Source organism: Streptomyces sp. SID8352 (assembly GCF_009862265.1).
Lineage (GTDB): Bacteria > Actinomycetota > Actinomycetes > Streptomycetales > Streptomycetaceae > Streptomyces.
Map to the genome: position 1 here is coordinate 1 of NZ_WWGX01000027.1, position 95,723 is coordinate 95,723.

The window sequence follows — 95,723 nt, forward strand, 5'->3', positions numbered from 1 at the left end:
CGCTGAGACGGCGTGGCGTGCTTGCGGGGCGCTGTCGCGTCCCGTGTCGCCGGGTCACTGGGAGCCGGGGCCGGGGTGGCCGGCGGTGGGACACCCGTTCCCCCCGGGCCGCCCGCTCGCTTCTTCCCCGTGCTGGAGCGGGCCGGGTCAAGGGTGGCCCGCAGGGCCATCGCCGCAGGCGACGCGCAGCGCCCTTGACGCGGCCCGTGGAAGCACGACCCTGGCAGGGAAGCGGGCGGCCCCCACGGTCACCTCTCCGGTGCCGGGTGCGCGCGGAGTACCTCTTCCCGCCGCGCTCCCGCCGCGCTCCCGCCGCGCTCCCGCCCTCTTCCCGGAGGCGCGGGCACCTTCCGGTCCCGTCCGGACATGGCCGTGCACTCCGACGGCGTATCGCGTGTCGAGGTGCAGGACGGTCATGGCGGGACGCGGGTCCCGGGTCCTTCTGCGGCGGCGGCACGGCAGGGCCCGCGGGCGGTCTCCCGGGGCCCCCGACGGCCTCACGCCTGCTTGATGGCGGAGATGTCGAAGTTGAGCTTGATCTTGTCGGACACCAGGACGCCGCCGGTCTCCAGGGCCGCGTTCCAGGTCAGGCCCCACTCGGAGCGCAGGATCTCGGCCTTGCCCTCGAAGCCGACGCGCTCGTTGCCGAAGGGGTCGGTCGCGGCGCCGTTGAACTCCAGGTCGATGGTGAGGGACTTGGTGGTGCCGAGAATGGTCAGGTCACCGGTGATGCGGTAGTCGTCGCCGCCGAGGGCCTCGGCCTCGGTGGAGCGGAACGTCATGGTCGGGAACTCCTCCGTCTTGAAGAAGTCCGCGCTCTTGAGGTGGCCGTCCCGGTCGGCGGAACCCGTGTCGATGCTGTCCATCGTGATGTCCAGCGCCGCGGTGGACGCGGAGGGGTCGGTGCCGTCCAGGTGCAGGGTGCCGCTGAAGTCGAGGAACTTGCCCTTGACGTTCGTGACCATGGCATGGCGGGCGACGAAGCCGATCGTGGTGTGCGACGGGTCGATGGTGTAGTCGCCGGTGACGGCGGCGAGGGCCGGGTTGACGGCGGCGGGGGTGGCGGCGGACTTCTTGCCGAAGATGCCCATGATGATCTCCTAAGGTTTGGTTGAACATTGAATCAATCGGACGGGCTCGACTGTAGTGGCATTCCGTTGAACTTTCAACCTTCTCTTCGCGTCACTCCGGAGGTGGTATGAACCGCGGGGGAATGTGAGGTGCCTCTCGGGTGGCTGCTTTGTGCGACCTCCACAAGGGTCGGGGGCTCTGAGCAGTCGAAACGGCCCAAAGTGGGGTGGCTCCTGTTCAGGATTACCAGGAAATCGCGCTGAGGACTGTTCGGAGTCGACGGCTCGCAAACGGTGTCCGGGTTCGTAGAGTCGCTGCATGACCGTTTTGGATGAGGCGCCGGGTGAGCCGACGGACGCGCGTGGACGGGTGGCCGAGCTGCACGGGATCCGTGCGCAGGCGCTGGCCGGGCCGAGCGAGAAGGCGACCGAGGCGCAGCACGCCAAGGGCAAGCTGACGGCGCGGGAGCGGATCGGGCTGTTGCTGGACCCGGATTCGTTCAGTGAGGTCGAGCAGTTGCGGCGGCACCGGGCGAGCGGGTTCGGCCTGGAGGCGAAGCGGCCGTACACGGATGGTGTCGTGACGGGCTGGGGCACGGTGGAGGGCCGGACGGTCTTCGTCTACGCGCACGACTTCCGGATCTTCGGCGGTGCTCTGGGCGAGGCTCATGCGGCGAAGATCCACAAGATCATGGACATGGCCATCGCGGCCGGTGCTCCGCTGGTGTCCCTGAACGACGGCGCGGGCGCGCGTATCCAGGAGGGCGTCTCGGCGCTGGCCGGGTACGGCGGCATCTTCCAGCGCAACACCAGGGCGTCGGGGGTGATCCCGCAGATCAGCGTGATGCTGGGGCCGTGTGCGGGTGGCGCGGCCTACAGCCCGGCGCTGACGGACTTCGTGTTCATGGTCCGTGAGACCTCGCAGATGTTCATCACCGGTCCGGACGTCGTCAAGGCGGTCACCGGTGAGGAGATCACCCAGAACGGCCTCGGCGGTGCCGATGTGCACGCGGAGACGTCGGGCGTGGCGCACTTCGCCTACGACGACGAGGAGACGTGCATCGCCGAGGTGCGCTACCTCCTCTCCCTGCTCCCGCAGAACAACCGGGAGAACCCGCCCCGCACCGAGTGCGCCGACCCCGCCGACCGGCGCGGCGAGACCCTCCTCGACCTGGTCCCCGCCGACGGGAACCGGCCGTACGACATGGCCAAGGTCATCGAGGAGATCGTCGACGACGGCGAGTACCTGGAGGTCCACGAGCGCTGGGCGCGGAACATCATCTGCGCCCTGGCCCGTCTGGACGGACAGGTCGTCGGCATCGTCGCCAACCAGCCGCAGTCCCTGGCCGGCGTCCTGGACATCGAGGCGTCCGAGAAGGCCGCCCGCTTCGTGCAGATGTGCGACGCCTTCAACATCCCGATCCTGACCCTGCTGGACGTCCCCGGCTTCCTCCCGGGCGTCGACCAGGAGCACGGCGGGATCATCCGGCACGGCGCCAAGCTGCTGTACGCGTACTGCAACGCGACCGTGCCGAGGATCTCCCTGATCCTGCGCAAGGCGTACGGCGGCGCCTACATCGTCATGGACTCCCGGTCCATCGGCGCCGACCTGACCTACGCCTGGCCGACCAACGAGATCGCCGTGATGGGCGCGGAGGGCGCGGCCAACGTCGTCTTCCGCCGCCAGATCGCCGCCGCCGAGGACCCCGAGGCCATGCGGCAGAAGATGGTCAAGGAGTACAAGGCCGAGCTGATGCACCCGTACTACGCGGCCGAACGCGGCCTCGTGGACGATGTCATCGACCCCGCCGAGACCCGCGAGGTCCTCATCCGCTCCCTCGCGATGCTCCAGACCAAGCACGCCGACCTGCCCAGCCGCAAGCACGGCAACCCGCCGCAGTGACCCGAGGAGCCATGTCCATGAGCACTCCCGACATCCGTGTCGAGAAGGGCCACGCCGAGCCCGAGGAGGTCGCCGCGATCACGGCCCTCCTGATGGCCCGCGCCGCGGCCCGCCCCGCCGAGCTGGCGCCGTCCCACGGCGGCAGGGTCCGGGCCGGCTGGCGCCGCCTGGAGCGCGAGCCCGGCTTCCGCGCCCCGCACAGCTGGCGCTGAGCGTCCCGCGTCCCTGGGAAGGGCCGGCACCCCGTCCGGGGTGCCGGCCCTTCCCTCGTGGGTCAGAACACCGCCCGCACCGCGGTGACGATGCCCCAGACCAGCAGGGCGAGCAGGCCCACCAGGATCAGCAGTCCCGCACAGGTGGCGCCGACGCCCACGGGCTCCTCCGCGTGCGCCGCCCCGTCCGCGCCGGGCTCCGGCTCGGGCCCGACGGTGCCCGCGCCGGGCTCCGGTGCCGTGGGCGAGGCCGGTCCCGGGGGCGTGGGGCCGCCGGTGGCGTGGGGAGGCGTACCGGTGCCGGACGGGCCGGACGCGGACGGCCCGCCGGACGGTGCCGTCGTCCCGGTCCCGCCGGACGGGGCCGGTCCGCCGGAGGCGCCCGCCGCCGAGGTCCCGGGGGCGGCGCCCGCCCCCGGCGCCCCGGAGGACCCGGGCGCCCCGGCCGCGGCCGAAGCGGAGGCCCCCGCCGGGGCGGACGCGGAGGCCCCCGCCGAGGCCGAGGCCGACGCCTGGGCCGACGGGGTGGCACGCGCCGACCACGCCGCCGATCCCTGGCCGGGCACCCGGCCCCCCAGCGCGGTGAACGGGTCCGACTGGCGGTCCGCCTGCCGCCGGCACCACGGGCAGGCGGTGAGATGGCCGCCGTACCAGTGCACCGGCACCGCGGGGCACTGGAGGACCCGGGCGCGGGCCTCGTCCAGCGCGTCCAGCCAGGCCGTGGACCGGGGCCGCCGCTCCGGATTCCGCAGCCCGGGCCCGAACGCCTGCCTCGCCAGCCGCAGCAGTTGCGGCGGCACCACCTCGGGCGGCAGCAGTTGCGCGGGCGTCACCACCCGGTCCGGGTGGAGCAGGAACGAGGTGCCCGCGAGGATGTTGTCCTTGCGCGTCGACTCCTCGGTCCCGTACTTCGGCGCTCCGTCGAACGGGTGATTGCCGCCGGTGAGCAACTGGTAGACGAGCACGGCGAGGGCGAAGTCGTCCGAGTGCGCGGTCGGCTGCTCACCGGCGTGCCGCTCGGGCCCGGCGTAGTCGTCGGTGAAGACGTCGCAGCCGAAGTCCTCCCCGGTCAGCGCGTCCCGGAAGGCGAAGGAGTCGCAGTCCAGGAGGGTGATGAAGCCCCGCTGGTCGGCGACGGCGTTGGTGCTGGACAGATCGCCCACCACGAAGCCCTCGGCGTGCAGTCCCGCCGTCATGTAGGCGAGGTTCGCGGCCACCCCGAGCAGGAACCTCCAGTGCGCCTGCCCCTCGAAGCGGCGCAGCCGCACCTGTTTCTGCAGCAGCCCGGTGAGCGGGATGTGCGAGGAGGGCAGGCGGGGCATCCCGTAGCCGACCGGGCGCCCGCCGGCCTCGACCAGCGAGGTCGGCCACACCAGCAGCGGCGGCTGGTCCGGCAGCAGGTGCTCCCGCTCCAGCGGCCGGGCCCGTAGCATGGCCGCCAGCCTGCGGAGCTGCGCGTCGTCGGGGGAGCGGTCGTAGATCTTGACGACGAGGTCGTCGCGGTCGCTCACGCCCCAGACGCTGCCCTGGCCGCCCTGCCCGAGCGGCCGCTGTTCGCGCAGGACCCGGGTGCCGTCGCCGAAGGCCAGGTCGGTGGTGTCGTACGCGTTCATGTCCGTACCGCCCACAGGAGAGTCTTGTCGTCACCGGTGACCCGGCTGATCTGGTCCGAGGCGAGGAACGCGGCCAGCCACCGGTCCTCCTCGGCGCGGTCGTACGCGGGATGGGAGAGACGCTCGAAGAGGTGGCCCACGAAGTCGTCGTGGGGCAGCGGCGCGGCGGCCCCGCTCCGCTTGAGCAGGGCGTTGGTCAGGCCGTCCGTGGACAGCAGCACCCCGTCGACGCCGTCGTCGCGCACGCAGTCCACCCGGGCCTGCTCCAGGGCGCCGGGGGAGCCGACGAAGACGGTCTCGTTGGCGTACTCGCTGCGGGCGGCGGGGCGGGGGAGCAGGTGGTAGGCGCTGCCGTCGCCCTCCCCGCCGGTGCGCAGCAGGACGAGCCCGTCGCCGACGGAGAGCTGGCCGAGCCAGCCCTCGCCCGCGACGACCACCGTCAGGGTCGTCGCGTACAGGGAGGGGTCCGGGCCGCAGCGGCGCAGGAACTCGGTGCGGACGAGGCGGAAGGCCTCGGTGAGGTGCCGTCGGCGTGCCTCGGGGTCGGGCAGCCGGGCCCAGGGCGTCGCCAGGGGGAGGAAGGCGTTCATGGCCATCCCCACCACGGCGCGCGAGCCGTTCTGGGAGTAGGGTGCGCTGCCCGCGCCGTCGGCGACGGCCAGGACCAGGCCGTCCGGGGTCCGCTCGTAGTCCCAGGCGTCCTGGCAGGGGAGCCGGTCGCGCAGGTGCCGGTAGCCGGTGGCGCTGATGCCGTGCACCCGCCAGCGGCCGGGCGGCCGGGGGAGGGCTCCGCTCACGCGGGCACCTGCCCGCCGCCCCGGCGGTTCTTGAGCCGGGCGAAGATCTCGTGGAACTCCGCCTCGTCCGCGCCGCCCTGGGTGGCCCTGGCGCTGTGCGACATCGCCGCGAGCAGCTCCTTGAACGGGAAGCCGTCCAGCCAGGCGTGGTACTGGGGGGCCAGCTCCTTCAGGACGTCCTCCGCCCCGGTGTGCCGCTCGCCGACGCCCACGGCGAACAGCCGGAAGCGGCGCTCCTCCTCCGCGCGGCGCAGCTCGGGGAGCAACTCCCGGTAGCCGTAGGAGAACTTGCCGGTCTCGTCGCTGGGGTAGCCGTCGGTGACCACGCAGATCTGCGGCCGGTAGTAGGTCAGGCCGGAGGTGCGCAGCCCGGCCTTGTAGTCGGCGACGACCTCCATGGCCAGCCGCAGTGCCCGGTCCAGCAGGGTCACGCCGTGCGCCTTGAGGAGCGGCGGCCGGAACTCGTGGGCGGGTACGAAGGGGCTCTGCGGCCACACCGGGGCCGTCCGGCCGAGCGGTATGTCGCCCTGCCAGACGGTGATCTGCTCGCTTCCGCCGAAGGTGATCACGGCGACGTCGACGGCGGCGCTGAGCGCCATGTCGTCGACCAGGCTCTTCGCCCAGGAGGCCAGGGCGCTGTTGAGCGCGGTGATGGCGCCGTTGTTGGAGAGCGAGCTGGAGGTGTCCAGGCACAGCAGCAGGGGGAGCCGCTGGGCGCTGTCGAACTCGAAGCCCGTGTACGGCATGGGCAGGGGGGGTTCGGCGGAACCTGGGTTGGCAAACACGACTTCTCCGTGGTGCTGTCGCGGGATGTGGACGGTGGAGCGGTGGTGCGGGCGGGTTCAGCCCAGGGGGTAGGCGTCCAGGCGGGGCGGGTCGAGCGAGGGGTCGGCCTCGATGCGGACCAGGGTGCCGGGACCGGGGAAGCGGGTCGAGGGGCCGTGCCAGCGGGCGCGGTGCAGGGCGCCGCCCCAGCTCACATAGCCCTGGGGGCGCAGCCAGGTGAGGGCGGTGGCGGTGCGGCCCCCGGGGCCGAGGGGGAGGGTGTCGTGGTCGTGGGGCCCCTGCCGGTGGGTGGCGGGGAGCGGGGCGGAGGGGGCGGAGGCCCGGGGCGGCCCGGCCCCGTCGCCGGGCCCGGAGGGGGAGCGGTCGTACGGGCCGGTCCGGAGAGGCCGGGGCGCGGTGCGGTGCGCACCCTGGGGTGCCTGGGGTGCCTGGGGTGCCTGGGGTGCCTGGGGGCGCGGGGCGGCGGGGAGACGGGCGCCGTGGCCGTGCTCGGGCCTGCCGGGGCCGTCGGCGCGCCCGCCCCGTCCGTCGGTCCGCTCGGGGCGGTCGCCGGGGGCCGGGCCCGGGGAGGCCGGGAGGGCGGTGCCGGGGGCCGGGGTGCGGTCCGGGTGCCCGTCGGCCGGGGTCGGGGCGCCGGTGGGGCCCGGGCGGTCGGACGGGGACCCCGGGGCGCCGGGCGTTCCGGGCGGGGGAGGGGAGCCGTGCGGCGCGGACGGCGGGGGGAGGGCGGTGCCACAGGGCGGCGTCCGACCGGACCGCGGATCGGACCGGGTATCGGCCGGGGGATCGGACCGGGGGGAGAGGGCGGACAGGGCCCGGCCGGCCAGCAGCCCCGAGTACCGCGCCAGCCGTGCCGCGTCGGAGGCCAGCCGCCGTCCCGTCCGGTCGCCGGGCGGGCGGGGGTCCTCCGGGGCCGGGCGGGGGTCCTCCGGCCCGGGCCGGGGCTCCTCCGGGACCCACCGGCCCGGCTCGGCCGGGGTGCGGCGGTCCCACCCCGCCGGGAGCCGGTGGTCCGGTCCTCCGGGGAGGCGCGGGTCCCACCGGTCGCCGCGGGGGTCGGTGCGGGGATCCTCCTGGGGGAGTCCCCGGTCCCACCGGGGATCGGTCCCGGGGGTTGCCCGGGTGTCGTTCCGGTCCCACCGGGACTCCTCCCGGCGGTCGTTCCGGTTGCGCCGAGCGTCCCGCGGGGAGTCCCGCCGGGGGCCGGTCCCGGGGGCCGGCCGCGGGACCTGTGCCTCCCGGCCCCAGGGGTCCCGCGCCGCGGGCGGGTGCTGCCGGGGCGCGCGTCCGTCGTCGGGCCGCCGCTGCTCGGGCTCCTGCCCGGGGCGGGGCGGCCGGGTGTACGAGGTGCCCGTGAGCGTCCAGAGCACGGCGAGCACGACCAGCATGACGGCGGCCAGCCCGGCGAGCGGCAGGATCAGGGTGGTCAACGGCTCACCTCCGCGGGTCCTGGTCGGCACCGCCCGGCAGGATCCGGCCGAGGTCGCCGCACTCGGAGAGCAGCCGGGTGGCCCGCTCCAGCAGGTCGTTCAGCGTGGCCGCGAAGTCGGTGGGGGCCATGTGGGCGGCGAGGGGCAGGGTCGACACGGCGGAGAGCAGCAGCAGTTCGGTGCGGTCGTAGCCGAGGACGGCCGTCGGGTTCACCTCGCGGGCGTTCCAAGCGGTGGCCGCGGCGGCGGTCGCCGCCAGCCGCTCCCGCGTCACCAGGGTGCCGTCGGTGATGATCAGCACCAGGGTCCGGCCCGTGGGGGTGAGGCCCACGGTGTGCTTCCGGGTGGGGCGGCCGGTGAGGATGTCGACGTTCAGCCCGCCCTGCTCGGTGGTGGCGCGGGCACCCCGGCGCCGGGCCCAGCCGCGGGCCAGCGTCTCCCAGCCGCCGTGCAGCGGGACCAGTGGTTCAGTGGTCATGGCGCACCAGCGCCTTCCTGATCAGAGCGGGGGTGAGGCCGGCGTCGAGGAGCCCCGCGGCGACGGCGTGCAGCACACAGCCGCCGTTCTGCCCCGGCAGATGGCATTCATGCGCGCCGTCCGCCATCTCCCGCGACGCGTCCCGGGGTTCGGCCCCGGAGAACCCGCTGACGGCCCCGCTGACGGCCCCGCTGAGGGCCGCGCCGTCCGCCTCGCCGTCGCCCCGGCCCGGTCCGCTCCCCGACCCGTCGCCGGGCCGGCCGCCCGCCCCGCCCGGAGCCCTCCCGCCCTGCTCCGGCGTTCCCGGCGTTCCCGGCGCTCCCGGTGGTCCTGGCGGCCTCCGCAGGAGCAGCCCCGTCCCGGACGGGCCGTCCCGCTCCGCCTCCCGCCGGGCGGCCTCCTCGGCCCCGCAGGCCGTGAGCGCGCTCATCACCCGCTGGGGTCCCGGCCGGGCGAGCGGGTCGTGGGCGAGGCACTCGGCGACCAGCCGCCGCAGGGAGCCGCCCAGGCCGCCGAGGTCGGGCCGTTCCCGGCGGCGGATGCGGTCGTCGGCGGCCTGGCCCTGGCCGAAGGGGAGCATGCCCGTCGCCGCGTAGGTGAGGACGGCGCCGAGGGCGAAGACGTCCACGGCGGGCGACGGCTTGTGCCCCGCCAGTTGCTCGGCCGCCATGTACCCGGAGGTGCCGAGCTGCACCCCGGGGTCGGTCAGTCCGCTCACGGCGGCCGCCGAGCGGGCGATGCCGAAGTCGATGAGGCGCGGTTCGTCGCCCTCGAAGAGGATGTTGCCGGGCTTGAGGTCGCGGTGGATCACGCCCCGCTCGTGCACGGTGGCGAGCGCCTCGGCGAGCATCAGCCCGAACCGGATGACCGCGCGGGTGTCCAGGGGCCCCTCGGCGTGGACGCGCTGGCGCAGCGTGGGTCCGTCGACGTACCGGGTGGCGAGCCAGAGCGGCGGGCGCTGGGTCTCCGCGGCGTAGACCGGCACGGTGTACGGGCTGTGCACCTCGCGCAGCGCGGCGACCTCGCGGGCGAACCGTAACCGGATCTCCGGGTGTTCGGAGAGGCTGTCCCTGATGACCTTGACCGCGAGGCGTTGTCCGCCCGGTGTGCGGCACAGGTAGACGACGCCCATCCCGCCGCGGCCCAGCGGTTCGATGACGGTGAAGTTCCCGATGCGCCGCGGGCCGGTGTGCATGTCCATGTGTCCCCCTGCGACCCGTGGGGAACCGGCGCACCCCTCTGGGTCAGCGGTTCACCACGGACGGTCAAGTTACCAAGGATGCCCCGGGGCTGTGCAGGTTCCGGACGGAAAAAAGGACCGTGCCCGCTCTGTCGGGAGGGGGCACGGTCCGGGTCCGTCGGGCCGCGCGGGGGCCGGGCCCCGTCGGACAGCACCTAGCGCAGGCGGGCCATGAGGGCGTGCTCCACCAGGGTGATCAGGGTCGACTTGGCGTCGGCGCGGTGCCGGGCGTCGGTGGTGATGATCGGTGTGTCGGGGCCGATCTGGAGCGCCTCGCGGACCTCGTCGGGGTTGTACGGCTGGCTGCCGTCGAAGCCGTTGAGCGCGATGACGAACGGCAGGCCGCTGTTCTCGAAGTAGTCGACCGCGGGGAAGCAGTCGGCGAGCCGCCGCGTGTCGACCAGGACGACCGCGCCGATGGCGCCGCGCACGAGGTCGTCCCACATGAACCAGAAGCGGTCCTGGCCGGGGGTGCCGAACAGGTAGAGGATCAGGTCCTGGTCGAGCGTGATGCGGCCGAAGTCCATGGCGACCGTGGTGGTCGTCTTGTCCCCGGTGTGGGTGAGGTCGTCGATGCCCGCCGAAGCGGATGTCATCACGGCCTCCGTGCGCAGCGGATTGATCTCCGAGACGGCGCCCACGAACGTGGTCTTGCCCACGCCGAAGCCGCCCGCCACCACGATCTTCGCTGAGGTGGTGGAGCGGGAAGGACCGCCGCTAGAGCTTGCGAAGTCCACTGAGCACCCTTTCGAGCAGTGTCACGTCTGGCTGGCCGCCGGCGCTGTCGTCGCCGCCGGGCTGATGGATGGCGACCAGTCCCGCCTCCGCCAAGTCGGCGACGAGGATCCTGGCCACGCCGAGAGGGATCGCGAGCAGGGCCGAGATCTCGGCCACCGACTTGATCTCCCGGCAGAGATGGCAGATCCGCTGATGCTCGGGCAACTGACCCTGCATCTGGTGCGGTTGCGCGGTGGTGTGCACCAGTGCCTCGATGGCGAGATGGTAGCGGGGCCTGGTGCGGCCGCCCGTCATGGCGTACGGGCGCACCAGGGGGTTGTTCGCCGACCCCGAGGGGGCCGGTGCCGGAGCACGGCGCTGCGGCTGGACGCGGGGGGCGTGCGGCTGGTCGTACGGCTGGTCGTACGGTGAAGGGCCGGGGCCCTGCGGTGCGTACGGCTGCCCGTGGTGGGGTCCGGAGGGGTAGCCGTATCCGTGTGCCGGGCCGCCGCCGTGTCCCCGACCGGGACCGTACGGCCAGTTGTCCGACGACGGAACGCCTGGGGGTGTTGCCACTTTTCTCCTCCTCCGACTGTGCCTGGCGCCCATCCCTTGTGGAGCCGCGTCCCGAAACCTTAAGGCCCCGGGACGCCAAAACGCACGGTCCGGCCCCTAGTTGAGGAGGCTGCCCTGGAGTTCGGCCCGCAGGTCCGGTGTCAGCACCGTGCCCGCGCGGTCCACCAGAAGGGCCATCTCGTACCCAATGAGACCGATGTCCGCTTCGGGGTGGGCGAGGACGGCGAGGGACGAACCGTCGGAGATGGACATGATGAAGAGGAATCCCCGCTCCATCTCCACAACTGTCTGATTCACGCTGCCGCCCTCGAAGATCCGCGAGGCGCCGGCCGTCAGCGAGGTCAGGCCGGAGGCGACGGCGGCGAGCTGGTCGGCGCGGTCACGGGGGAACCCTTCGGACATCGCCAGAAGGAGTCCGTCGGCGGAGACCACCACCGTGTGGGACACCCCCGGGGTGTTGTCCACGAAGTTGGTGATCAACCAGTTCAGGTTCTGTGCCGCCTGGCTCATCGGGCTCACACTAACGCTCCTGGTCGTAGGTGCTGTCAGGACCACGCTGTTCACTGGTTGTGGCCTGGGTGTTCTGTTCACTGCCTGCGTTGCGGCCCCGTTCGACGCCGCGCCGCAGGTTGCTCAGCCTGCCCCGGATGTCCTCCGGGGCGCGGGAGATCTGCGGGCCGTTCTGGAGCGTGGTCTCGGCGGTTCCCTCGACCAGATTGGCCTTGGGCACCCGCCTCGGCAGACCGGAGGGGGTGATCCCGCCCGCCTTCGGCTTGCGCAGGCGCGAAGCCTGCTGCCAGCGCTCGTCGTTGGCGGACCGCCAGTCGCCGTCGCCCCTGCCCGCCTCGGCCGCGGGCGGCGTTGCTCCGCGGTCGGCGCGCGGTGCCCCGCCCGGTCCGCCCGCGGCGGAACCGCGGCGCGGAAGGCCGGCGTCGGTGAGCTCGTGGACGGCGGAGGTGGCCGGTCCCGGACGGTCGAAGCCTACGCGGTCCGCATCGTTCCCGTCAGAGGTCCGCCCGGCGTCCCCCTCGGGGGCGCCGGCAGGGTACTGGGCGGGGTGGTCGCTGGGGAAACCGTCCGGACCCGGCCGGTCGTGCAGGGGGGACCCGTGGCCGGGAGGGGACGCCGGGCCGCCGGGCGCGGGGGCCTGCGGGGCGCCGGGCGCGTAGTACGCGGACGGGTCCCCGTGGACCTGTCCCGGGACGCCGCCGTCGTACGCGGCGTGCGCGGCCCCGGACGGGTCGGCGTACCCGGCCCGCTGGTCGCCGGGTCCGGCCTGCTGCCCGGCGTACCCGGCCTGCTGCGGCTGTCCGGCCTGATCGCCGTACCCGGTCCCGTCGCCGTACCCGGCCTGATCGCCGTACCCGGCCTGCTGTTGCCCCCACCCGGTCCCGTCGCCGTATCCGGCCCGGTCCGCGTATCCGGTCCGTTCGTCGCCGTACCCGGCCGCCGGGTCGCCCCCGTCCGCGTACTGCCCGCCGTGGGAAGCGCGCGGCCCCTCGTAGGCCGCCGGGCCGCCGTGTCCGGCCGGGCCGCCGGGGGCCGCCGGGCCGGGGTGCCGGTGGGCGCCGGGGTACGGCTCCCGCCGGGCGTCCGCGCCCGGGTCGTGGGCGGAGGGCGGTGCGGGGAAGCCGTCCCCGCCGGAGGACGTGGCCCCGGCGGACGAGGCGTTCCCGGCGGAGGGGGCGGGGTACTCCGTGCCGGGCTCCGCGGAGCCGTTCCGGGGCCCCAGGGCGGCGCGGCGCCCCCCGCGGTGCAGGGAGCGGCCCACCGGGCCCGGCCGGGCCCCGCCGCCGTCGGCGTAGCGGCTGTCGTCGAAGCCCAGTTCGGCGGCGGTGCGCTGGGGCTGCTGGGGGCGGCCGGAGCCGTCGCCCCGGGCGTCCTGCTCGGGGATGATCTGGGAGACCGTGAACTCGTCGCGCTGCTGCTGCTCCCCGCCGCCACCGTGGGTGATGGCGTCCGGCAGCATGACCAGCGAGGTGGTGCCCGCCTGCTCGCCGGAGGGGCGGAGCTGGACGCGGATGCCGTGCCGGTCGGAGAGCCGGCCGACCACGAACAGGCCCATGCGCTGGGAGATCGCGACGTCCACGGTGGGCGGGTTGGCCAGCTTGTGGTTGATGTCCGCGAAGTCCTCGGCGGTGAGGCCGATGCCCTTGTCGTGGATCTCGATGACGACCCGGCCGTCGGGCAGCCGGGTGGCGGTGACCCTGACCTTGGTCTGCGGGGAGGAGAAGGTGGTGGCGTTCTCCAGCAGCTCGGCCAGCAGGTGCACGAGGTCGGTCACGGCCCGGCCGTGGATGTCGGCCTCCGGTACCCCGGACAGCTCGATGCGCTCGTACTGCTCCACCTCGGAGGAGGCGGCGCGCAGGATGTCCACCAGCGGCACCGGCCGGTCCCAGCGGCGGCCGGGCTCCCCGCCCGCGAGGACGAGGAGGTTCTCGCCGTTGCGCCGCATCCGGGTGGCGAGGTGGTCCAGCCGGAACAGGTTCTCCAGTTGGTCCGGGTCGGCCTCGTGGTTCTCCAGATGGGTGATGAGGCCGATCTGGCCCTCGATCAGCGACTGGTTGCGCCGGGAGAGGTTGGTGAAGATGGCGTTGATGTTGCCGCGCAGCAGGGCCTGCTCGGAGGCGAGCCGGACGGCCTCGCGGTGCACCTGGTCGAAGGCGCGGGCGACCTCGCCGATCTCGTCGGTGGAGGAGATCGGCAGCGGCGCGACCCGGGTGTCGACCCGGCCCGGGTCGGTCCGGGAGAGCTGGTCGACCAGCATCGGGAGGCGCTGTTCGGCGATGCCGAAGGCGGCGTTGCGCAGCTCGCGCATGGAGCGGCTCATCTGCCGGGCGACGATCCCGGCCAGCACGAACGCGGCCAGCAGGGCGATGACGACGGCGGCGCCGGTGAGGTAGGCGTCCCGTTCGGCGTCGTCCGCGACGGCGGCGGCCTCGGCCACCGCGTTGTCCGCGAGGGCGGCCTCGATCCCGCCGTAGGCGTCGAACTTGAGGGTCGTGACGGCCCACCAGTTCTCGGGGGTGATGCCCCGCTGGGCCAGCGTCTGCCGGGCGGCGGCGTCGGTGGAGTCCAGCCGGGCCAGCTCGGAGACCATGGTGGCCGGGTCGGCGGGCGGAGGGGTGCCGCCGGGGTTCTTGGCGCGGGCCTCCTGGACGAGGGCCGCGATGTCGTCCTTGACCTTCTTCTCGGCGTCCTTCAGGTTCCGCGCGTCCTGCTCGGTGCCGCCGCCGAGGTACTCCTCGGCGGCGATCCGCTCCAGGTAGGCGTAGGAGGAGAGGGCGACGCGCTGGCTGGCCAGGTGGCCGGGGTCGGGGCCCGGCCGGATCAGCATGTGCATGCCGATGGAACGTTCCAGCGACAGCGCCGCCTTGGTCAGGGAGACGGCGTAGACGGTGCGGCCGTAGGAGGTGACGTTGCCGGTGCCCAGGCCCAGTTCGTTGGCGAACTCCATGAGCGGGTGGGCTACGCCGGTGTAGCCCTCCTCCGTCTCCACGCCCTTCAGTTCGGAGGTGTAGGCGGCGGCGCGCAGCGACTGGAGGCGGGGCTCCTCGGCGCGGAAGACCTTGAGCCGGCGTTCGAGCCGGGGCGTGCCGGGCATGGCGCGCGCGGCCTCGTCGAAGGCGTCCGCGGCGTCGTCGGTGGCCCGGCGGGCCTTGGCGACCTCGGCGTCCCGTCCGCCCCCGCCCCGCAGCAGGGGCTCGGCGCTGACGTCGCGTTCGTGGTAGAGCGCTCCGGCGTAGCCGATGGAGGCGCGGACCAGGCGCGCGGTGCTCTCGGCGTCGTCCGCGTCCTGCCAGGTGTCGAGGGAGCCCTTCACCTGGACGCCGCCCAGGACGAGGCCGACGGCCACGGGTATCAGCAGGATCGCGTTGAGCCGGGTGGCCACCCGCCAGTTGCGGGGGGAAAGGCGTCCGCCGCGCGGGGCGGGGGCGGGGGCCGCCGGCGGTTCCGGCACGGCGGACCCGTCCGCCGCCCGCGGCGGGGTGAAGTTGCCCCGGGCCGATGGCTCGGGGCCGTTCGTGCTTCGCCTCACTCGACCAGCAACCTCTCCGCGGTCGGCACCTGCGTCGTGCCGCTGTGAATCAGGGCCCTGTTCGCCATCGCGTACGCACTACCGCTGAGTACGGCGGGGGCTGCGGGGCGGTCCTGGCATTCCAGCACGACCGGCTGTGCTCCTCCAAACAGTCGGATTCGCGGGTCACATGTGAGGTAAGCCCTACGTAAAACGGTCAAAAAGAGCGAGGCCCGCGCAAAAGACGGGCCCCCTGTACGCGCAGCGGCACGGGGTGACCGCGACGCGTGTCGGTGCCACCCGATTTCCTCTGCCGAAACGTTATGAACAGCGAAGCCGACCGTGTCGAACGACACAGTCGGCTCCTACCGGCCTACGGCAACTGCCGTATGGCGTTGCCGACTTGGCTGTGACCTGGACCGGAGCTACCGCAGCCGGGCCATGAGCGCGTGCTCCACCAGGGTGATCAGCGCGCTCTTCGCGTCGGCGCGGTGCCGGGCGTCGGTGGTGATGATCGGCGTGTCGGGGCCGATCTGGAGCGCCTCGCGGACCTCGTCCGGGGTGTACGGCTGCTGGCCGTCGAAGCCGTTGAGCGCCACGACGAACGGCAGGCCGCTGTTCTCGAAGTAGTCGACGGCCGGGAAGCAGTCCGCCAGCCGGCGGGTGTCGCAGAGCACGACCGCGCCGATGGCGCCGCGCACCAGGTCGTCCCACATGAACCAGAAGCGGTCCTGGCCGGGGGTGCCGAACAGGTAGAGGATCAGGTCCTGGTCGAGCGTGATGCGGCCGAAGTCCATGGCGACCGTGGTGGTCGTCTTGTCCCCGGTGTGCGTGAGATCGTCGATCCCGGCGCTGGCGGAGGTCATCACGGCCTCCGTGCGCAGCGGGTTGATCTCCGAGACGGCGCCCACGAACGTGGTCTTGCCGACCCCGAAGCCGCCGGCCACCACGATCTTCGCGGAGGTGGTCGCCCGGCCTCCGTCAGAGCTTGCGAAGTCCACTGAGCACCCTTTCGAGCAGTGTCACGTCCGGCGCACCGCCATTGTTCTCATCGCCGCCCGGCTGGTGGATGGCGACGAGCCCGGCCTCCGCGAGGTCCGCGACGAGGATCCGGGCCACACCGAGTGGCATCGACAGCAGGGCCGACACCTCGGCCACCGACTTGACCTCACGGCACAGGTGGCAGATGCGCTGGTGCTCGGGAAGCAGTCCCATGAGCGCTGCCGGGTCGGCCGTCGTGCTGATCAGCGCCTCGATGGCGAGCTGGTAGCGCGGCCTCGTCCGGCCACCGGTCATCGCGTAGGGACGTACCAGCGGTTGGTCGCCCTCGTCCTCGTACGGCTCCGCGTACGGATCATGAGAGGCGGTGGGCGGGGTCATGAGTCCTCCGGGCGGGACAGCAGGTGGGTCAGTCGTGCCGTCTGACAGGGCCGGTGGGGGGAATGTGGCGGCCGGACGGTGATGTGGTGACGCGGGTGGTGCCGGGACCGATCAGTGCAGCAGACTTCCCTGTAGCTCGGCACGCAGATCGGGGGTGAGCACCGCGCCCGCACGGTCGACCAGGAGGGCCATCTCGTAGCCGACCAGGCCGATGTCGCACTCCGGGTGCGCGAGCACGGCCAGGGACGACCCGTCGGAGACGGACATCAGGAAGAGGAAGCCGCGCTCCATCTCCACGACCGTCTGGGCCACGTTGCCGCCCTCGAAGATCCGGGACGCCCCGGCGGTCAGCGAGGTCAGCCCGGAGGCGACGGCCGCGAGCTGGTCCGCGCGGTCCCGGGGGAACCCTTCCGACATCGCCAGAAGGAGTCCGTCGGCTGACACGACGACAGTGTGGGACACGCCCGGGGTGTTGTCCACGAAATTCGTGATCAACCAGTTGAGGTTCTGTGCCGCCTGGCTCATCTGGCTCAACTAACGCTCCTGCTGGTGAGTGGGCCGCGGGTGGCTGCCGGTCTGGTTGGTACCGGCCTGACGGCCCTGTGCGATTCCCCGACGGAGATTGGTCAGCCGGCCGCGCACGTCGTCGGGCGCACGCGAGACCTGCGGACCGTTCTGGTGCGACTGCTGCTGCGCCGTACCCGGGACCAGGTTGGCCCTGGGCACCCGGCGCGGCAGGCCGGAGGTGGTGACTCCACCCGCGGCGGGCTGCCGGACGCGCTCGGCCTGCCGGACGAGGTCGTCGTTGGGCGAGCTGCGCCAGGTGGAGGCGGCGGGCCGCTGGGGGGCCGCCGGGGTCTGTGGCGGAGACTGCGGGTCCGCGGCGGGGGCCGGGGCGTCGACCTGCGGGCGCCGGTCGCCGTGGAACCAGTTGGTCTCCAGGGTGTCGTACAGCGGCGTGCGGCCGTCGCCGGGCCCGGAGGCCGGCGGCAGGGCCCAGCCGTCGGCGGGCCGCTGCGCGGGACCGGCGGGCTCGGGCTCGTGGCCGTCGGGCCGCCGCTGCGGGGCGCCGTGGTCGCCGCCGTACGGGGTGTCGGGCTGCGGCCGGTCGAACTGCCCGGTGGCGTCGGCCCGCGGGCGCTCCGGCAGGGCGTGCTGCCCGGTGGAGCCGTCGCGGTAGCCCTGGGGGGCGCCGAACGCGGCGGTGGACGCCGGGTCCTGCGGTCCGGGGCGGCCCTGGTCGGCGGAGTGCGGGCCGAAGACGTCGGGCCGGACGAACGGGCCGTCCTGCCGCGGGGCGCCGGGCTCGGCGCGCGGGAACTGGTCGTCCCGGGGCGCGTGCCGCTCGTCCCGGCCGTACGGCGCCGGGTCGGGATGCTGGTACCGGCCGGTGTCCTGGTCCGCGCCGGGGCCGGGGGCCGGGGCGCCGAAGTCGGGGCGGGTGAACTCTGTGGTGGCGCCGGGGCCCTGGACCGCGGACGGCACCTGGGGCTCGCCGAACCGGGGCTCGTGGAACCGGGACACGGCGGGCAGCTCGGTGGTCGCGGCGGCCTCCTCGTGGCCGCGCGGGGTGTCGGGGGCGCCGGGCACGGAGGGCCGCGCGTTCTCGTCGCTCCAGCTCGGCACCCGCGGCGGCGGGTTGCCGCCGGGCAGCTCGGCCCGCGGTCCGCCGCGCGGCGGGAGCTGCGGACGGTGCTCCTGCCCGTCCTCGCCGCCGCGCTGCGGGGGCACCGGGGCCCGGCCGTCGCCGAAGGCATCCTGGCCGTGTGCGGCGGGGGTCTGCGGGGCGGGGGCCTGCGGGGCGGGCGCGCCCGGGCCCTGCGGGCCCAGCGGTCCGCCGCCGAACGCCTGTCCCGCTCCGGCGCCCGCCGGAGCCGGGCGGCCCTGGTAGGGCGCCGACGGGGGCTGCGGTCCCCGCTGCCCGCCGAAGCCACCCGGGCGACCGCCTCCGTCCCGGCCGGGCAGCGCGGCCCGCGGGCCCTGGGCCGCGCCGAGCCGGCCGCCGCCGGGAGCACCGGCGCCGAACGCGCCGCCGCTGCCGAAGGCACCGCCGGCGGGAGCACCGCCGGGGCCGCCCTCGCCGTTGCCGTTGCCGCCGCGCCGCGCCGCCGCGGCGCCCGCCGCCGCCTGCGCGGCGGCCGGGCCGCCGACGCCGGGCTGGCCGGGCTTGGGCTGCGGCTTGCGGCCGCCCTGGGCGACGTCGACGGGCAGCATGACCAGCGCGGTCGTGCCGCCGGAGTCGGAGGGGCGGAGCTGGATGCGGATGCCGTGGCGCTGCGAGAGGCGGCCGACCACGAACAGGCCCATGCGGCGGGAGACGGAGACGTCCACGGTGGGCGGCGAGGCGAGCCGCTCGTTGATCGCGGCCAGGTCCTCGGGGGACAGCCCGATGCCGGTGTCGTGGATCTCGATGAGCACCCGCCCGTCGGGCAGCGCGTGACCGGTGACCTTGACCTTGGTCTGCGGGGAGGAGAACGAGGTCGCGTTCTCCAGCAGCTCGGCGAGCAGGTGGACGAGGTCGTTGACGACCCGGCCGGCCACCTCGGTGCTCGGCACGGCGGCCAGTTCGATGCGCTCGTACTGCTCCACCTCGGACGCGGCGGCGCGCAGCACGTCGACCAGCGGCACCGGGCGGGTCCAGCGGCGGCCGGGCTCCTCGCCCGCGAGGACGAGGAGGTTCTCGCCGTTGCGGCGCATGCGGGTGGCGAGGTGGTCGAGCTTGAACAGCGAGGAGAGCTGGTCGGGGTCGGCCTCGCGGGACTCCAGCTCGGAGATGAGCGAGAGCTGGCGCTGGATCAGGCCCTGGGAGCGGCGCGAGAGGTTGGTGAACATCGCGTTGACGTTGCCCCGCAGGAGGGCCTGCTCGGCGGCGAGCCGGACCGCCTCGCGGTGCACGTCGTCGAAGGCCGCGGCCACCCGGCCGATCTCGTCGCGCGAGTGCACGCCGACGGACTCCACGGAGGTGTCCACGTCCTGCGGGTCGCTCTCCGAGAGCTGCTTGACCAGCTCGGGCAGGCGGTCCTGGGCGACCTTGGTCGCGGTGTCCTCCAGGCGGCGCAGCGAGCGGATCATGGACCGCGCCACGACGAACGCGCCGACCAGGGAGACGCCGAGCACCAGCAGGATCAGGACACCGGAGACGATGGCCTCCTGCTCCGACTCGCTGCGCAGCTCGCGAGCCTGCTGCTCCATGTCCTCCAGGAGCTTCAGCTCGATGTTCTTCATCTGCTGGATCTTGGTGGAGCTGTCGTCCAGCCAGTCCTGGTAGGAGCGCTTGGCCAGGTTGTTCAGGCCGTTCTTGTCGTCGAAGGCCCGACCCGCGTACTGGTCGGAGGCCTCGATGACCGGGTTGCCCTGGGAGATCGGCTTGAGGAGGTCCTCGGCGCCGTTGCCGTAGATGCTGGTGAAGCTGCGGATCTCGGACTTCTGGCCCTGCAGCGCCGACTGGGCGTAGAGCCGGTCGTTCTCGGAGAGCCGGCCCTTGTCGGTGTTGTTGGCCGGGAGGGCGGCGGCGAGCACGGCGCGCTGGACGGAGGCGTACTCCTTGGCCGAGGAGAAGGCCGACAGGGCGCGGGTGCGCTGGATCATCTCCGGGTTGCTGGTGGCCTCGGCCATGTCCTGGGAGAGGTCCAGCAGATGGGTGATCAGCCGGTGGTAGCCCTCGACGGTCTGGGTCGAGTTGCCCTTGGACTGGTAGGCGGTGCTGCGGATGCGCTCCAGGCCGTTGAGGTCGCTGGCGATGCCGACGAGGCTGTCGCGGACGCCGACGAGGTTGCCCTCCTTGCTGGCGGCGTCGATGGCCTGGGACCGGTCGAGGAAGTTCTTCCGGGCGCGGTCGGTCTTCTCGCGGTCGCCCTTGACGGCGATGGTGCTGGTCTTCGAGCCGTGCGCGAGCGGACCGGCCGACTGGTCGCGCTCCTCCTGGAGCGCGGCGGCCAGTTCGGTGGCCTGCTTGGTCATCTCGGTCAGCAGCTTCATGTTGTCGAGCTGCTGGATGTCGTCCATCGACTGGTTGATGCGCATCGCGCCCAGCGAGGTGGCCGCGACCACCGGCAGCGCGAGCAGCGAGACCAGACGGGTGGAGATCCGCCAGTTCCGCAGGGCTATTCGCGGCCCGGGGCCGGGGCTCTTGGCCCGCTTCGGGGCCGCGGCCGGGCTGTCCGCCACGGCCGGGGAACCGGTCGTCCCGGGACGCCCGCCGTGGTCACCGGCCGGGGTCTGACCCTGGTTGTGGGCGTGCTGGGGCGAGGAGCCGACGGCCTTGGGGCCAGTCCCGCCGTGCGGCTCCGGCTCGGCCGAAGCACTGCCATCCCTCTTGAAACGTCCCTGCACTAGCGTCGCAACCTCTGAACCAGGCGCCCCTCCGCGTGAGCGGACGGACACGGTGTCGGCACCATGGGAACGCCCTGAATGCGTCCTCGTGGTGGTCGTGAAAGACCGGCCTCGGAATTTCCCCCTCGTGCCGCCGCGCGGCGCTCCTGTGCGCCCCCCTGTGCGCCGGCCTCGATCCCCGCGGCGGTTCCGTGGAATTCCAGCACAGTGCAGGATCTCCAACAAGGGCAACGGCCCAGGGCGTTGCATACGTGACGGGCCGTGAGGGTCGTATCACCTCATGTAGAAGATGATCGGGTGCATTTCGGGCGTACCGCAACAACCCGTTGACCTGGGAAGAGTGTCCCAGTGATCATGATCAGGAGAGGAATGGGCGGCTTGGAAGGGGAATGTCCTCTTCGCCCCCGTGGAGGCGAGGGTTGAATTGACCGTTTTACCCCTGCTTGAGTGAGGAAACTCACACCCCGGTCGCGGCATCTCCCGGACGGGCGGGGGAATCGCGTGTTTAGCCTGACGCTTTACTGAGAAGGCACAACCGACCACCCGCGCCCTCGGGAACCACCCCGGTCGGCGCCCGGACAGGACAGGGTTTCCCCACCACCGTGAAGACCACGACGACGTTCCCCAAGACCGCGAACCCGCGCCGCACCACGCTGGCACACCTCGAGAACGCCGAGGCGCTGCGCACGCCGGAACCGCCGGAGCACGCCGTCGAGCTGCCCGCCCAGACCGCCAACCCCCGGCGCACCATCCTCATGGAGATCCCCGCCCCGGCCGTCGCCGTCGCCGAGTAGCGGCGGCCCCCGGGGCTCCGGCCCCCTCCGGGCCCGCCCCGGCCCCGGCCGGACCCCCGCCGTCGATCCCCGGGCCAACCCCCCCCGTCGCCCCGGGTCGCCCCCGTTGACCCCGGTCGCCCGCCTGCGGGCCCCGCCGCGGCCCGCCCGCACCGGAGCGCCGCCGGGCGGCCGCCCGGCCCTCGCGGCGGCCCGCCACGCGGGGATTCCCCCCGGCGGACGCGGCGACCGCGCGCGGGCCGCGGCCCCTGCCGCGTTAGCCTGGAGGCTCAGACTCCAGCCGGTCCAGTCAAGGGGCGACACCACCCGTGCGCATCGCCAGGTTCTCCATCGACGGCAACGTCGCGTTCGGCGCGGTCGAGGGCGACCAGCCCGACGAGCTGGTCCTCGACATCATCAAGGGCATCCCCTTCGCGGACTTCGAGCTGTCCGGCACCAAGGTGCCGCTGAGCAAGGTGCGGCTGCTGCCGCCGGTCCTGCCGAACAAGGTCGTCGCCTACGGGCGCAACTACGCCGAGCACGCCCATGAGCTGGACAACGCGGTGCCCGACGTCCCGTTCGCCTTCTTCAAGCCGTCCACCTCGGTCATCGGCCCCGGCGACGCCGTCCAGTACCCCGCGTACAGCGAGGAGCTGCACCACGAGGCCGAACTGGCCGTCGTCATCAAGCGCATGTGCCGCGAGGTCCCGCGCGAGCGGGTCAAGGACGTCGTCCTCGGCTACACCTGCGCCAACGACGTCACCGCCCGCGACGTCCAGCGCCGGGAGAAGCAGTGGGCCCGCGCCAAGGGCTTCGACACCTCCTGCCCCCTGGGCCCCTGGGTGGAGACCGACCTCGACCCCTCCGACCTGGCCATCCGGCTCACGGTCAACGGCGAGCAGCGCCAGCTCGGCCGCACCAGCGAGATGATCCACCCGGTCGAGGACCTCATCGTCAACATCTCCGAGGCGATGACGCTCCTCCCGGGTGATGTCATCCTCACCGGCACCCCCTCCGGTGTCGGCCCCCTCCACGTCGGCGACGAAGTCGCCGTCACCATCGAAGGCATCGGCACTCTCACCAACAAGGTTGTCAAGCGTGGCTAGCGCACCCGGCACTCCCGTACGCGTCCGTTTCTGTCCGTCCCCCACCGGCAACCCCCACGTGGGCCTGGTCCGCACCGCCCTGTTCAACTGGGCGTTCGCCCGGCACAACGAGGGCACCCTGGTCTTCCGCATCGAGGACACCGACGCGGCCCGCGACTCCGAGGAGTCCTACGGGCAACTGCTGGACGCGATGCGCTGGCTGGGCTTCGACTGGGACGAGGGCCCCGAGATCGGCGGCCCCCACGCGCCCTACCGCCAGTCGCAGCGCATGGACGTCTACGCCGACGTCGCCCGCAGGCTCCTGGACGCCGGCCACGCCTACCACTGCTACTGCTCCCAGGAGGAGCTGGACACCCGCCGCGAGGCCGCCCGCGCCGCCGGCAAGCCCTCCGGCTACGACGGGCACTGCCGCGAGCTGAGCGCCGAGCGGGTGGAGGCGTACGTGGCGCAGGGCCGCGAGCCCATCGTCCGGTTCCGGATGCCCGACGAGGCGATCACCTTCACCGACCTCGTCCGCGGCGAGATCACCTACCTCCCGGAGAACGTCCCGGACTACGGCATCGTCCGCGCCAACGGGGCCCCGCTCTACACGCTCGTCAACCCCGTCGACGACGCCCTCATGGAGATCACCCACGTCCTGCGCGGCGAGGACCTGCTCTCCTCCACCCCGCGCCAGATCGCCCTGTACCAGGCGCTGATCGAGCTGGGCGTGGCCAAGGGGATGCCCGCCTTCGGGCACCTGCCGTACGTGATGGGCGAGGGCAACAAGAAGCTCTCCAAGCGCGACCCGCAGGCGAGCCTCAACCTCTACCGCGAGCGCGGCTTCCTCCCCGAGGGCCTGCTGAACTACCTCTCGCTGCTCGGCTGGTCCTTCTCCGCCGACCAGGACATCTTCTCCATCGACGAGATGGTGGCCGCCTTCGACGTCGCCGACGTCAACCCCAACCCGGCGCGCTTCGATCTGAAGAAGTGCGAGGCGGTCAACGCCGACCACATCCGGATGCTCGACGTGAAGGACTTCACCGAGCGCTGCCGCCCCTGGCTGACCGCCCCCGCGGCCCCCTGGGCCCCGGAGGACTTCGACGAGGCCAAGTGGCAGGCGGTCGCGCCGCACGCGCAGACCCGGCTGAAGGTGCTCTCCGAGATCACCGAGAACGTCGACTTCCTGTTCCTGCCGGAGCCGGTCCTCGACGAGGCGAGCTGGGCCAAGGCGATGAAGGAGGGCTCGGACGCCCTGCTGCGCACCGCCCGCGAGAAGCTCGACGCGGCGGACTGGACGTCGCCCGAGTCCCTCAAGGAGGCGGTCCTCGCCGCGGGCGAGGCGCACGGCCTCAAGCTCGGCAAGGCGCAGGCCCCCGTCCGCGTCGCCGTCACCGGCCGCACCGTCGGCCTGCCGCTCTTCGAGTCCCTGGAGATCCTGGGCAAGGAGAAGGCGCTGTCCCGCGTGGACGCGGCCCTGGCGAAGCTGGCGGCGTGACGCGGAGCGTCTGACCCGGCGCGCGTGAGGGGCGGCCCCCGGCCAACGGGCGCCGCCCCTTCCGCGTCCTCGGTCAGCCCTGCCGGGTGAGGCCGAGGAAGGCGGTCCAGGTGTCCGGGCGGACGGTGAGGGTGCCGTGCGCCGGGGTCTTGGAGTCGCGGACGTGGACGGCGGCGGGGGCCGGGGCGACCTCCACGCACTCGCCGCCGGCGCCACTGCTGTAGCTGCTCTTGAACCAGCGGAGGGAAGGGACTTCGGACCGCTCGGTGTTCATAGCTCTCCTCGCAGCAACTTCTCGATGTGGCGCAGGGACTCGTCAGGGGACAGCGCCTGGGCTCGCAGGATTCCATACCGCACGGCCATGCCGCGTACGGACTCCTTGTCGGTGATCACCTGGCCGCGGTCCTGGCTCTCGATGTACGCCACCTGGTCCCCGCCCTCCGGCGTCATCAGCGTGAACGGACCGGCCGCACCCGGGTGGTCGGTGGTCCGGGTCGGCATCACCTGGATCTCCACGTTCGGGTTTTCCGCGACGAGACGCAAGTGTTCGAGCTGTCCCCGGAGCACTTCCGCGTCGCCGTAGGGCCGTTCCAGTACGGACTCCTCGATGACGAAGCTCAGGGTGGGGGCGGGGGCGCGGTCGAAGATCTTGTGCCGGGTCATCCGGGCGGAGACCATCTGCTCGGTCTCCCGCTCGCTGCGCCGTGGACGCCACGAGGCGAACATCGTCCTCGCGTACTCCTCGGTCTGGAGGAGCCCCGGGATCGCGAGGACGGCGTACGCGTGGAACTCGACCGCTTCCTCCTCGATCCGCGCCGCGTCGCGGAAGAACGCCGGGTAGCGGGTCAGCGCCACCGGCCGCTTCATCGCGAGCAGGATGCCCCCGGCCTCCAGCAGTTGGTCGAGCCTGTCGATGGCGTTGGGGCGGGCGATCCGCCGCCCCTGCTCGATGGCCGCGATCTGCGCCTCGCTGTAGCCCAGCAACTGCCCCAGCGCCGCCTGGGTGTGCCCGGCCCGCTCCCGCAGGATCTTGACCTGCCGGCCGAACGACCGCAGCAGTTCGTCGGCCGGGTCCTCGCTCCGCCGCACGGCGGTCTGCTCCGGAACCTGTGTCATGGTCTCGCCTCCAGCACCCGTCTCACCACCGACCCCGACAGAAGACCCACCGCAGTCGCACAGCCACGCTGTGTAGGGATGTCGTCGCTGGTCAACGTACGCGCGTCCGGCCACGCTCGGGCCCATGACGACAGAAACGCACCCTTCCGTGGAGACCCGCCGACGCCCCGTGTCCGCCGGGGAGTTCCACATGCGCTTCAGCGCGACGCCGCGCGGCGCCCGGCTGGCGCGCAGGCTCGCCGCGCACCGCCTCGCCGTCTGGGGGCACCCGTACGACTCGGAGCCGAACGACACCGTGACCCTGGTCGTCGGCGAACTGGCCGCCAACGCGGTGACGCACGGACGGGTGCCGGGCCGCGACTTCAGGCTCCGCCTGACGCTGGACGGGCCGGGGCGGCTGGTGCGGGTCGAGGTGACCGACACCCGGGACGACCGGGTGCCGCCGGAGCCCTCCGCCGCGCCGCCCGGCCCGTACGCCGAGTCGGGGCGCGGCCTCTGGCTGGTCGACGCCCTCGCCGAGCGCTGGGGCGTCTCCCCGCGCGCGGAGGGCGGGCCGGGCAAGACGGTGTACGCGGAGGTCCGGCTCCCGGGAGCCGTGCCCCCCGGGCCCGGGGCCGCTTAGGGCCTCTCGTTCGGATCAGGCCGGATCCGAACGAAAGACCCTAGGCTGGGTGCCATGCCGATCGAAGCCGTGGTCTGGGACATCGACGACACCCTGTTCGACTACACCACCGCCGACCGCCGGGGGATGCGCGAGCACCTCGCGGCCGAGGGGCTGCTCGCCGGGTACGACTCGGCGGACGAGGCGCTGGCGCGGTGGCGGGAGATCACCGACCGGCAGTGGGCCCGGTTCGCCGCCCGCGAGGTGGACTTCGTCACACAGCGGCGCGACCGCACCCGGGTCTTCCTCGGCTCGCCCGGACTGACGGACGCCGAGGCCGACGCGTGGTTCGACCGGTACGTCACCCACTACGAGGCCGCCTGGGCGCTCTTCCCGGACGTCCTGCCCGTCCTGGACGACCTGGCGGCCAGCCACCGGCACGCCGTGCTCTCCAACTCCAGCCTCACGGTCCAGGACCGCAAGCTGCGCGTGCTCGGCGTCCACGACCGCTTCGAGGCCATCCTGTGCGCGGCCGAGCTGGGCGTCTCCAAGCCGGAGGCGGGGGCCTTCCTCGCCGCCTGCGACGCGCTCGGCCTCGCCCCGGACCGGGTGGCCTACGTCGGCGACCACCCGGAGATCGACGGCAGGGGCGCGGCCGAGGCCGGACTGCTGTCGGTGTGGATCGACCGGGGCGGCCGGTCCGCCGGCCCGGAGGCGCCGTCCGGTCACCACCGCATCGCGTCACTGGCCGAACTGCCCGCGCTGCTGCGCACCGGAACTCGTTTTGGAGCGCCGTCCACCTTCGGGTAATGTTCTTCCTGCGCCGCCGGGGAGCGGGCCGAAAGGCCGGAACCGGAGGTGCAAGACAGGAACAAAAGGTCCTCAGGGGCTTGCGTTTCAGTGGCCTATGGTGTAATTGGCAGCACGACTGATTCTGGTTCAGTTAGTCTTGGTTCGAGTCCAGGTAGGCCAGCTCGCAGAGCTCATCTGCGCCGTGGAGATCCTCTCTCCGCAAAGCCCCCGTTGTGTAGCGGCCTAGCACGCCGCCCTCTCAAGGCGGTAGCGCCGGTTCGAATCCGGTCGGGGGTACAGATCCTTCCCGCGAGGGCGGTCCGGGTAGCTCCCGCCGCTCTCGATGCAGGATCGCTAGGGCCCCCGTTGTGTAGCGGCCTAGCACGCCGCCCTCTCAAGGCGGTAGCGCCGGTTCGAATCCGGTCGGGGGTACTGACTGGTCTAAACCATCATTGGTCTATGGTGTAATTGGCAGCACGACTGATTCTGGTTCAGTTAGTCTTGGTTCGAGTCCAGGTAGACCAGCTCGGACCTGCGGAAACGCAGAGTCCAGGCCCCCGTTGTGTAGCGGCCTAGCACGCCGCCCTCTCAAGGCGGTAGCGCCGGTTCGAATCCGGTCGGGGGTACACGGTCCGAAGGGGCCCTCCAGTCACGGAGGGCCCCTTCGCCGTTCCCGGGCGCCATCGCGAGGGCCTGTCGCCCCGCCGCCGTGCGGCCCGTTCCCGCGCGCCGCCGCGCGGCCCTCACCCCGTGCCGTAGCGCCGCGAGGTCTCCTCCTGCTGCGCCAGCCGGTGCAGCGCCAGCAGGGCCGGCGGGAACAGCACCGCCGCCGCCACCGCCACCTCCGTCCGCTCCGCCACCGACCCGTACGTCTCCATGAAGTCCAGGTCGCGCCGGGCCACCTCGCGCATCAACTCCGCGTAGGGCGCCATCCGTTCCGCGTCCCACGGGTACTCCAGCCGCCGCAGCGCCGCCACCGCCGCCACCAGCGAACGGTGCGCCGGGGAGACGGCGGCCGAACCGCGCGCGCACTCCCAGCCCAGCAGCTCCAGCAGCCGGTCCACCTCCGCCCGCGCCGACGCCGCCGCCGGGTCCTCCTCGTCCGGCCCGGCCGGCCCGGTGTCCTGGGGCAGCGCCCACATGGCCCCGCCCAGCCGGGCCCGGTGGTCCAGCGAGTCGTCGTCGACGTACCCGAGCACCTCGCGCGCCGTCGCCACCGGCACCCCGCCCACCTGGATCAGCGCCCGCACCAGCCGCAGCCGCCGCAGATGCCCCTCGTCGTACTCGGCCGTCGTCGCGTTGACCGGCCGGCCCGGCGGCAGCAGGCCCTCCCGCAGGTAGTACTTGATGGTCGCGGTGGAGATCCCGCTCCGCTCGCTCAGTACGGACAGCCGCATCCCTTGCGCCTCCCTCATGGATAGGGGCACTATCCAAACACGGGCACTTGGAGAGTGCCGCTCACCGACGACAGGGGGACCCCATGCACGGCACGTCCGTCACCGCGGGCCGGACCACCGCGGACACCGAGGGGGACGTGGCCGTCCTGCTCATCGGCATGCGGATCAACCGCTTCCGGGCCGTGCGCCACTGGCTGCCGGTCTTCCTGGCCATGCCGCGGATGCTGCGCGAACTGGCCGCGGACCCGGACAGCGGGCTGCTCGGCCACGTCCTGCTGATGGGCTCGCCCCGGGTCCTCTACCTCGTCCAGTACTGGGAGTCCGGGGAGAAGCTGCGCGCCTACGCCCACGCGCCCGGCCTGACCCACCACCCGGCCTGGACGGACTTCAACCGCCGGCGGCGGCAGGCGGCGGGGCGGGGGCACGTGGGGCTCTGGCACGAGACGTACCTCGTCCCGGAGGGCTCCCACGAGTCGGTCTACGTCGACATGCCGCCCTTCGGGCTCGCGGCGGCCCACGGCCAGGTGCCCGTCGAGCGGCGCGGCCGGAGCGCGGCGGAGCGGCTGGCCCACCGGGCGCCCCGGCGGACGGCTCCCGGGGCGGGGGCGTCCCCGGCGGAGAGCTGAGGACGGAGCGTCTCCAGCGGCGGGCGGGCGGACGCGCGGGTGCGGGGCGCCGGTCCGGGGGGAGCGCCGCTGGACCGCCGTGGCGGCCTGGGGGCGGGATCGGGCGGTGCCGGGTGGGGCATCGGGGGGCGGGGCCGGTGCGTCCGCGTGCGCCACCGAGGGGGGCGGGGCAAAAGAAGAACCCGGTCGCGCCGGGCCCGCCGCGGCGTTGAGGCGGGCCCTGGGTGACCGGGTACCGGAGGAAGGGGGATCAGCCGTTGCGGCGCAGCGCCTCGGAGAGGCGCCCGGCGGCGTCGATGACCGCCTGCGCGTGCATCCGCCCCGGGTGGCGCGACAGACGCTCGATGGGGCCGGAGACCGACACGGCGGCCACCACGCGGTTGGAGGGGCCCCGCACCGGCGCGGAGACCGAGGCGACGCCGGGCTCCCGCTCGCCGATGGACTGCGCCCAGCCGCGGCGCCGCACGCCCGACAGGGCCGTCGCCGTGAAGCGGGCGCCCTGGAGCCCCCGGTGCAGCCGCTCCGGCTCCTCCCAGGCCATGAGGATCTGCGCCGAGGACCCGGCCTTCATGGTGAGCGTCGAGCCCACCGGGACCGTGTCCCGCAGCCCCGACAGCCGCTCGGCGGCGGCCACGCAGATGCGCATGTCGCCCTGGCGGCGGTAGAGCTGGGCGCTCTCGCCCGTGATGTCGCGCAGATGGGTGAGGACCGGGCCCGCCGTGGCGAGCAGGCGGTCCTCGCCCGCCGCCGCGGCCAGCTCGGCCAGGCGCGGACCGAGGATGAAGCGGCCCTGCATGTCGCGCGCCACCATACGGTGGTGTTCCAGTGCCACGGCCAGGCGGTGGGCCGTGGGTCGTGCCAGTCCGGTGGCACCGACCAGACCCGCGAGGGTGGCCGGACCGGACTCCAGAGCGCTGAGGACGAGGGCCGCCTTGTCCAGAACGCCGACGCCGCTACTGTTGTCCATGCAACGATACTCGCGTCTCACTCTGTGAAACGCAAGTTCAATTTTCCGTGGAACACGCCACTCTGGAGGGCACGAAGGCACAGGGGCCCCGGACGTGCGGGCCCCGTGGCGGTCGCCCGGATTCCAGGGGTGGGGGCGCCGCTTCCTCAGAATCTCTAGTTGGGTCGGCGCCTCGTCGCCGGCCGGAGGGAAAGCGATGGGTAGGACACTCGCGGAGAAGGTCTGGGACGACCACGTCGTCCGGCGCGCCGAGGGCGAGCCCGACCTCCTCTTCATCGATCTGCACCTGCTGCACGAGGTGACCAGCCCGCAGGCCTTCGACGGCCTCCGCAAGGGCGGCCGGCCGGTGCGGCGGCTCGACCTGACCATCGCCACCGAGGACCACAACACCCCCACGCTCGACATCGACAAGCCCATCGCGGACCCGGTCTCCCGGGCCCAGCTGGAGACGCTGCGCAAGAACTGCGCGGAGTTCGGCGTCCGGCTGCACCCGCTGGGCGACATCGAGCAGGGCGTGGTGCACGTCGTCGGCCCCCAGCTCGGCCTGACCCAGCCCGGCACCACCGTGGTCTGCGGCGACTCGCACACCTCCACGCACGGTGCCTTCGGCGCGCTGGCGTTCGGCATCGGCACCTCCCAGGTCGAGCACGTGCTGGCCACCCAGACGCTCCCGCTGGTCCGTCCGAGGACCATGGCGATCACCGTGAACGGCGAGCTGCCCGAGGGCGTCACGGCCAAGGACCTGATCCTGGCGATCATCGCCCGCATCGGCACCGGCGGCGGCCAGGGCTACATCCTGGAGTACCGGGGCGAGGCCATCGAGAAGCTCTCGATGGAGGCCCGCATGACCATCTGCAACATGTCCATCGAGGCCGGTGCCCGCGCGGGCATGATCGCCCCCGACGAGACCACCTTCGCCTACCTCAAGGGCCGCGCGCACGCCCCCGAGGGCGCCGACTGGGACGAGGCCGTCGCCTACTGGAGCACGCTGCGCACCGACGACGACGCCGAGTTCGACGCCGAGGTCGTCATCGAGGCCGCCGAACTGTCGCCGTTCGTCACCTGGGGCACCAACCCGGGCCAGGGCGCGCCGCTGTCCGCCGCCGTGCCGGACCCGGCCTCCTACGAGGACGACTCGGAGCGCCTGGCCGCCGAAAAGGCCCTGGAGTACATGGGGTTGGAGGCCGGGCAGCCGCTGCGGTCCATCGCCGTGGACACCGTCTTCGTCGGCTCCTGCACCAACGGCCGCATCGAGGACCTGCGCGCCGCCGCCGAGATCGTCCGGGACCGCAAAGTCGCCGACGGCGTACGCATGCTGGTCGTCCCCGGCTCCGCCCGGGTGGGCCTCCAGGCCGTCTCCGAGGGGCTGGACGCGGTCTTCAAGGAGGCCGGCGCCGAGTGGCGGCACGCGGGCTGCTCGATGTGCCTGGGCATGAACCCGGACCAGCTCGCCCCCGGTGAGCGCTCCGCCTCCACCTCCAACCGCAACTTCGAGGGGCGGCAGGGCAAGGGCGGCCGTACCCATCTGGTCTCGCCGCAGGTCGCCGCCGCGACGGCGGTGCTGGGCCACCTGGCCTCCCCGGCCGACCTGTCCGCCGCCGACGTCCCCACGCCCGCTGGAGTCTGAGAGTCATGGAAGCCTTCACCACCCACACCGGCCGGGCCGTCCCGCTGCGCCGCAGCAACGTCGACACCGACCAGATCATCCCCGCCCACTGGCTCAAGAAGGTGACCCGGGACGGGTTCGAGGACGGGCTGTTCGAGGCCTGGCGCAAGGACCCGGAGTTCGTCCTCAACCGCCCCGAGCGGCAGGGCGCCTCCGTCCTGGTCGCCGGACCCGACTTCGGCACCGGCTCCTCCCGCGAGCACGCGGTCTGGGCCCTGCAGAACTACGGCTTCAAGACCGTGATCTCCTCCCGCTTCGCCGACATCTTCCGCGGGAACTCGCTGAAGAACGGTCTGCTCACGGTCGTCCTGGACCAGGGGACCGTGGAGGCCCTCTGGGCGGTCACCGAGGCCGACCCGCAGGCCGAGATCACCGTCGACCTGGAGGCCCGCGAGGTGCGCGCCGAGGGCGTCACCGCCGCCTTCGAGCTGGACGAGAACTCCCGCTGGCGGCTGCTGAACGGGCTGGACGACATCTCGATCACCCTCCAGAACGAGGAGGACATCGCCGCGTACGAGTCCCGGCGCCCCTCGTACAAGCCGCGGACCCTCCCCGTCTGACCACGGTCGCTTTTCGGCCACCCGACACACCCGCTGTACCCCCGATCGGACCGATCGGGGGTACAGCCTTTTTTCTGCCCCGGTCCGCCCGCCGGACGCCCCTCCGGGACGCCAACTCCGCAGGTTACGGGCCTGGTTGGCCGGGTAGGCGGAGGCTGGAACGGTGTCCTCCGGAGGGGTCGGAAAGGGCTCGCCGGGCGGGAGTTGCCCCCTGCGCAGGTGACAACTCGCCCTAGATGGCACAATCTGTGCATGGACCACGACGGCCAACTCCAGCTCTACGCGGCGGTCGCGGTCCGGCTGAAAGAGGCGCACACAAGAGTGCGCGCACTGCAAGTCCCGGAGGGCGTACGGATGGCGCTGACCCGGAAGCTGCTGGTCATTACGGCCGCGGCCAAACACGATCTGGCCGGCGCGGTGCGGCGTCTGGACCGGTTCACAGCGGACCTCGACGCGGGGCGATTCCCCGAAGAGGAACGCTGAACGGTCCGGGCCGACCGAGTCCGTTGCGGCACAAGGGTGATTAGCCCGTTTCGTGTTTGATTTGCGGTATATATCTGCCTAACGTGCGAAATAGCTTGAACACATTCGTTCTGGCGAAGTTCCGAAGGGGAAGACGTGAACAAGGCGCAGCTCGTAGAAGCGATTGCCGACAAGCTGGGAGGACGGCAGCAGGCCGCCGACGCCGTCGACGCGGTCCTGGACGCCCTCGTCCGCGCGGTGGTCGCGGGCGACCGGGTCTCGGTCACCGGCTTCGGCTCCTTCGAGAAGGTCGAGCGTCCGGCCCGCTACGCCCGCAATCCCCAGACGGGGGAGCGGGTTCGGGTCAAGAAGACCTCCGTGCCCCGCTTCCGTGCGGGCCAGGGCTTCAAGGACCTGGTGAGCGGGTCGAAGAAGCTTCCGAAGAACGACATCGCGGTCAAGAAGGCCCCCAAGGGCAGCCTCTCCGGCCCCTCACCCACCATCGCCAAGGCCGCGGGCAAGAAGGCCGCCGCCAAGAAGGCCACGGGCGCGGCCAAGAAGGCGGCCACGGCCCGCAAGGCCACCACCACCGCGGCGGCGAAGAAGGCCACCGCCAAGAAGACCGCGGGCACGGCGAAGACGGCGGCGGCCGCGGCGAAGAAGACCACCGCCAAGAAGACCGCGGCCAAGACCACCGCGGCGGCGGCGAAGAAGACGGCGGCCAAGAAGGCCCCCGCCAAGAAGGTCACGGCCACCAAGGCGCCCGCCAAGAAGTCGACGGCCCGCAAGACCACCGCCAAGAAGGCCACCGCCCGCAAGAAGTAGCGGCACCCCGCAGCCGCATCCCGCACGGACGCCACGCACGGTCGGGGGACCGCGCGGGCGGACGCGCCGGACGGACGCGGCGCACGGGCACAGGGCATTCACGCGCCGGGCCGGACTCCCCACCGGAGTCCGGCCCGCGGCGTCGTGGAACGGCCCGGGGAGCCGCTCAGAACGTCTGCAGCGTCACCAGGGTGATCCGGCGCTCCGCGCCCGCCCCCTCGGTCTCCACGCGCACCCGCTGACCGGGCCGCAGCAGCCGCAGCCCGCCCGCGTCGAAGGCCGCCGCGTCGAACGGCACGGGCGTGCCGTCGTCGAGCAGCACCTGCCCGCTGCGGCTGTCGGGGTCGTACGTGTACGCGGTCGCCTGCATGCCCGCAGCCTACTGCCCGGTGATCGGCAACCGCGCGGCCACCGCGGCCGTATGGGGACCCACCCCGAGCGTCAGCGCCGCCCGCAGATCGGCGCCGGTGTCCACGTCCCGGCGCACCGAGTCGACCGACGCCAGGAGCAGCTCCCGCGCGCCCGAGGCCCGGTGCCGGGCCCGCGAATCCCCGCCGAAAGCCGGGGCCAATTCCCGGCCGGGGGCCGCCGTCAGCAGGGTGGTGCCGATTTCCGCCGCATCCGGGAGAAAAGCGCGCGGGAATTGTCCCGCCGCCGCCAGCACCCGGGCCAATTCCCCGGGGCGCAGCGCCGGGAGGTCGGCGTTCAGCGCCGCCACCGGGCGCCGGGGCCGGACGGCCCGCACCGCCGCGGCCCCCCGCGCCAGCGCCGCGTTCAGCCCGCCGCCCGGTTCCTCCGCGACGATCCCCGCGCCCAGCGCCGCCAGCGCCCGGCCCGCCCGGCGGTCCTCGGTGACGACCGCCACATCCGCCACCGCCGGACAGGCCAGCGCCGCGCTCACGGTGTCCTGCGCGAAGGCCAGCGCCAGACCCGGCCGGAGCCCGTCCCCCGCGGTGTCCGAGAGTCTGCTCTTGGCCCGCTCCAGGGCCTTCACGGGTACGACCAGGGTCCACTGCACGAGCGTTCCGTCCTCTTCTCGTCGCGCCATTCCGACCTGGGCCCCCGGCGCTCCACGGCGCGGGGCGTACGGTGTCCTCGACACACGGGCGGCCCCGGGCGACACTTGTCCGACCCCAGGCCATGGAAGAAAGGTGTTCGCGTGCCCCGCCGCAGAATCGGCTTCTGGTACCGCTTCGCCGCGGTGATCTGCAAACCGCCGCTGGTGGTTCTGATCAAGCGGGACTGGCGGGGAATGGAGAACATTCCGGCCGACGGCGGATTCATCACCGCCGTGAACCACAATTCCCACATCGACCCCTTCGCGTACGCGCACTACCAGTACAACACCGGCCGCGTGCCGCGATTCCTCGCGAAGAGCGGGCTCTTCCGGAAGGGCCTCGTCGGCGCCGCCATGCGCGGCACCGGGCAGATCCCCGTCTACCGCGAGTCCACGGACGCGCTGAGCGCCTTCCGGGCCGCCATCGACGCCGTGGAGCGCGGCGAGTGCGTCGCCTTCTACCCCGAGGGCACCCTCACCCGCGACCCCGACGGCTGGCCCATGACGGCCAAGACCGGTGCCGCGCGCGTCGCCCTGCAGACCAAGTGCCCGGTCGTCCCCGTCGCCCAGTGGGGCTGCAACGAGATCCTGCCGCCGTACGCGAAGAAGCCGAGCCTGCTGCCCCGCAAGACCCACCGGGTGCTGGCCGGCCCGCCGGTGGACCTGTCGCGCTTCTACGACCGCGAGATGACCGCGGAGGTCCTCAAGGAGGCGACGGAGGTCATCATGGCCGCCATCACCGCCCTCCTGGAGGAGGTCCGCGGTGAGCGGGCCCCCGAGACCCCCTACGACCCGCGCCGGGAGCGGATCGAGCAGCGGCGCCGCACCCGGGCGCAGACGGAGACCGGTGCCCGGGAGCAGCGGGCGGAAGGGCGGGGCGCGTGAACGGGCCCGACAGCGGACGGGAATCCGCCCCCGCCGACCCGGACCCCCGGCCGGCGGCCGGGACCGCCCCGGCGGCGGCGCCGCTCAGGGCGGCCGTGTTCGGCACCGGGTCCTGGGGCACCGCCTTCGGCATGGTCCTCGCCGACGCCGGGTGCGAGGTGACCCTCTGGGGGCGCCGGGCCGCCCTCGCCGAGGCCGTCAACTCCACCCGGGTCAACCCCGACTACCTGCCCGGCATCGAGCTGCCCCGGAACCTGCGGGCCACCACCGACGCCGCCGAGGCCGCGCGCGGCGCCGACTTCACCGTCCTCGCCGTGCCCTCCCAGACGCTCCGCGCCAACCTGGCCGAGTGGAAGCCGCTGCTCGCGCCCGGCACCGTCCTGGTCTCCCTGATGAAGGGCGTCGAACTCGGCTCCGCGATGCGGATGAGCGAGGTGATCGAGGACGTCGCCGGGGTCGGCGCCGACCGCGTCGCCGTGGTCACCGGCCCCAACCTGGCCCGTGAGATCGCCGCCCGCATGCCGGCCGCCGCCGTCGTCGCCTGCCCCGACGAGGCCGTCGCCCGGCGGCTCCAGACCGCCTGCCACACGCCCTACTTCCGCCCGTACACCAACACCGACGTGACCGGCTGCGAACTCGGCGGCGCCGTCAAGAACGTCATCGGGCTGGCCGTCGGGATCGCGGACGGCATGGGCCTGGGCGACAACGCCAAGGGCTCCCTCATCACCCGCGGCCTCGCCGAGACCACCCGCCTCGGCGTCGCCCTCGGCGCCGACCCGCTGACCTTCTCCGGGCTGGCCGGGCTCGGCGACCTGGTGGCCACCTGTTCCTCCCCGCTCTCCCGGAACCACACCTTCGGCACCAACCTCGGCAGGGGCATGACCCTGGAGGAGACCATCGCGGTCACCCGGCAGACCGCCGAGGGCGTCAAGTCCTGCCAGTCGGTGCTCGATCTGGCCCGGCGGCACGGCGTCGACATGCCGATCACCGAGACGGTCGTCGCCATCGTGCACCGGGGCAAGTCCCCGGTGGCCGCCGTCAAGGAGCTGATGTCGCGCAGCGCGAAGCCCGAACGACGCTGAGCGACGCGGGCCGCGCCGGGGACGCCAACCCGGTGACGGCCCGCGCCGCGCGGCCCGGCCGACGGGTACCCCGGGCCCCCGGGGCGGGTACTCTCGACCCGATATGAGCACCGAGAACCTCCCCCAGAGCCCCGAACAGCCGCCCCGCAGGCCGCGGGTGGCCGTCGTGTTCGGCGGGCGCAGCTCCGAGCACGGCATCTCCGTGGTCACCGCCGGCGCCGTCCTCGCGGCCATCGACCGGACGGCCTACGACGTCCTGCCGATCGGCATCACCCAGGACGGCCGCTGGGCGCTCACCGCCGACGAGCCCGAACGCATGGCGATCGCCGAGCGCCGCACCCCCAGCGTCGACCAGCTCGCGGAGTCCACCGAGGGCACCGTGGTGCTCCCCGTCGACCCCGCCGACCGCGAGGTCGTCTACACCGAACCCGGTGCGGTGCCCAAGGCGCTCGGCGAGGTCGACGTCGTCTTCCCCGTCCTGCACGGCCCCTACGGGGAGGACGGCACCCTCCAGGGCCTGCTGGAGCTGTCCGGGGTGCCGTACGTCGGCTCGGGCGTCCTGGCCTCCGCCGTCGGCCAGGACAAGGAGTACATGAAGCGGGTGTTCACCTCCTACGGGCTGAAGGTCGGCCCGTACCTGGTGGTCCGGCCCCGCGAATGGGACCGGGACCGCGACGGTGCCCGCCGCCGCATCGCGGAGTTCGCCGGCGAGCACGGCTGGCCGCTCTTCGTGAAGCCCGCCCGCGCGGGCTCCTCCATCGGCATCACCAAGGTCGACGGCCCCGAGGGCCTCGACGCGGCCATCGAGGAGGCCCGGCGCCACGACCCGAAGATCCTCGTCGAGGCCGCCCTGCGCGGACGCGAGATCGAGTGCGGGGTGCTGGAGTTCGAGGACGGCCCGCGCGCCTCGGTCCCCGCGGAGATCCCGCCGCCCGCCGCGCACGCCTACTACGACTTCGAGGCCAAGTACATCGACTCCACCCCCGGTGTGGTCCCCGCCCCGCTGACCGGGGAGGAGACCGCCGAGGTGCGGCGGCTCGCCGTCGCGGCCTTCGACGCGGCCTCCTGCGAGGGGCTGGTGCGCGCGGACTTCTTCCTCACCGAGGACGGGGAGTTCGTGATCAACGAGATCAACACCATGCCCGGCTTCACGCCGATCTCCATGTACCCGCAGATGTGGCGGGCGACCGGGGTGTCCTATCCGGAGCTGGTGGACCGGCTCATCCAGGCGGCGCTGCGGCGCTCCACCGGCCTGCGCTGACCGGGCGGGCCCGGCGGCTCAGGAGGCGATCCCCTCGGGGATCGCCTTCTTCACGGCCGGGGCCAGGTCGACCAGCGGAGCCATCCCGTCCGGGACCCGCTCCTCGGGCACCGACACCTCGACGTACGCCTCGCGCAGGGTCGTGGTGAACCGGAAGCCCCCGTCGTCCCGCTCGCTCAGCATCCAGCCCACCCCGTCGACCTCCACGCCGTCGGCCTTCGGGTCGTCCATCTCGGGCGGCCGGGGCACCCCGCAGCGCAGTATGATCAGCGGGTTTCCCCAGCCCGCCGTCAACGCGGAGGCGGGAGTGGGATCCTTCCGTTCCAGGCCGTCCACCGTCGGCGGCAGCGCCTCGTCCAGGTTCTGGCACATCCCGGCGACCGACGCGTCCGGGCTCGGAACCGCCACCGCCGCGCTGCCGTCACCGGAGGAGCAGCCCGCGGCGACGATCAGCAGGGCGGACGCGGACAGGCCGAGGAGCCGGTGACGAGAGGAGTTCACCGGCACAGCGTAGTCGGGGGCTAGAGATGGACGACGGGGCAGGTCAGGGTCCGGGTGATGCCCTCCACCTGCTGGACCCGGGCGACCACCATGCGGCCCAGCTCGTCCACGGAGTCGGACTCGGCACGGACGATGACGTCATAGGGACCCGTCACGTCCTCGGCCTGGATGACCCCGGGCAGCCCCCGGATCGTCCCGGCGACGGCCGACGCCTTGCCGACCTCCGTCTGGATCAGGATGTACGCCTGTACCACGGAACCTCCAGTGCGGCCACGAGGATCATGTGGGGGAAAAGGAACGCCACGGTATCGCGTCGCCGCCGCCCGCGGGGAGACCTGCGGGCGGTGACACCGCGCGCCGGGGTGAGAACACGACACCACGTTGACGACAACGCCGACCGCGCCGGCGGTCCGAACGACCGCAGCCGGGACCGGGCGCGGACAGGGACAGAAGGGGAGCCAAGGCACATGAAGGGGACTGTTGGTGAGCTCGGGGAGTTCGGGCTCATCAGGGAGCTCACCTCCCGTCTCACCACCACGCCGGCGGTCCGGGTCGGCCCCGGGGACGACGCGGCCGTGGTCGCGGCACCCGACCGCCGGGTGGTGGCCAGCACCGACGTCCTCGTCGAGGGCCGCCACTTCCGCCGTGACTGGTCCACCGCCTACGACGTCGGCCGCAAGGCCGCGGCGCAGAACCTCGCGGACATCGCCGCCATGGGCGCCGTGCCCACCGCGCTCCTGCTCGGCCTGGTCGTCCCCGCCGAGCTGCCCGTGACCTGGCCGACCGAGCTGATGGACGGGCTGCGCGACGAGTGCCAGGTCGCCGGGGCCGCCGTGGTCGGCGGCGACGTGGTGCGCGGCGACACCATCACCGTCTCCATCACCGCCCTCGGCGACCTGCGCAACCAGGAGCCGGTCACCCGGGGCGGCGCCCGGCCCGGCGACCTTGTCGCGGTGACCGGCTGGCTCGGCTGGTCCGCGGCCGGTTTCGCGGTGCTGTCCCGGGGGTTCCGCTCCCCGCGCGCCTTCGTCGAGGCCCACCGGCGCCCCGAGCCGCCCTACCACGCGGGACCGGCCGCCGCCGGGCTCGGAGCCACCGCCATGTGCGACGTGAGCGACGGCCTGATCGCCGACCTCGGCCACATCGCGGAGGCCAGCAAGGTGCGCATCGACATCGCCTCCGGGCAGATCGACATCCCGTCCCAGATGAACGACATCGGCCAGGCCGTCGGCGTCGACCCCATGCAGTGGGTGCTGACCGGGGGCGAGGACCACGCGATCGTGGCCACCTTCCCGCCGGACGTGAAGCTGCCCGCCCGCTGGAAGGTCATCGGCGAGGTCCTCAACCCCTCCGCGCTGCCCCAGGTCACCGTGGACGGCGCGCCCTGGACCAGCAAGGGCGGCTGGGACCACTTCGGCGGGGAGGTCGAGGGATGAGGCCGCCCCTGGTGCTCACCGTGGCCGGCTCCGACTCCGGCGGCGGCGCCGGGATCCAGGCCGACCTGAAGACCATGCTCGCCCTCGGCACCCACGGCATGAGCGTCCTCACCGCCGTCACCGCGCAGAACTCGCTGGGCGTGCAGGGCGCCTGGGAGCTGCCGGTGGAGGCGGTCCGCGCCCAGTACCGCAGCGTCGTCGACGACATCGGCGTCCAGGCGGTCAAGACCGGCATGCTCTCCTCCGCGGAACTCGTGGCGGCCGTCGCGGAGCTGCTCGCGGGCACCGGCGCGCCCGCCGTCGTCGACCCGGTCGGCGTCTCCAAGCACGGCGACGCGCTGCTGGCCGCCTCCGCCCTGGACGCGGTACGCACCGCGCTGCTGCCGGTTGCCACCGTCGCCACCCCCAACCTCGACGAGGTCGCCCAGCTCACCGGGGTGCGGGTGGAGTCCCGGGACGATCTGCGCCGGGCGGCGGACGCGCTGCTGGGGTTCGGGCCGCGCTGGGCGCTGATCAAGGGCGGCCATCTCTCCGGCGACGCCGTCGACCTGCTCACCGACGGCTCCGAGGAGCACTGGCTGAGCGCGCCGCGCCTGGACAACCGGCACACCCACGGCACCGGCTGCACCCTCGCCTCGGCCATCGCCTGCGGGCTGGCCAAGGGGCGGTCCGTGCCGCGCGCCGTGCGCGAGGCCAAGGAGTACGTCACGGGGGCCATCGCCGCCGGGTTCGCCCTCGGCGGGGGCATCGGCCCGGTCGACCACGGGTGGGCGCTCGGGCGGGAGGCCGCCGAAGGGGACCCCGCCGGAGGGGACGCCGCCGGGCGGTGACGGGTGCTCACGGGCTGGGGCGCCGGGCGGTGACGGCCATCGCCGCCGGGCGGTGCGGGGCTCGGCGGCGGGGCGGTGAGGGGCTCGGGCGCCGGTCCGTCCGTCCCGCCGGTCCTGCCGTCCCGCCGTTCCTGCCGTCCCGCCGGTCCCGCCGTGTCGCCGGTGTCGGCACCGGTCCGCCCGGCACCGGAAGCCGGCCAGCCGGGGCGGCTCGTGCGGGACCCGGCCGGGCGGGAGACCGCCGGAAAGACGCCGTCCTGCGCCGCCCCGGCAACGGGAAGCCGACGCGCCGGGGCTGTCCGGGGGCGGGGATGTGCGGGACGGGACGGTGGCGGTGGTCCGGGGCTGGGCGTCCCGAATCGGGTGCCCCGAATCGGACCGTCCGGCGCCCCGCTCCCACGCGGCCTGCGACGCCAACCGCGAGGCCGGGGCCGTCGGACGGGACCGGGCGGCGGGAGGTCCGGCGCCGGGAGGGAGGGGGCCGCGCGGTGGGGAGTGCCGGGCGCCCGTCAGGGCAGGGCGCGGGCGCGGGAGGCCGCCGGGCGGCGCGGGCCGCCCCTGCCGGTGCCGATCACGGCAGGCCGCGGGTCATGGTACGCGGCGGCCCGGCGGAACCGCGGACAGCAGAAAGCCGGCCCACCTGACGGTGGACCGGCTCCGTGCGGCGAGCAAGGCAGTGGCCGCGCGCTCAAGCTGACGCGTCAGCGCGAGACCTTGCCGGCCTTGATGCACGAGGTGCAGGCGTTAACGCGCTTCGGCGTCCCGCCGACCACGGTACGCACACGCTGGATGTTCGGGTTCCAGCGACGGGACGTACGGCGGTGCGAGTGCGAGATGTTGTTGCCGAAGCCCGGCCCCTTGCCGCAGACGTCGCAGTTGGCAGCCACGGGTCACTCCAAAGACTTCAGATGCACTTACGGTTGATCCCGGCATGCCGGGATCGGGAACTCGGGCCGCGTGAGCGGACGGGAACCAGAGTGGCGGTGCCAGGGGGAGAGCCCGATCGGATCGGGCAACCGGAGCAGCATACAACGACTGCTCCCGTACAACGAAACTACCACGGAGGTCCGGACCACCGTCCCCGGCCCGCTTTCCGGTGGGCGCCCTCCCACGGTCTACGCTGCCAGCCAGTCCGGCAGCCCAGGGAGGCACAGGTGGCGCAGGTGCCGCAGAGGTTCTTCGACGCTCTGGCGGTGCGCACCTGGTGCGGGCTGGCGCTGCGGGCGCTGGGCGGGGCGCGCGAGGAGATCGACGCGATCAACGTCTATCCGGTCGCGGACGGGGACACCGGCACCAACATGTACCTGACCGTGGAGTCCGCCGCCGCCGCCGTGGAGGCGGTGTTCGCCGCCCACGCGATGGGCGCGGACGGGGACACCGGGGACGGCGCCGGGGGCCCGACGACGGCCGAGGCCGCGGAGGCCATGGCGCACGGCGCGCTGATCGGCGCGCGCGGCAACTCCGGCACCATCCTGGCCCAGTTGCTGCGCGGCATGGCCCAGGTGCTGACCGCCGGGCCGGAGTCCGCCCCGGCCGGGGGCCCGGAGCTGCGGCGGGCCCTGCGCCGCGCCGCCGACTCCGCCCGGCAGGCCGTGGCCCATCCGGTCGAGGGCACCGTCCTGACCGTCGCCTCGGCCGCCGCCGACGCCGCCGACGCGGCGGGGGACGGCTGCGGGGAGGTGGCCCGCGCCGCGTACGCCGGAGCCCGCGAGGCGCTCGCCGGGACACCGGAGCGGCTGCCCGTGCTGGCCCGCGCCGGGGTCGTCGACGCCGGGGGGCGGGGGCTGGTGGCGGTGCTCGGGGCGCTGGTCCAGACGCTGACGGGGGAGCCGCCCGATCCGGGCCGGGGGCCGGTCCCCGCGTTCGTGGCGCCCGCGCGGGCGGTGGACGTCCCGTCCGGCGCCGGGGGGTGCGCCTGCGACGACGACGCCGGGGCCGGACCGGCCTTCGAGGTGACGTATCTGCTGGAGGCGGGCGACGAGGCCGTCGCCCGGCTGCGGGGGCGGCTCGACGCCCTCGGGGACTCCCTCGTGGTGGTCGGCGGCGACGGGCTGTGGAACGTGCACGTCCACGTCGACGACGCGGGCGCCGCCGTGGAGGCGGGCGTCGAGGCCGGGCGGCCCCACCGCATCCGGATCACCCACTTCGGCGCCGGTCAGGGCCACGCGGCCGGGACCGAGCGCCCGGCCCGCGAGCGGGCGCAGCGGGCCGTGGTCGCCGTCGTGCCGGGCGAGGGGCTGGCCGGGCTGTACACGGGGGCGGGCGCCACCGCGGTGCTCGCCCGCCCGGGGGAGCCGCCCGCCAGCGGGGAGCTGGTGCAGGCCGTGCGGCTGGCGCACGCCCGGGAGGTCGTGCTGCTGCCCAACGACGACGAGCTGCGCCACACCGCCGCCGCGGCGGCCGAGCAGGCGCGCGCGGAGGGCGTCCGGGTCGCCCTGATCCCGACCCGCTCGGCGGTCCAGGGCATCGCCGCGCTGGCGGTGCACGAGCCGGAGCGGCGCTTCGACGAGGACGTGGTGGCGATGACCTCGGCGGCCGGGGCGACCCGGCACGCGGAGGTCACCGTGGCCGAGCACCGGTCCTGGACCTCGGCCGGCATCTGCCAGGCCGGTGACGTGCTCGGCCTCGTCGACGGGGACGTGGCCGTCATCGGAACGGACGTCGCCCAGGTCGCCGCCACCGTCCTGGACCGGATGCTCGCGGCGGGCGGGGAACTCGTCACCCTCGTCCTGGGGGCCGGGGCGCCCCCGACCGTCGCCCCGTACCTGGAGGCCCGGGTCCGGGACTCCTACCTGGCCGTCGACGCCGTCACCTACCAGGGCGGCCACCAGGGCTCCCTGCTCCTCATCGGAGTGGAGTGACGGAACCCCCGGCTCCCGGCCGGGACGGGGCCGGCCTCCGGACCGATGCCCCGGCCGGGTCCGGCCCCGGCCCCAGACCCGGCCGCGGGCTCCGGCTCCCGCCGGACCGCCCTCCTGCCGGGCCGTCCCTTGGTCGGGACGCCGCCGCCCGGCGCGTCCGGATGGGCGCGCCCGTCACCGCACGGGACCCCTGGGGGCCGGGAAGCGCCCCCGCTCCGCGCGGTCCGGGCCCCGGCGTGGGTGCCGGGCGCGGACTTCTGCCGGGCTGTTCCCCGCCGGGCACTTCCTCCGGCGGGCCGTCCCGTCGCCGGGGTGCCTGCCGCCGTGCGGCGCCCGTGGCCCCGTGGGCGGCGCCCGTGGTCCCGTGGGTGGCGCCCTCACTCCGCAGGACTCCCGGCCCCGGGAGGCGGTGCCCCGTTCCGCGGGACCCGGGGCCGCGCCCCCGTTCCGCGGGAGCCTCGCCCCGGACGCGCCTCCGGAGGCGGTCTCCGGGCCGGTCGTGGAGGGTCCGGGCGGGTGGCGGGCCGTGGTTGTCGGTGGCGTGGTGTGCAATGGGGGCGTGTCCGAACCGCGTGATTCCCTGCGACAGCCGCTGACGTCGGTGCTCGGCCCCGCCACCGCGAAGGTGATGGCCGAGCACCTCGGTCTGCACACCGTCGGCGACCTCCTGCACCACTACCCCCGCAGATACGAGGAGCGCGGCCAGCTCACGCACCTCGCCGACCTCCCCATGGACGAGCACGTCACCGTGGTCGCCCAGGTCGCGGACGCCCGGCTGCACACCTTCGCCTCCCCCAGGGCGCCGCGCGGCAAGGGCCAGCGCCTCGAAGTGACCATCACGGACGGCAGCGGCCGGGTCCAGCTCGTCTTCTTCGGCAACGGCGTCCACAAGCCCCACAAGGACCTGCTGCCCGGCACCCGCGCGATGTTCGCGGGCAAGGTCTCCGTCTTCAACCGGCGCCTCCAGCTCGCCCACCCCGCCTACGAACCGCTGAGCGGCGAGGGCGACGGGGAGGCCGCCGAATCCTGGGCGGGCACCCTGATCCCGCTGTACCCGGCCACCGCCAAGCTGGAGTCCTGGAAGCTCGCCAAGGCCGTCCAGACGGTGCTGCCCAGCGCCGAGGAGGCCGTCGACCCGCTCCCCGGGTCCCTGCGCGAGGGCCGGGGCCTGCTCCCGCTGCCCGAGGCCCTGCGGAGGATCCACCGCCCGCGGACCCGGGCGGACGTCGAGGACGCCCGCGCCCGCCTCAAGTGGGACGAGGCGTTCGTCCTCCAGGTCGCCCTCGCCCGCCGCCGGCACGCCGAGACCCAGCTCCCCGCCGTCCCCCGGAGACCCGGTCCGGACGGGCTGCTCGCCGCCTTCGACGAGCGGCTCCCCTTCACCCTCACCGACGGCCAGACGCGGGTCTCCCGCGAGATCTTCGACGACCTCGCCACCGACCACCCCATGCACCGCCTCCTCCAGGGCGAGGTCGGCAGCGGCAAGACCATGGTCGCCCTGCGCGCCATGCTCGCCGTCGTCGACGCGGGCGGACAGGCCGCGATGCTCGCGCCCACCGAGGTCCTCGCCCAGCAGCACCACCGGTCGATCGTCGAGATGATGGGCGCGCTGGCCGAGGGCGGCACCCTCGGCGCCGCCGAGCACGCCACCGGGGTGACCCTGCTCACCGGCTCCATGGGCGCCGCCGCCCGGCGCGCCGCCCTGCTCGACCTGGTCACCGGCGAGGCCGGCATCGTCATCGGCACCCACGCCCTGATCGAGGACAAGGTGCGCTTCCACGACCTCGGCCTGGTCGTCGTCGACGAACAGCACCGCTTCGGCGTGGAGCAGCGCGACGCCCTGCGCGGCAAGGGCGCGCAGCCCCCGCACCTGCTCGTGATGACCGCCACGCCCATCCCGCGCACCGTCGCCATGACCGTCTTCGGCGACCTGGAGACCTCCGTCCTCGACCAGCTCCCGGCAGGGCGCTCCCCGATCGCCAGCCATGTCGTCCCCGCCGCCGACAAGCCCCACTTCCTCACCCGCGCCTGGGAGCGGGTGCGCGAGGAGGTCTCCGGCGGCCACCAGGCGTACGTCGTCTGCCCGCGCATCGGCGACGAGGAGGAGACTCCCGGCCCGAAGGCGCCGGCCGGTGGCGCCGAGGCCGACCGGCGCCCCCCGCTCGCCGTCCTCGACGTGGCCGAGCAGCTCGCCGGAGGGCCCCTGCTGGGGCTGCGGGTCGAGGTGCTGCACGGCAGGATGCCCCCCGACGACAAGGACGCCGTCATGCGCCGCTTCGCGGCCGGCGAGACCGACGTCCTGGTCGCCACCACCGTCATCGAGGTCGGCGTCAACGTGCCCAACGCCACCGCCATGGTGATCCTGGACGCGGACCGCTTCGGCGTCTCCCAGCTCCACCAGTTGCGCGGCCGGGTCGGCCGCGGCTCGGCCCCGGGGCTGTGCCTGCTGGTCACCGAGATGCCCGCGGCGAGCGCCGCCCGGACCCGGCTGGACGCCGTCGCCGGGACCCTGGACGGCTTCGAGCTGTCCCGGCTCGACCTCGAACAGCGCCGCGAGGGCGACGTCCTGGGCCAGGCCCAGTCCGGCGTCCGGACCTCGCTGCGGGTGCTCACCGTCATCGAGGACGAGGAGATCATCGCCCAGGCCCGGGAGGAGGCCGCCGCCACCGTGGCCGCCGACCCGGAGCTGGCCGGGCTGCCCGCGCTGCGCACCGCCCTGGACGCGCTCCTGGACGAGGAGCGGGAGCAGTACCTGGAGAAGGGCTGAGCCCGGCCCGGCGGGAGCGCACCGGTGCCCGGCGCCTGCCAGACTGGACCCGCACCGTCGCGATCCCGGCCAGCCGCGGCCCGTACCGCCCCGGCCGGGCCACGCCCGCCCCGTGCCACCCGCCGACCCACGACCAAGGACCCCCAGATGACCCGCGTGATCGCCGGCAAGGCCGGCGGACGCCGCCTCGCCGTCCCGCCCGGGACCGGCACCCGGCCCACCTCCGACCGCGCGCGCGAGGGACTCTTCTCCACCTGGCAGTCCCTGCTCGGCGGCCCGCTCGACGGCGACCGCGTCCTCGACCTGTACGCCGGCTCCGGCGCCGTCGGCCTGGAGGCGCTCTCCCGGGGCGCCGGCCACGTCCTGCTCGTCGAGGCGGACGCCCGCGCCGCCCGCACCGTCCGCGACAACGCCCGTGCCCTCGGGCTCCTCGGCGCCGAGGTCCGGCCGGGCCGGGCGGAGCAGATCGTCCACGCCGCGCCCCCGGCCGAGCCGTACGGCGTCGTCTTCCTGGACCCGCCCTACGCCGTCTCCGACGACGATCTCCGCGAGATCCTCCTCACACTCCGCACCGGGGGCTGGCTCACCGCCGACGCGCTCGTCACCGTGGAGCGCAGCACCAGAGGCGGTGAATTCCGCTGGCCGGACGGCTTCGACGCGCTCCGCTCCCGTCGCTACGGAGAGGGAACGTTTTGGTACGGTCGCGCCGCCCCCGCGTGCGAAGCCGCACGATGACCGGACCGGAGAGCGAGGAACCCCAAGTGCGCCGCGCCGTCTGTCCCGGGTCGTTCGACCCCATCACCAACGGACACCTCGACATCATCGCCCGTGCCTCCAGCCTCTACGACGAGGTCTATGTGGCGGTGATGATCAACCAGTCGAAGAAGGGCCTCTTCACGATCGAGGAGCGCATCGACTTCATCCGCCAGGTCACCGCCGAGTACGGGAACATCCGCGTGGAGTCCTTCCACGGGCTCCTCGTCGACTTCTGCAAGCAGCGCGAGATCCCCGCCATCGTCAAGGGCCTGCGCGCCGTCAGCGACTTCGACTACGAACTCCAGATGGCCCAGATGAACAACGGCCTCTCCGGCGTCGAGACCCTCTTCATCCCCACCAACCCCACCTACAGCTTCCTGTCGTCCTCGCTGGTCAAGGAGGTCGCGACCTGGGGCGGCGACGTCGCCCACCTGGTGCCGCCACTGGTCCTGGGCCCCCTCACCGCGCGGCTGCGCGGGGAGTGACCGCGCCGCCACCGCGCGGCCGCGCGGGGAGTGACCGCGCCGCGCGCCGGGCCGGGAGCCTGACAAACCGTCACCCGGTGTCCCACCGGCACCCCGGGGTCGTACAGTCGTCCCGTCCGTCTCCAACACAGTCGTAGAGAGTGGCGAGCCACGGTGGACGTGCAGAAGAAGCTCGACGAGATCACCGGGTTGGTCTCGGGCGCCCGCGCCATGCCCATGTCCGCCTCGTGCGTGATCAACCGCGCCGAGCTGCTCGCCCTGCTGGAGGAGCTCCGCGCCGACCTGCCCGGCTCCCTCGCCCAGGCCCGGGAGCTGATCGGCGACCGCGAGCAGATGGTCGCCCGGGCCCGCGAGGAGGCCGGGCGGATCATCGAGGGCGCCCACGCCGAGCGCGGCTCCCTGATCTCCGGCACCGAGGTCGCCCGCCGCTCCCAGGCCGAGGCCGACCGCATCCTCGGCGACGCCCGCCAGGAGGCCGAGGAGGTCCGCGCCGAGGCCGACGACTACGTCGACTCCAAGCTCGCCAACTTCGAGGTCGTCCTCACCAAGACCCTCGGCTCCGTCGGCCGCGGCCGGGAGAAGCTCCTGGGCACCGGGCCCGGCCTGGACGAGAACGGCTACGAGGACGAGGACGCCCCCGAGCGCAGCCACGACCCGGAGATCCTGCGCCGCGACGCCGACGCCTACGTCGACGCCAAGCTCGGCGCCTTCGAGGCGGTGCTCGCCAAGACCCTGGAGGCGGTCGGCCGGGGCCGCCAGAAGCTCCACGGCCGGATCGCCACCGACGACCTCGGCGCCCTCGCCGACGACCCGACCACCTTCCAGCACTCCAGCGACGCCGACTACCTCGCGGACCTCGCCGCCCTCGCCGAGACCCCGGCCGGGCCGCCCAGGCAGCGGGAGTACGCCGCCCCGGAGCCCGCGGTGGCCCACGCCGCCCCGGAGCCGCCCCAGCCGGCGTACGGCTATCCGCAGCAGCAGGGCGCCGATCCGTACTCCGGCGGCTACCAGCAGGGATACGACGGCGGCCAGGACGCCTACGGCTACCCCGACCGGCAGCCCGACCCGTACGCCTACCAGGGCTACGACGGCGGGCAGGGGGCCGCCTACGACGCCACCCCGTCCTACGCCCAGCCGCAGCAGCTCCCGCCGTCCCCGGGGGCCGCGCCGCAGCAGCCGCAGGCCCTCGACGAGACCAGTCTCTTCGACACCAGCATGATCAGCGCCGAGCAGCTCAGGGCCTACGAGCAGGGGCGCGGTCTCTGAGCCCCGACCGCCCCGGCGGGGCCCGGCCGCAGGGGCCGCCGGGAACCGGATTGGGACGAGAGCCGATGGTCAAGTATCCTGGCTCCTCGGTCGCGCCTATGTCCGCGATCAGCGCTGCCCGGGGACACCGCAGGGCGGCGTTCCTCCCCCCGTCGTGAAGATCCAGCCATGAAGACCGAAAGCAGGACGGCCCTGAACACGCGCCTCGACCACCGCGATCCCCTCGTGTTCGACACACACGAGCTGGGACGGCGGCCCGGTGCGCTCCAGCGCCTCACCCGCACGGTCGACGCACCCCGGGACCTCGGTGTCCCGGGAGTCATCGGAGTGCCGGAAGGCACCCCGCTCGAGCTGGAGCTGCGGCTGGAGTCGGTCATGGAGGGGGTGCTCGTCACGGGCACCGCCCGTGCCCGGGCCGAGGGGGAGTGCGTAAGGTGTCTGGAGCCGGTCGGGCAGCAGCTCGAAGCGGAGTTCCAGGAGATGTTCTCGTACCCTGACGCCGACGACCGGGGCCGCCTGACCGCGGAACCGGGCGACGACGCCGAGGACGACGAGGACAGGCTCTTCGTCGAGGACGGTCTGATCGGCCTCGAGACCGTGCTGCGTGATGCGGTGGTGCTCGCACTGCCGATGCAGCCGGTGTGCCGGGAGGACTGCCCGGGTCTGTGTTCCGAGTGCGGAGCGCGCCTGGCGGACGATCCGGACCACCACCACGACGCCGTCGACATCCGTTGGGCGGCATTGCAGGGACTCGCCGGATCACTCGGAGACGGCGAGAAGGACGATATGAGCGGCGACGCGCCTCGTTCAGCAGACGCCGCCGAGAAGCAGGAGAAGTAGCCGTGGCTGTTCCGAAGCGGAAGATGTCGCGCAGCAACACGCGCCACCGCCGGTCGCAGTGGAAGGCTGCGGTCCCCACCCTGGTTGCGTGCGAGCGCTGCCACGAGCCCAAGCTGCAGCACATCGCGTGCCCGTCGTGCGGCACCTACAACAAGCGCCAGGTCCTCGAGGTCTGAGCGGCTGGTGAGAGGCACTGTGTCCACTGCCAAGAAGGCGGAAGACGCCGAAGCCAGCGGTCCCCGTCGACGCGGGGGCGCCGCGGGCGACAAGCAGGCCTCGTCCCACACGCTTCTGGAAGGGCGGCTCGGCTACGAGATCGAGTCCGCCCTTCTGGTGCGCGCGCTGACCCACCGTTCCTACGCGTACGAGAACGGCGGTCTGCCGACGAACGAGCGGCTGGAGTTCCTCGGTGACTCCGTCCTCGGCCTCGTCGTCACCGACACGCTGTACCGCACCCACCCCGACCTGCCCGAGGGCCAGCTGGCCAAGCTGCGGGCCGCGGTGGTCAACTCGCGTGCGCTGGCACAGGTGAGCCGCGGGCTCGACCTGGGCTCCTTCATCCGGCTCGGCCGCGGTGAAGAGGGAACGGGCGGCCGGGACAAGGCGTCCATCCTCGCCGACACCCTCGAAGCGGTGATCGGCGCCGTCTACCTCGACCGGGGGCTCGACGCGGCGTCGGAGCTGGTGCACCGGCTGTTCGACCCGCTGATCGAGAAGTCCTCCAACCTCGGTGCCGGACTGGACTGGAAGACCAGCCTCCAGGAGCTCACCGCGACCGAGGGGCTCGGTGTCCCCGAGTACCTGGTCACGGAGACCGGCCCGGACCACGAGAAGACCTTCACTGCTGCCGCCCGCGTCGGAGGCGTCTCGTACGGCACCGGCACCGGCCGCAGCAAGAAGGAGGCCGAGCAGCAGGCCGCGGAGTCCGCCTGGCGGTCCATCCGCGCCGCCGCCGACGAACGCGCCCGCGCGGACGCGGACGCCGTCGACGCCACCGCTGTCGACGCCACCGCCGACGGGGCGTCCGCCGACGGGGCGTCCGCGCCGGCCTGACCGACACCGCACGGCCCGAGCGCCCGTCCCCGTCCGGGGCGGGCGCTCGGCGTGCCCGCCGTGGGAGAAGCACACATGCCCGAACTGCCCGAGGTCGAGGTCGTCCGGCGCGGACTGGAACGGTGGGTCGCCCACCGCACCGTCGCCGACGCCGAGGTGCTGCATCCGCGCGCCGTGCGCCGCCACCCGGCCGGAGCCCTGGACTTCACCGACCGGCTGCGCGGCCACCGCGTCGGCGTCCCCCGCCGCCGCGGCAAGTACCTGTGGCTGCCGCTGGAGGAGACCGGCCAGGCCGTCCTGGCCCACCTCGGCATGAGCGGCCAGCTCCTGGTCCAGCCGCACGAGGCGCCCGCCGAGACCCATCTGCGGGTCCGTGTCGGCTTCGACGACGACCTCGGCACCGAACTCCGCTTCGTCGACCAGCGCACCTTCGGGGGCCTCTCGCTCCACGACACCGGGGCCGACGGGCTGCCCGAGGTGATCGCGCACATCGCCCGCGACCCCCTCGACCCGCTCTTCGACGACGAGGCCTTCCACCGGGCACTCCGCCGCAAGCGCACCACCGTCAAGCGGGCCCTGCTCGACCAGTCCCTGATCAGCGGGGTCGGCAACATCTACGCCGACGAGGCGCTCTGGCGCTCCCGCCTGCACTACGACCGCCCCACCGCCTCCCTCACCCGCCCCCGCGCCCTGGAACTCCTCGGCCACGTCCGGGACGTGATGAACGCCGCCCTCGACGTCGGCGGCACCAGCTTCGACAGCCTCTACGTCAACGTCAACGGCGAGTCCGGCTACTTCGACCGCTCCCTGGACGCCTACGGCCGCGAGGGCCTGCCCTGCCGCCGCTGCGGGAGCCCCATGCAGCGTGCCGCGTTCATGGGCCGCTCATCGCACTTCTGCTCCGTCTGCCAGCGGAAACCGCGACCCTGAACGGTTCCCTGGCCGACTGCCTCTTCCGGGCGGGCACGTCGCGTGGGGGAGCCGTCCTGTGAGGCAGCCGGGGTCTTGCGTTTGGATCATGCCGGACCCCGCGAGCCCGGCATGATCCAAACGAGAGGCCCCAACCGCAACGCGGAGTGATCGCCGATCATGGTCGTGTGGTGGGGAACGCGTCGCGTGCGGCGGTCGGCAGCGACCGGAGGATCACCGGCCGCTCAGCCGATGTCGGCGCTGGACTTTTGCTGAGACAGGTCCGCTGTGTTGCGACTGCGCCGCGCTCGTGCGCATCAACCGCCCTTGGGAAACACCTCGGCCAGCAGAAGGGCGCAGCGCAGTTCCGTCGTGGTGTGCCCCTCCGGCAGCAACTCCGCCACCCGGTTGAGCCGATAGGACACGGTGTTGCGGTGGGCGTGCAGGGACTGGGCGGCGTGCGCGATGCTGCGGCCGCTGTCGATGTACACGGCCAGCGTCTGCCGCAGTTCGTCCATGCGGGGATCGGCGTGCCGCAGGGGACCCAGCGCGGACTGCACGAAGTCCCGAGCCCTCAAGGGGTCGGTGGCCAGCAGGGAGAGCAGTTCGACGTCCGAGTAGTCCACGATCTGTGCGTCGGTGGCGCCGAGCCGGGCCATGCGCCGGGCGGCCACCGCCTGCTCATGGGTGGTGCGGAAACCGTCGACGTCGGCCGCCGCACGGCCCACCGCGACGCGTAGCGACGGAGGCAGAGCGGCCCTCGACTCGATCAGGCTCGATACCTTCTCCCCGGGGCTGCCCAGCCAGACATCCACTCGGCCGGCGCCTCGCCGGATCACGAGGGGCTCGGGATCACTCCGGGTGAGATTCGCCAGCGATCCGGCGACGCCGGCGAAGTCGAACAGCAGGGCGGTCTCGACGTCGAGGCCTTCGAGCCAGAGGATCAGCCCGACGTGTGTCTGCGCGAGGCGATGACCGAGTTCCTGATCGATGTCGTCCGCCGCGTACTGCTTGCCGCTCAGCACCCGCCGCACGGCCTGCATCCGCGCGCCCTCGGTGCTCTCCTGCCAGCGCCGTGTCTCCTCGGCGTAGAGGCGCGTGATCGTGCCGATGAACATGGACCAGCTCTGGATGACCATGCGCGTCGCCGACTGGATCGTCTCCAGGCGGCGCTCGGCCGGCACCAGCTCACCGATACGGCCGATCAGTTCCTGGATCAGGAATTCCTGACCACTGTGCACATTGCGCACGACTTCTTCGAGCGGGATGCCCTCCGCGACGTAGAAGGTGACGTTCTGCGCCGGCTCGCTCGACCTCTGGAGCAGCGTGACGTCCAGGGTCGCGAGCGCGGTCAGGGTGTCCAGGGTGCTGGCCTCGGTGGCCCGCTGGAGGGCCTCGCGTTCCTCCTCCGAACGGTTCCCGGGCCAGTCCGTGAGCGTGTCGAGAATGTAGTCCGCCATCCTCCGCCCCGCAGCCACGCCCCAGGCGGTCGCCTCCTCGCCGATCGCCCTGACGGCACGGCGCCGTGTGGCCAGGGACGCGACCGGCCGCACCGTCCCGCTCGGTACGAGGGCGCGGATCCATTGGTGCTCCAACGCTGCTCTCCTCAGGTGCGGAAGGTGCCGTGGTGCTCATGGAACCACTTCGGCCGTCCGACGCGAACCGGCTGGATCCGCAGCGTCCGTTATCTGTGCGCGGCGCACAAGCCGGTCCCGGGGTTTTGGGCTCGTCGCCCCACTGCTCCGTCGGTGGTGGCGCCCGCGCCGCCCCGTGCCCCGTCCGCCGGGTCAACTTTGGCGCCCCTGACCATGTGCCCGGGCGCGGGCCGGGGCACAGAGTCCATTCCACGACCCCCACATGTGGGCGACCCAACGGGAGTGGGAAATGACTGTGACGACCATGATGAACGAGGCCATGACACACTCCGCGGCCGGTACCGAACCGAACGGCGGGATCATCGCGCGTGCGACGGCCCTGCGCCCCCTGATCCGGGAGCACGCGGCGGAGGGACACCGCGAAGGACGTCTCGTACCGGCCGTGATCGACGCGCTGGCCGAGCAGGGGCTGCTGAGCCTGACCGTCCCTCAGCGGTACAAGGGGGCGGAGGCCAATTCCCGCACCACCATCGATGTCCTGGCCCAGCTGGCGCAGGCGGACGGTTCCACCGGCTGGACGGCGATGCTGCTGAACACCGCGAACTGGTTCGCGACCACCTGGCCGGTCAAGGCGCAGGACGAGATCTGGGGGGACGACCCCACCAGCCGATGCTGCGTGGTGCTGGCCCCCTCGGCCAAGGGCCGACGCATCGAGGGCGGCTACGTGGTCTCCGGCCGCTGGCCGTACGCGTCCGGGTCGTACGCCGCCAGCCACGCGATCATGGGTTTCCTCGCCGAGCGGGAGGACGGCGGGACCGGCCAGGCGCTGGGCATCCTCCAGCCGGGGGAGTGGACGATCGAGCGGTCGTGGTTCCCGATCGGCATGCGGGCCACGGGCAGCGACACGGTGGTGGCCGAGGAGGTCTTCGTCCCCGACCACCGTGTCCAGTTCTTCACCGACATGGTCGAGGGCGACTACAAGACCGAGCTGCGGTGCAGTGAGCCCCGGACCAACGCCGCCTTCCTGCCGACCGGCACGGTCATCTTCGCCGGCATCCAGATCGGACTCGGGCGAGCCGCCCTGGAACTCGCCGTGGAGCGGCTGAAGCACAAGGGCGTCGTGGGCACCGCGTACACGGAGAGCCGCAATTCCCCCGTGCATCAGGTCACGGTCGCCCAGGCCACGTCGAAGGTCGACGCCGCCGAACTGCTCGCGCACCGGTCCTGCCGGGACATCGACGAGGCCGCGCTGCGCGGGGAGTACCTCGACACCCTGGCTCGCGCGCGAGTCCGCAACGACGTCGGCCACACCGTCACCCTCGTCCAGGAGGCCGTGGACGCCCTGCTCAAGGCGGCAGGCTCCAGCAGCTTCATGGAGACCAACACGCTGGCCCGTGTCCACCAGGACGTCGGCGTGGCGGGCAGCCACGTCCACGCCACCCCGGGCATCGCCAACGACGTCTACGGCAAGTTGCTGCTCGGCGCCGACGGCCCGCTGCCCGTCCACGTGTGAGCCGGAACGGAGCACTCCCATGACAGCGATTCTCTCCCCCGAAGCGGTGACCGTGACCTCCGACAGGTTCCGCCGCGTCCTCGCCCACTACCCCACCGGCGTCTCGGTCGTCACCGCCCGGACGGCGGAGGGCGCCCCGGTCGGAATGACGATCGGAACCTTCACCTCGATCTCGCTCGAACCGGCGCTCGTCGGCTTCTTCCCGACCAAGACCTCCAGCACCCTCCGGTCCATCCGCGACTTCGGCAGCTTCTGCGTGAACGTCCTCGCCGACCAGCACCACGACTACTGCGCGCGCTTCGCCGGCCCCGCCGACCGGCGCTTCGAGGGACTGGAGTGGCACGAGGCACCGTCGGGCGCCCCGGCCCTCGGCGCCGCCCTGGCCTGGATCGACTGCGACATCGAGCAGATCACCGACACCGGCGACCACCACCTCGTCGTGGGCCGGGTCCGGGCGCTGGACGCCGAGCCGGCCCGGCGGCCCCTGCTGTTCTTCCAGGGCGGGCTCGGTTCGTTCCGACCGCTGACCACCGACGACGCAAGGAGCGAGAGATGACCCGGACGACCACCGGGACCGCCCCGGTGCGGGCGAGCAGGCGAGGCCCGGCGACCTGGATCGAGTGGGACAACGGTGAGCGCAACCTGCTCGACCTGGAGGTGACCCGGGCGCTCGTCGAGGAACTGCACCGCGCCGACCAGGACCCCGAGACGGCGGTGATCGTGCTGGCGGGCTCCGACCGCGCCTTCTGCGGCGGCGCCGACCTGCCGAAACTGAGAGCGACCGGCACCGTCGAGGAGTTCGCCGCCGAGGTGGTCGAACTGCTCAAACTCCTGCCCCTGCTGCGGAAACCCGTGGTCGCGGCCGTCCGTGGGGACGCGCTGGCGTCCGGCTTCTCGATCGCCCTGCTGGCGGACGTCGCCGTGGCGGCCGACCACGCGGCCCTCGGCACGGTGGAGGCGGCCCTCGGCACCTGGCCGATGATCGCCCAGGTCTCGGTGCGGTACCTCCTGCCCTCCAGACTGGCGACGCGCACCCTCGTCACCGGCCACACATTCACCGCCGAGCGCCTCGAAGCGCTGGGCGTGCTGACCGCGGCCGTGCCGTCCACCGAGGTCGACCGGCGGGCGCAGGAACTGGCCGAGGCCGCCGCCCGGCCCGGTGTCCTCGCCGCCACCGGACGCCGGGCGCTGGCCGACCTGAGCATCAACGCCGGCTACGCCGCGGATCACGACGCCGCCCTGGCCCACTTCATCGCCATGCTGAATCCGAAGGAGAGCGACGCGTGACCGCCCTTGACGTCTCCACCGACGTGCCCCAGGACGCGGCCGTCGCCCTGGCGCGCCGTATCCGGCTGCGGGCGGTGCAGATGGTGAGCCCGCACGGCTTCGGCTACCTCGGCCAGGCACTGTCGTGCGCCGAGCAGATGGCCGTGCTGCACACCGGCTGCTTCCAGCGCGGAGTGGACCGGTTCGTCTGTTCCCCCGGTCACTACATCATCGCCGCCTATGCCATCGCCCGTGAAGCGGGCGAGCTGACCGACGAACAGCTTGCCGACTACGGCCGGAACGGCGCCGAGCTGGAGGCCATCGGCACCGAGACCAGCCCCGGCGTGGACCTCACCTGCGGGTCGCTCGCCCAGGGCCTGTCCGGTGCGGCCGGCTTCGCCCTCGCCGACCGGCTCCGCGGCCAGGAAGGGTCCCGCCGCACCTTCGTGCTGTCCAGCGACGGCGAGGTGCAGGAGGGCCAGACCTGGGAGGCGGCGCTGTTCGCCGGCCACCACCGGCTGCGCGACGTCGTCGTGCTGCTCGACGCCAACGACTCGCAGGTCGACGGGCCGGTCAGCTCCATCACCACCATCGACCCGCTCGTGGACAAGTGGGCCTCCTTCGGCTGGTACGCCGAAGAGGTCGACGGCCACGACACCGCCGCGGTCCGGGCGGCCCTGGGACGCGCCATCGACGCCGACCGCCCCGGCGTGGTCGTGGCCCGCACCTCCACCGTCCACGGACTGAACAGTCTGCCCGCGGACGCGGACGGCCACTTCATCAAGCTGCCGGCCGACCTCGCCGCCCGAGCCCTGGAAGAACTGGAGAACGGCGATGCGTGAGGTTCCCTACCCGACCGTCCTCAAGCCCTACGGCCGAGCCCTCGTCGAGCTGGCACGCACCCGCGAGGAGATCGTCTGCCTCTCGGGCGACCTGACCCGCCAGTGCGAGGTCGACCTCTTCCAGGACGTCTTCCCGCAGCGGTTCGTGCACGCGGGCATGGCCGAGGCCAACATGATGTCGATGGCCGGCGCGCTGGCCCGTGAGGGTCTCCAGCCGTGGGTGCACACCTTCGGTGTGTTCGCCACGCGACGGCCCTACGACCAGATCGTCAACGCCATCGCCTACCCGAACCTCCCGGTCCGCATCGTCGGCTTCATGCCCGGGATCTCCACGCCCGGCGGCCCCAGCCACCAGGCCATCGAAGACGTCGCGATCATGCGGGCGCTGCCCAACATGACCGTGATCGACGTCGCCGACGCGGTGGAGATCGAGCAGGTCGTCCCGCAGATCTCCGACCTCCCCGGCCCGGTCTACCTGCGCCTGAAGCGCGGCGAGATCCCCGTGGTGTTCGACGACGACCACGAGTTCCGCGTCGGCGCGGGACAGCAGGTGGTGGCCGGGACCGAGATCGCCCTGCTCACCAGCGGCATGATGCTCCCCGCCACCCTCCAGGCCGCAGCCGAGCTGCGCGCCCACGGCATCGACGCCGGCGTCACCAATCTGCCGACGATCAAGCCGTTCGACCGGGCCGCTGTCCTGGCCGCCGTCCAGGGGGCCCGCGGCGCGGTCACCGTCGAGAACCACAGCGTCATCGGCGGACTCGGATCGAGCGTCGCCGAGGTGCTCGCCGAGAACGGTGCGGGCGTTCCCCTGCGCCGCATCGGCCTGCGCGACACCTTCGCCGAGGGCTCCAAGTCCGGCCCCTACCTCTTCGAGAAGTACGGCCTGTCCGTGCGCGAGATCATCCGCACCGCCTGGGAACTGGCGGGCCGCACCGACCCCGCGCCCGAGGCGCGCGCCCCGGAGACGGAATCCGGCGAGTACGCCCCCGTCTGACCCGCATCCCTTCCCCCACCCCGCCAGAAAGGCACTGACATGTCACTGCACGGAATCGCCTCACCCGGCGCCACGCTCGGCGTCGACTGGGAGGAGCGCGTCGACTTCAAGCGGCTGCGCACCGAGCGCCTGGCGCGGGCCCGCGCCGCCCTGGAGTCGTCCGACCTGGGCGCGCTGATCCTCTTCGACCAGAACAACATCCGCTACACGACCGCCACCCACATCGGCAACTGGGCGCGGGACAAGCTCTTCCGCTGCGTGCTGCTCATGCGCGGTGAGGATCCGATCCTGTGGGACATCGGCTCCGCGGCCCGGCAGCACAGGTCGCACGCCGGCTGGCTGCCGGAGAGCAGCTGGCAGGCCGGCATCTCCAGCTGGCGCGGCTCGATCCCCGAGAACGTCGGCGTCGAGGCCGGCAACGCCCGCCGTATCGCCCGGCACCTGCGCGAGCGAGGCCTGCACGGCGAGCCCGTCGGTGTCGACGTCGTCGAGATCCCGGTGCTGCGGGCCCTGGAGAGGGAGGGTCTGCGGATCGTCAACGGCCAGGAGCTGATGCAGCAGGCCCGCCGGATCAAGACCGTCGACGAGATCGCGCTGCTCGACCACGCGGCCGGCATGGTCGACGCCGCCTACGACGAGCTGTACCGCACGCTGCATGTCGGTATGCGCGAGAACGAGGCCGTGGCCCTGGTCAACCGCAACCTCTACGAGAACGGCTCGGAGGAGGTCGAGGCCGTCAACGCGATCTCCGGCGAGCGGTGCAGCCCCCACCCGCATGTCTTCAGCGACCGGATGACGCGGCCCGGGGACACCGCCTACTTCGACATCATCCACTCCTTCAACGGCTACCGGACCTGCTACTACCGCACCCTCAACGTCGGCAGCTCCAACGCCGCCCAGCGCGACGCGTACAAGCGGGCCCGCGACGCCATCGACCGGGCCATCGCCGCCGTCCGTCCCGGGGCGACCACCCGCGACGTGGCCCTGGCCCTGCCCAGCGCCGCCGACCTGGGGTATGCCAGCGAGGAGGAGGCGTTCGGCCTGCAGTACTGCCACGGTGTCGGTCTCTCGGTGTGGGAGCAGCCGCTGATCAGCCGTTACCACTCCCTCGAACACCCGGTTCCGGTCGAGGAGGGCATGGTCTTCGCCCTGGAGACCTACTGGCCCACCAAGGACGGGGCGTCCGCAGCCCGTATCGAGGAGGAGGTCGTGGTCACCGGCGAGGGCCCCCGAGTGATCACTCGGTTCCCCGCCGACGAACTGCTCGTGGCCGGCACCCGCTACTGGAACGGTTTCGACTTCACCGTCGACTCCTCCGACCGCGGCCGGCCCACCGGCCCGGCCAGGAGCTGATCATGCTGACCCACTACGTGGTCTTCCGCCCCCGGCCCGGCCGGGAGAAGGACCTGGCCGACGCCCTCGGCGAACTGAGCGACGGCCTGCGCGCCGGCATCGTCGGCATGACAGCCCTGACCTGGGGGGAGAACACCAATCCCTCCGGTCTGCGGCACGGGTTCACCCACGGCAGTCTGGGCCGCTTCACCGACCGGGCGGCGTTCGACCGCTACTGGAACCACCCGGCCCACGAGCGGTTCATGCACGTCCTCGACGACATCTGCGAGGACCGGTTCGCACTCGACTACACCGGTGAGGACGCCGCATGAGGCCGACCGATGTCCTCCCGGCACTGGTCACGGCCCCGACCGAGCTGTTCATCGGCGGGGCCTGGCGGCCGGCCGGTGACGAGGCACGGTTCACCGTGCACGACCCGGCCACGGGCGAGCCCGTCGCGTCGGTCGCCTCCGCCACCGAGACGGACGGCGTCCACGCGGTGGAGGCAGCCGCGAAGGCCCTCCCGGGCTGGGCCGCCACACCGCCCCGGGAACGCGCCGAGATCCTGCGCCGGGCCTTCGAGTCGATGCGGGCCGAGCAGGAGGAGCTGGCCCGGCTCATCGTCGCCGAGAACGGCAAGGCGCTCCCCGACGCCCGGGCGGAGGTCGCCTACGCCGCCGAGTTCCTCCGGTGGTACGCCGAGGAGGCGGTGCGGCTCTCCGGAACGCTCGGACACGCGCCGGCCGGCGGCAACCGCATCCTCGTCATGCGCCGGCCGATCGGTGTCGCCGTCCTCGTGACCCCGTGGAACTTCCCTGCGGCGATGGCCACCCGCAAGATCGGCCCGGCTCTGGCGGCCGGCTGCACGGTCGTCCTCAAGCCCGCCTCCGAGACACCGCTCACCGCGCTCGCGGTGGCCGGGCACCTCCAGCGGGCCGGAGTCCCGGCCGGGGTGGTGAACGTGCTGCCGAGCCGCAGGACCGGCCCGTTGGTCACCGCCCTGCTCGCCCACCCCGAGGTCCGGAAGATCTCCTTCACCGGCTCCACCGAGGTGGGCAAGCACCTGCTGCGCCAAGCCGCGGACCGGGTGCTGGCCTCCTCCATGGAGCTGGGCGGCAACGCCCCCTTCCTCGTCCTGGCCGACGCGGACCTGGACGAGGCGGTCGCCGGCGCGATGATCGCCAAGATGCGCAACGGCGGCGAGGCGTGCACGGCGGCCAACCGCTTCTACGCGCACTCCTCGGTCGCCGACGACTTCGCCCGGCGACTGGCCGACGCGATGGGACGACTACGCGTCGGGCCCGGCCTGGAAGACGGGACCGAAGTGGGACCGCTGGTCAACGAGCGGGCCCGGGCCGGGATGCAGGAGGTCGTGGACGAGGCGGTCGCCGCCGGCGCCACCGTACTGACCGGCGGCCGTACTCCGGACGGCCCCGGTTGGTTCTACCCGCCCACGGTCCTCGCGGACGTGCCCGCCGACTCCGCCGTTCTGCGACGGGAGATCTTCGGGCCGATCGCCCCCGTCGTCACGTTCGACACCGTCGACGAGGCGCTGGACCTGGCGAACCGCTGCGAGGTCGGCCTGGCCGGCTACGTGTACACCCGCGACCTCGCCCTCGGCCTGCGGATCAGCGAGCGGCTGGAGGTCGGCATGGTCGGCCTCAACCGGGGGGCCGTCTCCGACCCGGCCGCCCCGTTCGGCGGGGTGAAGGAGTCGGGCCTGGGACGCGAGGGCGGACATGAGGGCCTGCTGGAGTACACCGAGAGCAAGATGATCGCAACCCAGTGGTGACCGCAGGTCAGGACTCGGGCAGGGCGACAGGACAAGGAGCGGGAGCGATGGACGCGATCGGGTTCATCGGGTTGGGCACCATGGGCCGCCCGATGGCGCGGAGGCTGCTGGAGGCCGGGCACCGGGTGGTGGTGTGGAACAGGTCCCGGCCGGCCGTCGACGCACTGTGCGAGGAGGGGGCGGAGGCCGCCGCGGACCTCGCGGAGGTCTTCGCGCAGCCCACCGTCATCAGCGTGCTGCCCGACGACGCGACCGTTCGGTCGCTCGTCCTGGACGGCGGCGTCCTGAAGGACGCCGGCTGCCGGGTGCACGTGAACATGGCGACTGTCTCGGCGGGTTTCGCCACGGAGGCGGCACAGCGGCACGCGCAGCACGGCGTCGGATACGTGGCGGCCCCCGTACTGGGCAGGGCCGAGGTGGCGGCGGCCGGAAAGCTGAACGTGCTGACCGCCGGCGCCCCCGAAGCACGGGCCCTGGCCCGGCCGGCGCTCGCACCACTGGCCGGGAGGATCTGGGAACTCGGTGACGACCCGGCGCGGGCCAACGTCGTCAAGATCGCGGTCAACTTCCTGCTGGCCTCCGCGATCGAGACGACCGCGGAGGCGACGTCACTGGTCGAGTCGTACGGTGTCGACGCCGCCGCATTCGTCGAGTTGATCAGCAGCACGCTCTTCCCCGGCCCGGTGTACAGCACGTACGGCGGGCTCATGGCCGAACGCCGCTATGAGCCCGCCGGGTTCACGACGCGACTCGGGCTCAAGGACGTGAACCTCGCCCTGTCGGCCGCACACCACCGGGACGTGGCCCTGCCCACCGGCAGTGTGGTGAGGGACGCCCTCCTGGAAGCGCTCGCGGCAGGCTGGTCGGACCGTGACTGGGCGACCCTCGCGGACATCGCCCGACGAAGGGCGGGATGCTGAGGCGTCGGCGCTTTCCCGCTGCGCTGCGGGCATGACTGAGCCGGTGGTGGGCACGGCCCAGCACCGGCTCAGCGCTGTCGACGGAGATCGGCCGGGCGTTGCGGGAGCACGTGGCCGGACGGCGTGGGACGGTCGATCCTCACCCGATGGGGCGGGCGCGTGGCGTGCACGTCCCGCGCCGGAGGCGTGCGGTGAGAGTGGGCGTCACCTGCGAGGGCAGCCTGCCCCGGCGGCCCACCGAGGGATCCTAGGGACGCGCTTCCGCGGCCCGCCGGGCGTCGTGGCGCTCGCGGGATGCCAGCACCCCGTCCATACCCTCCTCCAGGCACGCGAAGAGCGCCGTCAGCCGGGCGGCGACCTCGCGGCCCGGCGGCGTCAGCTCGTAGTCGACGCGGGGCGGATTGGTGAGCCGCGCCTCGCGGTGCACCAGGCCGTCGCGCTCCAGGGCGTGCAGCGTCTGCGACAGCATCTTCTCGCTGACCCCGCCGACCCGGCGGCGCAGCTCGTTGAAGCGCAGTGAACCCCCGGCCAGCGCGCCGAGCGTCAGCGCGCCCCAGCGCCCGGTCACGTGCTCCAGGGCGGCGCGCGAGGGGCACTCCCGGGAGAACACGTCGTACGGAGGCTCCGGCCGCGAGGTCGACATGCCTCCAGCGTAGGGATCCGGGGGCGTCCGCGCAGGACACCCTTTCCGGCCGTCGGCGCGGAGGGCCCCGGCCATCGCACCCCGGCGGGTCCTGGTGGTTCCGGTGGTTCCGGCGGGTCCGATGGTCCCGGCCCGGGGCCGTCTCAGTATCCGAACTCCTGGGTCCACCAGGGACCGCCGGCGCCGAAGTGGACGCCCACGCCCAGGGTCGTGAAGTCGCAGTTCAGGATGTTGGCCCGGTGGCCGGGGCTGTCCATCCAGGCGTCCATGACGGACCGGGCGCCGGACTGGCCGCGGGCGATGTTCTCGGCGCCCAGACCGGATATCCCGGCGGCCTCGGCGCGGTCCCATGGGGTGGCCCCGGCGGGGTCGGTGTGGTCGAAGAAGTCCTGCGCGGCCATGGCCCGGCTGAACGCCTCGGCGAGTTCCCGCAGCGCGCTGCTGGAGGCGAGGGGGCTGCACCCGGCCCGGCCCCGCTCCTCGTTGACGAGGGCGACGACCTCGGCGGCGGCGACCGCCGGATCGGGCGCGGCGGCGGGGGCGCTGGGCGCGGGCGTCCGCGGGAGGGCGCGCGGGCGGGCGGGCGCCGGCGCGGCGGACCCGGGCGCGGCGGTGTCCGGCGCCCCGGTGTCCGGCCGGTCCTCGCCGGGTGCGGCGGCGCGGGAGGGCGTCCGGGACGGTGCTGCGCGCTCCGGGGCCGCCGACGACGGCGCGGAGGGGGAAGCGGAGGCGGAGGGCGACGGGGACGCCGACGCCGGTGCCGACGGGGCCGTCCCGGGCGCGGAGGGGGCGGTGGAGCCGGTGGAGGGCGCGGTGCCCCTGCCGGTGCCCCGGCCGGTGCCGCCGCCGGGGGCGCCCTCGTCGACGGTGCCGGAGGTGCCGCCCTGACCGGCGGGGGAATTGGTCGGTGCCCCGGCGGACCGCGCGCGCTCGCCGCCGGAGCCGCTGCCGCCGAGGGTGTAGCTGTCCAGGCCGGGCACCGCGCCCGTGGCCACCGCGACGGTGCCGAGGGCGACGGCGGCGGTGATCCCGAGCAGCCCGGTGCGGACGGGGGTGACCAGACGCCTGCGGCGGCTCCGCTCCGCGTCCCCGGAGCCCCGGCCCGGGGAGGCCGCGGCCCCCTCCGGGGCCCGTCCCGCGTGGCCGGACCCGGCGCCGCCGTCCCCGTCCGGCTCGCCGGAGGCGTACAGGTAGGCGTCGCTCCGGGCACGGGCCTCGGCGTAGGCGTCGGGGTCCGGGTAGGGCGCGGAGCCCATGGCGGGAGGGTGCTCCACCGGTTCCGGGGAGCGCGGCGCGCGGCCCTCGGGGGCGGTGCCGTCCGGCTGCCCGGCCTCCCCGGGGCGGCCCCCTCCGGCACGGCCGGCGTCGGAGCGGCGGTGGCGTCCCATGTCTGGCCTTCCTCTGTCCTGGCCTTCCTCGTGCCGGCGTCCGTGCGCGTCCCCGCGACCCCACGTTCACCATGGCGACGATCACCCTTGCGAACTTCACACCATCGAGTGAGTTTGCTCAAGAGTTCACTGGTCGGGACGGTACCCCATGACGCAAGGGGAGGAAGTGCCCCGAGTGGCACCGGTTGGCTAGGTTGCACTCATGAACGAGGACGTACGACTGGTCGCGTGGGTGCGCGGACAGGTGCAGGGCGTGGGATTCCGCTGGTTCACGCGGGCCAGGGCGCTGGAGCTCGGGGGCCTGAGTGGCTTTGCTCTCAATGTGGCCGACGGGCGGGTCCAGGTGGTCGCGGAGGGTCCCCGGGAGCGCTGCGAGGCACTGCTGGAGTGGCTGCACGGGGACGACACGCCCGGCCGTGTGGACGGCGTCACCGAGATCTGGGACACACCCCGGGGCGGCTACGAGGGCTTCGCCATCCGCTGACCGCGGCCCGGCGGCGGCCTTCGGACGACGGACCGCCGCCGGGCCGCCCGGAGGGAGAACGGGCAGGTGGTTGCCAAGAACGCCGCACCGTGACAGGCTCCGCGGCACGGAACGACCGCCACGCCCCCCGGGCCCCCGAAGCGCCGCCGCAGCGCCGCGCCGGAGCCGCGCGTCCCCCGGGCGGACGCCCGTGCGGGGCGTGATCGTGTTGACCGTCAAACTTTTTGGTGAGACGCTGAAAGCCCCGCGCACCTCCGCTGTTTGGCATGGTCGAAGGCCGGCAAGAACACGCAAGAACTCCAGAGTGCCAAGCACCGCGGGTGCGATCCCTCACGACCCACACCGCTTCGGTCGGTCACTCATTGTGGAGGACCATCCATCATGGCAAAGGCGCTTCTCGGTTACGTCGGCGGCTCCGACCCGCGACTCCTCGCCGAGATGCGACGGCTCCAGCAGCGCGTCCAGGACCTGGAATCGGAACTCGTCCGCATCCAGGCGGAGAACGACGCACTCGCGGCTGCCGCTTCTCACGACAGGATCATGGAGAGCGTTGACGCACACCAGGCGGAGCCTGCGCTCACCTGATCACCGCATCATCCGCACCGCTCCACGACGGCGGCAGCGGCGGGACTCACCTCCCGGTCGCTGAACCGCCGGAGTCGCAAGGGACGCCCCGGCGTCCCTTCTCTTCTTCCCGCCCGTCCTCGGCGCCCCGGCCCGACGGCCCTCCGCCCCCGTGTCGTCCCTCCCTCTCCTCACCGTGATGTGCCCCCCGCGTTCACCGGCGAAACCGCGGCCGTTCACCGGTTCATGGAGTGAGACACCTGCGGACGGTAGAGTCCGGCGGCGTGCACCTGAAGGCCCTGACCCTGCGCGGCTTCAAATCGTTCGCCTCCGCGACGACGCTCCGCTTCGAACCCGGCATCACCTGCGTGGTCGGGCCCAACGGCTCGGGCAAGTCCAACGTCGTCGACGCGCTGAGCTGGGTCATGGGCGAGCAGGGCGCCAAGACCCTGCGCGGCGGCAAGATGGAGGACGTCATCTTCGCCGGCACCACCGGCCGCCCGCCGCTCGGCCGGGCCGAGGTGTCGCTCACCATCGACAACGCCGACGGCGCCCTCCCCATCGAGTACGCCGAGGTCACCATCACGCGGACCATGTTCCGCAACGGCGGCAGCGAGTACCGGATCAACGGCGACACCTGCCGCCTGCTCGACATCCAGGAACTCCTCTCCGACTCCGGCATCGGCCGCGAGATGCACGTCATCGTCGGCCAGGGCCGCCTGGACTCCGTCCTGCACGCCGACCCCACCGGCCGCCGCGCCTTCATCGAGGAGGCCGCCGGCGTCCTCAAGCACCGCAAGCGCAAGGAGAAGGCGCTCCGCAAACTCGACGCCATGCGGGCCAACCTCGCCCGTGTCCAGGACCTCACCGACGAACTCCGGCGCCAGCTCAAACCCCTGGGCCGCCAGGCGGCCGTCGCCCGCCGAGCCGCCGTCATCCAGGCCGATCTGCGCGACGCCCGGTTGCGCCTGCTCGCCGACGACCTCGTCCGGCTGCGCGAGGCCCTGAGCGGCGAGATCGCCGACGAGGCCGCGCTCAGGGAACGCAAGGAGGCCGCCGAACGCGACCTCGCCGCCGCCCTGCGCCGGGAGGCCGACCTGGAGGGCGAGGCGCGCCGCCTCGCCCCCCGCCTCCAGCGCGCCCAGCAGACCTGGTACGAACTCTCCCAACTGGCCGAGCGGGTGCGCGGCACCGTCTCCCTCGCCGACGCCCGGGTGCGCAGCGCCACCTCCGCGCCCCCCGAGGAGCGCACCGGCCGCGACCCCGGGGAACTCGAACGCGAGGCCGCCCGCGTCCGCGAGCAGGAGGCGGAACTCGAGGCCGCCCTGGAGGCCGCCGAACGCGCCCTGGAGGACACCGTCGCCCACCGCGCCGACCTCGAACGCGCCCTCGCCCACGAGGAACGCCGCCTCAAGGACGCCGCCCGCGCCCTCGCCGACCGCCGCGAGGGACTCGCCCGGCTCAGCGGCAGGGCCGCCGCCGCCCGCTCGCGCGCCGCCGCCGCCCAGGCCGAGATCGAACGCCTCGCCGCCGCCCGCGACGAGTCCCGGGAACGGGCCGCCGCCGCCCAGGAGGAGTACGAGACGCTGCGCGCCGAGGTCGACGCCCTCGACGCCGACGACCGTGACCTGGCCGCCCGGCACGAGGCCGCCCGGCAGCGGCTCGCCTCGGCGGAGACCGCCCTCGCCGCCGCCCGGGAGGCCGCCACCGCCGCCGAGCGCGCCCGCGCCGCCACCCGCGCCCGGCACGACGCCCTCGCCCTCGGGCTGCGCCGCAAGGACGGCACCGGGGCACTGCTCGCCGCCCGGGACCGGATCGGCGGCGTGCTCGGCCCCGCCGCCGGGCTCCTCACCGTGGCGCCCGGTCACGAGACCGCCCTCGCCGCCGCCTTCGGCGCCGCCGCCGACGCCCTCGCCGTCACCTCCACCGCTGCCGCCGCCGACGCCCTGCGGCTGCTGCGCAAGCAGGACGCCGGCCGCGCCGCCCTGCTCCTCGCCGGCGGCCCCGACGACCCCGCCGACACCGCCCCGCCCCCGCCCGCCGGGGCCCGGTACGCCGCCGACCTGGTGCGCGCCCCGGCCGACCTGATGCCCGCCGTACGGCGCCTGCTGCGCGGGATCGTCGTCGTCGGCACCCTGGAGGACGCCGAGGAACTGGTCCGCGCCCGCCCCGCGCTGGCCGCCGTCACCGCCGAGGGCGACCTGCTCGGCGCCCACTTCGCCCACGGCGGCTCCGCCGGGGCGCCCAGTCTGCTGGAGGTGCGGGCCTCCGTCGACGAGGCCGCCGCCGAACTGGTCGAACTCGACGTGCGCTGCCGGGAACTGGCCACCGCCCAGGACACGGCCGCCGGGGAGCGCGCCGGGGCCGCCGGGCTCGTCGAGGAACTGGGGGAGCGGCGCCGCACCGCCGACCGGGAGAAGTCCGCCGTCGCCCAGCGCCTCGGGCGGCTCTCCGGGCAGGCGCGCGGCGCGGCCGGGGAGGCCGAGCGGTCCGCCGCCGCGGCCGAACGGGCCCAGGAGGCGCTGGACACCGCCCTGGCGGAGGCCGGGGAACTGGAGGAGCGGCTCGTCGCGGCCGAGGAGATGCCGGTGGAGGAGGAGCCCGACACCGCCGTCCGCGACCGGCTCGCCGCCGACGGCGCCAACGCCCGCCAGACCGAGATGGAGGCCCGCCTCCAGGCCCGTACCCACGAGGAGCGGGTCAAGGCGCTCGCCGGGCGCGCCGACTCCCTCGACCGCGCCGCCCGCGCGGAGCGCGAGGCCCGCGCCCGCGCCGAGCGGCGCCGGGCCCGGCTGCGCCACGAGGCCGCGGTCGCCGGGGCCGTCGCCTCCGGCGCCCGGCAACTGCTGGCGCACATCGAGGTCTCCCTGGTCCGCGCCGGGACGGAGCGCACCGCCGCGGAGACGGCCCGGACCGCGTGCGAGGGCGAACTGGCCACCGCCCGGGCCGCCGCGCGCGATCTCACGGCGCGGCTCGACACCCTGACGGACTCGGTCCACCGCGGCGAGGTGCTCGGCGCCGAGAAGCGGCTGCGCATCGAGCAGCTGGAGACGAGGGCGCTGGAGGAGCTGGGCGTCGAACCGGGGGCGCTGGTGGCCGAGTACGGGCCGCACCGGCCGGTGCCCCCCTCGCCCCCCGCCGAGGGGGAGCGGCTCCCGGACGGTCCGGAGGGCCTCCGCGACCTGCCCCGGCCCTTCGTGCGGGACGAGCAGGAGCGGCGGCTGAGGGCGGCCGAGCGGGCCCATCAGCAGCTCGGCAAGGTCAACCCGCTGGCCCTGGAGGAGTTCGCGGCGCTGGAGGAGCGCCACCAGTTCCTCGGCGAGCAACTGGAGGACCTGCGGAAGACCCGCGCCGACCTGCTCCAGGTCGTCAAGGAGGTCGACGAGCGGGTCGAGCAGGTCTTCGCGGACGCCTTCCGGGACACGGCCCGGGAGTTCGAGGGCGTCTTCGGCCGCCTCTTCCCCGGCGGCGAGGGACGGCTGGTGCTGACCGACCCCGGCGACATGCTCGCCACGGGCGTGGACGTCGAGGCCCGGCCGCCGGGCAAGAAGGTCAAGCGGCTGTCGCTGCTCTCCGGCGGCGAGCGGTCGCTGACCGCCGTGGCCCTGCTGGTGGCCATCTTCAAGGCGCGGCCCAGCCCCTTCTACGTCATGGACGAGGTGGAGGCGGCGCTCGACGACACCAACCTCCAGCGGCTGATCCTGATCATGCGGGAGCTCCAGGAGGTCTCCCAGCTCATCGTGATCACGCACCAGAAGCGGACGATGGAGGTCGCCGACGCGCTCTACGGCGTGTCCATGCAGGGCGACGGCGTCTCGAAGGTCATCAGCCAGCGGCTCCGCTGAGCCCGTCCGACCGTTCCCGTCCGCCCCACGAGGCCGTGCCCGCACTCCCGCCGCACCGACCCCAGCCCCGAGTACGTCCGGTACGAAGTCCCGGGGCCGGCGAGCCGGGAGCACGCACCTGACGCGCGCGGCGGCCCCACCGCCCCACGGGCGACGAGGGCACTGGTCGGACAGGCCCTGGCCGGGCCGGGACCGACGGTGCCGGGACCGTCCGCGACCGGGGCCGGTTCCGGACCGGCCGCCGGGGCCGCCGGTGACCCGCCCGGGGCACTCCGCGGCCGGGTGCGGGCGGGGCGGGTGCCCCAGGCCCGTGGGGCGGGTGTCCGGGGCCCGTGGGGCGGGAGTTCATCCGTCGGGCGCGACGGCCGTTCCGTCCGGAGCGCCCCGCCTCCGGGCCCCGTCCGGGGTGCTCCGTCCCCGGGTCCCGACATGAGTTCCGGAAGTCGGGACAGGAGTGGTGAGGCGTCTCGACGCAGAAAACTGGAGGGCCTTCGTCCTTTTGACTTCGGAATGTGAAGGCATAGTCTCTGCAACGTTGTTTTTGTCCGGAATGTCCTTTCGGGTTCCGGGAGGACGGACCGTCCGGCAGCGTTGCCGGCAGTCGGAGGAGTACACGTGGCCAACGCGCCTCAGACACCCGGTCCAGCCGCCCGGACGGCCCATCCCGACCACCTCGGGCACGTCATCTTCATCGCGGCGGCGGCCGCGATGGGCGGCTTCCTCTTCGGCTACGACAGCTCCGTCATCAACGGCGCGGTCGAGGCCGTCCGGGACCGCTACGACGTGGGCTCCGCCCTGCTGGCCCAGGTCATCGCCATCGCGCTGATCGGCTGCGCGGTCGGCGCCGCCACCGCCGGGCGGATCGCGGACCGCATCGGCCGCATCCGCTGCATGCAGATCGCCGCGGTGCTCTTCACCGCGAGCGCCGTCGGCTCGGCCCTGCCCTTCGCGCTGTGGGACCTCGCCATGTGGCGGATCATCGGCGGCTTCGCCATCGGCATGGCCTCGGTGATCGGCCCCGCCTACATCGCGGAGGTCTCGCCGCCCGCCTACCGGGGCCGGCTCGGCTCCTTCCAGCAGGCCGCGATCGTCGTCGGCATCGCCGTGTCGCAGCTCGTCAACTGGGGTCTGCTGAACGCCGCCGGGGGCGACCAGCGCGGCCGGCTGATGGGGCTGGAGGCCTGGCAGGTCATGCTCGGGGTGATGGTCGTCCCGGCCGTCCTGTACGGGCTGCTGTCCTTCGCCATCCCCGAGTCGCCCCGCTTCCTGGTCTCCGTCGGCAAGCGGGAGCGGGCCCGGAGGATCCTCGCCGAGGTAGAGGGCGAGCACATCGACTTCGACGCCCGGATCGCGGAGATCGAGCACGCCATGCGGCGCGAGGAGAAGTCGAGCTTCAAGGACCTGCGCGGCGGGAACCACTTCTTCAAGCCGATCGTCTGGGTCGGCATCGGCCTCTCCGCCTTCCAGCAGCTCGTCGGCATCAACGTGGCGTTCTACTACTCGTCGACGCTGTGGCAGTCGGTCGGCATCGACCCGACGGACTCCTTCTTCTACTCGTTCACCACCTCGATCATCAACATCATCGGCACCGTGATCGCGATGATCTTCGTGGACCGCATCGGCCGCAAGCCGCTCGCCCTGATCGGCTCGGTCGGCATGGTGATCGGCCTCTCCATGGAGGCCTGGGCCTTCTCCTACGACCTGGTCGACGGAAAGCTCCCGGCCACCCAGGGCTGGGTCGCGCTGGTCGCCGCCCACTGGTTCGTGCTCTTCTTCGCCCTCTCCTGGGGCGTCGTGGTCTGGGTCTTCCTCGGCGAGATGTTCCCCAACCGCATCCGCGCCGCCGCACTGGGCGTGGCCGCCTCGGCGCAGTGGATCGCCAACTGGGCCATCACCGCGAGCTTCCCGTCGCTGGCCGACTGGAACCTGTCCGGCACGTACGTGATCTACACCTGCTTCGCGGCGCTCTCCATCCCGTTCGTCCTGAAGTTCGTCAAGGAGACGAAGGGCAAGGCCCTGGAGGAGATGGGCTGACGGCGGCGGACCGCGCGGCCGGGCCCGCGCGCGGGGCCCGCCCGCCGGGGCCCGCCCGCAGGGGCCGGACGGCCGCGGGGGCGGTCCCGGCCCCCGTGCCGCGCCGGTGCGCGGCGCCGTCCCGGTGCCCCGCCGCTCCCGGGAGGCACCGCGAAGGGGTCGTGCCGGAAGGCCATGGCTGATACTGGACGAGTTATGGACATCGTCATCCTTGCTGTAGTCATCGCCGTGGTGGTGATCGGCGCGCTCGGCGGGCTGGTGGTGGGCAGCCGCCGCAGGAAGCAGTTGCCTCCGCCGCCCTCGACGCCCGACATCACCGCCCCTCCGGCCGAGCCGCACGTCGGCGACGAGGCCGAGAAGCCCCGCGACGAACCGCGCCGGACGATAGAGGAGGTCGACCTCCCGGACGGCGGCGGCGCCCCCGCCACCGTCGAGGAGCCGCCCGTCGTCGAAGAGCTCGAGGTCCCTCCGGTCGAGGTTCCCGAGCCCACCGCCGGCCGTCTGGTCCGGCTCCGTGCCCGCCTCTCCCGTTCGCAGAACGCGCTCGGCAAGGGCCTGCTGACCCTGCTCTCCCGCGAGCACCTCGACGAGGACACCTGGGAGGAGGTCGAGGAGACGCTGCTCATCGCCGACGTCGGCGTGCAGCCGACCCAGGAACTGGTCGAGCGGCTGCGCGAGCGGGTCCGGGTGCTGGGCACCCGCACCCCCGCCGAGCTGCGCGGCCTGCTGCGCGAGGAGCTGCTCACGCTGGTCGACCCCGCCATGGACCGGGAGGTGAAGACCGAACCGGGCGGCAGCCGCCCCGGCGTCGTGATGGTCGTCGGCGTCAACGGCACCGGCAAGACCACCACCACGGGCAAGCTGGCCCGGGTCCTGGTCGCGGACGGCCGCGCGGTGGTCCTCGGTGCCGCCGACACCTTCCGTGCCGCCGCCGCCGACCAGCTCCAGACCTGGGGCGAGCGGGTCGGCGCCCACATCGTGCGCGGTCCCGAGGGCGGCGACCCGGCCTCCGTCGCCTTCGACGCGGTCAAGGAGGGCAAGGAGACCGGCGCCGACGTCGTGCTCATCGACACCGCCGGGCGCCTGCACACCAAGACCGGGCTCATGGACGAGCTGGGCAAGGTCAAGCGGGTCGTGGAGAAGCAGGCCCCGCTGGACGAGGTGCTCCTCGTGCTCGACGCCACCACCGGCCAGAACGGTCTGATCCAGGCCCGGGTCTTCGCCGAGGTCGTCAACATCACCGGCATCGTCCTCACCAAGCTGGACGGCACCGCCAAGGGCGGCATCGTGATCGCCGTCCAGCGCGAGCTGGGCGTGCCGGTCAAGCTGATCGGGCTGGGAGAGGGCCCGGACGACCTGGCCCCGTTCGAACCGGAGGCCTTCGTCGACGCCCTCATCGGCGACTGACCCCATCCGTCCCGGAGCGCCCGCCCCCACCGGGGGGCGGGCGCTCCGCCGTTCAGGCCCGGGAGCGGTGGGCCACGTAGGCCAGGGCGCCGAGCAGCAGCGGGGCCGCCGGGGGACGGGCCGCGGAGTCCAGGGACGGCGGGCGCAGCCAGCGGGCGGGGCCCCGGCCGCCGCGGTCGGACGGCGGGGCGGTGATCCAGCTCCCGGGGCCCAGCCCGTGCAGGTCGAGGGCGGCCCGGTCGTCCCAGCCCATCCGGTAGAGCAGCCGGGGCAGCCCGTCGGCGGAGCCCGGGGCGACGAAGAACTGGGCGCGGCCCTGCGGGGTGACCACCACCGGGCCCAGCGGCACACCCAGCCGCTCCAGCCGCGTCAGCGCCCGGCGCCCGGCGGCCTCCGCCACCTCGATCACGTCGAAGGCCCGCCCCACCGGCAGCATCACCGCTGCCCCCGGGAACCGGGTCCAGGCCGCGCACGCCTCGTCCAGCGTCGCCCCCGCGGGGATCTCCGGCGCGAAGACCAGCGGATGGGCGCCCGGCTCGGCGCAGTCGGCCCGGCCGCAGGAGCACCGGCCGCCGGCGGCCCGCGCGCCCGGCACCACGTCCCAGCCCCACAGCCCGGTGAACTCCGCCACCGCCGTGCACTCGGGGGTCACCGCGCGCCCCCGCCGGCGGGTGCCGGACCGGAGATCGCGGATGCCCCGCCCACTGCCGATGCTGCCGATCGTGAAGCCCATGCCCCCTCCAACGGGTCCGGCGTACCGGCGGTTACGCAGCAGACGTCACATGTGACGCTCTGTTCCTACCTCCCCGGTGCGGTGCGGTTCAGGCAGCGCGTTGAAGCTCCACCGGGTGTGTGCGCCGTGGTGTGCGCCCCGATGTGCATCCGTGCACCGCTCGCGGGTTGATCACTGTCAAGTCAATCGCGTGGAGGTCGGCGGGAGTTCATTCGAAGGGGTGGCGAATGGTGGCGTTTCGGAGTTCGCCATGGCCGGACGGGTGATCGTAGGATTACTTTGTGTGCATGATGCCTCGGGGCACATGCAGGTAGGCGTATGCCGCGGGCAACCCGACATTCCGTTCGGGGGGTGACACACACCGGACGAACGGTCACCGCCACCGGCATTCTGGTAAGGCTTGGCGCACTCGGCGTACAGGTGGTCTCAGGGATGGGGGCGTTCCAGTGAGCGGCAACGGCGGAAGCGGTACGGGCGCGGGCAGCGCCGCGCCCTCCGGGAAGCGCCCCAACGAGCTGCTCACCTCCTGGTTCGCGCGCAGCGGCTGGTCCAAGGGCGAGCTGGCCCGCCAGGTCAACCGCCGGGCCCGCGGGCTCGGCGCCAACCACATCTCCACCGACACCTCCCGCGTGCGCCGCTGGCTCGACGGGGAGAACCCGCGCGAGCCCATCCCCGGCATCCTCTCCGAGCTGTTCTCCGAGCGCTTCGGCGTCGTGGTCTCCGTCGAGGACCTCGGTCTGCGCGCCTCCCGCCCCGTCCCCTCCGCCACCGGCGTCGACCTGCCCTGGACGGGGCCGCAGACCGTCGCCCTGCTCAGCGAGTTCTCCCGCAGCGACCTCATGCTGGCCCGGCGCGGCTTCCTCGGCTCCTCGCTGGCCCTGTCCGCCGGACCCGGCCTCATCGAGCCCATGCAGCGCTGGCTGGTCCCCTCGCCGCCCGCGCCGGCCGAGCCCGACCCCGCGCCCGCCTCCCGCTCCCGCGGCCGGCTCTCCGGCCCCGAGCTGGAGCTGCTGGAGTCCACCGCTGTGATGTTCCGCCGCTGGGACGCCCAGTGCGGCGGCGGACTGCGCCGCAAGGCCGTCGTCGGCCAGCTCCACGAGGTGACCGACCTGCTCCAGGAACCGCACAGCGGGACCACCCGCGCCAAGCTGTTCAAGGTCGCCGCCGAGCTGGCCGAGCTGGCAGGCTGGATGTCGTACGACGTGGGGCTCCAGCCCACCGCGCAGAAGTACTTCGTGCTCGCCCTGCACGCCGCCAAGGAGGCGGGGGACCGGCCGCTCGGCTCGTACATCCTCTCCAGCATGAGCCGCCAGATGATCCACCTCGGGCGGCCCGACGACGCCCTGGAGCTGATCCACCTCGCCCAGTACGGCAGCCGCGACTGCGCCGGGCCCCGCACCCAGGCGATGCTCTACGCCATGGAGGCCCGCGCCTACGCCAACATGGGCCGCCCCGGCCGCTGCAAGCGCGCCGTGCGCATGGCGGAGGACACCTTCGCCGACGCCGACGACGCCTTCGAGCCCGAGCCCGACTGGATCCGCTTCTTCTCCGAGGCCGAACTGCACGGCGAGAACAGCCACTCCTTCCGCGACCTCGCCTACGTCGCCGGCCGCAGCCCCGCCTACGCCTCCCTGGCCGAGCCCCTGATGCGGCGCGCCGTCGACCTGTTCTCCCGGGACGAGGAGCACCAGCGCTCGTACGCGCTCAACCTGATCGGCATGGCCACGGTGCACCTGCTGCGCCGGGAGCCCGAGGAGAGCGCCGCCCTGGCCACCGAGGCCCTGCGGATCGCCAAGAAGGTCCGCTCCGAACGCGTCACCACCCGCATCCGCAAGACCGTCGACACCGCCGCACGCGACTTCGGCGACCTGGGCGAGGTCGTCGACCTCACCGAGCGGCTCGCCGTCGAACTGCCGGAGACCGCCGAAGCGGTCTGACCCCACCAGCCCCGGCCGCGGCCGGACCTCCCGGAACAGCCCGACTCGGCTCCCCCATGCCAGGTCACTCGGAGGCCGCCGCGGCCGGTTCCCCGTCCGCACCCGGTCGGCGCCGCGCCCCCGCGGCCCCGGCCCCGCCCCGTCCGCCGTCCCGGTCCAGGGCCGCCCCCGTCCCCGGCCGCCCTCCGCCCGCGGCCGTCCCCGTGTGTTCACCGGGGCGAAACACGGGCGCCGCACCCGTCACCGGCGGGAAACACCCGGAGCCGCGGACGGAAACCGGGCCGCGTCACGCTCGTCCCGTAGCGGCCCCACCGCCCCCTCGCCGGGGCCCGCCCCGGGGGCCGTACCGACGACGAGGAGACGCCGATGACCTCAGCCGCCCTGTTCGCCGCGGAACCGCGGCTCTCCGCCGCCAACACCGGGTTCCTGCTCCTCTGCTCCGCCCTGGTGATGCTCATGACCCCGGCCCTGGCCCTCTTCTACGGGGGCATGGTCCGCGCCAGGAGCACGCTGAACATGCTGATGATGAACTTCGTCGGCCTCGGCGTCGTCAGCGTGCTGTGGGTGCTCTACGGCTTCTCCCTGGCCTTCGGCCCCGACACCGGGTCCCTGATCGGCTGGAACCCCGAGTGGCTCGGCCTCTCCGGCATCGCCCCGGGGGAGCTGTGGGACGGGGGGAACGTGCCCGTCCTCGCCTTCCTCGTCTTCCAGCTCATGTTCGCCGTCCTCACCCCCGCCCTGATCAGCGGCGCCCTCGCGGACCGGGTCCGGTTCGGGGCCTGGACCCTCTTCGTCGCCCTGTGGGCCACCGCCGTGTACTTCCCCGTCGCCCACTGGGTCTGGGGGGCCGGGGGCTGGGCCCGCGAACTCGGCGTGATCGACTTCGCCGGAGGCACCGCCGTGCACATCAACGCCGGGGCCGCCGCGCTCGCCGTGGTCCTCGTCGTCGGCCGCCGGGCCGGGTTCCCCGCGCGGTCCGCCCGCCCGCACAGCCTCCCGCTGGTCATGCTGGGCACCGGCCTGCTCTGGTTCGGCTGGTTCGGCTTCAACGCCGGGTCGGGGCTCGGCAACGACGACGGCGTCGGCGCCCTGATGACCGTCAACACCCAGGTCGCCACCGGCGCCGCCATGCTGGCCTGGCTCGCCCACGACCGGATCCGCCACGGCGCCTGCACCAGCCTCGGCGCCGCCTCCGGTGCCGTCGCCGGGCTCGTGGCGATCACCCCGGCGGGGGGCGCGGTCTCCCCGCTCGGCGCGCTCGCCGTCGGCGCCGCCGCCGGGGTGCTGTGCGCCATGGCCGTCGGCCTCAAGCACCGTTTCGGCTACGACGACTCCCTCGACGTGGTCGGCGTCCATCTCGTCGGCGGGATCGTCGGCTCCCTGCTCGTCGGCCTGCTGGCCACCGGCGAGGGGCAGTCCGCCGCCACCGGGCTCCTCCACGGCGGCGGGGCCGGGCAGCTCTGGAAGCAGTGCGCCGGGGTCCTGGGCGTCCTCGCCTACTCCCTGGCGGCCTCCGCCGCCCTCGCCCTGCTGCTGGACCGCACCATCGGGATGCGGGTCCCGGCGGAGACCGAGGCCACGGGTCTCGACCGGGCCGAACACGCCGAGGACGCCTATGACTTCGAGGGCGCGGACACTCCTGCGGCCCGTCCCGCCGTCCGTCCCGGGGCCCGGCCCACCGCCCCGGTGACGGCCGCGGCCCCCGCGCCGGAACCGGCGGGCAGACCGGCCGGCGGCTGACCCGGCCTCCGCCCGGGGCCCGTGCTCCCGGGCGGCGGCGGGGCCGGCGGGGCGCCCGCGGCGCCGGCCGCGGGCCCCGGCGGCCACCGGGGTCACCGGGCGGGGAGGATTTGCTCGCCGGGACGGATACCCTGGAGGGCAGCCCAGAACGCCCCCGACTCCGAGGACCGACGCCGCCGTGTTCGATACTCTTTCCGACCGCCTCTCAGCGACGTTCAAGAACCTGCGTGGCAAGGGACGGCTGTCCGAAGCGGACATCGACGCCACGGCGCGCGACATCCGGGTCGCCCTCCTGGAAGCGGACGTGGCCCTGCCGGTCGTCCGCACCTTCATCCGGAGCGTCAAGGAGAGGGCGCTGGGCTCGGAGGTCTCCAAGGCCCTCAACCCCGCCCAGCAGTTCGTCAAGATCGTCAATGACGAGCTGACCGGCATCCTCGGCGGCGAGACCCGACGGCTGCGCTTCGCCAAGCAGCCCCCCACCGTGATCATGCTCGCGGGCCTCCAGGGCGCGGGCAAGACCACCCTCGCGGGCAAGCTCGGCAAGTGGCTCAAGGACCAGGGCCACTCCCCGCTGCTGGTCGCCTGCGACCTCCAGCGCCCCAACGCCGTCAACCAGCTCAGCGTCGTCGCCGAGCGCGCCGGCGTCGCCGTCTACGCCCCCGAGCCGGGCAACGGCGTGGGCGACCCGGTGAAGGTCGCCGAGGACTCCGTCGAGTTCGCGAAGTCCCGGGTCCACGACATCGTCATCGTCGACACCGCCGGCCGCCTCGGCATCGACCAGGAGCTGATGCGGCAGGCCGCCGACATCCGCGACGCGGTCCGCCCCGACGAGATCCTCTTCGTCGTCGACGCCATGATCGGCCAGGACGCCGTCAACACCGCCGAGGCCTTCCGCGACGGCGTCGGCTTCGACGGCGTGGTGCTCTCCAAGCTCGACGGCGACGCCCGCGGCGGTGCCGCCCTGTCGATCGCCTCGGTCACCGGCAAGCCGATCATGTTCGCCTCCAACGGCGAGAAGCTCGACGACTTCGACGCCTTCCACCCGGACCGGATGGCCTCCCGCATCCTCGACATGGGCGACCTGCTCACCCTGATCGAGCAGGCGGAGAAGACGTTCAGCCAGGAAGAGGCCGAGAAGATGGCCTCCAAGCTGGCGTCCAAGAAGGGCCAGGACTTCACCCTGGACGACTTCCTGGCCCAGATGGAGCAGGTCAGGAAGATGGGCAGCATCTCCAAGCTGCTCGGCATGCTGCCCGGCATGGGCCAGATCAAGGACCAGATCAGCAACCTCGACGAGCGGGACGTCGACCGCACCGCCGCGATCATCAAGTCGATGACCCCGGGCGAGCGCCAGGACCCGACGATCATCAACGGCTCCCGCCGCGCCCGTATCGCCAAGGGCTCCGGCGTCGAGGTCAGCGCCGTGAAGTCGCTGGTCGAGCGGTTCTTCGAGGCCCGCAAGATGATGTCCCGGATGGCCCAGGGCGGCGGCATGCCCGGGATGCCGGGGATGCCGGGCATGGGCGGCGGTCCGGGCAGGACGAAGAAGCAGCCCAAGAAGGCCAAGGGCAAGCAGCGCTCCGGCAACCCGATGAAGCGCAAGCAGCAGGAGCAGGAGGAGGCCGCCCGCCGCGCCGCCGCCGCCCAGTCCGGCGGTGCGCTCGGCCTGCCGCAGCAGGGCGGCCAGGACTTCGAGCTGCCGGACGAGTTCAAGAAGTTCATGGGCTGACGGTTCACCCGCCGTCGTCCGCACTCCGTACGCCCCTGGGGGCGCCCCTTCTCCGCGGGGGGCGCCCCCAGGGGCGTACGCGGTGAACGGGAGCGGGCCCCGCCGTCAGGGGGCGCGGTGGTCCGGGCTTCCCGGGAGGGCGGACCCGCCGCGTCCGGGCTTCCCGGGAAGGCGGCGGGCCTGGAGCCGCCCCCGGGGCGTCCACGCGCATGCCGGTGGGTCTTTCCTGTCGTACCGTCCGGATATGACCAACCCCTCCCCGCCGCGCAAGGCCGCCGAGCCGCCCTGGCGCACCGAGGGCACGCCCGACGAACCGCCGAAGCCCCCGCCCGGCGGCGGACGGCGGATGCGCGGCGGCTGGTGGAGCCTGGTCATCGCCGCCCTGGCCGTCTACCTGCTCGCCAACCTCGTCCTCTCCTTCTTCAATGAGGGCGGCGAACCGACCATCTCCTACACGGAGTTCAGCAAGCAGGTCGACGAGGGCAACGTCAGCCGGATCTACGCCAAGGGCGACGCCATCCAGGGCCAGCTCAAGAAGGCCCGGGACCGGCCCGGCGGCGACGGCACCTACACCAAGTTCCGGACCGAGCGGCCGACCTTCGCCGACGACCGGCTCTGGGAGGAGCTGACCCGGCACCGCGTCACCGTCACGGCCGAACCCGTCGTCCAGCACCGCAGCTTCCTCTCCAACCTGCTGATCTCGCTGGCCCCGATGCTGCTCCTGGTCGTCCTGTGGATCTTCATCGCCCGGCGGATGAGCCGTGCCATGGGAGGCGGAGCGGGCGGCATGCTCGGCCGCAAGGCCCCGCCCAGGCCGGTCGAGCTGGAGCCGGGGAAACCGCGCACCACCTTCGCCGACGTGGCCGGGATCGACGAGGTCGAGGGCGAGCTGAACGACGTCGTCGACTTCCTGAAGAACCCCGACGCCTACCGCCGCATGGGCGCCAAGATGCCCCGGGGCGTCCTGCTCACCGGCCCGCCCGGCACCGGCAAGACCCTGCTGGCCCGTGCCGTCGCCGGGGAGGCGGGAGTGCCGTTCTTCTCGGCCTCCGCCTCCGAGTTCATCGAGATGATCGTGGGCGTGGGCGCCTCCCGGGTGCGGGAGCTGTTCGCCGAGGCCCGCAAGGTGGCGCCGTCGATCATCTTCATCGACGAGATCGACACCATCGGCCGGGCCCGCGGCGGCGGCTCCGGCATGGGCGGCCACGACGAGCGCGAACAGACCCTCAACCAGATCCTCACCGAGATGGACGGCTTCTCCGGCTCGGAGGGCGTCGTGGTCATCGCCGCCACCAACCGCGCCGACATCCTGGACCCCGCGCTGACCCGCCCCGGCCGCTTCGACCGGGTCGTCACCGTCTCGCCCCCGGACCGCGACGGCCGGGAGGCCATCCTCGCCATCCACACCCGCGAGATCCCCCTCGCCCCCGACGTCGACCTCGCCCAGGTCGCCCGCACCACCCCGGGCATGACCGGCGCCGAACTGGCCAACCTCGCCAACGAGGCCGCCCTCCTCGCGGTCAAGCGGAATCAGGACCGGGTGACCCAGGGCGACCTGTCCGAGGCCCTGGAGAAGGTGCAGCTCGGCGCCGAACGGCCGCTGGTGATGCCGCTGGAGGAGCGCAGGCGCACCGCCTACCACGAGAGCGGCCACGCCCTGCTCGGCATGCTCCAGCCGGGCGCCGACCCCGTCCGCAAGATCACCATCGTGCCGCGCGGCCGGGCGCTCGGCGTGACGCTCTCCACACCGGACGCCGACAAGTACGCGTACACGGAGGAGTACCTGCGCGGCCGGATCATCGGCGCCCTCGGCGGGATGGCCGCGGAGCACGTGGTGTACGACGTGATCACCACCGGCTCGGAGAGCGATCTGGAGCAGGTCACCGGCATCGCCCGCGGCATGGTCGGCCGCTGGGGCATGAGCGCGCGGGTCGGCAGGCTCTCCGCCCTCCCCGGCGACGCCCAGCAGGCGTACGGGCTGGCGGCGGCCCCGGCCACCCTCGACGCCATCGACGGCGAGATGCGCCGGGTGGTCGACGAGTGCTACGCGGAGGCCGTGCGCAAGCTGCGCGAGCACCGCGCCCGCCTCGACGCGCTGGCCGAGGCGCTGCTGGCCGACGAGACGCTGGACGAGGCGGACGCCTACCGGATCGCCGGGGTGCCCCGGCTCGCGAAGGAGGACCCGGGGGAGTGACCGGCGTCCCGGTGGCGGAGACCGCCGTCGGCGGGGTCGGCGGGGGTGGCCGGGTGGTCGTGCCGGGGCCCGCGCGCACCCCCGTGCCCACGATCCCCGGCCCGGCCGGGACCCCGGCTCAGCCCTGCGGGAAGGTCCAGACGAAGGGGCTCCCGCCCTCGTCCGACCAGTGGACCTCGATGCTCCCGGCGTCCGCCGGGACGAGGTACGCCGCGCAGAAGACATGGCTCTCGCCCCGTCCCCAGCCCGTCACCCCGTAGGGGTCCTCGCAGCCCGGGGCGGATTCGGGGGCACCGGCGAGGAGGCCGCCGCGCACCCCGTCGGCGAACACGGCGGTGGTGTCCCGCACCGCGGCGACGCCGGTGAGCGGCGGCCCGGAACGGTGGGTGTAGCGGACGTACGCCACCGCGAGCACCCTGCCCCGGGCGTCGGCGGGATCGGCCACCGCCTCCGCCGCGGCGGCCGGGGCGCTCACCTCGACCCGCTGGGCCAGGACCTGGTAGGCGACCCGCCCAGGCGCCTCGACGACGGCGCCGGTCACGCTCTCGCCCTGGGCCGGGCGGCCCCCGGAGGCCGGGGGCGGGGCCTCCTGGGCCGACACCCGCGCGTCGCCGGTGCCCCGCGCGCCGTCGTCCCCGCCGCCGCAGGCGCTCAGGGCCAGGGCCAGGGCCATGGCGAGGGCGGCGGGCGCGGCGCGTCGCGGCGCGGTCGGGTGGTGCGGCACGGCGGCTCCTGTGTGCGGATGTGTCCTGCCCGGGACGGTGGATCACCTTAGAGGAAGGGCCGGGACGACGGCGCTCCACCGGGACGACGGCGCTGCGCCGGGACGACGGCGCTGCGCCGGGACGACGGCGCTGCGCCGGGACGACGGCGCTGCGCCGGGGGAACGGCGGCGGAACCGGCCCCGGCCGCACCCGGCCGCCCTGGAGGCACCGTCCGGCGCCCCGCGGTCGAGGCGGAATCCCTCTTTCCGGAAATACGGGGAGGACCCGGTGCCGGACACCGGGGGCGCACCGGGTAACGTCGCAGGAACCGTTTCCGCAGCCGCATCGTCCCACGGGCGGGAGGCCGTCACCGGCCGGCCGGCGGCGGGCCCCGGAACCGGCCGGGCCCGGTGCGCGGATCCGGCCGGCGTGTGGCCGAAAGCCCCCTTGCGCCCCCGGCGTACTTCGCGCCCCGGCGTGCGAACGGGTGGGACGCACCGGCGCCTACGTCTCGATACGCACCGGCTTGCCACGAGCTGCGCCGCTTCTCCGCAGATCAGCGCACCCGCCCGCGTCGTGACCCAACATGGGTAACTGACGGGTACGGGTAAATTATTTGGGATGCCCGGAATAGGAACACAGGGGCACCCCGGCTCGTTGTCATTACGTGAGCACGACACCACCTGTACTCGCCGCAGAGCTGGCGCAGGCGTGGGCCGACATTCAGCGGCACCACACCGAGCTGCCCGATCTTGCCGCCCCCGAGTCCCTGATCGGGGAGTCGTCGTCCGCCTGCGGGCACGAACTCTCCTTCGAACGACTGCTCCATGAGGCAGTCCACGGCATCGCCGCCGCCCGCGGAGTGCGTGACACCTCCCGCGCCGGCCGCTACCACAACCGACGCTTCCTCGCGATCGCCGAGGAGCTGGGCCTGGACCATCCCGAGGAGCCGCATCCCAGCAGCGGCTTCTCGCTGGTCACCCTCAGTTCCGAAGCGAAGCGCCGCTACCGCCCGACGATCGAGCGCCTCCAGCGCGCGCTCAAGGCCCACTCCGCGGCCACCGCGGCCGACTCGGCCCGCAGCTTCCGCGGTCCGGCCGCCCGCCACGGCTCCTCCGGCGGCGGGGTCCGGGTGAAGGCGGTCTGCGACTGTGGCCGCAACGTGCGGGTCGTCCCGTCGGTCCTCGCCCAGGCGCCCATCGTGTGCGGCGGGTGCGGCAAGCCGTTCCGCATCCCGGAGGTGGTCGGCGCCGGGGTGGGCTGACGATCCGGCTGCTCGTGGCAGCCGGATCGCGGTGTCTCCGGCCCGAGCGGCGCCCGGAAGGCCCGAAGCGGCCCCCGGGTGCCGCTTCCCCCTGCCCGGAGCCCCGGCCGGGGCGACCCTTCGGGTGTGGCACAATGGCTAGCTGTACTCGACAGTCGCACAGGACCCCTCTCTCCTCCGGCTGACGCGTCCGTCGGGCACTCGGGTACCGCAACCCCACGCGGCCCATCCGCCGTGCCCAATCACGTCAAACCAGGAGAATCCACTCCCGTGGCAGTCAAGATCAAGCTGAAGCGTCTGGGCAAGATCCGTTCGCCCCACTACCGCATCGTCGTCGCCGACTCCCGTACCCGCCGTGACGGCCGGGCCATCGAGGAGATCGGCAAGTACCACCCGACGTACAACCCGTCGGTGATGGAGGTCGACGCGGACCGCGTGGCGTACTGGCTCCGTGTCGGCGCCCAGCCCACCGAGCCCGTCCTCGCCATCCTGAAGAAGACCGGCGACTGGCAGAAGTTCAAGGGCGAGCCCGCCCCCGCGCCGCTGCTCCAGCGCGCCGAGAAGCCGGCCCGTCCGTCCTTCGAGGCGCTCGGCGGCGACGCCGACGGCAAGGGCGAGGCCATCACCCAGAAGAAGAAGGCCGACAAGAAGGACGAGGCCGCCGCCGAGTCCGCCGCGTCTGAGTCGACCGAGGCCTGAGCGTGCTTGAGGAGGCTCTGGAGCACCTCGTGAAAGGCATCGTCGACAACCCCGACGATGTGCAGGTCGCCTCGCGCAACCTGCGCCGCGGGCGTGTGCTGGAGGTCCGGGTCCACCCGGACGACCTCGGCAAGGTGATCGGCCGCAACGGCCGCACCGCACGCGCTCTGCGCACCGTCGTGGGTGCGATCGGCGGACGCGGCATCCGGGTCGACCTCGTCGACGTGGACCACGTCCGCTGACGCTTCGCACCGCAGCACCGGCTCGGGCCGGGGAGGGCCACAGGGCCGTCCCCGGCCCGCAGTCGTACGACAGGAGAGCAAGCACAGTGCAGCTGGTAGTAGCGCGCATCGGCCGTGCCCACGGCATCAGGGGCGAGGTGACCGTCGAGGTCCGCACCGACGAACCGGAGCTGCGGCTCGGCCCCGGCGCCGTCCTGGCCACCGACCCCGCCTCCGCCGGGCCGCTGACCATCGAGACCGGCCGGGTGCACAGCGGCCGGCTCCTGCTGCGCTTCGCGGGCGTCCACGACCGCACCGGCGCCGAGGCGCTGCGCAACATCCTCCTCATCGCCGACGTCGACCCCGACGAGCGGCCCGAGGACGAGGACGAGTACTACGACCACCAGCTCATGGACCTCGACGTGGTGACCGCGGACGGCACCGAGGTCGGCCGGATCACCGAGATCTCCCACCTGCCCTCCCAGGACCTCTTCGTGGTGGAGCGGCCCGACGGCAGCGAGGTCTACGTGCCGTTCGTCTCCGAGATCGTCACCGCCATCGACCTCGAGGCCCAGCGCGCCGTCATCGACCCGCCGCCCGGCCTGATCGACGACCGCGCCGAGATCGCCTCCGCGCGGGCACCGGGGGGACCGGGGGAGCGGGCGGCGGCGGACGCGCCGGAGGGTCCGGACGGACCGGAGGGTCCGGGGGAGCCGGGCGGGGCCGGGACGCCGGGTGGGTCGGAGGCGCGGGCGTAATGCGGCTCGACGTCGTCACGATCTTCCCCGAGTACCTCGAACCGCTGAACGTCTCCCTCGTCGGCAAGGCCCGCGCCCGCGGCCGGCTCGACGTCCGGGTGCACGACCTGCGCGCATGGACCCACGACCGGCACAACACCGTCGACGACACCCCGTACGGCGGCGGCCCCGGCATGGTCATGAAGACCGGGCCCTGGGGCGAGGCCCTCGACACCGTCCTCGCCGACGGCTACGAGACGGGCACCGGCGGACCCGCCCTCGTCGTCCCCACCCCCAGCGGGCGCCCCTTCACCCAGGAACTCGCCCTCCACCTCTCCGGGCACCCCTGGCTGATCTTCACCCCGGCCCGCTACGAGGGCATCGACCGCCGGGTCGTCGACGAGTACGCCACCCGGATGCCCGTGTACGAGGTCTCCATCGGCGACTACGTCCTCGCCGGCGGCGAGGCGGCCGTCCTGGTCATCACCGAGGCCGTGGCCCGGCTGCTGCCCGGCGTCCTCGGCAACGCCGAGTCCCACCGGGACGACTCCTTCGCCCCCGGCGCCATGGCCGGCCTCTTGGAGGGGCCCGTCTACACCAAGCCGCCCGTGTGGCGCGACCGGGACATCCCCGAGGTGCTGCTCAGCGGCCACCACGGCAGGATCGCCCGCTGGCGCCGCGACGAGACCCTGCGCCGCACCACCGCCAACCGGCCCGACCTGATCGAGCGCTGCGCCCCCGGCACGCTCGACAAGAAGGACCGCGAGATGCTCTCGATCCTGGGCTGGAGCCCCGACCCGGACGGGGAGCCCTACGGCCGATTTTGGCGCAGGACCGACGGCGTGGAAGAATAGGCCGCTGTTGTGTGCCGGTCCGGCGTGCGCCCCTGCCACGGGGGGAGACGACGTCCGCCCCGATCCGCACAGCACATCCGACCGTATGACTAGTTTCCGTTGATGACCCGTGGCATCAGCGAGGAAAGCAGAAGACATGTCCCACCTGCTCGACACCGTCGACGCCGCGTCGCTGCGCAGCGACGTCCCGGCCTTCCGCCCCGGCGACACCGTCAACGTGCACGTCCGCGTCATCGAGGGCAACCGCTCCCGTGTGCAGCAGTTCAAGGGCGTCGTGATCCGCCGCCAGGGCTCCGGCGTCCGTGAGACCTTCACGGTCCGCAAGGTCTCCTTCTCCGTCGGCGTCGAGCGCACCTTCCCGGTGCACACCCCGATCGTCGAGAAGATCGAGCTGGTCACCCGCGGTGACGTCCGCCGCGCCAAGCTCTACTACCTGCGCGAGCTGCGCGGCAAGGCCGCGAAGATCAAGGAGAAGCGCGAGAGCTGAGCGCGCCGGAGCGTCCGGTTCGGGGCCCGATAGCATCTGGCCCCGATGGACACCGAAGCACAGCACACGGAGCGCAACCGCTCCTCCCGCCCCGTCCCGGCCGAGCACCGCTCGGACCCGGGGGGCCCGGAGGAGCGGTCGCGCTCCGCGTTCTCCGGCCGGATCCGGGAATGGGTGCCCGGCGGCCGGATCACCGTCGCCCTGCTCGCGACGATGGTCTGCCTCCTCCTGCTGACCACCTTCGTCCTGCGGCCCTTCCAGATCCCCAGCGGCTCCATGGAACCCGGGCTGCGGATCGGCGACCGGGTCCTCGTCAACAAGGTCGCCTACCGCTTCGGGAGCGCGCCGCGCCGCGGCGACATCGTCGTCTTCGACGGCACCGGGCGCTTCGGCGCCGGTGACTACATCAAACGCGTCGTCGGTGTCGGCGGCGACCGTGTGACCTGCTGCGACCGCGACGGCAGGCTCCGGATCAACGGCCGCTCCACCGACGAGTCGGCCTTCCTGCACCCCGGCGACAACCCGTCCGACGCGCGCTTCGACGTCGTCGTGCCCGACGGCAGCCTCTTCGTCCTCGGCGACCACCGCGCCGCCTCCAGCGACTCCCGCGACCACCTCGGCTCACCCGGCGGCGGCATGGTGCCGGTGGACTCCGTCATCGGCCGCGCCGACTGGATCGTCTGGCCCTTCGGACACGCCACCGGCCTCGACCGCCCCGACGCCTACGCACGGGTGCCCGGGCCCGCCGACCGGGGCGGGAATGGGTAGCCGGGGCCGCCCGCGCCGCGACCCCGCCGAGGCCGGGCGGACACCGGCGCCGGGCGCGCGCCGGCACACCGAGGCCCCGGCCGACGGGCGCACCCGCGCCGAACGCCGCAGGCTCCAGCGCAAGGTCAGGCGCCGCCGACGGCGCGGAGCCGTCCGAGAGATCCCCCTCTTCCTCGGCGTCGCCGTCCTCATGGCCCTGATCCTGAAGACCTTCCTCGTCCAGGCCTTCGTGATCCCCTCCGGCTCCATGGAGCAGACGATCCGGATCGGCGACCGCGTCCTCGTGGACAAGCTCACCCCCTGGTTCGGGTCCCAGCCCCGGCGCGGCGACGTCGTCGTCTTCCGCGACCCCGGCGGCTGGCTCGGCGGCGAGGGCGCCCCCGGCGGCGGCGACGACCCCGTCGTCGTCCGGCAGATCAAACAGGGCCTCACCTTCATCGGACTGCTGCCCTCCGACGACGAACAGGACCTCATCAAGCGCGTCGTCGGCGTCGGCGGCGACCACGTCCGGTGCTGCGACGAGCGGGGCCGGATCACCGTCAACGGCGTCCCCCTGGACGAGGACTACCTCTACCCGGGCGACGCGCCCTCCCGGACGCCCTTCGACGTCACCGTCCCCGAGGGACGGCTGTGGGTGATGGGCGACCACCGGTCCAATTCGGCCGACTCCCGCGCCCACCAGGGCACCGACTCGGGCACCGTCCCCGTCGACGGCGTGGTGGGCCGGGCCGTCGTCGTGGCCTGGCCGTTCGGCCACTGGAGGGCCCTGGGCGAACGGGACGTCTTCGCCTCCGTGGCCGACGCGGGCGCCGCCTCGACGGCCGCCCCCGCCCCGTCGCATAGGGTTGCCCCCTACCATCGGAACGCGCTCCACCGGAACGCGACGAACCGACTCCCGATCCCTGCGGAACTCCCGCTCGTTATGGGAGTGGTGGGCCTGCACCGCGTACGGGGCGGGCGGCGGCAGAGAGTGAGGAGTTGGCGTGGGGGATGTGGCGGTTGGCGCACGGTCCGGACACGACGGCGAAGAGGACCGCGAACGCCCTGCGCACGCGTCCGGCCCGGTGACGGACGGCGCCCCGGCCCCGGGGAACGCCCCCGGGACCATCGAGGACGGCAGTGTGACGGACGAACAGCACAACGGACCCGACGGCGACGGGACACCGGGGAGGACCCGCGGGAGGAAACCACCCCGCGGTGACGCACCGCGCTCCTTCTGGAAGGAGCTCCCGATCCTCATCGGCATCGCGCTGGTGCTCGCGCTGCTGATCAAGACCTTCCTGGTGCAGGCGTTCTCCATCCCGTCCGCGTCGATGCAGAACACCCTCACCATCGGCGACCGGGTCCTGGTCGACAAGCTCACCCCCTGGTTCGGCTCGGAGCCCGACCGCGGCGAGGTCATCGTCTTCCACGACCCCGACCAGTGGCTGGCGGGCGAGCCCACGCCCGACCAGAACGGGCTGCAGACCTTCCTGAGCTGGATCGGCCTGATGCCGTCGGCCGACGAGAAGGACCTGATCAAGCGGGTCATCGGGTTGGGCGGCGACACCGTCGAGTGCAACAAGACCGGCCCGCTGAAGGTCAACGGCGTCGCCCTCGACGAGCCCTACGTCTACGCAGGCAACACACCGTGCAGCGCCGACGACCAGGGCGGCCAGTTCAAGGTGAAGGTCCCCGACGGCTTCCTCTGGGTCATGGGCGACCACCGGCAGAACTCGGCCGACTCCCGCTACAACCAGGCCGACAAGTACAGCGGCATGGTCCCGGTCAAGGAGGTCGTCGGCCGCGCCGTCGTCGTCGCCTGGCCCATCGGCCACTGGAGCACCCTGCCGGTACCCGACACCTTCGACCAGCCCGGCCTCAAGGACCGGGCCGCCGCGGCCGCGCTGACCGTCGCGCCGCAGGGCCTCGCCCTCGCCGGAGTGGTCCCGGTCGTCTGGTGGCGCCGCCGCAAGGGCCCGGCCGTCACCCGCTGACCCACCCCGAGGCGGCGCCCACCCCTCCAGGCGGGGAACGGGAACGGTCCGGCATCCCGGCGTCCGGTATGCCCGGCGTCCGGCCCGCCCGCGTCCCCGCGGTCAGGCCGCCGTACGACCGGCCGCCCGCTCGCCCCTACGCCCCGTCCGGCCGCCCGCATGCCACGCCCCCACTCCACGTCCGGCCGCCCACACAGCCCCACTCCCCGTCCGGCCGTCCGCGCCCCGCGATCCGGAGCCGCCTCTGAGCCGTGGCGGCCCCCGGCCGCCGAGGTGCGCCGCCCCGGCCTCCCGGAGCCGCCACACGGTGCCGGGCCCCCGCCCGCCCCGGGACCGGTGCCCACGACCGGGGGCCGGGCACCCGGCCCCGCCGACGGTCCCGACGGCGGCCCAGGAACCCGAAGGGGCTGCCCGGCCCCGGTACCGACGGGTAGGGTGCGGGTCCATGGGTGGCGAGAGCACGACGGACACGGCGTCGCGGGGCGGCGGCACGCACGGGGACCCGGCCGGGAGCCGGACCGGGCGGCGGCTCTCCGGACTGGCCGTCGCACTGGGCCTCGCCCTCTTCCTCGGCGGATTCGTCTGGGGCGCCGTCGCCTACCAGCCCTACACCGTTCCGACCAGCTCGATGGCGCCCACCATCGGCGCCGGTGACCGCGTCCTGGCCCAGCGCGTCGACGGCACCGAGGTCCGCCGCGGCGACGTGGTCGTCTTCCAGGACACCAGCTGGGCCAACGTGCCCATGGTCAAGCGCGTCGTCGCCGTCGGCGGCGACACCGTCTCCTGCTGCCGCGAGGGCAGGCTGGAGGTCAACGGCAGGGCCGTCGACGAGACCTACCTGCCCGCCGGACGGCCCGCCGAGATCACCGGCTTCCCCACCGTGACCGTGCCCGAGGGACGCCTCTTCCTCCTCGGCGACGAGCGCGGCAACTCCGTGGACTCCACCGCCCACCTCACCGACGCCGCCGCCGGCACCGTCGCCCGGGACGCCGTCGACGCCCGCGTGGACGCCGTGGTCTGGCCCATGAACGGCATGCTGGAACGGCCCGGCGGCTTCGCCGCGCTCGGCGACCTCTCCCCGCCCGGACCACTGCGCACCGTCGTCGCCCTGATCGCCGCCGGTGCCGTGCTGATCCTCGCCGGTGCCGCCCACGGCCCGGTCGCCCGGCGCGCCGCCGCCCGCTCCCGGACCGGGACGGAGCCCGGCCGTGCCGTCTGAACCGCTCCCCGCCGGGGCCGACGACGACTACCGGGGCGGACTGCGCAGGGTCGCCCGCGTGGTCCTCCTCGACCCGCACGACCGCATCCTCCTGCTCCACGGTCACGAACCGGACGACCCCGCCGACGACTGGTGGTTCACCCCCGGCGGCGGCCTGGAGGGCGACGAGACCCACGAACAGGCCGCCCGCCGCGAACTGGCCGAGGAGACCGGCATCACCGACGCCGCGTTCGGCCCCGTGCTGTGGCGGCGCCGCTGCTCCTTCCCGTTCGCCGGACGCCGCTGGGACCAGGACGAGTGGTACTACCTCGCCCGCACCACCCGGACGGAGACCCGGCCCACCGCGCTGACCGAACTGGAGCGGCGCAGCGTCGCCGGAGCCCGCTGGTGGACGTGTCGGGAATTGACCCGGGCACATGAGACGGTGTATCCGACCAGACTCGCCGGGCTGCTGCGCACGCTGCTCGACGAAGGTCCCCCGGCCGGCCCGCTGACCCTGGACACCGAAATCGTCTAGGGCCCCAGTGGGCTGGCGCACAATGGGGGGACCGCACGGCTGAAGGGGAACATGCCATGAGCGCCGAGGACCTCGAGAAGTACGAGACCGAGATGGAGCTGAAGCTCTACCGGGAGTACCGCGATGTCGTCGGACTGTTCACATACGTGATCGAGACCGAGCGGCGCTTCTACCTCACCAACGACTACGAGATGCAGGTGCACTCGGTCCAGGGCGAGGTGTTCTTCGAGGTCACCATGGCCGACGCCTGGGTGTGGGACATGTACCGCCCGGCCCGGTTCGTGAAGCAGGTGCGGGTCCTGACGTTCAAGGACGTCAATATCGAGGAGCTGAACAAGAGCGATCTGGAGCTGCCCGGCGGGTGACGCGGGGCCGCGCGCCGGGTGCGGGGGCGGCGCCCGGGGCGGGCGCGGGGCCAGGGCGTCGGGGTGTGGTGCGACACGGCCGACGGTGGTGCGCGTGCCGGTGGGGTGCCGGTGTTGCCGCCGCCGGAGCGGGCCGCGCGGCGGGCGGTGACCGGGCATGCTGCCGGTGGCGCGGTGGCGCGGTGGCGCGGTGGCGCGGTGGCGCGGTGGCGCGGTGGCGCGGTGGCGCGGTGGCGCGGTGGCGCGGTGGCGCGGTGGCCTCGTGGGGCCGTGCGGAGTGCCGACCGGGGCGGGACCGACGGTGCCGACACCTGACCGGGCCTGTCTTCGCGGCGCCCGGGATTCGCCCGGAAGAGGGTGAGAATCACCCGGAGGAGTGGCGGAGTTTTCCACAACCCGCCCGCTGTCCACCAAGATCCACAGGCCCGCCGGAAGCCCCGCATCGTTGGCGCCGGAGGTGGTGCCGACATGAACGCACGAGGTGCCCTGGGACAGTACGGCGAGAAGCTCGCCGCCCGCCGGCTGGGCGAAGCCGGGATGACCGTGATCGACCGCAACTGGCGGTGCGGGCGGACCGGCGAGATCGACATCGTGGCCCGGGAGGGCGACACCCTCGTCGTCTGCGAGGTCAAGACCCGCAGGACGGGATGGTTCGAGCACCCGATGGCCGCGGTCACCCCCGGCAAGGCACGACGGCTGCGGCAGCTCGCCGAACGATGGATCCAGACCCACGGCGGAGCCCCGCCCGGCGGCGTCCGCATCGACCTCGTCGGCGTCCTCCTGCCCCGGCGCGGGCGCCCCCGTCGTCGAGCACGCGCGGGGGGTGGCGTGATGGGATTCGCCCGTACCTGCTCCGTCGCCCTGGTCGGTGTCGAGGGGGTGCTCGTCGAGGTCCAGGCCGACCTGGAACCGGGGGTCGCGGCCTTCACCCTGGTGGGGCTGCCCGACAAGAGCCTCACCGAGAGCCGTGACCGGGTGAGGGCCGCCGTCGTCAACTCCGGCGCCGAGTGGCCCCAGAAGAAGCTCACCGTGGGGCTCAGCCCGGCCTCCGTACCCAAGAGCGGCAGCGGCTTCGACCTCGCCGTCGCCGCAGCCGTGCTCGGCGCCACCGAACGCGTCGACCCCCGGGTCCTGGCCGACATCGTGATGATCGGAGAGCTGGGCCTGGACGGCAGGGTGCGCCCGGTACGGGGCATCCTCCCTGCGGTACTGGCCGCCGCCGACGCCGGATACGAACAGGTCGTCGTGCCCGAGAGCGCCGCAGCCGAGGCGTCCCTGGTGCCCGGCGTCTCCGTCCTCGGCGTGCGCAGCCTCCGCCAGCTCATCGCCGTCCTCGCCGACGAACCGGTGCCCGAGGAGCCCCCGGACCAGCAGGGCCGCCCCGACCCGCTGCTGGCCGGACTGCGGATGCCCGGCACGGGCGCCGCCACCGGCACTTACGGCGGGGCCGCGGCGCAGCACGACACCGGGCACGACCTCGCCGACGTCGTCGGCCAGACCGGCGCGCGCACCGCGCTGGAGGTCGCCGCGGCCGGCGGCCACCACCTCTTTCTTTCGGGTCCCCCGGGAGCCGGCAAGACCATGCTCGCGGAACGACTGCCCGCAGTGCTGCCCCGGCTCGACCGCGCCGCCTCCCTGGAGGTCACCGCGGTGCACTCGGTGGCCGGGCTGCTGCCCCCGGGCAAGCCCCTGATCGACACCGCGCCGTACTGCGCCCCGCACCACTCCGCCACGATGCAGGCCCTCGTCGGCGGCGGTCCGGGAGCCGCGCGGCCCGGCGCGGTCTCCCTGGCCCATCGGGGCGTGCTCTTTCTTGACGAGACCCCCGAATTCAGCGGCCGCGTCCTGGACGCCCTGCGACAGCCGCTGGAGGCGGGCCACATCGTGATCGCGCGCAGCGCGGGCATGGTGCGCTACCCGGCGCGGTTCCTGATGGTGCTCGCCGCCAACCCGTGCCCGTGCGGGCGCTTCTCCCGCCGGGACGAGCTGTGCGAGTGCTCACCGGCCGCCGTCCGCCGCTACCAGGCCCGGCTCTCCGGCCCACTGCTCGACCGGGTCGACCTGCGCGTCGAGGTGGACCGGGTCACCCGCGCCGAACTGGCCGGCCGCGGTGGCCCCGGGGACTCCACCGCGACCGTCGCCGACCGGGTACGGGCGGCCCGGGAGCGGGCGGCGGCCCGCCTCGCGGGCACCCCGTGGCGGGCCAACAGCGAGATTCCGGGCCGGGAGCTGCGCGGCACCTGGCATCCCGCCCCCGGCGCCCTGGACGAGGCCGAGCGCTGCCTCGAACGGGGTGTCCTCACCGCCCGGGGACTCGACCGGGTCCTGCGCGTCGCCTGGACCGTGGCGGACCTCGTCGGCCACGACCGCCCCGACGCGACGGACGTGGGGCTGGCCCTCCAGCTCCGCACCGGCGTCCCGAGGGGCGTCCCCATGGCCGTCGGGGCACGGGCATGACGGGCGACGGCGACACGACGGGCACGGCCGGGGCGGCAGGGGTGACGGGCACCATCGGAGCGCCCGGAGCGCCCGGAGCGCGGGACGGTACCGGCGCCACCGGGACCCCGTGGCGGGACGCGTTCCCGCCCGGCGGGGGAGGGGCACCGGTCCGCGACGGCGCGGCCGACGAGGAGAGGCTCGCCCGGATCCTCCTCACCCGCGTCCTCGAACCCGGTGACGCTACCGGCGGACGATGGGTGCGCGAACGGGGAGCCCCGGAGGTAGCGCGGTGCCTCCTCGGCCCCGGACGGGCCCTGCCGGGCGTCACCCGGAAGCGGTGGTCCGGGCTCCGCGCCCGCGCCGCCGCGGCCGACCCGCGGGGCGACCTGGCCACGGCCCGGGAGGCGGGCGTGCGGTTCGTCGCGCCGGGCGAGGCCGAATGGCCCCGCCAGCTCGACGACCTCGGTGACACCCGGCCGCTCGGACTCTGGGTGCGCGGCCGGCCCGGCCTCCGGATGTGGGCGCTGCGCTCCGTGGCCGTCGTCGGCGCCCGCGCCTGCACCGAGTACGGCGCCCACATGGCCGCCACCCTCGCCGCCGGCCTCGCCGAACGCGGCTGGGTCGTCGTCTCCGGCGGCGCCTACGGCGTCGACGGCGCCGCCCACCGCGGCGCCCTCGGCGCGGGCGGGGCCACCGCCGCCGTCCTCGCCTGCGGCGTCGACCGGCCCTACCCGCCGGGCCACACCGCCCTGATCACCCGCATCGCGGACCAGGGGCTCGTCCTGGGCGAACTGCCGCCCGGCGACCACCCCACCCCCAGCCGATTCGTCCTGCGCAACCGCGTGATCGCCGCGCTCACCCGGGGCACCGTGGTCGTCGAGGCCGCTCACCGCAGCGGCTCCCTGGTCACCGCGCGCGCCGCCGCCCGCCTCGGCAGGCACGTCATGGGCGTCCCGGGACCGGCCACCAGCGGGCTCTCCGCGGGCGTCCACGAACTGCTGCGCGGCGAGGCCGTCCTCGTCACCGACGCCGACGAGATCACCGAACTGGTCGGCGGCATGGGCGAGCTGGCCCCCGAACGACGCGGTCCCGTCCTCCCCACCGACCTGCTGGAGCCCGGCACCCGGCAGGTACTGGCCGCGCTCCCCGCGCGGGGAGCGGCAACGGCCGCCGAGATCGCCCGGGGCGCCGGGACGGCACCGGACGACGCCGTCGCGAGACTGTACGAGCTTCGAGCACTCGGTTACGTCGAACGACACGGCGACGACTGGAAGTTGACACGCCAGACGACGGTCTCCGTTCGAGGCGGCCGTGATCCGCGTTGACGGAGCGTGTTCGGCCGTCCGGGGGAACCCCGACGCCCTTGTGAATGACCGCAGTTGAGGTGTTCGAGTGATCATCCGGGTTGATCATCATCCCCGCTGGGGGGCGCCCAGCGGAACGTATCTGCGCATCGCCCCCGAGTGACTCTTCGCACACCGCGACGGCTCAGTCACGCTACGCTCACGAAGACCCCCCGTGAAGACAGGCGACGACCAGGCAGCGAACCGGCGGCCTCCCCAGGCGCACACATACGGCAGAACGGCACAAGGCGACGAATGCCCCAGCACACCTCCGGGTCCGACCGGGCGGCGATCCCCCCAGCCGCCCGCGACGGTGGCAGCGCGCGACCGTCCGCCCCCTCGACGCTCGACGAGCTGTGGCGGTCGTACAAGGCGACGGGGGACGGGCGGCTGCGGGAGCAGCTGATCCTGCACTACTCGCCCCTCGTGAAGTACGTGGCCGGCCGGGTCAGCGTCGGACTGCCGTCCAACGTGGAACAGGCCGACTTCGTCTCCTCCGGCGTCTTCGGGCTGATCGACGCCATCGAGAAGTTCGACCTCGACCGGGAGATCAAGTTCGAGACATACGCGATCACCCGCATCCGGGGCGCGATGATCGACGAACTGCGGGCGCTGGACTGGATCCCCCGCTCAGTACGGCAGAAGGCCCGCAACGTCGAGCGCGCCTACACCACCCTGGAGGCACGGCACCGGCGCACCCCCTCGGAGAGCGAGGTCGCCGCCGAGATGGGCATCGCCGTGGAGGACCTCCACGCGGTTTTCAGCCAACTCTCCCTGGCCAACGTCGTCGCCCTGGAGGAGCTGCTCCACGCCGGCGGAGAGGGCGGGGACCGGCTCAGCCTCATGGACACGCTGGAGGACACCGCCGCCGACAACCCGGTGGAGGTGGTCGAGGACCGGGAGCTGCGGCGCTTCCTCGCCCGGGCGATCAACACCCTGCCCGAGCGGGAGAAGACCGTCGTCACCCTCTACTACTACGAGGGACTCACCCTCGCCGAGATCGGCCACGTACTCGGCGTCACGGAGAGCCGGGTCAGCCAGATCCACACCAAGTCCGTCCTCCAGCTGCGCGCCAAGCTGGCGGGCTTCGGCCGCTGACCTGCACCGACGCCCCGCCGAACGGCCGGTGACTCCCACAGGCGGCGGCACGTCCGTAGAGTGGAGACGTGCCAAGGATTCGAGCGGCCTCCGTGGCCGAGCACCGGTCGATGCAGCGTGCCGCCCTGCTGGACGCGGCACGCTCCCTGTTGTCCGACGGCGGGACGGAGGCGCTGACCTTCCCCGCACTCGCGGAACGCACGGGCCTCGCCCGGTCGTCCGTCTACGAGTACTTCCGCTCGCGCGGGGCGGTCGTCGAGGAGCTGTGCGCCGTCGACTTCCCCGTCTGGGCCGCAGAGGTCGAGGCGGCGATGGAGAGTGCCACGACACCCGAGGGCAAGACCGAGGCTTACGTCCGCAAGCAGCTCGAACTCGTCGGGGACCGGCGCCACCGCGCCGTCGTCGCGATCTCCGCGAGCGAACTGGACGCCGGAGCCCGTGAGAAGATCCGCGCCGCGCACGGCGGCCTGATCGTCCTGATCGTCGAGGCCCTGGCCGACATGGGCCACACCGAACCGAGGCTCGCCGCCATGCTGCTCCAGGGCGTCGTCGACGCGGCCGTGCGCCGCCTCGAACTCGGCGCGGCGGAGGACCCGGCGGCGATCACCGAGGCGGCCGTCGCCATGGCCCTGCGCGGCGTCAGCGGCTGACCCCGCTCCACCCCCGTCCCCTCCCGGCGGCGCGCCACCGCCCTCAGGCGGTACCGCCGCCGGGCAGGGGCACGCCGAGCACCGGCAGCAGCCGGGCCGGACCGCCGTTCAGCAGATACGGGGGCAGCAGGGCCAGCGGATCCTGATAGGCGCCGCCGCGCAGCAGCCCCCAGTGCACACAGCCCGCGCAGTGCGGGCCCACCGGCTCCACCCTGCCCAGCACCTCACCCGCGGCCACCGCCGCGCCCCGCTCGACCAAGGCCGTGACCGGCCCGAAGGTCGTGCGCAACGGCGGCTCACCGGTCCGGGCCAGCTCCAGCGAGACCACGCCGTATCCCGCCACCCGCCCCGCGAAGGTCACCCGCCCCGCCGCCACCGCCCGCACCGGCGCCCCCGCCGCCGCGGCCAGATCGACACCCCGGTGCCCCGGGCCGTAGGGCGTCGCCGGGGGATCCCAGCCGCGCAGCACGGGGGGACGGGTCCCGACGGGCCAGAGCCGGGCCACTCGGGGGACCCCC

91 protein-coding genes and 5 tRNA genes are annotated in these 95,723 nt (G+C 73.8%); 65 read left to right on the forward strand and 31 right to left on the reverse strand.

Annotation, left to right across the window (positions count from 1 at the left end):
* Positions 1–497: 497 nt before the first annotated feature.
* Complete coding sequence (locus tag GTY84_RS08295) at positions 498–1,091, reverse strand: YceI family protein (protein WP_161225495.1); 594 nt, start codon at positions 1,089–1,091, stop codon at positions 498–500.
* A gap of 298 nt (positions 1,092–1,389) precedes the next feature.
* Between GTY84_RS08295 and GTY84_RS08300 the strand changes: the two genes are divergently transcribed.
* Both GTY84_RS08300 and GTY84_RS08305 read left to right on the forward strand, forming a co-directional pair.
* Entirely contained in the window at positions 1,390–2,973 is a 1,584-nt protein-coding gene (locus GTY84_RS08300) for an acyl-CoA carboxylase subunit beta (protein ID WP_161225496.1), read from the forward strand.
* 17 nt (positions 2,974–2,990) lie between these two features.
* Positions 2,991–3,185: an acyl-CoA carboxylase subunit epsilon gene (locus GTY84_RS08305; protein WP_161225497.1), complete on the forward strand. Its 195-nt coding sequence runs from the start codon at positions 2,991–2,993 to the stop codon at positions 3,183–3,185.
* A gap of 62 nt (positions 3,186–3,247) precedes the next feature.
* Here the strand turns inward: GTY84_RS08305 and GTY84_RS08310 are convergent, their stop codons facing one another.
* From GTY84_RS08310 to GTY84_RS08375, 15 genes are all read right to left on the reverse strand, one after another.
* On the reverse strand, positions 3,248–4,798 hold the full coding sequence (locus GTY84_RS08310) for a hypothetical protein (RefSeq protein ID WP_161225498.1): 1,551 nt from the start codon (positions 4,796–4,798) through the stop codon (positions 3,248–3,250).
* Positions 4,795–5,595: a PP2C family serine/threonine-protein phosphatase gene (locus tag GTY84_RS08315; protein WP_161225499.1), complete on the reverse strand. Its 801-nt coding sequence runs from the start codon at positions 5,593–5,595 to the stop codon at positions 4,795–4,797. The genes GTY84_RS08310 and GTY84_RS08315 overlap by 4 nt, the downstream gene beginning before the upstream one ends.
* The gene (locus GTY84_RS08320; protein WP_161225500.1) at positions 5,592–6,380 is read right to left on the reverse strand and encodes a hypothetical protein; all 789 of its coding nucleotides are present in this window, start codon (positions 6,378–6,380) and stop codon (positions 5,592–5,594) included. The genes GTY84_RS08315 and GTY84_RS08320 overlap by 4 nt, the downstream gene beginning before the upstream one ends.
* A 57-nt stretch (positions 6,381–6,437) precedes the next feature.
* Complete coding sequence (locus tag GTY84_RS34535) at positions 6,438–7,811, reverse strand: hypothetical protein (protein ID WP_161225501.1); 1,374 nt, start codon at positions 7,809–7,811, stop codon at positions 6,438–6,440.
* A 4-nt stretch (positions 7,812–7,815) separates the two neighbouring features.
* Positions 7,816–8,289, reverse strand: coding sequence for a hypothetical protein (locus GTY84_RS08330; protein ID WP_161225502.1), 474 nt, complete (start codon positions 8,287–8,289; stop codon positions 7,816–7,818).
* Positions 8,279–9,490, reverse strand: a complete 1,212-nt coding sequence (locus tag GTY84_RS08335; RefSeq protein WP_161225503.1) for a serine/threonine-protein kinase — start codon at positions 9,488–9,490, stop codon at positions 8,279–8,281. The genes GTY84_RS08330 and GTY84_RS08335 overlap by 11 nt, the downstream gene beginning before the upstream one ends.
* 194 nt (positions 9,491–9,684) lie before the next feature.
* Complete coding sequence (locus tag GTY84_RS08340) at positions 9,685–10,266, reverse strand: ATP/GTP-binding protein (protein ID WP_161225504.1); 582 nt, start codon at positions 10,264–10,266, stop codon at positions 9,685–9,687.
* Positions 10,247–10,822 carry a DUF742 domain-containing protein gene (locus tag GTY84_RS08345; RefSeq protein ID WP_161225505.1) on the reverse strand — a complete coding sequence of 192 codons (576 nt, stop codon included), beginning with the start codon at positions 10,820–10,822 and terminating at the stop codon, positions 10,247–10,249. The genes GTY84_RS08340 and GTY84_RS08345 overlap by 20 nt, the downstream gene beginning before the upstream one ends.
* Before the next feature lie 96 nt (positions 10,823–10,918).
* Positions 10,919–11,332: a roadblock/LC7 domain-containing protein gene (locus tag GTY84_RS08350; RefSeq protein WP_004983065.1), complete on the reverse strand. Its 414-nt coding sequence runs from the start codon at positions 11,330–11,332 to the stop codon at positions 10,919–10,921.
* A 10-nt stretch (positions 11,333–11,342) separates the two neighbouring features.
* Entirely contained in the window at positions 11,343–14,861 is a 3,519-nt protein-coding gene (locus tag GTY84_RS08355) for a nitrate- and nitrite sensing domain-containing protein (RefSeq protein WP_161225506.1), read from the reverse strand.
* The gene (locus tag GTY84_RS34540) at positions 14,858–14,989 is read right to left on the reverse strand and encodes a hypothetical protein (protein WP_265294547.1); all 132 of its coding nucleotides are present in this window, start codon (positions 14,987–14,989) and stop codon (positions 14,858–14,860) included. Before GTY84_RS34540 ends, GTY84_RS08355 begins: the two co-directional genes overlap by 4 nt.
* 276 nt (positions 14,990–15,265) lie before the next feature.
* On the reverse strand, positions 15,266–15,841 hold the full coding sequence (locus GTY84_RS08360) for an ATP/GTP-binding protein (protein ID WP_161225507.1): 576 nt from the start codon (positions 15,839–15,841) through the stop codon (positions 15,266–15,268).
* On the reverse strand, positions 15,822–16,220 hold the full coding sequence (locus tag GTY84_RS08365) for a DUF742 domain-containing protein (protein ID WP_003997626.1): 399 nt from the start codon (positions 16,218–16,220) through the stop codon (positions 15,822–15,824). Before GTY84_RS08365 ends, GTY84_RS08360 begins: the two co-directional genes overlap by 20 nt.
* A gap of 111 nt (positions 16,221–16,331) precedes the next feature.
* Entirely contained in the window at positions 16,332–16,745 is a 414-nt protein-coding gene (locus GTY84_RS08370; RefSeq protein ID WP_003973453.1) for a roadblock/LC7 domain-containing protein, read from the reverse strand.
* Positions 16,746–16,754: 9 nt separating this feature from the next.
* Positions 16,755–20,552, reverse strand: coding sequence for a sensor histidine kinase (locus tag GTY84_RS08375; protein WP_161225508.1), 3,798 nt, complete (start codon positions 20,550–20,552; stop codon positions 16,755–16,757).
* Between the two features lie 602 nt (positions 20,553–21,154).
* Between GTY84_RS08375 and GTY84_RS08380 the strand changes: the two genes are divergently transcribed.
* The 3 genes from GTY84_RS08380 to gltX all read left to right on the forward strand — a co-directional run bounded on the left by GTY84_RS08380 (position 21,155) and on the right by gltX (position 23,908).
* The gene (locus GTY84_RS08380; protein WP_161225509.1) at positions 21,155–21,346 is read left to right on the forward strand and encodes a hypothetical protein; all 192 of its coding nucleotides are present in this window, start codon (positions 21,155–21,157) and stop codon (positions 21,344–21,346) included.
* A gap of 308 nt (positions 21,347–21,654) precedes the next feature.
* The gene (locus GTY84_RS08385; RefSeq protein ID WP_161225510.1) at positions 21,655–22,431 is read left to right on the forward strand and encodes a fumarylacetoacetate hydrolase family protein; all 777 of its coding nucleotides are present in this window, start codon (positions 21,655–21,657) and stop codon (positions 22,429–22,431) included.
* Positions 22,424–23,908: a glutamate--tRNA ligase gene (gltX, locus tag GTY84_RS08390; RefSeq protein WP_161225511.1), complete on the forward strand. Its 1,485-nt coding sequence runs from the start codon at positions 22,424–22,426 to the stop codon at positions 23,906–23,908. The genes GTY84_RS08385 and gltX overlap by 8 nt, the downstream gene beginning before the upstream one ends.
* Positions 23,909–23,981: 73 nt before the next feature.
* On the opposite strand, the gene GTY84_RS08395 is transcribed toward gltX, so the two are convergent.
* Positions 23,982–24,182 (reverse strand): DUF397 domain-containing protein, encoded by a 201-nt coding sequence (locus GTY84_RS08395; protein ID WP_161225512.1) that lies wholly within the window; start codon positions 24,180–24,182, stop codon positions 23,982–23,984.
* Positions 24,179–25,024, reverse strand: coding sequence for a helix-turn-helix transcriptional regulator (locus GTY84_RS08400; RefSeq protein ID WP_161225513.1), 846 nt, complete (start codon positions 25,022–25,024; stop codon positions 24,179–24,181). Before GTY84_RS08400 ends, GTY84_RS08395 begins: the two co-directional genes overlap by 4 nt.
* 124 nt (positions 25,025–25,148) lie before the next feature.
* On the opposite strand from GTY84_RS08400, the gene GTY84_RS08405 reads away from it, so the two are divergent.
* From GTY84_RS08405 to GTY84_RS08435, 7 genes are all read left to right on the forward strand, one after another.
* A complete protein-coding gene (locus GTY84_RS08405; RefSeq protein WP_161225514.1) occupies positions 25,149–25,646 on the forward strand; it encodes an ATP-binding protein in 498 nt (165 codons plus the stop codon).
* A gap of 54 nt (positions 25,647–25,700) precedes the next feature.
* Complete coding sequence (locus tag GTY84_RS08410; RefSeq protein ID WP_161225515.1) at positions 25,701–26,435, forward strand: HAD family hydrolase; 735 nt, start codon at positions 25,701–25,703, stop codon at positions 26,433–26,435.
* Between the two features lie 91 nt (positions 26,436–26,526).
* Positions 26,527–26,598 (forward strand) — tRNA-Gln (locus tag GTY84_RS08415).
* Positions 26,599–26,641: 43 nt separating this feature from the next.
* Positions 26,642–26,714, forward strand: a tRNA-Glu gene (locus GTY84_RS08420).
* A gap of 62 nt (positions 26,715–26,776) precedes the next feature.
* Positions 26,777–26,849, forward strand: a tRNA-Glu gene (locus tag GTY84_RS08425).
* Between the two features lie 21 nt (positions 26,850–26,870).
* Positions 26,871–26,942 (forward strand) — tRNA-Gln (locus GTY84_RS08430).
* A gap of 28 nt (positions 26,943–26,970) precedes the next feature.
* A tRNA-Glu gene (locus GTY84_RS08435) sits at positions 26,971–27,043 on the forward strand.
* A 117-nt stretch (positions 27,044–27,160) separates the two neighbouring features.
* Here the strand turns inward: GTY84_RS08435 and GTY84_RS08440 are convergent.
* Positions 27,161–27,814 (reverse strand): MerR family transcriptional regulator, encoded by a 654-nt coding sequence (locus tag GTY84_RS08440; protein ID WP_161225572.1) that lies wholly within the window; start codon positions 27,812–27,814, stop codon positions 27,161–27,163.
* An 83-nt stretch (positions 27,815–27,897) separates the two neighbouring features.
* On the opposite strand from GTY84_RS08440, the gene GTY84_RS08445 reads away from it, so the two are divergent.
* A complete protein-coding gene (locus tag GTY84_RS08445) occupies positions 27,898–28,440 on the forward strand; it encodes a DUF4188 domain-containing protein (protein ID WP_161225516.1) in 543 nt (180 codons plus the stop codon).
* Positions 28,441–28,690: 250 nt separating this feature from the next.
* Here the strand turns inward: GTY84_RS08445 and ndgR are convergent, their stop codons facing one another.
* The gene (gene ndgR, locus GTY84_RS08450) at positions 28,691–29,407 is read right to left on the reverse strand and encodes an IclR family transcriptional regulator NdgR (protein WP_161225517.1); all 717 of its coding nucleotides are present in this window, start codon (positions 29,405–29,407) and stop codon (positions 28,691–28,693) included.
* Positions 29,408–29,603: 196 nt separating this feature from the next.
* On the opposite strand from ndgR, the gene leuC reads away from it, so the two are divergent.
* The 4 genes from leuC (at position 29,604) to GTY84_RS08470 (ending at position 32,920) form a co-directional block, all read left to right on the forward strand.
* Positions 29,604–31,034: a 3-isopropylmalate dehydratase large subunit gene (leuC, locus tag GTY84_RS08455; protein ID WP_161225518.1), complete on the forward strand. Its 1,431-nt coding sequence runs from the start codon at positions 29,604–29,606 to the stop codon at positions 31,032–31,034.
* 5 nt (positions 31,035–31,039) lie between these two features.
* Positions 31,040–31,633, forward strand: coding sequence for a 3-isopropylmalate dehydratase small subunit (leuD, locus tag GTY84_RS08460; RefSeq protein WP_161225519.1), 594 nt, complete (start codon positions 31,040–31,042; stop codon positions 31,631–31,633).
* A gap of 252 nt (positions 31,634–31,885) precedes the next feature.
* Positions 31,886–32,116, forward strand: a complete 231-nt coding sequence (locus tag GTY84_RS08465; protein WP_161225520.1) for a hypothetical protein — start codon at positions 31,886–31,888, stop codon at positions 32,114–32,116.
* A 135-nt stretch (positions 32,117–32,251) separates the two neighbouring features.
* Positions 32,252–32,920, forward strand: a complete 669-nt coding sequence (locus tag GTY84_RS08470) for an HU family DNA-binding protein (RefSeq protein WP_161225521.1) — start codon at positions 32,252–32,254, stop codon at positions 32,918–32,920.
* 166 nt (positions 32,921–33,086) lie between these two features.
* Here the strand turns inward: GTY84_RS08470 and GTY84_RS08475 are convergent, their stop codons facing one another.
* A complete protein-coding gene (locus GTY84_RS08475) occupies positions 33,087–33,290 on the reverse strand; it encodes a hypothetical protein (RefSeq protein ID WP_161225522.1) in 204 nt (67 codons plus the stop codon).
* 9 nt (positions 33,291–33,299) lie between these two features.
* Entirely contained in the window at positions 33,300–33,938 is a 639-nt protein-coding gene (gene cofC, locus GTY84_RS08480; RefSeq protein WP_161225573.1) for a 2-phospho-L-lactate guanylyltransferase, read from the reverse strand.
* A 141-nt stretch (positions 33,939–34,079) separates the two neighbouring features.
* Here cofC and GTY84_RS08485 point away from each other — a divergent pair, with 141 nt between their 5' ends.
* From GTY84_RS08485 to GTY84_RS08495, 3 genes are all read left to right on the forward strand, one after another.
* Entirely contained in the window at positions 34,080–34,862 is a 783-nt protein-coding gene (locus tag GTY84_RS08485; protein WP_161225523.1) for a lysophospholipid acyltransferase family protein, read from the forward strand.
* 95 nt (positions 34,863–34,957) lie between these two features.
* A complete protein-coding gene (locus GTY84_RS08490) occupies positions 34,958–35,944 on the forward strand; it encodes an NAD(P)H-dependent glycerol-3-phosphate dehydrogenase (RefSeq protein ID WP_161225574.1) in 987 nt (328 codons plus the stop codon).
* Between the two features lie 103 nt (positions 35,945–36,047).
* Positions 36,048–37,205, forward strand: a complete 1,158-nt coding sequence (locus GTY84_RS08495) for a D-alanine--D-alanine ligase family protein (protein ID WP_161225524.1) — start codon at positions 36,048–36,050, stop codon at positions 37,203–37,205.
* An 18-nt stretch (positions 37,206–37,223) separates the two neighbouring features.
* Here GTY84_RS08495 and GTY84_RS08500 read toward each other — a convergent pair whose 3' ends face one another.
* Together GTY84_RS08500 and GTY84_RS08505 are read right to left on the reverse strand one after the other, a co-directional pair.
* Entirely contained in the window at positions 37,224–37,706 is a 483-nt protein-coding gene (locus GTY84_RS08500; protein ID WP_161225525.1) for a DUF3515 domain-containing protein, read from the reverse strand.
* A gap of 20 nt (positions 37,707–37,726) precedes the next feature.
* The gene (locus tag GTY84_RS08505; protein WP_161225526.1) at positions 37,727–37,960 is read right to left on the reverse strand and encodes an Lrp/AsnC ligand binding domain-containing protein; all 234 of its coding nucleotides are present in this window, start codon (positions 37,958–37,960) and stop codon (positions 37,727–37,729) included.
* Between the two features lie 213 nt (positions 37,961–38,173).
* On the opposite strand from GTY84_RS08505, the gene GTY84_RS08510 reads away from it, so the two are divergent.
* Positions 38,174–39,142 (forward strand): thiamine-phosphate kinase, encoded by a 969-nt coding sequence (locus GTY84_RS08510; protein WP_161225527.1) that lies wholly within the window; start codon positions 38,174–38,176, stop codon positions 39,140–39,142.
* Positions 39,139–39,972 (forward strand): bifunctional hydroxymethylpyrimidine kinase/phosphomethylpyrimidine kinase, encoded by an 834-nt coding sequence (gene thiD / locus GTY84_RS08515; protein ID WP_161225528.1) that lies wholly within the window; start codon positions 39,139–39,141, stop codon positions 39,970–39,972. The genes GTY84_RS08510 and thiD overlap by 4 nt, the downstream gene beginning before the upstream one ends.
* Positions 39,973–40,673: 701 nt before the next feature.
* On the opposite strand, the gene rpmB is transcribed toward thiD, so the two are convergent.
* Positions 40,674–40,859, reverse strand: coding sequence for a 50S ribosomal protein L28 (gene rpmB, locus GTY84_RS08520; RefSeq protein ID WP_003993230.1), 186 nt, complete (start codon positions 40,857–40,859; stop codon positions 40,674–40,676).
* A 267-nt stretch (positions 40,860–41,126) separates the two neighbouring features.
* Between rpmB and GTY84_RS08525 the strand changes: the two genes are divergently transcribed.
* The 9 genes from GTY84_RS08525 to mutM all read left to right on the forward strand — a co-directional run bounded on the left by GTY84_RS08525 (position 41,127) and on the right by mutM (position 50,930).
* Positions 41,127–42,833 carry a DAK2 domain-containing protein gene (locus tag GTY84_RS08525; RefSeq protein WP_161225529.1) on the forward strand — a complete coding sequence of 569 codons (1,707 nt, stop codon included), beginning with the start codon at positions 41,127–41,129 and terminating at the stop codon, positions 42,831–42,833.
* A gap of 559 nt (positions 42,834–43,392) precedes the next feature.
* Positions 43,393–45,600, forward strand: a complete 2,208-nt coding sequence (gene recG / locus GTY84_RS08530) for an ATP-dependent DNA helicase RecG (protein WP_161225530.1) — start codon at positions 43,393–43,395, stop codon at positions 45,598–45,600.
* Positions 45,601–45,624: 24 nt separating this feature from the next.
* The gene (gene rsmD, locus GTY84_RS08535) at positions 45,625–46,335 is read left to right on the forward strand and encodes a 16S rRNA (guanine(966)-N(2))-methyltransferase RsmD (protein WP_345943365.1); all 711 of its coding nucleotides are present in this window, start codon (positions 45,625–45,627) and stop codon (positions 46,333–46,335) included.
* 26 nt (positions 46,336–46,361) lie between these two features.
* Entirely contained in the window at positions 46,362–46,841 is a 480-nt protein-coding gene (gene coaD / locus GTY84_RS08540; protein ID WP_345943368.1) for a pantetheine-phosphate adenylyltransferase, read from the forward strand.
* Between the two features lie 153 nt (positions 46,842–46,994).
* On the forward strand, positions 46,995–48,107 hold the full coding sequence (locus GTY84_RS08545) for a cell division initiation protein (protein WP_161225533.1): 1,113 nt from the start codon (positions 46,995–46,997) through the stop codon (positions 48,105–48,107).
* A 168-nt stretch (positions 48,108–48,275) separates the two neighbouring features.
* Positions 48,276–48,947: a YceD family protein gene (locus GTY84_RS08550; RefSeq protein ID WP_161225534.1), complete on the forward strand. Its 672-nt coding sequence runs from the start codon at positions 48,276–48,278 to the stop codon at positions 48,945–48,947.
* Between the two features lie 2 nt (positions 48,948–48,949).
* On the forward strand, positions 48,950–49,123 hold the full coding sequence (gene rpmF, locus GTY84_RS08555; protein ID WP_007493396.1) for a 50S ribosomal protein L32: 174 nt from the start codon (positions 48,950–48,952) through the stop codon (positions 49,121–49,123).
* A 7-nt stretch (positions 49,124–49,130) separates the two neighbouring features.
* The gene (gene rnc, locus GTY84_RS08560; protein ID WP_345943366.1) at positions 49,131–50,000 is read left to right on the forward strand and encodes a ribonuclease III; all 870 of its coding nucleotides are present in this window, start codon (positions 49,131–49,133) and stop codon (positions 49,998–50,000) included.
* A gap of 75 nt (positions 50,001–50,075) precedes the next feature.
* On the forward strand, positions 50,076–50,930 hold the full coding sequence (gene mutM, locus GTY84_RS08565) for a bifunctional DNA-formamidopyrimidine glycosylase/DNA-(apurinic or apyrimidinic site) lyase (RefSeq protein ID WP_161225536.1): 855 nt from the start codon (positions 50,076–50,078) through the stop codon (positions 50,928–50,930).
* A gap of 296 nt (positions 50,931–51,226) precedes the next feature.
* Here the strand turns inward: mutM and GTY84_RS08570 are convergent, their stop codons facing one another.
* A complete protein-coding gene (locus tag GTY84_RS08570; RefSeq protein ID WP_161225537.1) occupies positions 51,227–52,504 on the reverse strand; it encodes a helix-turn-helix domain-containing protein in 1,278 nt (425 codons plus the stop codon).
* A gap of 289 nt (positions 52,505–52,793) precedes the next feature.
* Between GTY84_RS08570 and GTY84_RS08575 the strand changes: the two genes are divergently transcribed.
* From GTY84_RS08575 to GTY84_RS08615, 9 genes are read left to right on the forward strand one after another with little or no spacing between them, the layout of a single operon-like run.
* Complete coding sequence (locus GTY84_RS08575) at positions 52,794–54,017, forward strand: acyl-CoA dehydrogenase family protein (protein ID WP_161225538.1); 1,224 nt, start codon at positions 52,794–52,796, stop codon at positions 54,015–54,017.
* A gap of 19 nt (positions 54,018–54,036) precedes the next feature.
* A complete protein-coding gene (locus GTY84_RS08580) occupies positions 54,037–54,573 on the forward strand; it encodes a flavin reductase family protein (protein ID WP_161225539.1) in 537 nt (178 codons plus the stop codon).
* Positions 54,570–55,304, forward strand: a complete 735-nt coding sequence (locus GTY84_RS08585; RefSeq protein WP_161225540.1) for an enoyl-CoA hydratase/isomerase family protein — start codon at positions 54,570–54,572, stop codon at positions 55,302–55,304. Before GTY84_RS08580 ends, GTY84_RS08585 begins: the two co-directional genes overlap by 4 nt.
* Positions 55,301–56,125, forward strand: coding sequence for a 1-deoxy-D-xylulose-5-phosphate synthase N-terminal domain-containing protein (locus GTY84_RS08590; RefSeq protein WP_161225541.1), 825 nt, complete (start codon positions 55,301–55,303; stop codon positions 56,123–56,125). Before GTY84_RS08585 ends, GTY84_RS08590 begins: the two co-directional genes overlap by 4 nt.
* Positions 56,118–57,122: a transketolase C-terminal domain-containing protein gene (locus GTY84_RS08595; RefSeq protein ID WP_161225542.1), complete on the forward strand. Its 1,005-nt coding sequence runs from the start codon at positions 56,118–56,120 to the stop codon at positions 57,120–57,122. Before GTY84_RS08590 ends, GTY84_RS08595 begins: the two co-directional genes overlap by 8 nt.
* Positions 57,123–57,161: 39 nt before the next feature.
* Complete coding sequence (locus GTY84_RS08600) at positions 57,162–58,475, forward strand: Xaa-Pro peptidase family protein (protein WP_161225543.1); 1,314 nt, start codon at positions 57,162–57,164, stop codon at positions 58,473–58,475.
* A gap of 2 nt (positions 58,476–58,477) precedes the next feature.
* Positions 58,478–58,786 carry a Dabb family protein gene (locus tag GTY84_RS08605; RefSeq protein WP_161225544.1) on the forward strand — a complete coding sequence of 103 codons (309 nt, stop codon included), beginning with the start codon at positions 58,478–58,480 and terminating at the stop codon, positions 58,784–58,786.
* Entirely contained in the window at positions 58,783–60,246 is a 1,464-nt protein-coding gene (locus GTY84_RS08610) for an NAD-dependent succinate-semialdehyde dehydrogenase (protein WP_161225545.1), read from the forward strand. The genes GTY84_RS08605 and GTY84_RS08610 overlap by 4 nt, the downstream gene beginning before the upstream one ends.
* A 47-nt stretch (positions 60,247–60,293) precedes the next feature.
* Entirely contained in the window at positions 60,294–61,166 is an 873-nt protein-coding gene (locus GTY84_RS08615) for an NAD(P)-dependent oxidoreductase (protein ID WP_161225546.1), read from the forward strand.
* A 247-nt stretch (positions 61,167–61,413) separates the two neighbouring features.
* Here GTY84_RS08615 and GTY84_RS08620 read toward each other — a convergent pair whose 3' ends face one another.
* Entirely contained in the window at positions 61,414–61,809 is a 396-nt protein-coding gene (locus tag GTY84_RS08620) for a helix-turn-helix domain-containing protein (RefSeq protein WP_161225547.1), read from the reverse strand.
* A 143-nt stretch (positions 61,810–61,952) separates the two neighbouring features.
* The gene (locus GTY84_RS08625; protein WP_161225548.1) at positions 61,953–63,197 is read right to left on the reverse strand and encodes a CAP domain-containing protein; all 1,245 of its coding nucleotides are present in this window, start codon (positions 63,195–63,197) and stop codon (positions 61,953–61,955) included.
* A 202-nt stretch (positions 63,198–63,399) separates the two neighbouring features.
* Between GTY84_RS08625 and GTY84_RS08630 the strand changes: the two genes are divergently transcribed.
* The 5 genes from GTY84_RS08630 to ftsY all read left to right on the forward strand — a co-directional run bounded on the left by GTY84_RS08630 (position 63,400) and on the right by ftsY (position 71,531).
* Positions 63,400–63,681 carry an acylphosphatase gene (locus GTY84_RS08630; protein WP_161225549.1) on the forward strand — a complete coding sequence of 94 codons (282 nt, stop codon included), beginning with the start codon at positions 63,400–63,402 and terminating at the stop codon, positions 63,679–63,681.
* 381 nt (positions 63,682–64,062) lie between these two features.
* Entirely contained in the window at positions 64,063–64,266 is a 204-nt protein-coding gene (locus GTY84_RS08635) for a hypothetical protein (RefSeq protein WP_029384211.1), read from the forward strand.
* Positions 64,267–64,529: 263 nt separating this feature from the next.
* The gene (gene smc, locus GTY84_RS08640; protein WP_161225550.1) at positions 64,530–68,090 is read left to right on the forward strand and encodes a chromosome segregation protein SMC; all 3,561 of its coding nucleotides are present in this window, start codon (positions 64,530–64,532) and stop codon (positions 68,088–68,090) included.
* A gap of 615 nt (positions 68,091–68,705) precedes the next feature.
* A complete protein-coding gene (locus GTY84_RS08645; protein WP_161225551.1) occupies positions 68,706–70,124 on the forward strand; it encodes a sugar porter family MFS transporter in 1,419 nt (472 codons plus the stop codon).
* Between the two features lie 195 nt (positions 70,125–70,319).
* Positions 70,320–71,531, forward strand: a complete 1,212-nt coding sequence (gene ftsY / locus GTY84_RS08650; protein ID WP_161225552.1) for a signal recognition particle-docking protein FtsY — start codon at positions 70,320–70,322, stop codon at positions 71,529–71,531.
* A gap of 52 nt (positions 71,532–71,583) precedes the next feature.
* On the opposite strand, the gene GTY84_RS08655 is transcribed toward ftsY, so the two are convergent.
* Complete coding sequence (locus GTY84_RS08655) at positions 71,584–72,264, reverse strand: bifunctional DNA primase/polymerase (RefSeq protein ID WP_161225553.1); 681 nt, start codon at positions 72,262–72,264, stop codon at positions 71,584–71,586.
* A 446-nt stretch (positions 72,265–72,710) separates the two neighbouring features.
* Between GTY84_RS08655 and GTY84_RS08660 the strand changes: the two genes are divergently transcribed.
* From GTY84_RS08660 to ftsH, 4 genes are all read left to right on the forward strand, one after another.
* On the forward strand, positions 72,711–74,201 hold the full coding sequence (locus GTY84_RS08660) for a hypothetical protein (RefSeq protein ID WP_161225554.1): 1,491 nt from the start codon (positions 72,711–72,713) through the stop codon (positions 74,199–74,201).
* Positions 74,202–74,567: 366 nt separating this feature from the next.
* The gene (locus tag GTY84_RS08665; RefSeq protein WP_161225555.1) at positions 74,568–75,941 is read left to right on the forward strand and encodes an ammonium transporter; all 1,374 of its coding nucleotides are present in this window, start codon (positions 74,568–74,570) and stop codon (positions 75,939–75,941) included.
* A gap of 178 nt (positions 75,942–76,119) precedes the next feature.
* Positions 76,120–77,670 carry a signal recognition particle protein gene (ffh, locus tag GTY84_RS08670; RefSeq protein WP_161225556.1) on the forward strand — a complete coding sequence of 517 codons (1,551 nt, stop codon included), beginning with the start codon at positions 76,120–76,122 and terminating at the stop codon, positions 77,668–77,670.
* 244 nt (positions 77,671–77,914) lie between these two features.
* Positions 77,915–79,864 carry an ATP-dependent zinc metalloprotease FtsH gene (ftsH, locus tag GTY84_RS08675; protein WP_161225557.1) on the forward strand — a complete coding sequence of 650 codons (1,950 nt, stop codon included), beginning with the start codon at positions 77,915–77,917 and terminating at the stop codon, positions 79,862–79,864.
* A gap of 118 nt (positions 79,865–79,982) precedes the next feature.
* On the opposite strand, the gene GTY84_RS08680 is transcribed toward ftsH, so the two are convergent.
* Positions 79,983–80,588 carry a hypothetical protein gene (locus GTY84_RS08680; RefSeq protein WP_161225558.1) on the reverse strand — a complete coding sequence of 202 codons (606 nt, stop codon included), beginning with the start codon at positions 80,586–80,588 and terminating at the stop codon, positions 79,983–79,985.
* A gap of 647 nt (positions 80,589–81,235) precedes the next feature.
* Between GTY84_RS08680 and GTY84_RS08685 the strand changes: the two genes are divergently transcribed.
* The 16 genes from GTY84_RS08685 to GTY84_RS08760 all read left to right on the forward strand — a co-directional run bounded on the left by GTY84_RS08685 (position 81,236) and on the right by GTY84_RS08760 (position 95,205).
* Positions 81,236–81,832, forward strand: a complete 597-nt coding sequence (locus tag GTY84_RS08685) for a hypothetical protein (RefSeq protein WP_161225559.1) — start codon at positions 81,236–81,238, stop codon at positions 81,830–81,832.
* Positions 81,833–82,102: 270 nt separating this feature from the next.
* Complete coding sequence (rpsP, locus tag GTY84_RS08690; protein ID WP_161225560.1) at positions 82,103–82,531, forward strand: 30S ribosomal protein S16; 429 nt, start codon at positions 82,103–82,105, stop codon at positions 82,529–82,531.
* A 2-nt stretch (positions 82,532–82,533) separates the two neighbouring features.
* On the forward strand, positions 82,534–82,773 hold the full coding sequence (locus GTY84_RS08695; protein ID WP_004924853.1) for an RNA-binding protein: 240 nt from the start codon (positions 82,534–82,536) through the stop codon (positions 82,771–82,773).
* An 86-nt stretch (positions 82,774–82,859) separates the two neighbouring features.
* On the forward strand, positions 82,860–83,510 hold the full coding sequence (gene rimM / locus GTY84_RS08700) for a ribosome maturation factor RimM (RefSeq protein WP_161225561.1): 651 nt from the start codon (positions 82,860–82,862) through the stop codon (positions 83,508–83,510).
* Complete coding sequence (trmD, locus tag GTY84_RS08705; protein ID WP_161225562.1) at positions 83,510–84,343, forward strand: tRNA (guanosine(37)-N1)-methyltransferase TrmD; 834 nt, start codon at positions 83,510–83,512, stop codon at positions 84,341–84,343. The genes rimM and trmD overlap by 1 nt, the downstream gene beginning before the upstream one ends.
* A 136-nt stretch (positions 84,344–84,479) precedes the next feature.
* Positions 84,480–84,830: a 50S ribosomal protein L19 gene (gene rplS / locus GTY84_RS08710; protein ID WP_161225563.1), complete on the forward strand. Its 351-nt coding sequence runs from the start codon at positions 84,480–84,482 to the stop codon at positions 84,828–84,830.
* A gap of 45 nt (positions 84,831–84,875) precedes the next feature.
* Entirely contained in the window at positions 84,876–85,598 is a 723-nt protein-coding gene (gene lepB, locus GTY84_RS08715) for a signal peptidase I (protein WP_161225564.1), read from the forward strand.
* Entirely contained in the window at positions 85,591–86,799 is a 1,209-nt protein-coding gene (lepB, locus tag GTY84_RS08720; RefSeq protein WP_161225565.1) for a signal peptidase I, read from the forward strand. The genes lepB (GTY84_RS08715) and lepB (GTY84_RS08720) overlap by 8 nt, the downstream gene beginning before the upstream one ends.
* Positions 86,720–87,574 (forward strand): signal peptidase I, encoded by an 855-nt coding sequence (lepB, locus tag GTY84_RS08725; protein ID WP_345943367.1) that lies wholly within the window; start codon positions 86,720–86,722, stop codon positions 87,572–87,574. Before lepB (GTY84_RS08720) ends, lepB (GTY84_RS08725) begins: the two co-directional genes overlap by 80 nt.
* A 445-nt stretch (positions 87,575–88,019) precedes the next feature.
* Positions 88,020–88,793, forward strand: a complete 774-nt coding sequence (gene lepB, locus GTY84_RS08730) for a signal peptidase I (RefSeq protein WP_161225566.1) — start codon at positions 88,020–88,022, stop codon at positions 88,791–88,793.
* Complete coding sequence (locus tag GTY84_RS08735; RefSeq protein WP_161225567.1) at positions 88,783–89,310, forward strand: NUDIX hydrolase; 528 nt, start codon at positions 88,783–88,785, stop codon at positions 89,308–89,310. The genes lepB (GTY84_RS08730) and GTY84_RS08735 overlap by 11 nt, the downstream gene beginning before the upstream one ends.
* Positions 89,311–89,366: 56 nt before the next feature.
* Positions 89,367–89,675 (forward strand): DUF2469 domain-containing protein, encoded by a 309-nt coding sequence (locus GTY84_RS08740; RefSeq protein WP_161225568.1) that lies wholly within the window; start codon positions 89,367–89,369, stop codon positions 89,673–89,675.
* A gap of 468 nt (positions 89,676–90,143) precedes the next feature.
* The gene (locus GTY84_RS08745) at positions 90,144–92,132 is read left to right on the forward strand and encodes a YraN family protein (protein WP_161225569.1); all 1,989 of its coding nucleotides are present in this window, start codon (positions 90,144–90,146) and stop codon (positions 92,130–92,132) included.
* The gene (gene dprA, locus GTY84_RS08750) at positions 92,129–93,439 is read left to right on the forward strand and encodes a DNA-processing protein DprA (protein ID WP_161225570.1); all 1,311 of its coding nucleotides are present in this window, start codon (positions 92,129–92,131) and stop codon (positions 93,437–93,439) included. The genes GTY84_RS08745 and dprA overlap by 4 nt, the downstream gene beginning before the upstream one ends.
* A gap of 273 nt (positions 93,440–93,712) precedes the next feature.
* Complete coding sequence (gene whiG, locus GTY84_RS08755; RefSeq protein WP_161225571.1) at positions 93,713–94,555, forward strand: RNA polymerase sigma factor WhiG; 843 nt, start codon at positions 93,713–93,715, stop codon at positions 94,553–94,555.
* A 92-nt stretch (positions 94,556–94,647) separates the two neighbouring features.
* On the forward strand, positions 94,648–95,205 hold the full coding sequence (locus tag GTY84_RS08760; RefSeq protein ID WP_161225576.1) for a TetR/AcrR family transcriptional regulator: 558 nt from the start codon (positions 94,648–94,650) through the stop codon (positions 95,203–95,205).
* A gap of 43 nt (positions 95,206–95,248) precedes the next feature.
* Here GTY84_RS08760 and GTY84_RS08765 read toward each other — a convergent pair.
* The coding region (locus tag GTY84_RS08765; protein WP_237532138.1) for a peptidoglycan DD-metalloendopeptidase family protein at positions 95,249–95,723 on the reverse strand (475 nt) is incomplete at its 5' end.

Excerpts from the sequence above, each read along its gene's own strand:
- GTY84_RS08295 (WP_161225495.1), bottom strand. The coding sequence starts at position 1,091 with ATGGGCATCTTCGGCAAGAAGTCCGCCGCCACCCCCGCCGCCGTCAAC.
- GTY84_RS08300 (WP_161225496.1), top strand. The coding sequence starts at position 1,390 with ATGACCGTTTTGGATGAGGCGCCGGGTGAGCCGACGGACGCGCGTGGA.
- GTY84_RS08305 (WP_161225497.1), top strand. The coding sequence starts at position 2,991 with ATGAGCACTCCCGACATCCGTGTCGAGAAGGGCCACGCCGAGCCCGAG.
- GTY84_RS08310 (WP_161225498.1), bottom strand. The coding sequence starts at position 4,798 with ATGAACGCGTACGACACCACCGACCTGGCCTTCGGCGACGGCACCCGG.
- GTY84_RS08330 (WP_161225502.1), bottom strand. The coding sequence starts at position 8,289 with ATGACCACTGAACCACTGGTCCCGCTGCACGGCGGCTGGGAGACGCTG.
- GTY84_RS08335 (WP_161225503.1), bottom strand. The coding sequence starts at position 9,490 with ATGGACATGCACACCGGCCCGCGGCGCATCGGGAACTTCACCGTCATC.
- GTY84_RS08350 (WP_004983065.1), bottom strand. The coding sequence starts at position 11,332 with ATGAGCCAGGCGGCACAGAACCTGAACTGGTTGATCACCAACTTCGTG.
- GTY84_RS08365 (WP_003997626.1), bottom strand. The coding sequence starts at position 16,220 with ATGACCCCGCCCACCGCCTCTCATGATCCGTACGCGGAGCCGTACGAG.
- GTY84_RS08370 (WP_003973453.1), bottom strand. The coding sequence starts at position 16,745 with ATGAGCCAGGCGGCACAGAACCTCAACTGGTTGATCACGAATTTCGTG.
- GTY84_RS08395 (WP_161225512.1), bottom strand. The coding sequence starts at position 24,182 with ATGAACACCGAGCGGTCCGAAGTCCCTTCCCTCCGCTGGTTCAAGAGC.
- GTY84_RS08400 (WP_161225513.1), bottom strand. The coding sequence starts at position 25,024 with ATGACACAGGTTCCGGAGCAGACCGCCGTGCGGCGGAGCGAGGACCCG.
- GTY84_RS08405 (WP_161225514.1), top strand. The coding sequence starts at position 25,149 with ATGACGACAGAAACGCACCCTTCCGTGGAGACCCGCCGACGCCCCGTG.
- GTY84_RS08410 (WP_161225515.1), top strand. The coding sequence starts at position 25,701 with ATGCCGATCGAAGCCGTGGTCTGGGACATCGACGACACCCTGTTCGAC.
- GTY84_RS08440 (WP_161225572.1), bottom strand. The coding sequence starts at position 27,814 with ATGCGGCTGTCCGTACTGAGCGAGCGGAGCGGGATCTCCACCGCGACC.
- GTY84_RS08445 (WP_161225516.1), top strand. The coding sequence starts at position 27,898 with ATGCACGGCACGTCCGTCACCGCGGGCCGGACCACCGCGGACACCGAG.
- ndgR (WP_161225517.1), bottom strand. The coding sequence starts at position 29,407 with ATGGACAACAGTAGCGGCGTCGGCGTTCTGGACAAGGCGGCCCTCGTC.
- leuC (WP_161225518.1), top strand. The coding sequence starts at position 29,604 with ATGGGTAGGACACTCGCGGAGAAGGTCTGGGACGACCACGTCGTCCGG.
- leuD (WP_161225519.1), top strand. The coding sequence starts at position 31,040 with ATGGAAGCCTTCACCACCCACACCGGCCGGGCCGTCCCGCTGCGCCGC.
- GTY84_RS08465 (WP_161225520.1), top strand. The coding sequence starts at position 31,886 with ATGGACCACGACGGCCAACTCCAGCTCTACGCGGCGGTCGCGGTCCGG.
- GTY84_RS08475 (WP_161225522.1), bottom strand. The coding sequence starts at position 33,290 with ATGCAGGCGACCGCGTACACGTACGACCCCGACAGCCGCAGCGGGCAG.
- GTY84_RS08495 (WP_161225524.1), top strand. The coding sequence starts at position 36,048 with ATGAGCACCGAGAACCTCCCCCAGAGCCCCGAACAGCCGCCCCGCAGG.
- GTY84_RS08510 (WP_161225527.1), top strand. The coding sequence starts at position 38,174 with ATGAAGGGGACTGTTGGTGAGCTCGGGGAGTTCGGGCTCATCAGGGAG.
- thiD (WP_161225528.1), top strand. The coding sequence starts at position 39,139 with ATGAGGCCGCCCCTGGTGCTCACCGTGGCCGGCTCCGACTCCGGCGGC.
- GTY84_RS08550 (WP_161225534.1), top strand. The coding sequence starts at position 48,276 with ATGAAGACCGAAAGCAGGACGGCCCTGAACACGCGCCTCGACCACCGC.
- mutM (WP_161225536.1), top strand. The coding sequence starts at position 50,076 with ATGCCCGAACTGCCCGAGGTCGAGGTCGTCCGGCGCGGACTGGAACGG.
- GTY84_RS08575 (WP_161225538.1), top strand. The coding sequence starts at position 52,794 with ATGACTGTGACGACCATGATGAACGAGGCCATGACACACTCCGCGGCC.
- GTY84_RS08580 (WP_161225539.1), top strand. The coding sequence starts at position 54,037 with ATGACAGCGATTCTCTCCCCCGAAGCGGTGACCGTGACCTCCGACAGG.
- GTY84_RS08585 (WP_161225540.1), top strand. The coding sequence starts at position 54,570 with ATGACCCGGACGACCACCGGGACCGCCCCGGTGCGGGCGAGCAGGCGA.
- GTY84_RS08595 (WP_161225542.1), top strand. The coding sequence starts at position 56,118 with ATGCGTGAGGTTCCCTACCCGACCGTCCTCAAGCCCTACGGCCGAGCC.
- GTY84_RS08600 (WP_161225543.1), top strand. The coding sequence starts at position 57,162 with ATGTCACTGCACGGAATCGCCTCACCCGGCGCCACGCTCGGCGTCGAC.
- GTY84_RS08605 (WP_161225544.1), top strand. The coding sequence starts at position 58,478 with ATGCTGACCCACTACGTGGTCTTCCGCCCCCGGCCCGGCCGGGAGAAG.
- GTY84_RS08610 (WP_161225545.1), top strand. The coding sequence starts at position 58,783 with ATGAGGCCGACCGATGTCCTCCCGGCACTGGTCACGGCCCCGACCGAG.
- GTY84_RS08615 (WP_161225546.1), top strand. The coding sequence starts at position 60,294 with ATGGACGCGATCGGGTTCATCGGGTTGGGCACCATGGGCCGCCCGATG.
- GTY84_RS08620 (WP_161225547.1), bottom strand. The coding sequence starts at position 61,809 with ATGTCGACCTCGCGGCCGGAGCCTCCGTACGACGTGTTCTCCCGGGAG.
- GTY84_RS08625 (WP_161225548.1), bottom strand. The coding sequence starts at position 63,197 with ATGGGACGCCACCGCCGCTCCGACGCCGGCCGTGCCGGAGGGGGCCGC.
- GTY84_RS08630 (WP_161225549.1), top strand. The coding sequence starts at position 63,400 with ATGAACGAGGACGTACGACTGGTCGCGTGGGTGCGCGGACAGGTGCAG.
- GTY84_RS08635 (WP_029384211.1), top strand. The coding sequence starts at position 64,063 with ATGGCAAAGGCGCTTCTCGGTTACGTCGGCGGCTCCGACCCGCGACTC.
- ftsY (WP_161225552.1), top strand. The coding sequence starts at position 70,320 with ATGGACATCGTCATCCTTGCTGTAGTCATCGCCGTGGTGGTGATCGGC.
- GTY84_RS08655 (WP_161225553.1), bottom strand. The coding sequence starts at position 72,264 with ATGGGCTTCACGATCGGCAGCATCGGCAGTGGGCGGGGCATCCGCGAT.
- GTY84_RS08665 (WP_161225555.1), top strand. The coding sequence starts at position 74,568 with ATGACCTCAGCCGCCCTGTTCGCCGCGGAACCGCGGCTCTCCGCCGCC.
- ftsH (WP_161225557.1), top strand. The coding sequence starts at position 77,915 with ATGACCAACCCCTCCCCGCCGCGCAAGGCCGCCGAGCCGCCCTGGCGC.
- trmD (WP_161225562.1), top strand. The coding sequence starts at position 83,510 with ATGCGGCTCGACGTCGTCACGATCTTCCCCGAGTACCTCGAACCGCTG.
- rplS (WP_161225563.1), top strand. The coding sequence starts at position 84,480 with ATGTCCCACCTGCTCGACACCGTCGACGCCGCGTCGCTGCGCAGCGAC.
- lepB (WP_161225564.1), top strand. The coding sequence starts at position 84,876 with ATGGACACCGAAGCACAGCACACGGAGCGCAACCGCTCCTCCCGCCCC.
- lepB (WP_161225565.1), top strand. The coding sequence starts at position 85,591 with ATGGGTAGCCGGGGCCGCCCGCGCCGCGACCCCGCCGAGGCCGGGCGG.
- lepB (WP_161225566.1), top strand. The coding sequence starts at position 88,020 with ATGGGTGGCGAGAGCACGACGGACACGGCGTCGCGGGGCGGCGGCACG.
- GTY84_RS08740 (WP_161225568.1), top strand. The coding sequence starts at position 89,367 with ATGAGCGCCGAGGACCTCGAGAAGTACGAGACCGAGATGGAGCTGAAG.
- GTY84_RS08745 (WP_161225569.1), top strand. The coding sequence starts at position 90,144 with ATGAACGCACGAGGTGCCCTGGGACAGTACGGCGAGAAGCTCGCCGCC.
- dprA (WP_161225570.1), top strand. The coding sequence starts at position 92,129 with ATGACGGGCGACGGCGACACGACGGGCACGGCCGGGGCGGCAGGGGTG.
- whiG (WP_161225571.1), top strand. The coding sequence starts at position 93,713 with ATGCCCCAGCACACCTCCGGGTCCGACCGGGCGGCGATCCCCCCAGCC.